This is a genomic window from Nocardia sp. IFM 10818, from assembly GCF_054655275.1.
Map to the genome: position 1 here is coordinate 4,764,142 of NZ_BAAHJH010000001.1, position 114,637 is coordinate 4,878,778.

The 114,637-nt window shown below is 68.5% G+C and carries 104 protein-coding genes, 1 tRNA gene and 1 pseudogene (2 of these 106 running past the window's edge); 52 read left to right on the forward strand and 54 right to left on the reverse strand.

Annotated elements, in window-relative coordinates; all coding sequences use genetic code 11:
* Both ACYQ5L_RS22075 and ACYQ5L_RS22080 read left to right on the forward strand, forming a co-directional pair.
* Positions 1-1,153: the 3' portion of a PucR family transcriptional regulator gene (locus tag ACYQ5L_RS22075; RefSeq protein ID WP_459959788.1), read on the forward strand. Its footprint begins 32 nt before the window's first position; the window shows 1,153 of its 1,185 coding nt (coding positions 33-1,185); the start codon falls outside the window, past its left edge; the stop codon is at positions 1,151-1,153.
* Positions 1,154-1,398: 245 nt separating this feature from the next.
* The gene (locus ACYQ5L_RS22080; protein WP_459959790.1) at positions 1,399-3,456 is read left to right on the forward strand and encodes a CocE/NonD family hydrolase; all 2,058 of its coding nucleotides are present in this window, start codon (positions 1,399-1,401) and stop codon (positions 3,454-3,456) included.
* Positions 3,457-3,516: 60 nt separating this feature from the next.
* On the opposite strand, the gene ACYQ5L_RS22085 is transcribed toward ACYQ5L_RS22080, so the two are convergent.
* Positions 3,517-4,998, reverse strand: a complete 1,482-nt coding sequence (locus ACYQ5L_RS22085; protein WP_459959791.1) for a glycosyltransferase family 39 protein — start codon at positions 4,996-4,998, stop codon at positions 3,517-3,519.
* A 292-nt stretch (positions 4,999-5,290) separates the two neighbouring features.
* Between ACYQ5L_RS22085 and ACYQ5L_RS22090 the strand changes: the two genes are divergently transcribed.
* Positions 5,291-5,794: a nitroreductase/quinone reductase family protein gene (locus ACYQ5L_RS22090; RefSeq protein WP_459959792.1), complete on the forward strand. Its 504-nt coding sequence runs from the start codon at positions 5,291-5,293 to the stop codon at positions 5,792-5,794.
* Between the two features lie 3 nt (positions 5,795-5,797).
* Here the strand turns inward: ACYQ5L_RS22090 and ACYQ5L_RS22095 are convergent, their stop codons facing one another.
* Positions 5,798-6,175, reverse strand: coding sequence for a nitroreductase family deazaflavin-dependent oxidoreductase (locus ACYQ5L_RS22095; protein ID WP_459959795.1), 378 nt, complete (start codon positions 6,173-6,175; stop codon positions 5,798-5,800).
* 167 nt (positions 6,176-6,342) lie between these two features.
* Here ACYQ5L_RS22095 and ACYQ5L_RS22100 point away from each other — a divergent pair, with 167 nt between their 5' ends.
* Positions 6,343-6,852, forward strand: a complete 510-nt coding sequence (locus tag ACYQ5L_RS22100; protein ID WP_459959796.1) for an NUDIX hydrolase — start codon at positions 6,343-6,345, stop codon at positions 6,850-6,852.
* 235 nt (positions 6,853-7,087) lie between these two features.
* On the opposite strand, the gene ACYQ5L_RS22105 is transcribed toward ACYQ5L_RS22100, so the two are convergent.
* Positions 7,088-7,162, reverse strand: a tRNA-Met gene (locus ACYQ5L_RS22105).
* A gap of 493 nt (positions 7,163-7,655) precedes the next feature.
* Positions 7,656-8,336 (reverse strand): TIGR00266 family protein, encoded by a 681-nt coding sequence (locus ACYQ5L_RS22110; RefSeq protein ID WP_459959798.1) that lies wholly within the window; start codon positions 8,334-8,336, stop codon positions 7,656-7,658.
* Positions 8,337-8,528: 192 nt separating this feature from the next.
* Here ACYQ5L_RS22110 and ACYQ5L_RS22115 point away from each other — a divergent pair, with 192 nt between their 5' ends.
* The gene (locus ACYQ5L_RS22115; RefSeq protein WP_459959800.1) at positions 8,529-9,266 is read left to right on the forward strand and encodes a peptidylprolyl isomerase; all 738 of its coding nucleotides are present in this window, start codon (positions 8,529-8,531) and stop codon (positions 9,264-9,266) included.
* Between the two features lie 6 nt (positions 9,267-9,272).
* Here the strand turns inward: ACYQ5L_RS22115 and ACYQ5L_RS22120 are convergent, their stop codons facing one another.
* The 9 genes from ACYQ5L_RS22120 to ACYQ5L_RS22160 form a co-directional block, all read right to left on the reverse strand.
* Entirely contained in the window at positions 9,273-10,787 is a 1,515-nt protein-coding gene (locus ACYQ5L_RS22120; RefSeq protein ID WP_459959802.1) for a glycosyltransferase family 39 protein, read from the reverse strand.
* Positions 10,784-11,413, reverse strand: a complete 630-nt coding sequence (locus tag ACYQ5L_RS22125; RefSeq protein WP_459959804.1) for a TetR/AcrR family transcriptional regulator — start codon at positions 11,411-11,413, stop codon at positions 10,784-10,786. Before ACYQ5L_RS22125 ends, ACYQ5L_RS22120 begins: the two co-directional genes overlap by 4 nt.
* A 111-nt stretch (positions 11,414-11,524) precedes the next feature.
* Complete coding sequence (locus ACYQ5L_RS22130) at positions 11,525-12,667, reverse strand: ABC transporter substrate-binding protein (RefSeq protein ID WP_459959806.1); 1,143 nt, start codon at positions 12,665-12,667, stop codon at positions 11,525-11,527.
* Positions 12,664-13,449: an ABC transporter permease gene (locus ACYQ5L_RS22135; RefSeq protein WP_459963501.1), complete on the reverse strand. Its 786-nt coding sequence runs from the start codon at positions 13,447-13,449 to the stop codon at positions 12,664-12,666. The genes ACYQ5L_RS22130 and ACYQ5L_RS22135 overlap by 4 nt, the downstream gene beginning before the upstream one ends.
* Positions 13,450-13,454: 5 nt before the next feature.
* Complete coding sequence (locus ACYQ5L_RS22140) at positions 13,455-14,306, reverse strand: ABC transporter ATP-binding protein (RefSeq protein ID WP_459959808.1); 852 nt, start codon at positions 14,304-14,306, stop codon at positions 13,455-13,457.
* A complete protein-coding gene (locus ACYQ5L_RS22145) occupies positions 14,303-15,271 on the reverse strand; it encodes an ABC transporter permease (protein WP_459959810.1) in 969 nt (322 codons plus the stop codon). The genes ACYQ5L_RS22140 and ACYQ5L_RS22145 overlap by 4 nt, the downstream gene beginning before the upstream one ends.
* A complete protein-coding gene (locus ACYQ5L_RS22150) occupies positions 15,268-16,305 on the reverse strand; it encodes a TIGR03842 family LLM class F420-dependent oxidoreductase (RefSeq protein ID WP_459959812.1) in 1,038 nt (345 codons plus the stop codon). Before ACYQ5L_RS22150 ends, ACYQ5L_RS22145 begins: the two co-directional genes overlap by 4 nt.
* Before the next feature lie 31 nt (positions 16,306-16,336).
* Entirely contained in the window at positions 16,337-17,758 is a 1,422-nt protein-coding gene (hydA, locus tag ACYQ5L_RS22155; protein ID WP_459959814.1) for a dihydropyrimidinase, read from the reverse strand.
* Positions 17,755-18,591 carry a nitrilase-related carbon-nitrogen hydrolase gene (locus ACYQ5L_RS22160; RefSeq protein ID WP_379203511.1) on the reverse strand — a complete coding sequence of 279 codons (837 nt, stop codon included), beginning with the start codon at positions 18,589-18,591 and terminating at the stop codon, positions 17,755-17,757. The genes hydA and ACYQ5L_RS22160 overlap by 4 nt, the downstream gene beginning before the upstream one ends.
* Before the next feature lie 123 nt (positions 18,592-18,714).
* Here ACYQ5L_RS22160 and ACYQ5L_RS22165 point away from each other — a divergent pair, with 123 nt between their 5' ends.
* Positions 18,715-20,181, forward strand: coding sequence for an aminotransferase class I/II-fold pyridoxal phosphate-dependent enzyme (locus tag ACYQ5L_RS22165; protein ID WP_459959816.1), 1,467 nt, complete (start codon positions 18,715-18,717; stop codon positions 20,179-20,181).
* A 118-nt stretch (positions 20,182-20,299) separates the two neighbouring features.
* Here the strand turns inward: ACYQ5L_RS22165 and ACYQ5L_RS22170 are convergent, their stop codons facing one another.
* Positions 20,300-22,060, reverse strand: coding sequence for an ABC transporter ATP-binding protein (locus tag ACYQ5L_RS22170; protein ID WP_459959818.1), 1,761 nt, complete (start codon positions 22,058-22,060; stop codon positions 20,300-20,302).
* A gap of 86 nt (positions 22,061-22,146) precedes the next feature.
* Here ACYQ5L_RS22170 and ACYQ5L_RS22175 point away from each other — a divergent pair, with 86 nt between their 5' ends.
* A complete protein-coding gene (locus ACYQ5L_RS22175; RefSeq protein ID WP_459959819.1) occupies positions 22,147-22,602 on the forward strand; it encodes a MarR family winged helix-turn-helix transcriptional regulator in 456 nt (151 codons plus the stop codon).
* Here ACYQ5L_RS22175 and ACYQ5L_RS22180 read toward each other — a convergent pair.
* From ACYQ5L_RS22180 to ACYQ5L_RS22215, 8 genes are all read right to left on the reverse strand, one after another.
* Positions 22,599-24,077: a serine/threonine-protein kinase gene (locus tag ACYQ5L_RS22180; protein ID WP_459959821.1), complete on the reverse strand. Its 1,479-nt coding sequence runs from the start codon at positions 24,075-24,077 to the stop codon at positions 22,599-22,601. The genes ACYQ5L_RS22175 and ACYQ5L_RS22180 overlap by 4 nt on opposite strands.
* A gap of 2 nt (positions 24,078-24,079) precedes the next feature.
* Positions 24,080-25,300 carry a DUF7373 family lipoprotein gene (locus ACYQ5L_RS22185; RefSeq protein WP_459959823.1) on the reverse strand — a complete coding sequence of 407 codons (1,221 nt, stop codon included), beginning with the start codon at positions 25,298-25,300 and terminating at the stop codon, positions 24,080-24,082.
* Between the two features lie 40 nt (positions 25,301-25,340).
* Complete coding sequence (locus ACYQ5L_RS22190; RefSeq protein ID WP_459959824.1) at positions 25,341-26,873, reverse strand: serine/threonine-protein kinase; 1,533 nt, start codon at positions 26,871-26,873, stop codon at positions 25,341-25,343.
* Positions 26,874-26,938: 65 nt separating this feature from the next.
* Entirely contained in the window at positions 26,939-28,423 is a 1,485-nt protein-coding gene (locus tag ACYQ5L_RS22195) for a serine/threonine-protein kinase (RefSeq protein ID WP_459959826.1), read from the reverse strand.
* 4 nt (positions 28,424-28,427) lie between these two features.
* A complete protein-coding gene (locus tag ACYQ5L_RS22200; protein ID WP_459959828.1) occupies positions 28,428-29,672 on the reverse strand; it encodes a DUF7373 family lipoprotein in 1,245 nt (414 codons plus the stop codon).
* A gap of 41 nt (positions 29,673-29,713) precedes the next feature.
* Positions 29,714-31,192: a serine/threonine-protein kinase gene (locus ACYQ5L_RS22205; protein ID WP_459959830.1), complete on the reverse strand. Its 1,479-nt coding sequence runs from the start codon at positions 31,190-31,192 to the stop codon at positions 29,714-29,716.
* Positions 31,193-31,400: 208 nt separating this feature from the next.
* Positions 31,401-31,892 (reverse strand): nuclear transport factor 2 family protein, encoded by a 492-nt coding sequence (locus ACYQ5L_RS22210; protein ID WP_459959832.1) that lies wholly within the window; start codon positions 31,890-31,892, stop codon positions 31,401-31,403.
* 11 nt (positions 31,893-31,903) lie between these two features.
* The gene (locus tag ACYQ5L_RS22215; protein ID WP_459959833.1) at positions 31,904-32,488 is read right to left on the reverse strand and encodes an NADPH-dependent FMN reductase; all 585 of its coding nucleotides are present in this window, start codon (positions 32,486-32,488) and stop codon (positions 31,904-31,906) included.
* A 155-nt stretch (positions 32,489-32,643) separates the two neighbouring features.
* On the opposite strand from ACYQ5L_RS22215, the gene sigJ reads away from it, so the two are divergent.
* Positions 32,644-33,534: an RNA polymerase sigma factor SigJ gene (gene sigJ / locus ACYQ5L_RS22220; protein WP_459959835.1), complete on the forward strand. Its 891-nt coding sequence runs from the start codon at positions 32,644-32,646 to the stop codon at positions 33,532-33,534.
* A 112-nt stretch (positions 33,535-33,646) separates the two neighbouring features.
* Here sigJ and ACYQ5L_RS22225 read toward each other — a convergent pair whose 3' ends face one another.
* Together ACYQ5L_RS22225 and arc are read right to left on the reverse strand one after the other, a co-directional pair.
* Complete coding sequence (locus tag ACYQ5L_RS22225; protein ID WP_459959836.1) at positions 33,647-35,611, reverse strand: NB-ARC domain-containing protein; 1,965 nt, start codon at positions 35,609-35,611, stop codon at positions 33,647-33,649.
* 352 nt (positions 35,612-35,963) lie between these two features.
* Positions 35,964-37,724, reverse strand: coding sequence for a proteasome ATPase (arc, locus tag ACYQ5L_RS22230; protein ID WP_459959838.1), 1,761 nt, complete (start codon positions 37,722-37,724; stop codon positions 35,964-35,966).
* A 243-nt stretch (positions 37,725-37,967) separates the two neighbouring features.
* On the opposite strand from arc, the gene ACYQ5L_RS22235 reads away from it, so the two are divergent.
* The 5 genes from ACYQ5L_RS22235 to ACYQ5L_RS22255 all read left to right on the forward strand — a co-directional run bounded on the left by ACYQ5L_RS22235 (position 37,968) and on the right by ACYQ5L_RS22255 (position 40,638).
* Complete coding sequence (locus tag ACYQ5L_RS22235; protein ID WP_459959840.1) at positions 37,968-38,429, forward strand: WKL family lipoprotein; 462 nt, start codon at positions 37,968-37,970, stop codon at positions 38,427-38,429.
* A gap of 51 nt (positions 38,430-38,480) precedes the next feature.
* On the forward strand, positions 38,481-38,903 hold the full coding sequence (locus ACYQ5L_RS22240) for an MTB12 C-terminal domain-containing protein (RefSeq protein ID WP_459959842.1): 423 nt from the start codon (positions 38,481-38,483) through the stop codon (positions 38,901-38,903).
* 178 nt (positions 38,904-39,081) lie between these two features.
* Positions 39,082-39,312 (forward strand): hypothetical protein, encoded by a 231-nt coding sequence (locus tag ACYQ5L_RS22245; RefSeq protein WP_379205041.1) that lies wholly within the window; start codon positions 39,082-39,084, stop codon positions 39,310-39,312.
* 1 nt (position 39,313) lies between these two features.
* Positions 39,314-39,808 carry a Clp protease N-terminal domain-containing protein gene (locus tag ACYQ5L_RS22250; RefSeq protein ID WP_459959844.1) on the forward strand — a complete coding sequence of 165 codons (495 nt, stop codon included), beginning with the start codon at positions 39,314-39,316 and terminating at the stop codon, positions 39,806-39,808.
* 281 nt (positions 39,809-40,089) lie between these two features.
* Complete coding sequence (locus ACYQ5L_RS22255) at positions 40,090-40,638, forward strand: hypothetical protein (protein WP_459959846.1); 549 nt, start codon at positions 40,090-40,092, stop codon at positions 40,636-40,638.
* A gap of 3 nt (positions 40,639-40,641) precedes the next feature.
* On the opposite strand, the gene ACYQ5L_RS22260 is transcribed toward ACYQ5L_RS22255, so the two are convergent.
* On the reverse strand, positions 40,642-41,475 hold the full coding sequence (locus tag ACYQ5L_RS22260) for a tRNA (adenine-N1)-methyltransferase (RefSeq protein ID WP_459959847.1): 834 nt from the start codon (positions 41,473-41,475) through the stop codon (positions 40,642-40,644).
* Between the two features lie 84 nt (positions 41,476-41,559).
* Between ACYQ5L_RS22260 and ACYQ5L_RS22265 the strand changes: the two genes are divergently transcribed.
* The 3 genes and pseudogenes from ACYQ5L_RS22265 to ACYQ5L_RS22275 all read left to right on the forward strand — a co-directional run bounded on the left by ACYQ5L_RS22265 (position 41,560) and on the right by ACYQ5L_RS22275 (position 43,945).
* Positions 41,560-42,438, forward strand: coding sequence for a RecB family exonuclease (locus ACYQ5L_RS22265; RefSeq protein ID WP_459959849.1), 879 nt, complete (start codon positions 41,560-41,562; stop codon positions 42,436-42,438).
* Between the two features lie 142 nt (positions 42,439-42,580).
* Positions 42,581-43,042 (forward strand): annotated as a pseudogene (locus ACYQ5L_RS22270) (aldolase); the annotation flags it as partial.
* An 18-nt stretch (positions 43,043-43,060) separates the two neighbouring features.
* Positions 43,061-43,945 carry a dihydrodipicolinate synthase family protein gene (locus ACYQ5L_RS22275; RefSeq protein ID WP_459959851.1) on the forward strand — a complete coding sequence of 295 codons (885 nt, stop codon included), beginning with the start codon at positions 43,061-43,063 and terminating at the stop codon, positions 43,943-43,945.
* A 193-nt stretch (positions 43,946-44,138) separates the two neighbouring features.
* Here ACYQ5L_RS22275 and hisG read toward each other — a convergent pair whose 3' ends face one another.
* From hisG to ACYQ5L_RS22305, 6 genes are all read right to left on the reverse strand, one after another.
* Entirely contained in the window at positions 44,139-44,990 is an 852-nt protein-coding gene (gene hisG, locus ACYQ5L_RS22280; RefSeq protein WP_459959852.1) for an ATP phosphoribosyltransferase, read from the reverse strand.
* Between the two features lie 108 nt (positions 44,991-45,098).
* Positions 45,099-45,362, reverse strand: coding sequence for a phosphoribosyl-ATP diphosphatase (locus ACYQ5L_RS22285; protein WP_029923562.1), 264 nt, complete (start codon positions 45,360-45,362; stop codon positions 45,099-45,101).
* 199 nt (positions 45,363-45,561) lie between these two features.
* The gene (locus ACYQ5L_RS22290; RefSeq protein WP_379194224.1) at positions 45,562-46,143 is read right to left on the reverse strand and encodes a TerD family protein; all 582 of its coding nucleotides are present in this window, start codon (positions 46,141-46,143) and stop codon (positions 45,562-45,564) included.
* A gap of 64 nt (positions 46,144-46,207) precedes the next feature.
* Positions 46,208-48,010 (reverse strand): choline/carnitine O-acyltransferase, encoded by a 1,803-nt coding sequence (locus ACYQ5L_RS22295; protein WP_459959854.1) that lies wholly within the window; start codon positions 48,008-48,010, stop codon positions 46,208-46,210.
* Positions 48,007-48,831: a class I SAM-dependent methyltransferase gene (locus tag ACYQ5L_RS22300; protein ID WP_459959856.1), complete on the reverse strand. Its 825-nt coding sequence runs from the start codon at positions 48,829-48,831 to the stop codon at positions 48,007-48,009. Before ACYQ5L_RS22300 ends, ACYQ5L_RS22295 begins: the two co-directional genes overlap by 4 nt.
* Before the next feature lie 12 nt (positions 48,832-48,843).
* Entirely contained in the window at positions 48,844-49,737 is an 894-nt protein-coding gene (locus ACYQ5L_RS22305; protein ID WP_459959858.1) for a HalD/BesD family halogenase, read from the reverse strand.
* Between the two features lie 202 nt (positions 49,738-49,939).
* On the opposite strand from ACYQ5L_RS22305, the gene ACYQ5L_RS22310 reads away from it, so the two are divergent.
* Both ACYQ5L_RS22310 and ACYQ5L_RS22315 read left to right on the forward strand, forming a co-directional pair.
* Positions 49,940-51,325: an NAD(P)/FAD-dependent oxidoreductase gene (locus ACYQ5L_RS22310; protein ID WP_459959860.1), complete on the forward strand. Its 1,386-nt coding sequence runs from the start codon at positions 49,940-49,942 to the stop codon at positions 51,323-51,325.
* Between the two features lie 121 nt (positions 51,326-51,446).
* Positions 51,447-52,373, forward strand: coding sequence for a toprim domain-containing protein (locus ACYQ5L_RS22315; protein WP_459959862.1), 927 nt, complete (start codon positions 51,447-51,449; stop codon positions 52,371-52,373).
* Between the two features lie 2 nt (positions 52,374-52,375).
* On the opposite strand, the gene ACYQ5L_RS22320 is transcribed toward ACYQ5L_RS22315, so the two are convergent.
* Entirely contained in the window at positions 52,376-52,738 is a 363-nt protein-coding gene (locus ACYQ5L_RS22320; RefSeq protein ID WP_459959863.1) for an MmcQ/YjbR family DNA-binding protein, read from the reverse strand.
* Between the two features lie 90 nt (positions 52,739-52,828).
* Here ACYQ5L_RS22320 and ACYQ5L_RS22325 point away from each other — a divergent pair, with 90 nt between their 5' ends.
* Positions 52,829-53,341, forward strand: coding sequence for a mycothiol transferase (locus ACYQ5L_RS22325; RefSeq protein WP_459963502.1), 513 nt, complete (start codon positions 52,829-52,831; stop codon positions 53,339-53,341).
* Between the two features lie 190 nt (positions 53,342-53,531).
* Here ACYQ5L_RS22325 and ACYQ5L_RS22330 read toward each other — a convergent pair whose 3' ends face one another.
* The 5 genes from ACYQ5L_RS22330 to metH all read right to left on the reverse strand — a co-directional run bounded on the left by ACYQ5L_RS22330 (position 53,532) and on the right by metH (position 61,105).
* Complete coding sequence (locus tag ACYQ5L_RS22330) at positions 53,532-53,714, reverse strand: hypothetical protein (RefSeq protein WP_459959864.1); 183 nt, start codon at positions 53,712-53,714, stop codon at positions 53,532-53,534.
* A gap of 85 nt (positions 53,715-53,799) precedes the next feature.
* The gene (locus tag ACYQ5L_RS22335) at positions 53,800-54,828 is read right to left on the reverse strand and encodes an alpha/beta hydrolase (protein ID WP_459959865.1); all 1,029 of its coding nucleotides are present in this window, start codon (positions 54,826-54,828) and stop codon (positions 53,800-53,802) included.
* Positions 54,829-54,984: 156 nt separating this feature from the next.
* Positions 54,985-55,659 carry an HAD family hydrolase gene (locus tag ACYQ5L_RS22340; protein WP_459959866.1) on the reverse strand — a complete coding sequence of 225 codons (675 nt, stop codon included), beginning with the start codon at positions 55,657-55,659 and terminating at the stop codon, positions 54,985-54,987.
* Positions 55,660-55,780: 121 nt separating this feature from the next.
* Positions 55,781-57,448 carry a serine/threonine-protein kinase gene (locus ACYQ5L_RS22345; RefSeq protein ID WP_459959868.1) on the reverse strand — a complete coding sequence of 556 codons (1,668 nt, stop codon included), beginning with the start codon at positions 57,446-57,448 and terminating at the stop codon, positions 55,781-55,783.
* Between the two features lie 78 nt (positions 57,449-57,526).
* On the reverse strand, positions 57,527-61,105 hold the full coding sequence (gene metH, locus ACYQ5L_RS22350) for a methionine synthase (protein ID WP_459959869.1): 3,579 nt from the start codon (positions 61,103-61,105) through the stop codon (positions 57,527-57,529).
* Positions 61,106-61,278: 173 nt separating this feature from the next.
* Between metH and ACYQ5L_RS22355 the strand changes: the two genes are divergently transcribed.
* Positions 61,279-62,172, forward strand: a complete 894-nt coding sequence (locus ACYQ5L_RS22355) for a PAC2 family protein (RefSeq protein ID WP_379194241.1) — start codon at positions 61,279-61,281, stop codon at positions 62,170-62,172.
* A gap of 124 nt (positions 62,173-62,296) precedes the next feature.
* Here the strand turns inward: ACYQ5L_RS22355 and ACYQ5L_RS22360 are convergent, their stop codons facing one another.
* Positions 62,297-62,602, reverse strand: a complete 306-nt coding sequence (locus ACYQ5L_RS22360) for a hypothetical protein (protein WP_459959871.1) — start codon at positions 62,600-62,602, stop codon at positions 62,297-62,299.
* Between the two features lie 245 nt (positions 62,603-62,847).
* Here ACYQ5L_RS22360 and ACYQ5L_RS22365 point away from each other — a divergent pair, with 245 nt between their 5' ends.
* The 3 genes from ACYQ5L_RS22365 to ACYQ5L_RS22375 are packed head-to-tail and all read left to right on the forward strand — an operon-like array spanning position 62,848 to position 67,091.
* Positions 62,848-63,987, forward strand: a complete 1,140-nt coding sequence (locus ACYQ5L_RS22365; protein ID WP_459963503.1) for an XRE family transcriptional regulator — start codon at positions 62,848-62,850, stop codon at positions 63,985-63,987.
* A 24-nt stretch (positions 63,988-64,011) separates the two neighbouring features.
* A complete protein-coding gene (locus tag ACYQ5L_RS22370; RefSeq protein WP_459959872.1) occupies positions 64,012-64,797 on the forward strand; it encodes a DUF2127 domain-containing protein in 786 nt (261 codons plus the stop codon).
* A 53-nt stretch (positions 64,798-64,850) separates the two neighbouring features.
* A complete protein-coding gene (locus ACYQ5L_RS22375) occupies positions 64,851-67,091 on the forward strand; it encodes a serine/threonine-protein kinase (protein ID WP_459959874.1) in 2,241 nt (746 codons plus the stop codon).
* Between the two features lie 6 nt (positions 67,092-67,097).
* Here the strand turns inward: ACYQ5L_RS22375 and ACYQ5L_RS22380 are convergent, their stop codons facing one another.
* Positions 67,098-68,333 carry an MFS transporter gene (locus ACYQ5L_RS22380; protein ID WP_459959876.1) on the reverse strand — a complete coding sequence of 412 codons (1,236 nt, stop codon included), beginning with the start codon at positions 68,331-68,333 and terminating at the stop codon, positions 67,098-67,100.
* 105 nt (positions 68,334-68,438) lie between these two features.
* Between ACYQ5L_RS22380 and ACYQ5L_RS22385 the strand changes: the two genes are divergently transcribed.
* From ACYQ5L_RS22385 to ACYQ5L_RS22405, 5 genes are all read left to right on the forward strand, one after another.
* The gene (locus ACYQ5L_RS22385; RefSeq protein ID WP_459959878.1) at positions 68,439-69,329 is read left to right on the forward strand and encodes a LysR family transcriptional regulator; all 891 of its coding nucleotides are present in this window, start codon (positions 68,439-68,441) and stop codon (positions 69,327-69,329) included.
* Between the two features lie 365 nt (positions 69,330-69,694).
* Positions 69,695-71,593, forward strand: a complete 1,899-nt coding sequence (locus ACYQ5L_RS22390) for a TIGR02677 family protein (protein WP_459959879.1) — start codon at positions 69,695-69,697, stop codon at positions 71,591-71,593.
* Positions 71,593-72,987 (forward strand): TIGR02678 family protein, encoded by a 1,395-nt coding sequence (locus ACYQ5L_RS22395; RefSeq protein WP_459959880.1) that lies wholly within the window; start codon positions 71,593-71,595, stop codon positions 72,985-72,987. Before ACYQ5L_RS22390 ends, ACYQ5L_RS22395 begins: the two co-directional genes overlap by 1 nt.
* Positions 72,987-77,225 (forward strand): TIGR02680 family protein, encoded by a 4,239-nt coding sequence (locus ACYQ5L_RS22400; protein WP_459959881.1) that lies wholly within the window; start codon positions 72,987-72,989, stop codon positions 77,223-77,225. The genes ACYQ5L_RS22395 and ACYQ5L_RS22400 overlap by 1 nt, the downstream gene beginning before the upstream one ends.
* Positions 77,226-77,337: 112 nt before the next feature.
* On the forward strand, positions 77,338-77,790 hold the full coding sequence (locus tag ACYQ5L_RS22405) for a GNAT family N-acetyltransferase (RefSeq protein ID WP_459959882.1): 453 nt from the start codon (positions 77,338-77,340) through the stop codon (positions 77,788-77,790).
* Positions 77,791-78,499: 709 nt separating this feature from the next.
* Here ACYQ5L_RS22405 and ACYQ5L_RS22410 read toward each other — a convergent pair.
* Entirely contained in the window at positions 78,500-78,946 is a 447-nt protein-coding gene (locus tag ACYQ5L_RS22410) for a MarR family winged helix-turn-helix transcriptional regulator (RefSeq protein ID WP_459959884.1), read from the reverse strand.
* A gap of 105 nt (positions 78,947-79,051) precedes the next feature.
* Here ACYQ5L_RS22410 and ACYQ5L_RS22415 point away from each other — a divergent pair, with 105 nt between their 5' ends.
* Positions 79,052-80,239, forward strand: coding sequence for an MFS transporter (locus tag ACYQ5L_RS22415; protein WP_459959886.1), 1,188 nt, complete (start codon positions 79,052-79,054; stop codon positions 80,237-80,239).
* A gap of 166 nt (positions 80,240-80,405) precedes the next feature.
* Here the strand turns inward: ACYQ5L_RS22415 and ACYQ5L_RS22420 are convergent, their stop codons facing one another.
* Entirely contained in the window at positions 80,406-81,854 is a 1,449-nt protein-coding gene (locus ACYQ5L_RS22420; RefSeq protein ID WP_459959888.1) for a lipase maturation factor family protein, read from the reverse strand.
* 210 nt (positions 81,855-82,064) lie between these two features.
* Between ACYQ5L_RS22420 and ACYQ5L_RS22425 the strand changes: the two genes are divergently transcribed.
* Complete coding sequence (locus ACYQ5L_RS22425; RefSeq protein ID WP_459959890.1) at positions 82,065-83,519, forward strand: MFS transporter; 1,455 nt, start codon at positions 82,065-82,067, stop codon at positions 83,517-83,519.
* On the opposite strand, the gene ACYQ5L_RS22430 is transcribed toward ACYQ5L_RS22425, so the two are convergent.
* The 4 genes from ACYQ5L_RS22430 to ACYQ5L_RS22445 form a co-directional block, all read right to left on the reverse strand.
* The gene (locus ACYQ5L_RS22430; protein WP_459959891.1) at positions 83,491-83,766 is read right to left on the reverse strand and encodes a FeoC-like transcriptional regulator; all 276 of its coding nucleotides are present in this window, start codon (positions 83,764-83,766) and stop codon (positions 83,491-83,493) included. The two genes, ACYQ5L_RS22425 and ACYQ5L_RS22430, sit on opposite strands and share 29 nt — an antisense overlap.
* The gene (gene feoB / locus ACYQ5L_RS22435) at positions 83,763-85,970 is read right to left on the reverse strand and encodes a ferrous iron transport protein B (protein ID WP_459959894.1); all 2,208 of its coding nucleotides are present in this window, start codon (positions 85,968-85,970) and stop codon (positions 83,763-83,765) included. The genes ACYQ5L_RS22430 and feoB overlap by 4 nt, the downstream gene beginning before the upstream one ends.
* Positions 85,967-86,311 (reverse strand): FeoA family protein, encoded by a 345-nt coding sequence (locus tag ACYQ5L_RS22440; RefSeq protein WP_459959896.1) that lies wholly within the window; start codon positions 86,309-86,311, stop codon positions 85,967-85,969. The genes feoB and ACYQ5L_RS22440 overlap by 4 nt, the downstream gene beginning before the upstream one ends.
* Positions 86,312-86,408: 97 nt before the next feature.
* Positions 86,409-86,825 carry a CBS domain-containing protein gene (locus ACYQ5L_RS22445; RefSeq protein WP_459959904.1) on the reverse strand — a complete coding sequence of 139 codons (417 nt, stop codon included), beginning with the start codon at positions 86,823-86,825 and terminating at the stop codon, positions 86,409-86,411.
* Positions 86,826-87,062: 237 nt separating this feature from the next.
* On the opposite strand from ACYQ5L_RS22445, the gene ACYQ5L_RS22450 reads away from it, so the two are divergent.
* Together ACYQ5L_RS22450 and ACYQ5L_RS22455 are read left to right on the forward strand one after the other, a co-directional pair.
* Entirely contained in the window at positions 87,063-87,263 is a 201-nt protein-coding gene (locus tag ACYQ5L_RS22450; protein WP_459959906.1) for a hypothetical protein, read from the forward strand.
* Between the two features lie 267 nt (positions 87,264-87,530).
* A complete protein-coding gene (locus ACYQ5L_RS22455) occupies positions 87,531-88,730 on the forward strand; it encodes a hypothetical protein (RefSeq protein WP_459959908.1) in 1,200 nt (399 codons plus the stop codon).
* A 1,160-nt stretch (positions 88,731-89,890) separates the two neighbouring features.
* On the opposite strand, the gene ACYQ5L_RS22460 is transcribed toward ACYQ5L_RS22455, so the two are convergent.
* From ACYQ5L_RS22460 to ACYQ5L_RS22475, 4 genes are all read right to left on the reverse strand, one after another.
* A complete protein-coding gene (locus tag ACYQ5L_RS22460) occupies positions 89,891-90,166 on the reverse strand; it encodes a hypothetical protein (RefSeq protein WP_459959910.1) in 276 nt (91 codons plus the stop codon).
* Between the two features lie 101 nt (positions 90,167-90,267).
* On the reverse strand, positions 90,268-90,774 hold the full coding sequence (locus ACYQ5L_RS22465; protein ID WP_459963504.1) for a M15 family metallopeptidase: 507 nt from the start codon (positions 90,772-90,774) through the stop codon (positions 90,268-90,270).
* A 645-nt stretch (positions 90,775-91,419) separates the two neighbouring features.
* Positions 91,420-91,827, reverse strand: a complete 408-nt coding sequence (locus ACYQ5L_RS22470; RefSeq protein WP_459963505.1) for a M15 family metallopeptidase — start codon at positions 91,825-91,827, stop codon at positions 91,420-91,422.
* Positions 91,828-92,231: 404 nt separating this feature from the next.
* Positions 92,232-93,908: a fumarate hydratase gene (locus ACYQ5L_RS22475; protein ID WP_459959913.1), complete on the reverse strand. Its 1,677-nt coding sequence runs from the start codon at positions 93,906-93,908 to the stop codon at positions 92,232-92,234.
* Positions 93,909-94,133: 225 nt separating this feature from the next.
* Between ACYQ5L_RS22475 and ACYQ5L_RS22480 the strand changes: the two genes are divergently transcribed.
* From ACYQ5L_RS22480 to ACYQ5L_RS22510, 7 genes are all read left to right on the forward strand, one after another.
* Entirely contained in the window at positions 94,134-94,610 is a 477-nt protein-coding gene (locus tag ACYQ5L_RS22480; protein WP_459959914.1) for a MarR family winged helix-turn-helix transcriptional regulator, read from the forward strand.
* A gap of 162 nt (positions 94,611-94,772) precedes the next feature.
* A complete protein-coding gene (locus ACYQ5L_RS22485; protein WP_379194267.1) occupies positions 94,773-95,669 on the forward strand; it encodes an STAS domain-containing protein in 897 nt (298 codons plus the stop codon).
* A 13-nt stretch (positions 95,670-95,682) separates the two neighbouring features.
* The gene (locus tag ACYQ5L_RS22490; RefSeq protein WP_379194268.1) at positions 95,683-96,075 is read left to right on the forward strand and encodes an STAS domain-containing protein; all 393 of its coding nucleotides are present in this window, start codon (positions 95,683-95,685) and stop codon (positions 96,073-96,075) included.
* On the forward strand, positions 96,065-96,478 hold the full coding sequence (locus tag ACYQ5L_RS22495) for an ATP-binding protein (protein ID WP_379194920.1): 414 nt from the start codon (positions 96,065-96,067) through the stop codon (positions 96,476-96,478). Before ACYQ5L_RS22490 ends, ACYQ5L_RS22495 begins: the two co-directional genes overlap by 11 nt.
* Positions 96,471-97,103 carry a SpoIIE family protein phosphatase gene (locus ACYQ5L_RS22500; protein WP_459959917.1) on the forward strand — a complete coding sequence of 211 codons (633 nt, stop codon included), beginning with the start codon at positions 96,471-96,473 and terminating at the stop codon, positions 97,101-97,103. The genes ACYQ5L_RS22495 and ACYQ5L_RS22500 overlap by 8 nt, the downstream gene beginning before the upstream one ends.
* Entirely contained in the window at positions 97,100-99,442 is a 2,343-nt protein-coding gene (locus ACYQ5L_RS22505) for a SpoIIE family protein phosphatase (protein ID WP_459959919.1), read from the forward strand. The genes ACYQ5L_RS22500 and ACYQ5L_RS22505 overlap by 4 nt, the downstream gene beginning before the upstream one ends.
* Before the next feature lie 194 nt (positions 99,443-99,636).
* Entirely contained in the window at positions 99,637-99,972 is a 336-nt protein-coding gene (locus tag ACYQ5L_RS22510) for an STAS domain-containing protein (protein ID WP_459959921.1), read from the forward strand.
* Positions 99,973-100,049: 77 nt separating this feature from the next.
* Here ACYQ5L_RS22510 and ACYQ5L_RS22515 read toward each other — a convergent pair whose 3' ends face one another.
* The gene (locus tag ACYQ5L_RS22515; protein WP_459959923.1) at positions 100,050-101,087 is read right to left on the reverse strand and encodes an LLM class F420-dependent oxidoreductase; all 1,038 of its coding nucleotides are present in this window, start codon (positions 101,085-101,087) and stop codon (positions 100,050-100,052) included.
* Positions 101,088-101,198: 111 nt separating this feature from the next.
* On the opposite strand from ACYQ5L_RS22515, the gene ACYQ5L_RS22520 reads away from it, so the two are divergent.
* The 3 genes from ACYQ5L_RS22520 to ACYQ5L_RS22530 all read left to right on the forward strand — a co-directional run bounded on the left by ACYQ5L_RS22520 (position 101,199) and on the right by ACYQ5L_RS22530 (position 103,281).
* A complete protein-coding gene (locus ACYQ5L_RS22520) occupies positions 101,199-101,849 on the forward strand; it encodes a cyclodeaminase/cyclohydrolase family protein (RefSeq protein ID WP_459959924.1) in 651 nt (216 codons plus the stop codon).
* Between the two features lie 147 nt (positions 101,850-101,996).
* Entirely contained in the window at positions 101,997-102,746 is a 750-nt protein-coding gene (locus ACYQ5L_RS22525) for a L,D-transpeptidase (RefSeq protein ID WP_459959925.1), read from the forward strand.
* A gap of 64 nt (positions 102,747-102,810) precedes the next feature.
* Positions 102,811-103,281, forward strand: coding sequence for a GNAT family N-acetyltransferase (locus ACYQ5L_RS22530; protein ID WP_459959926.1), 471 nt, complete (start codon positions 102,811-102,813; stop codon positions 103,279-103,281).
* A gap of 4 nt (positions 103,282-103,285) precedes the next feature.
* Here ACYQ5L_RS22530 and ACYQ5L_RS22535 read toward each other — a convergent pair whose 3' ends face one another.
* Positions 103,286-104,134 carry a bifunctional 5,10-methylenetetrahydrofolate dehydrogenase/5,10-methenyltetrahydrofolate cyclohydrolase gene (locus ACYQ5L_RS22535; RefSeq protein WP_459959928.1) on the reverse strand — a complete coding sequence of 283 codons (849 nt, stop codon included), beginning with the start codon at positions 104,132-104,134 and terminating at the stop codon, positions 103,286-103,288.
* Positions 104,135-104,400: 266 nt separating this feature from the next.
* On the opposite strand from ACYQ5L_RS22535, the gene ACYQ5L_RS22540 reads away from it, so the two are divergent.
* Entirely contained in the window at positions 104,401-105,261 is an 861-nt protein-coding gene (locus tag ACYQ5L_RS22540) for a YdcF family protein (RefSeq protein WP_459959930.1), read from the forward strand.
* A gap of 64 nt (positions 105,262-105,325) precedes the next feature.
* Positions 105,326-106,180, forward strand: coding sequence for a putative protein N(5)-glutamine methyltransferase (locus tag ACYQ5L_RS22545; RefSeq protein ID WP_459959932.1), 855 nt, complete (start codon positions 105,326-105,328; stop codon positions 106,178-106,180).
* 283 nt (positions 106,181-106,463) lie between these two features.
* On the opposite strand, the gene ACYQ5L_RS22550 is transcribed toward ACYQ5L_RS22545, so the two are convergent.
* Complete coding sequence (locus ACYQ5L_RS22550; RefSeq protein WP_459959933.1) at positions 106,464-107,057, reverse strand: TetR/AcrR family transcriptional regulator; 594 nt, start codon at positions 107,055-107,057, stop codon at positions 106,464-106,466.
* A 74-nt stretch (positions 107,058-107,131) separates the two neighbouring features.
* Here ACYQ5L_RS22550 and ACYQ5L_RS22555 point away from each other — a divergent pair, with 74 nt between their 5' ends.
* Positions 107,132-107,722, forward strand: a complete 591-nt coding sequence (locus ACYQ5L_RS22555; protein ID WP_459959934.1) for a hypothetical protein — start codon at positions 107,132-107,134, stop codon at positions 107,720-107,722.
* A 25-nt stretch (positions 107,723-107,747) separates the two neighbouring features.
* Complete coding sequence (locus tag ACYQ5L_RS22560) at positions 107,748-108,464, forward strand: HAD family hydrolase (RefSeq protein WP_459959935.1); 717 nt, start codon at positions 107,748-107,750, stop codon at positions 108,462-108,464.
* Here ACYQ5L_RS22560 and ACYQ5L_RS22565 read toward each other — a convergent pair.
* The gene (locus tag ACYQ5L_RS22565; RefSeq protein ID WP_459959937.1) at positions 108,431-109,255 is read right to left on the reverse strand and encodes an SDR family oxidoreductase; all 825 of its coding nucleotides are present in this window, start codon (positions 109,253-109,255) and stop codon (positions 108,431-108,433) included. The genes ACYQ5L_RS22560 and ACYQ5L_RS22565 overlap by 34 nt on opposite strands.
* Before the next feature lie 34 nt (positions 109,256-109,289).
* Positions 109,290-110,861, reverse strand: coding sequence for a succinic semialdehyde dehydrogenase (locus ACYQ5L_RS22570; RefSeq protein WP_459959938.1), 1,572 nt, complete (start codon positions 110,859-110,861; stop codon positions 109,290-109,292).
* Between the two features lie 91 nt (positions 110,862-110,952).
* Here ACYQ5L_RS22570 and ACYQ5L_RS22575 point away from each other — a divergent pair, with 91 nt between their 5' ends.
* The 6 genes from ACYQ5L_RS22575 to ACYQ5L_RS22600 form a co-directional block, all read left to right on the forward strand.
* Positions 110,953-111,642, forward strand: coding sequence for a TetR/AcrR family transcriptional regulator (locus ACYQ5L_RS22575; protein WP_459959940.1), 690 nt, complete (start codon positions 110,953-110,955; stop codon positions 111,640-111,642).
* A gap of 53 nt (positions 111,643-111,695) precedes the next feature.
* The gene (locus ACYQ5L_RS22580; protein ID WP_459963506.1) at positions 111,696-112,340 is read left to right on the forward strand and encodes a GNAT family N-acetyltransferase; all 645 of its coding nucleotides are present in this window, start codon (positions 111,696-111,698) and stop codon (positions 112,338-112,340) included.
* Complete coding sequence (locus tag ACYQ5L_RS22585) at positions 112,289-112,684, forward strand: antibiotic biosynthesis monooxygenase family protein (RefSeq protein ID WP_459963687.1); 396 nt, start codon at positions 112,289-112,291, stop codon at positions 112,682-112,684. Before ACYQ5L_RS22580 ends, ACYQ5L_RS22585 begins: the two co-directional genes overlap by 52 nt.
* Positions 112,677-113,462, forward strand: coding sequence for a class I SAM-dependent methyltransferase (locus ACYQ5L_RS22590; RefSeq protein ID WP_459959942.1), 786 nt, complete (start codon positions 112,677-112,679; stop codon positions 113,460-113,462). The genes ACYQ5L_RS22585 and ACYQ5L_RS22590 overlap by 8 nt, the downstream gene beginning before the upstream one ends.
* 323 nt (positions 113,463-113,785) lie before the next feature.
* A complete protein-coding gene (locus tag ACYQ5L_RS22595; protein WP_459959943.1) occupies positions 113,786-114,601 on the forward strand; it encodes an ATP-grasp domain-containing protein in 816 nt (271 codons plus the stop codon).
* Positions 114,602-114,628: 27 nt separating this feature from the next.
* Positions 114,629-114,637, forward strand: the 5' end (the start) of a protein-coding gene (locus ACYQ5L_RS22600; RefSeq protein WP_459959945.1) for an LmeA family phospholipid-binding protein. 687 nt of this gene lie beyond the right edge of the window; only the first 9 of its 696 coding nucleotides appear in the window; its start codon is at positions 114,629-114,631; its stop codon lies off the right edge, out of view.

A 114,637-nucleotide genomic window follows, 5' to 3' on the forward strand; every position in this document is an offset into this window, starting at 1 on the left:
GGAGCTGTATCGGCGCGCGGTCGCGGTCCGGGACGAGATCCCGGCCGCGGTGCCGCCGTACCGCAACCTGCCGCACACGCTGGTGGCGGGCGGTTTCGAACGCGGCGTGAAGCTCAATATCGACCTGTTCTTCGACTATCTGCGCAGCGGCGTCCTGCCCGCCGAGGAGGACACCCGCGAGGTCGTGGAGATCGCGCTCGGCCGGGTCCGCGACGGCGAACCCCTGGAAGAGGTGCTCGGCCGCTACAGCATCGGCGCGGAATTCATCTGGAACGAGATCCGCGCCGTCGCCACCGGCGACGAACGCGAACTGCTCAGCGATTCCGCGCTGCAGATGCTGCACTACATCACGATGATGCAGACCCGCATCGCCACCGCGGTGGTGCGGCGCGTGCACGATCCGCGCTGGGAGCTGCTGGAACGCCGCCGCGCCATTGCCGACGCGCTGCTCACCGGGCGCGACCCGATCGAATGGGCCGATGAACCGGCCATCGCGGTCCCCGACTCGTTCCTGGTCGCGGTCTTCCGTTTCGGCGCGGCCCGCGGTGCGGAGACCAGCGAGCTGCGCCACCGCATCGAGGCCATTCCCGGTGTCTTCCTGCGCCTGGACAGCGGCGGCTGGACGGCCCTGCTCCCGCTGCAGCCCGGCGACGACGGCACCGCCACCGCGGCCGCGCTCGCCACCCGCCTGCCCGCGCAACCCACTGGGCAGTCTGCACAACCCGCCCCGTTCTGGGTCGGCGTCACCGTGGCCCCGACCCGCACCGTGGTCCCGGCGGTCTTCACCGAGGCCCGCATCCTGGCCGAGCTGGGCCGCTGCCTGGACCGCCCGCACATGGTGTGCCGCCGCAGCGACCTCATGTTCGAGTACACCGTCGCCGCGGGCGGTTCCGCCCGCGCCGGTCTCGCCGCCGTCCTCGCGCCCCTGGACCCGCAGCCGCTGCTGGCCGAGACCCTGGAGGTCTTCGTGGACACCGGCTTCAACCAGCTGGCCACGGCCCGCCTGCTGAACATCCACCGCAATACGGTCACCTACCGGCTGGCCCGCGTCCACGAGCTCACCGGCCTGGACCCGCACCGCCCCACCGACGCCATGACGCTTTCGGCGGCCCGCATCGCCCGCCGCCTCGAATCGGCCTCCTTCGCCCCGTAATTCGCCCATTTTCATCGACCGGGAACTGGTGGCGGCATTTCGCGAGTAGCCACCGCCACCAGTTCCCGGTCGGCGGTGTTTCACATCCGGCGCAGCGTTGGTCCACTGCACAATCCGAAACCGCGCAGTCTTGGTTACTGCCGGTAGCGCGGCATACCGGCTGTGCGGTGTGCTGAATTCCGACGATGAGGTCGGCGGCGGTGTTCGTCCGCGCGGCCTCCCGAGCATTCGCAGAGGTAATTTCGTTGACTAGCAAGACCAGGCCGCGCCGCGCCCGGCTCGTCGCCCTGACCGTGGCGGGGCTGTCCGCGCTGGCGGTGACCGTTTCGAGCACCACGCCGGCCGCCGCCGTGCCCACCGCCGGACCGGTGCCGACGGCTCCCGCGAATTTCGGACTGCCCGACGGTTATCAGCCCACGCCCGAGCAGTACGGCGTGGGTTATGAACTGGGACATGTGGTTCCGCTGGCCGATGGCACCCAGTTGCAGGCCGAGGTGCGCTATCCGACCGATCCCGCGACCGGGCAGCGCGCGGCCGGGGAGTTCCCGGTGGTCGTCAACTTCACCACCTACGGCGCGGTCACCAGCGCGCTGACGGCGGCCATCACCAGCGTCATCGACACCTTCCGGATTCCGCTGCCCGATCAGCTGCGCGATGTGCGGCGCGTGATCAACCAGGCCACCAGTGCGCAGGACATGCTGGTGCGGCGCGGCTATATCGAGGTGATCGCGGATGTGCGCGGCACCGGCGGGTCCACCGGCGCGTGGAATCCGGCGTCGCGGCAGGACGGCCAGGACGGTGTGCAACTGGTGGATTGGGCGGCGAGGCTGCCCGGGTCCAATGGCAAGGTCGGCATGTACGGGTACTCGTTCCCGGCGTTGAGCGCCTTCCGCACCGCGCAGGCCGTCGGTCCGGATTCGCCATTGAAAGCCATTGTGCCCATGGCGATGCCGAACAATATCTTCAACGAGGTGCTCGGCCACGACGGGTTGATGAGCCCGATCCTGCTCACCGCCATCTCGGTGATGGTGCCGTATCTGAGCCTGATCGGGCCGTTCATGACCGCGGTGGTGTCACCGCAGACGTTCCTGACGGCGCTGATCGATCACCTGAAGGCGATTGTCTCCCAGGACAGTACGATCAAACTGCTACTGGAAGCCTATGCGGGCGGTCCCCTCGCCTATGACGGCGACTGGTGGCAGGAGCGGCGTTTCGAAACCGATCTGAGCAATCTGGTCGACAAGGGCATCGCCATGTACCAGGTCGGCGGGTTCTGGGATCTGTATCAGGAAGGGCCGCTGCGCAATTACGCGCAGTTGCAGAATCTGGCCGCCGGCCGCGACCAGTTCGCGCCGATGGCCGCCGATCAGCGGGCCGACGGCCGCTACCAATTGCTCATGGGCCCTTGGTATCACGTGGGCCTGGGTGTCGGACCGGGTTCGCGCCTGGATACCGATCAGATCATCGTGGCGTGGTTCGACCGCTGGCTCAAGGACATTCCCAACGGCATCGACGAGACCGACACCCCGTTGCATGTCATCGACGCCAACAATATCGCCGCCGATACCGCCCGCTACCCGTTCGAGCAGGCGAGCGTCACGCAACGCTGGTTCGACGGCGATCGCCTGGTCGCGGACAAGCCCGCGGTGGCCGATGCGTCGGATCGTCTCGACTACACCGGTATCGACAACCTGTGCAACCGGCAGAGTCTCGGCCAGTACACGGCGGGTCTGCTGGACTTCGTCTTCCGCGTGTTCAATGCCTACAACCCGTGCACGGAATGGGTGCAGGAGCCGACCGCCGGACTGCGGTACACCATGGATCCGGTGAGCGAGCCGACGGTGGTGGCGGGTCCGGCCAATGTCAGCCTGTACGCCTCCTCCACGGGCGCAGACGCCGCCTTCCAGGTGTGGCTCGACGACGTGGCGCCCGATGGCACGGCCGTGAACATTACGGGCGGTTCGCAATTGGCGAGTCAGCGCACGCTGAACGAGGACAAGACCTGGCGCGCGGGCGACGGGACCGTCTACGGGCCCGAGCACATCGTGATGCAGGAGAACGAGCGGCTGCTGACCCCGGGTGAGGTGGTGCAGATGGATATCAAGCTGCGCCCGACCTTCTACACCCTGCAGCCGGGGCACTCGCTGCGGCTGCGGATCACCAGCGGGACATTCCCGTCCACCATGCCGATTCCGACGGATCTGCCCCGTTTGCTGGGCACGTCGCAGCAGATTCAGCGAAACTCGGTGTGGCCGTCGAGCCTGGTGGTTCCACTGGCGCCCGCGGGCTCGTTCACCCACTGACCCGGGGGAACGGGAAGGGTGGCACGGCCGGTCGCCGCGGCCGTGCCACTCCCTGGAGGGCTACAGGTGCATCCACTGCGGCCACACCTGTGACCACGGCTGCTTCCGGCCCGTGCACTTCCAGATGGTGACGTCCTGGGTGTTGCCGGGGAAGCCGAGACGCGTGTCGACCTCGCCGACCCGATCGACATGCTCGAACCGGGTGGTCAGTTCGGGTTCGTCGCCCTCGCCCACGTAGAGCACGGTGGTGGCCTCGTCGGGCGGGGTCCCGAAGTAGCCGAAGCCGCGGCTGGGGCTGTAGATCGGGGGCAGTTCGTCACGGCCGAGCTGATCCAACGCGGCGGACTGCCAATAGGTGTCGGTGATGATCACCGTGTGCTCCTGTTGGTCCGGCGGCAGCGCGCGATACGCCTGCTCGACCGCGGCGGTGAGTTCGGGCCAGCCGAAGGAGCCGTAGGTGCCGATATTGATGGCGGCCTGGCCGAGATCCGCGGGGGGCTCGATGTCCTCGGGCGACTTCCACGGCATGGCGTACAGCACGAAGATGGTCGAGATCGCGCCCAGCAGAGCCGTCACCGAGATCAGCGCCGCCCGTCCGATGGTTGCGGTGCGTTCGGCGGTCGTGACGAGCGCGACCGCGCCGGCGGCGATCATGACCGCGTACATGCCGGTGGTGTAGTAGATGCGCCCGCCGGTGATGAGGAACGCCGCGTACAGCAGGATCAGGGTCACACCGAGAAATCGGAAGGGCCGCAGGGATTCCCACATGAGCAGCGCCCACAGTCCCCACAGCAGCAGGAGCGCGCCCAGCAGTCCGGCCAGGCTGATCGACATGGGCACGAACAGCAGTCGCCCGCCCAGCACCCCTTGCTGCTCGCCGATCACCCGGCCCATTTCCAGTTGCGGCCAGCCGTTGTTCGCCTGCCAGAGGAGCGCGGGCACCATGGTCACCGCCACGAGGGCGCCGCCCGCCCACAGCAGCGGGCGGCGCACCAGCTCGCGCGGGCCGAAGGCCGGGCTGCTCGCCGCGACCGCCAGCCAGAAGAACGGGATCAGCCATTTCACCTGCATGTCCACCGCGGTGACCAGGGCGGCGAGCAACAGCAGGCGGTCGTCGCGGGTGTGCACCCAGCGCACCACCAGCCAGGTGATGATCACCCACAGCGCGGTGTCCACCGAATTGGTGGTGAGCATGGTGCCCTGCAGCAGCAGGAACGGTGAGGTCGCATAGGCCAGCGCCGCCAGCGCCTGCGCCCAGCGGCCGCCGCCGAATTCGCGGACGAGCATGGCGCACAACATGATTGCGAGCACCGTCAGGATCACCGCGGGCAGCCTGACCGCGAAATGGGATCCGGGCGCCAGGGTGTCCATCAACCGCGCCAGCAGCGGCAGCACCGGTCCCTGATCGGCGTACCCGAAGGCGAGCCGCCGCCCGGCCGCCAGGAAATACAGTTCGTCGCCGAAGTACCCGTAGCGGGTGGCCGAGTACAGCAACACCGCGGCAGCCGGGATCGCGATGGCCGCCACGCTCCACCACGCCATGGGTGGACGCTCTTCCGCTGCTGCATGTCGCCCGGACGGGTTCGGCTGCGCCGGGCGATCCTCGACATCGGTCACCAGCATGCTCCTGAACGACGGGGCTTTGTGCGGTCACCAGCGAATCTACAGCGCCCACCAGAACCGACCGGTCCGCGAAACACTGCCGCACCCGCGCGACCGCACGCCTCCGGAGCCGTGGCCGGCCCTCCCGCGATCGCTGCCCGGCCCGCGTCACCAGCCTATACTCGGTCCGGTATGCCCCTGCCGTACAACGCTTTCCGTGAAGGAGACCGGCATGTCCGAGCAAACCCCCGATGCCAATCCGTACGGCACGCCGTCCACCAGCGGCCCGCAGCCGATCCCGTCGTATCAGCGCTATGTCAATGCCACCATGCGCACCCTGCTGCGCATGCCGGGCATCTCCAGCGTGGTCGGCAAGCGGCTGCTCGTCATCCATGTCACCGGCCGCAAGTCCGGCAAGGTCTACGACGTCCCGGTCGCCTACACCCGGCACGGCGACGAGATCCTGGTCGGCACCCGCTCGCTGCCGTGGGTGCGCAATATCCGCAAGGACAATCCGGTGCAGCTGTCCATGGGCGGCCCGCGCCGCACCGCCGACGGCGAGGTGGCCACCGACAATGAATCGGTCATGCGGCTCTACGAGATCATCGCGCGCGACAATGCGACCAATGCCAAGTTCAACGGCATCGGCTTCGCTCCCGACGGCAGCCCCAACAAGGCCGACATCTATCAGACCTGGCAGCAGGGCGGCGTGGTCATCCGCCTGAAGCCCCGCTGATTCCTACGCCGTGCGCGCCTGCACGTAGTACTCCGCCGAGATCGCCACCAGCGCCTGCCGCACCAGCGGCGGCGCCCAGGCCGCCGACGCGTCCCGCCGCACCACCGGGTCCACCAGTGTCAGCGTGCGCCCGCGCGTCTCGAACTCGAAGGCCCCCGCCGCCCGAATGTTCTTCAGCCAGTCCACATCCGGCCCGTAGGTCAGCGCGATCCGGTATCCGTCCTCGCGTGCGAACACCAGCACCGGCGACCGATACACCCGCCCCGATCTGCGCCCGCGATGGACCACGATGCCGAATCCCGGCGCGACCCGGGCCATCACTCCCAGCACGGGATTGGTGACGACCCGATTGAACCTGGCCAACGTCTGCGGCAGCGGCACGTCTTCGTCCTCTCCGACGGTTCTCCCGTCCCCGCCGGGGCGCGGATCCACGCGTCGGCCGAAAACGGTTGTGCATGAAGAGGCTACGCCCGTCGCCGACCGCATCGCCCGTGATCGATAAGGTGCTGGGGAACCACCCGCAGCCGCGCTACCGGAGGGAGCCCCACATGGCGGAGATGATCGCGGTCTACGACGCCGAAGGCCGCGAGATCGGCGCCGAAGACCGCGCCGTCGTCTACGCCGAGGGTCTCTGGCATGCCAGCGCCGGCGTCCTGGTCCGCTCCCGCGACGGCTCCCGCGTCTACGTCCACAAACGCACCGACACCAAGGCCGTCTTCGCCGGTATGCACGACTGCCTGGCCGGCGGCGTCCTCTCCCCCGGCGAAGATCCCGCCGCAGCCGCCCTCCGCGAACTCTCCGAGGAACTCGGCATCACCCCCGACGACCACCCCGTCCCCCTCGTCACCGCCTCCTGGGACGGCGCCTGGCAAGACCGCCCCATGCGCTGCCACCTCTTCGCCTACGAGGTCCGCTCCGACGGCCCCATCCGTCACCAACCCGAAGAGATCGCCGCCGGCTGGTGGTGGACCGACAAACAACTCCTCGCCCATCTCGAAGACCCCACCTGGCCCTTCGTCCCCGACACCCGCCTGCTCATCCCCCAACTCCTCCGCTGATCCCCCGAACCAGCAGGCTTCAGAACTCGCAATACATGACGTGCAACCCGACCCGCCCCAGCGTCGGATGCGGCCGGTCCGACCGACGAACTCCCCTATCTCCACGTCGCCTCATCGTCAACCCGGCGAGACTCGAACCCGCATCTTCCGCCGTGACAGAGCGGTACTTTCACCAATCGAGCTACGGATCGAAAGCCCGCCCGACCCCAGCGACCCAGAGCTGACCGACCATTCGTGGCGGTGGTCGGATTCGAACCGACGACCTGTGGGATATGAGCCCACCGCGCTCACCGAACTGCGCCACACCGCACCGGAGAGTCATCCCTCCCCCGGATTCCGAAGAACCCGCGATGAACCAACATTCGCAGACCCCCGAGTGCCCGGCAACCGATCTTCCGGACAGGTCCAGCGCTTCACACCCTCCGGCGCTGGAGAACGCAAGCGGCCCAACGAATCCCGCGCGATTCGTTGGGCCGGGTGCGAGCTACTTGGAGCTTCCGGAGAAGAGATTCTGGACCAGCTTGGTCAGTACCTCGGCAAGGAAATCGGATGCGGATCCGGACACGTTTGACTCCTCATCTGTGTAACTACATGTCGGACATGTGAAGCATGAACTATTCACATGTCCAGGTTCGGGATTTTCGCGAAGAAAGGTCCCGGGTGGATCAAGATTCCATAGGAGAACACGTTTCAACTGCGGTTATGTCCGCTCAGTGAGACTGTGTTGTGGATCACACATGCAGTGCGGTTGGGCTCGCCCGAAGTAGCGTGCGGGACTTCCGGCGCGTGTTCGACCCGCGGCTCTAGCTGGCCGAGGTGGCCCGGCCGACCCATGCGGAGAAAGCTCCGGGGTTGCGGGTCTGCAGCAGGACGCGGCCGGGGCCGACGAAGTCGAAGACGAAACCCTCGCCCGATTTGAGCGATTGCAGCGAACGACCGGATACCGCGCGCCGGATGGTGAAATTCATCGAGAGGTCGTAGGCGACCACGTGACCGGTATCGATGGTGACCGGTTCGCCGGGTTGCAGGTCGATGACGTCGATGGCGCCGAACACGCCCAGGACGACCTCGCCCTGGCCGTCGGCGCGCAGGCCGAAACCGCCCTCGCCGCCGAAGAGATTGGCGAAGCCGCCCCATTTGGCTTCGACGGTGACGCCGTGCGAGTTGGCGATCCAGCCGCCGCGGCTGATGAAGTACGGGCGGTCCGGGGTCACGGTGAGGGCGAGCATATCGCCGGGGAGGGCGGGGGCGACATCCACCCAGCCGCCTTGCTGGGGCGCGGTGAATGTGGACACGAAGAACGACTCCCCCGCCAGCACCGACCGTTTCAGTCCGGCGATGATGCCGCCTTCGGCCTTGGCCGCCAGTGAGACTCCCGCGGAGTGCGCGATCATGGCCCCGTGCTCCACCCGCATGGGCTCGCCCCCGGCCAGAAAGCAGCGGGCGACGGTCGACGACGGATTGTGCCGCAGTTCTACCTTCATATCCGCCGACGGTAGCAGTGAATTCCCAGGTGGTGGGAGTGATCCCGGCGTGCCGCGCAATCCGGACTCTTCGCCCGGAACCACCCATCCGGCCCCATGCGCGCGGCGGAGATGGAATGATTCCGCGCGCGGCATTGTCCGGCGTCCGGTCCGCACAGACCGGCACCCAATCCACTCGAAGGAGACCATCCGGTGAGCATCGAACCGCAGCAGCGGCATCCCGACAGCGACCAGGCCCGGCGGCCCCGCCGAATTCGGATCGGCCGCAGCACGCTACGACGCATCGGGGTCATCGCCGCCGCGGCCACTCTGGTGCTGGTGATCTCCGGTCGCGCCGATGCCGCGCCCGCGCCGCTGCCGGCCAATCATGTCCCCGGCTGCAGCGATGCGGCCGAGGCGCAGCCGACCGGCGGTACCTGGCTGTTCGAACCGGCCATGACCATCGATCAGGCGGCCGGGTACACCGCCGAACTGGCCACCAACTGCGGCACCATCACCATCCAGCTCGATGCGGCGAAGGCCCCGCACACCGTCAATTCCTTCGTATTCCTGTCCGAGCAGCGGTATTTCAACCAGACCCGCTGCCACCGGCTGACCACCGAGGGCATTCGCGTGCTGCAGTGCGGTGACCCGACCGGCACCGGAACCGGCGGCCCGGGCTACCGATTCAATGACGAGAACCTCGAGGGCGCAACCTATCCCGCGGGCACGGTGGCCATGGCCAATTCCGGACCGAACAGCAATGGCAGCCAGTTCTTCCTGGTGTACGGCGATTCGCAGCTGCCGCCGAACTACACCCCGTTCGGCAAGGTCACCCAGGGCATGAGCGTGCTGCAGAACATTGCGGCGGGCGGCACCGTCGACGGCTCCGGTGACGGTCAGCCCGCCGCGGGCGTGGTGCTCGATTCCGTTGTCGCCGTGCGGAGCTGAGCGAGCTCAGCCCAGGCGCAGCATGGACGGCCACTCGCGCGACCAGGGTTCGCGCGGGTGGTCGCAGCGCCAGATGGTGACATCGCGGGTCACACCGGGCAGGCCCAGCCGGGCGTCGGCGCGGCCCGCCTCGGTGACCCTCGCGCAGTGCGCGCGCGGTTCGCTGCCGTCGCCGCCCACCCAGAGCACCGTGGTGGCGGTATCGGGCGGGGTGCCGAAGTAGCCGAAGCCGCGGTTGGGGCTGTAGATCGCGGGCAGACCGTACTTCGTCCGCTCGACATCCAAAGCGGATGCCTGCCAATAGGAATCGGTGATGACGACGGCCCGGGACCGTTCCGGCTCCGGCAGCGCCCGATACGCGGCCGCGGTGGCGTCGCGCAGTTCCGGCCAGCCGAACTTCGCGTACACGCTGATGGCCGAATCCGATTCGCGCGCGGGCGGGATATCGCTTTCGGGCTGCCAGGGCAGCACATACGCCACCAGCAGCGCCGAGGACACCGCGAGCACTCCGGCCACCCGGCCGCGCCATCGCGCCGCCTGGCTGGTCCATTGCACGGCGCCGGCCGCCATCACCATCGGGAAGCATCCGATGAGGTAGTACGGGCGGCCGTTCTCGGCCAGGAACACCACGGTGAGCAGCAGCGGCACCAGTCCGAGGAAACGGTAGGGCCGCAGGCCCTCCGACCGCAGCAGCGCCCAGTTGCCGTACAGCAGCAGCACTCCGCCCAGAATTCCGGCCATCAGCAGCGCGAGCGGCAGGAAGGTGAGCCGCCCGCCCATGGTGTCCTGTTCCGCGGCCACCTGCGCGCCCATGCCCAGCTGCGGCCAGCCGTGCGCGGACTGCCACAGCAGCGTCGGCAGCGTGCACACGAAAACCACCGCGGCACCGGCCCACAGCAGCGGACGGCGCAGCAGCTCGCGCGGGCCGTAGATCAGTGCGGCAATGCCGACGGCGATCCAGAAGAACGGGATCAGCCACTTCACCTGCATATCGAGCGCGGTCACCACGGCCGCCCAGAACAGCAGACCGTCACGGCGGGTGCGCACCCACCGCACGAGCAGCCAGCTGATCACCACCCACAGCGCGGTGTCGATGGTGTTGGTGGACAACTGGGTTCCCTGGATCAGCAGGAATGTCGAGGTGGCGTAGGCGGCCGCGCCGAGGGTCTGCGCACCGCGGGAACCACCGAATTCACGGGCGATCTGCGCGCTCACGACAATGGCCGCGACGGTGACCACCAGCCCCGGAATCCGCAGCGCCACCAGCGATCCCGGTGCGATGACATCCATGAGCCGCGCGATGGCGGGTACCAGCGGACCCTGATCGGCGTACCCGAAGGACAACCGGCGTCCGGCCGAGAGGAAGTAGAGCTCATCGCCGTAGAAGCCGTAGCGCCCCAGCGACGCCGCGAGCGCCACCGTGGCGGCAGCGGCGATCGCCGCCACCGGCCCGAGCGCGAACGGCGGCAGGTCCGCGGGCGATTCCCGCCGCGCCGCAGCGGTTTTCATGGTGGTCGTCATGAGTTCTCCGCCTTCCGGGTGGCCAGATCGAACAGTCGCGAGATGTGTGCGGTGTAGCCGCGCAGGTCGAAGTCCTTCTCCTTGACCACCCGCGCGCCCGCGCCGTCGATGGCGTCGCGAATCGACTTGCCCATGAACATCGGATCGAATTCGCCGAACTCCCCCTCGCGCTGTCCTTCCCGCAGCAACTCCACGAGCGGCTCGAGGATCTCGCTCTCGTCCGACGAGGCGAAGTGCAGCCGTCCGTCGGCATCGCGCAGATTGCGCACCACCTCGGTGAGGGCGGCCACGTACCGCCGGTTCGCGTCGATGAACCCCAGGTTCGATTCGATATAGGCCAGCACGCGCTTGCGCGCCCCCACGGCGGCGATGACCTCCGGCGCCACCACCTCGGCCGCGGAGACGTACAGCTGGATCACCAGCTGCGTCATCAGATCGTCCTTGCCCTGGAAGTGGTAGGAGATGACCCCTTTGGAGATGCCCGCGTGCTCGGCGATCCGGGCCAGGGACGCATTGGCGTACCCGACCTCGGAGATCACCTCCACGGCCGATGCGATGATCTGCCGGCGACGAGCCTCCTCGATGAACGAGCGCTGCTTACCGCCCGGCTCATTTTCTGACCGCATGGCCAAATTCTAGAACATGCGGCCAATGCACTGCGAGACCCCGGAAACAGCGGCGCCCGCTGACGCGCATCGGCGTGCGGGTCAGCGGGCGCGAGCGACTATCGATCGGGCCTATTTGCCGCCCTCGGTAAGGGTGACCGGCTGCGCCGTATAGGAGGTGCCGGTGACGTCCACACCTTGGGACTTCAGCAGGTCGATGGCCTTGGTGACGTATTCGACGGTGTAGGCGGCCGCATCGGGATCCTTGGTGAGCACGGTCGCGCCCTCTTGATTCCTGGTGTTCTTCGCAATGGACACGGTCCGGTCCCACGCGGCCTCGTCCATCAGCCCGATCCCCTGGGTCGAGGGCCAGATCAGCTTGTTCACCTCGGTGATCTGCCACTGCTGGTGGCTGTTGCCGAGGGTGGATCCGGCGGCGACGGTGATATCGCGGCACTTCTCCACATTGTCGCGGCAGAACGCCCAGCCCTTGAGCGAGGCGGCGATGAACTTGACGGTCCGGTCGGCGTATCCGCTGTCGTTCAGCTTCTCGCTATTGGCCCAGATGGCGTCCTGCAGCATGGCGACGCCCTGGTCGTTCCAGTCGATGGTGGTGAAATCCTCGGGCGTGTACAGCTTTCCGGTGGCCGGGTTCTTGGTCTCCAGCAGCTGCGCGTACTCGTTGTAGGACATGGCCTGGGCGGCATCGATATCGCGGGCGAGGAAGGCGTTCATATCGAACTGCTGCTGCACCAGCGTGACGTCCTTGGCGGGATCGAGCCCGGCGCGGGTCATTCCGGCGAAGAGCTCGAATTCATTGCCGTAGCCCCAGTTTCCGACCTTCTTGCCGCGCAGGTCGGCCGGTCCGTTGATGCCCGCCGCCTTGAACGACACCTGTTTGGTGCCCGAGCGCTGGAAGATCTGGGCCACATTGGTGATCCCCGCGCCGGCTTCCCGGGAGGCGAGCGCCTTGGGCACCCAGGCGATGGCGTAGTCGGCCTGTCCCTGGGCGAGCACGGTCTGCGGCACGATATCGGTTCCGCCGTCGATGATTTCGACGTCGAGACCCTGCTCCTTGTAGAACCCCTGGTCGACGGCGGCCAGATACCCGGCGAACTGGCCCTGCTTGAACCACTGCAACTGCAGCTTCACCTTGGTGAGCCCGTCGGCGGTGGTGTTCGACTCGGTGGTGCTGCAGCCGGTGAGTGCGGCCAGGCCCAGTGCGGCGGCGAGCGCCCAGGCCTGGATGCGTTGTCTGCGGGTGGTACTTCTCATTTCGATCTCCAGAGGGTGGTGCGGGGTCTGCGGGTGAGCTGTTCGAGCGCCAGCACGGCGGCCAGGAAGACCAGGCCGAGCACCATGGCGGCGACGACATAGGCCCAGGCGCGGGGGTAGGCGGTATTGGCCGCGGCGGAGGTGATCCGGCTGCCCAGGCCGTGCTGGAGGCCGCCGAAGTATTCGGCGATGATGGCGGCGATGACCGCACCGGGCGCGGCGATGCGCAGGCCGGTGAACAGGTGCGGCAGCGCGGCGGGCAGCCGGACGGTGCGGGTGATCTGCCAGCCGCTGGCGGCGTAGGCGGTCATGAGGTCGGAGTGCACGCGCGGGACCTGCCGCAATCCCTTTGCGGTGCTGACGAATACGGGGAAGAACACCACGATCGCGGCGACCAGGCGGCGCGGCAGGTCGGTGGTGGTGGAGTACATGGAGTTGAGCAGCGGGGCGAGCGCGACGATGGGGACGGCGGCCGCACCCGCGGCCAGCGCCCCGAGCAGGCCGTCGACGACGGTGAAGCGCACGGCCAGCATGGCGGCGGCAATGCCGAGCACCGCTCCGGCCAGCAGGCCGATGAGAGCGTTGGCCCCGGTTGCGGTGGCGGCCTTCAGGATCGCGTCGACATTGGCGGTGAAGGCGTCGGCAATGGCGGTCGGCGCGGGCAGCAGGAAGGACGGCACTCCGGCGGCGACGGTGAGCACCTGCCACAACACCAGGATGGTCACCCCGAAAAGCACCGGCGGCCCGGCGGTTTTGAGCATGCTGAACCCGTTCGCGCGCATGGTCGTCACCGGATATCCCGTCCCGCTACCGCATCCGCCGCGGTGCCGTGCCCCTCGTGCAGGGCGGCGCGCACGGCGGCGACCGAGGAGAAGAACGCCTCGGTGGAGCGCACGTCCTCCGCGGCCGCGCGATCCCAGCCGCCGGTGTCCAGGACGGCGGTGATGCGGCCGGGCCGCGGGGACATGACCACCACGCGATCGGAGAGGAACACCGCCTCCGGAATGGAGTGCGTCACGAAAACCACTGCGGCGCCGGTCTCCTCGGCCACCCGCAGCAGTTCGCCCTGCATGCGTTCGCGGGTCATCTCGTCGAGCGCGCCGAACGGTTCGTCCATCAGCAGCAGCGGTGGCTTGCGGGCCAGCGCGCGGGCGATGGCCACGCGCTGCTGCATGCCGCCGGAGAGCTCGGCCGGATAGCGCCGGGCGAAGTCGGTGAGCCCGGTGATCTCGAGCAGTTCGGCACTGCGCGCGCGGCGCTCGCGTTTGCCGACGCCGTGCAATTGCAGTGGCAGTTCCACGTTCTCGCGCACCGTACGCCAATCCAGCAGCCCGGCCTGCTGGAAGGCGATGCCGTAGTCCTGGTCCAGCCGCGCCTGCCGCGCGGTCTTGCCGTGCACCACAACGGTTCCCGAGGTGGTCTGCTCCAGATCGGCGATGATCCGCAGCAGGGTGGATTTGCCGCAGCCGGACGGGCCGATGAGGGAGACGAACTCACCGGCCGCGACCGAGAGCGTCACACCCTCGAGCGCGGTGACCGCACCGGCGGCGTAGATCTTGCCGACCTCGCGCAGTTCGACGGCGGGCACCGAATCCCGACCCGCCGCCGTATCTTTCGCGAGGGATGTCTCGACGGTCAACGGGAACCTCCTGAGGTGTGACCGGGCCGGCTGAAGCGGCGCAATGCCAGTTCCGCCGCGCTCACCAGCGCGGTCAGCACGACCCCGAGCAGTGCGGCCGCCAGTACGGCCGCGTACAGCCGCGCGGCATTGCCGGTGGATTGTTGCGAGAACACGATGATCTGCCGGCCGATCCCGCCCGCGGTGCCGGTGGAGATCTCGGCGACCACCGCGCCGATGACCGCGGCCGCCGCCCCGAGCCGCAGCGCGGGCAGAATGTGCGGTACCGCGGCGGGCAGCCGCAGATACCGCAGCGTCGCCCACCAGCCGGCCGCGCAGCTGTGCAGCAGCTCGACCGAGGCCTTCGCCGGGGATTGCAGCCCCCGCAGCGTGCCGATGGCGACCGGGAAGAACACCAGGTAGGCGGCGATGACGACAATGCTCATCCACGGCCGCCACGGCTGCCCGGCGATCACGAACTTGCCGCCCCAGCCCGCCACCAGGGGCGCGAGCGCGATGAGCGGAACCGTCTGGGAGACGATCACATACGGCAGCAGGCCGCGCTCGACCCATGCGAAGCGCTGCATGACGATGGCGAGCAGAATGCCGACGACGGTGCCCACGGCGAGGGCGAGCAGGGACAGTCCGAGGGTGAATCCCCCGGTCCGCAGCAGAGTCGCCCCGACCGTGGTCTTGCCGTCGGCCTCCCCGAGCACCGTGAGCACCGCCCACGCGTGCGGCATGGCGCCATCGGAGGTGCGCGGCAGTACGCGCTGCTCGCCGATGCTCACGCCATTGGCCGGCACCAGCGCTTTGATCAGTTCCCACACGACCACCAGCAGCGCGAAGGCGGCCAGCGGGTACAGCAGTCCCCGTACCCTGGAACCGGAGGCCATGGCCGAGCGCCACACCGAAACCGGTTCGTATACAGGTGAATCCGAGCCCTGACTCACACCCGGAGCCGGGCTCACGAGCGGTGTCGTCACGTGCTGGTCTCCGTCGCGGTCACGGGGTGGGCCAGCCGGGGCAGCACCGATTCGCCGTAGGCCTCCAGGGTGGAGGTCTTGGCATCGTGCTGGAGGTAGACGGCGAACTGGTCGACGCCCAGCTCCTCGAGTTCACGCAGCCGGGTCAGGTGGTCGTCGGGGGTGCCGAGCACGCAGAAGCGGTCCACGATGGCATCGGGCACGAAGTCGGCGTGCGTATTGCCGGCACGGCCGTGCTGGTTGTAGTCGTAGCCTTGGCGACCCGCGATGTACTCGGTCAGCGCGGCCGGAACCTCGCTGTCGCCACCGTATTTGGCGACGATATCGGCGACGTGGTTGCCGACCATCCCGCCGAACCAGCGGCACTGCTCGCGGGCGTGCTTCAGGCCCGCCACGGTGCCGTCGGTGATGTAGGCGGGCGCGGCGACGCAGATGGTCACCGCCGACGGGTCGCGCCCGGCCCGTTCGGCGGCGGCCCGCACCCGCGCGATGGTCCAGGCGGTGATATCGGGATCGGCGAGCTGCAGAATGAACCCGTCGGCCACTTCACCGGTGAGATCCAATGCGCGCGGGCCGTATCCGGCCACCCACACCGGCAGCTGCGAACGCTGCGCCCACGGGAACCGGATGGTGGTGTCCCCGATGTGCGCGCTGCGACCGTTGCCGAGTTCCCGGATCACTTCGATGGATTCGCGCAGGGTGGCCAGATCGGCGGGCCGGCCGCCCAGCGTGCGGACCGCCGAATCACCGCGCCCGATACCGCAGATGGTCCGGTTGCCGAACATGTCGTTCAGCGTGGCGAAGGTCGACGCGGTCACCGTCCAGTCGCGGGTGGACGGGTTGGTGACCATGGGCCCGACCACGACTTTCCGGGTCGAGGCCAGGATTTGGCTGTAGATGACGTACGGCTCCTGCCACAGCAGATGCGAGTCGAACGTCCACACGTGCGAGAAGCCGTGCGTCTCGGCGATTCTCGCCAATTCCACCACCCGCGAGGCGGGCGGCGTGCATTGCAGCACCACACCGAGGTCCATGCGGCACGCTCCGATCGTTGGTCGGGTCGAATCAGATGAGGTTCTGTGCCAGTCCGCGTTTGACGAAACTGCCGTGACCGGTGCTGCCCAGATAGGCCCCGGCGTCGACGATCACGCGGCCGCGCGAGAGCACCGTGTCCACGTGTCCGTCGATCTCGAAGCCCTCGTAGGCGGAGTGGTCCATGTTCATGTGGTGGGTCTTGCCCAGCCCGATGCTGGTGTGCCCGTTGGGGTCGTAGATCACCACATCGGCGTCCGCGCCCGGGCTGATGACGCCCTTGCGCGGATACATGCCGAACATGCGCGCGGGCGTGGTGCAGCAGACCTCCACCCACTTCTCCAGCGAGATGCGGCCGTCCTTCACGCCCTGGAACATGAGGTCCATGCGATGCTCGACGCCGCCGATGCCATTGGGGATCTTGCTGAAATCTCCGATGCCCAGCTCCTTCTGATCCTTCATGCAGAACGGGCAGTGATCGGTGGCGACGCTGGTGACATCACCGGTGCGGATGTAGCGCCACAGCTCGTCCTGGTGCCCCTCCGACCGCGCGCGCAGCGGCGTCGAGCAGACCCACTTGGCGCCCTCGAATCCCGGTGCGCCCAGCTGTTCTTCGAGCGACAGGTACAGGTATTGCGGACAGGTCTCGCCGAAGACGTTCTGGCCGTTGCCGCGCGCCTGCGCGATCTGTTCGAGAGCCTGCTTGGCGGAGACGTGCACGACGTACAGCGGCGCCCCGGTGACCTGCGCCAGCATGATGGCGCGGTGAGTGGCCTCCTCCTCCAATTGCCAAGGGCGAGAGGTGCCGTGGAAATACGGCGCGGTGTCGCCGCGCTGCAGGGTCTGCTCGATGAGCACATCGATGGCGATGCCGTTCTCGGCGTGCATCATGAGCACCGCGCCCAGATCGCCGGCGGTCTGCATGGCGCGCAGGATCTGCCCGTCATCGGAGTAGAACACGCCCGGGTAGGCCATGAACAGCTTGAAGCTGGTCACGCCCTCGGACACCAACTCCGCCATGCCCTTGAGGGATTCGGCATTGACGTCGCCGACGATCTGATGGAATCCGTAGTCGATCGCGCACTTGCCCGCGGCCTTGGCATGCCAGGCCGCGAGGCTGTCCTGTACCCGCTCCCCCGGCTTCTGCACGGCGAAGTCCACGATGGTGGTGGTGCCGCCCCAAGCCGCCGCCCGGGTGCCGGTCTCGAAGGTGTCGGAGGCCTCGGTGCCGCCGAAGGGCAACTGCATGTGCGTATGCGCGTCCACGCCACCGGGAATCACGTATTTGCCGGTGGCGTCGATGACCACGTCGGCATTTGCCGCCAGGTCCGCCCCGAGCGCCGTGGAGCCCGGTTGCACGACGGCGGCGATGGTCGCACCGTCGATGAGCACATCGAGCAATTGCGAACCGGTGGCCGACACCACCGTTCCGCCGTGGATGAAAACGCGACTCACGGCTGCACCAGCTCTCCGTAAGCGTCCGGGCGGCGGTCACGGTAGAAGGCCCAGCGGTCCCGCACCACCTTGAGCAGATCCATATCCAGGTCCCGCACAACGAGTTCCGGATTCTGGTCGGAGGCGACCTCGCCCACGAACTTGCCCTCGGGATCGGCGAAGTAGCTGGTGCCGTAGAAGTCGTTGTCGCCCAGATCTTCCACGCCGACCCGGTTGATGGCGCCCACGAAGTACTCGTTGGCGACCGCGGACGCCGGTTGCTCCAGCTTCCACAGATAGCTCGACAGCCCGCGCGAGGTGGCCGAGGGATTGAACACGATCTCCGCCCCCGCCAGGCCCAGCGCCCGCCAGCCCTCCGGGAAATGCCGGTCGTAGCAGATGTACACCCCGACCTTGCCGACCGCGGTGTCGAACACCGGCCAGCCCAGATTCCCGGGCCGGAAGTAGAACTTCTCCCAGAACCCCTTCACCTGCGGGATGTGATGTTTGCGGTACTTGCCGAGGTAGCTGCCGTCGGCGTCGAGCACCGCGGCGGTGTTGTACAGCACCCCCGGCTGCTCCTGCTCGTACACCGGCAGCACCATCACCAGGCCGAGTTCGCGGGCCAGGGCCTGGAACCGCTCCACCGTCGGCCCGGGCACCGCTTCCGCGTACTCGTAGAACTTGGCGTCCTGCACTTGGCAGAAATACGGCCCGTAGAACAGCTCCTGGAAGCAGATCACCTGCGCGCCCGCCGCGGCCGCCTGGCGCGCGTATTCCTCGTGCGCCTTGATCATGGACTCTTTGTCGCCGGTCCAGTTCGTCTGGACCAGTGCAGCTCGAACGATTGCCATACTTTGTGATACTCCACCCTGAACCACTTCCGTTGTGTTACAACTTCGCGGAAACAGTTTCGTGACCGTAAATCCTCGGGGCGGCTTCGTTCACCCCGTCGCGTCCATCGCAGAATGGCGCTTGTGACAACGGAACTCGATCCGCCGGACGCCCCCGCCGCCGCATCGGCCGCGGCGGCGCCGCCGGTGCCCGCCGGGGACCTGAGCGACCACGTCCACGACCGCACCGCCGCCGGTATCGCCGCGGCCGTGAGCCGCCGCATTCGCTCCGGCGCGCTGCCGCCCGGCTCCCGGCTGCCCACCGTCCGCGACCTCGCACGCGAGCTGAAGGTCTCCCCCGCCACTGTCAACCAGGCTTGGCGCGCACTGGCCGCCGCGGGCGCCATCATCGCGCGCGGTCGCGCGGGCACCTTCGTCGGCACACCCCGGCAACCGGTCACGGTGACCCCGGCCGGGCGCTATCAGCGCCTGCACTCGCACTCCGACAACAACTTCCGCATCGATCTGTCCCGCGGCGTGCCCGATCCGGCCCTGCTGCCCGACCTCACCACCGCGTTGCGCGTGCTCAGCGCCGACGGCGCCATCGACGATCTGTCGGCCACCTACCTCGGCGATGCCATGCTCCCCGAACTGGAGGCGGCGGTCCGCGCCGACTGGCCCGCGCGTGCCACCCGGTTCACCGTGCTGGACGGAGCCCTGGACGCCGTGGACCGCCTGCTGGCCGTGCATGTCCGCCTGGGCGATGCGGTGATCGTCGAAAACCCTTGCTTCCCACCGTTCCTGGATCTGCTGTCCCGCCTGGGCACCCGCCCGGTCCCGGTCGGCCTGGACGAATCCGGGCTGCTGCCGGGCGAACTCGCCGCCGCGGTGGCCGCCCACGCTCCCACCGCTCTGCTGCTGCAACCCCGGGCGCAGAACCCCACGGGCGCCTCCCTCACCGCCCAGCGCGTCCGCGAGCTCACCGATGTGCTGGCCGACGCCGCCAGTGTGTCGGCGGTCCGGCCGCTCATCATCGAGGACGATCACTCGGCCGGTATCGCGCACTCCCCCGCCCGATCGCTGGGCGCGCGCCTGCCCGCCCGCACCGTGCACATTCGCTCGTACTCCAAATCCCATGGCGCGGACCTGCGCCTGGCGGTGGCGGGCGGCCCGCCCGATCTGCTGGACCCGGTCATCGAGCGCCGCATGCTCGGCCCCGGCTGGTCGAGCCGCCTGCTCCAGCGCGTGCTGCTGCACATGCTCACCGATGATGCGGCCCGCGCGACGGTCGCCCGGGCCCGCACCGTCTACCGCGCCCGCGCCGAGGCGCTGCGAAAGGCCCTGTCCCGGCACGACATCCGGATCGCCCGCGGCGACGGCATCAACCTCTGGCTGCCGGTCGCCGACGAGAACGCCGCCATGATCTCGCTGGCCGCCGCCGGTATCAAGGCCTCTCCCGGCGGCCCGTTCGAGGTCACCGACCATCCGCACAACGACCACGTGCGACTCACCGTGGCGGCCCTGCACGACGGCGAAATCCCGGAGCTCGCCGCGCACCTGGCCATCGCCGCCGCGGCCTCCCCGGCCTACCGCCGCATCCGCCGCGGTTGAGCAGCGGATGCGGCGACCCGCCCAGGGATGCTCGAAACCAATCTCCGGCTACATTCCCGGTATCGGCTGATCCGGTTTTCGCCAGGGCCGCAACCTTCCGGTTGCGGCCCTTGTCATCTCAGGCGACTGCCACCAGTTCGTCACGGGCGAGCAGATCGGCATAGGCGCCGTTACGGTCCAGCAACTCGGCATGGGTGCCGCGTTCGAGCACGCGGCCGCGGTCGAGGACCACGATCTGGTCGGCGTCGCGGATGGTCGAGAGGCGATGCGCGATGGTGATGGTGGTGCGCCCGGCCGACAGGGCGTCGATGGCGTCCTGGACCTCGCGTTCGGTGCGGGTGTCCAGGGCGCTGGTGGCCTCGTCGAGGACCAGGATCGGCGGGTTGCGCAGGATGGCGCGGGCCACGGCCAGGCGCTGTTTCTCACCGCCGGAGAAGCGGTAGCCGCGTTCGCCGACCAGGGTGTCGTAGCCGTTGGGCAGTCCGGTGATGTGGTCGTGGATCTGGGCGGCGCGGGCCGCGGCGCGCAGTTCCTCGTCTGTCGCATCGGGTTTGGCGAAGCGCAGATTGTCGGCCACCGAGGCGTGGAAGAGGTAGGTCTCCTGGGAGACCACCCCGACCGTCGCGGCAAGGTCGGCGAAACTCAGGTCGCGGACATCGATTCCGTCGATGGTGACGCGGCCGGAGGCGGCGTCGTAGAGGCGGGCCACCAGATAGCCGAGAGTGGTCTTGCCGGAACCGGTTTCGCCGACAATGGCCAGGCTCGACCCGGCGGGCACCTCGATATCGATATCGCGCAGGATATCCCGATCGGCGGGGTCGTAGGCGAAGCCGACCTGCTCGAACCGCACCGCGCCCGTGACACCGCCGGCGGGCAGTGCGACCGGCTTCGCCGGTTCGGCGATATCCGGTCGCAGATCCAGGTATTCGAAGATGCGGCCGAACAGGGCCAGCGAACTCTGCACCTCGACGCCGGTGGACAGCAGCATGACCGCCGGGCGCAGCAGTCCGGCCTGCAGGGTGGTGAACGCGACCAGCGTGCCGAGCGAGACGAGCGGTGTGCCGGCGGCGGAGGTGAGGCCGGCGGCCCAGTAGACGATGGCGGGCATGGCCGCCATGACGATGGAGATGGTGGATTGCCGCCAGCGCCCGGCCATATTGGAGCGGATCTCCAGGTCCACCAGATCGCGTGATTCGCGGGCGAAGTCCTCGACCAGCGCCGGGGAACGGCCCATGGTGCGGCCCAGGAGGATTCCGCTCACCGACAGCGATTCCTCGACGATCGCCGACATGGACGCGAGCTGTTTCTGCCGCTCGCCGGTGATCTGCCGCCGCTCGGAACCGACCCGGCGGCTGATCCACACGAATACCGGCAGCATGGTCAGCGATACCAGCGTCAACCGCCAATCCAGCGCGACCATCGCGATCAGCGCGGCCAGTACGGAGGTGAAGTTGGCGACCAGGGACGTCGCGACCGAGGTGACCGTGGACTGCATTCCGCCGATGTCATTGGCGATGCGCGATTGCACCTCGCCGGTGCGGGTGCCGGTGAAGAACGCGAGCGGCATGGATTGCAGCCGCTCATAGACCGCGGTGCGCAGATCGTGCATGACCCGCTGCCCCACCGATGTCGACAAATAGGTCTGCCACACACTGAACACCGAGGTCAGCGCCGCGACCGCGATCATGCCCAGCGCGAGCAGGCTCAGCAGTCCGGTGCGCCCGTGCGGCAGCGCGTCGTCCAGAATGCCCCGCAGCATGAACGGCGAGGCCAACCCCACGATCGAGGACAGCGCGACCAGCGCGCCCACCACGGCGAGCCGGCCTCGATAGGGATGAAACAGCCGGATGATCCGGCGAAGTTCGGATCGGGCAGCCATAGGCGCCTCCCTTCCTTCGGCAATACGCCCTATAACTGAGCCTGACTCATAATTGTTCCCAAGAACAATGACCTATGCTCAGAAACATGGACGAGGCCCCCGAGAGCGACCTACCCGAACTGTTCCTGCGCGCCGCCCGCCGCATTCGCCGCACCCAGTCCGCCGACCTCGCCCCCCTGGGCCTCACCCCCGGCCAGGCCCGGGCCCTCCGCGTCCTCGCCCGCGCCGCCCAACCGCTGCGCATGTCCGCCCTCGCCGACCGCCTCGGCATAGTCCCCCGCTCCGTCACCACCGTCGTCGACGCCTTGGAGTCCGCCGGCCTGGTCACCCGCACCGTGGACCCCGCCAACCGCCGCGCCACCCTGGTCGCTCCGACCGACTCCGGCCACGCCGTCCTCACCCGCATGTCGGCCGCCCGCCGCCGCGCCGCCCGGGACCTGTTCGCCACCCTGTCCCCGGAACGCCGGGAAACCCTGCGCGCCATCCTCGCCGAACTCGACGCCGCGAATACCGCCGCGCCCCAATCGGATAGCCCCTCCTAGATCGGTGCGACGGCGAACCAGCGATCCACCAGTTCGCGGGCCGGGGACGAGCCTTTCCCCACCACCTGGATCATGCAGAAATTGCGCTCGGCATCGTCGAATTGGACGCTCAAACCCGTCACCGCCGTGCCCTGGTAATCGGTACCGCTCCACCAGGTGATCCGCCCTTCCCCCGTCCCGCGTTTCCAGGACTCCGTCCCTTCGATGGACACCGACGGATCGGGCTCCGTGACGATCACGCTCCGATCCGAATTGCAGCGCACCAAGAACGTCTGCACGGGGTCCCCATCGCCGCGACAGCCCAAGGTGGCGACCGATCCCACCGCCGCCCACGGATCGAGGTCTCCCGAGCCGGTTTCGGACGGTACACACCTGGTCCCTTGAAAGCCGCTCGAAATGGGGCTCGACGGCAGCAGCGAGGGGAACGTTTCGACGACGAAGTCGTAGTTTCCCCACGTCACCGGGTTCACCGGAGTGGTCACGACCAGGGAGTCCGTCAGGTCCGCGTCGCCGACCGACCTCGTGTTCGCCATGACGAAACCCACCGCGACAGCCGCCACCGCGGCCACCGGGAGAGCGGCCGCCACCCACCGCCGCCGGCGATTCCGTCGCACGCGCGATGGTTCCCCGGTCGCGAACGCCGCCAACGCCGCCCGCGCGAGTGCCCCGCACGAGTCGAAACGGTCCGCCGGCTCCTTCGACATCGCCTGCGCGATCACATCGTCGATCGCCGCCGGCAACCGCGGGTCGGCCGCGGAAGCCCGGGGCGGCGGATCCTGCAGATGCGCCACCAGTACTTCCACATCGGTGCGACGCGGAAAGGGTTTCAACCCGGTCAGCAGCTCGTACAGCGCGCACCCCAGGGCGTACACATCCACCCGGTGATCCAGCGGCCGCGCTTCGATTTGTTCCGGTGCGGCATATGCCAGGGTCGCCACCACCGTTCCGGGCCGGGTCAGCGTGGTCTGGTGGGCCACGGTTCGCGCAATGCCGAAGTCCGAGACATACACCCGGTCGGGCCGCCCCGGCTGCGACTCGATCAGGAAGTTGGCGGGCTTGACATCCCGGTGCAGCATTCCGGCGCGATGCGCCTCATCCAGTCCGCCGGCCACCTGCACCACGATGTCCAGCGCCACATCGGGCGGCAAGCCGCCGGGTGTCCGGCGCAGTAGCGCGGCGGCATCGGGTCCGTCCACGAATTCCATTGCTATCCAGAGGCATCCGCCCTCGATTCCGCGATCCCATACCGCCACGACATTCGGGTGATCGAGCTGGGCCGCCAACTCGGCCTCTCGCCCGAATCGCGAACGATATTCCGGGTCCGCGCCCAGCGAATCCGGCAGCACCTTCAATGCGACGTAGCGCGGCAATCGCGGATGCCTGGCCAGATACACCGCCCCCATTCCACCGCGGCCCAGCAGGCGCTCGATGTGAAAGCCGGCGAACAGCGTCCCGGGGAGCAACTCATCGGGCACGGTCAGCCGCCGTTGACCAGCAGCCCGTACTGCGCTGCCACCCGCTGCTGTGCTGCCTTCAGATCACGCATCAGGAGTGTGGCCATATAGCGCCCATACAGGACTCTGCACATATATCGCAGAGTCTCCACGCCGGCGGTCTCGACACAGAAGGCATCGGGGACACCCGGCGGGCTCTCGGCGCTTCGCTCCGATTCATTCAGTTCACTGTTGCGCTTGGCCTCCAGCCAGGCCGCGCGGGCGGCGGCGGGATTCGAGTATCGCGTGAGGGAATCGCGGATGTGCACCGCCACGTACTCCACCTGCCGGTTCGTCAGGCTACGTCCCGACCACAGCGACGCACCGCGGGGCCCGAACACCACACCGGAGGCGCTCATCGCCGCGTTCCATCCGGCATTCTCGTCGAGGGTGTTGGCGACCACCGCGGGATACGACCACCGCCCCGGAGATTCCGGCACCAGACGGCTGATCATCCCCTCCCGATCCAGCGGCAGTGTGGCCAGTTGATCCAACGGGGTGGGCGCGAAGTCACGCAACCGCGCCAGTTGCCTGGTGAACGCACTACTCGCCATGGCCGTGAGCACGCCCGGATCGGTCGAGGTATGACCGGCCAGCACACTCACCACGTAGGTGTCGAGCGCGATGGTGGCCGCAAGCGTCGGCACCGCGGGGCGCCAATGTGCGTGCGCGTCAGCATGTCCCGGAATCTGCACCGGCACGTTCTCCGGACTCACAGCGGCGTCGGTGCCATCGATGTCCCGCGCCGCCCGAGCGGCGGCCTCGGCATTCGGAAACCGGAGCACGATAACCGTCAGCACCCGCGCTTTGCCGACCTCGAAATCGTTCGCGGCCTCGGTCTGGGTGATCGCGCAGCCGGCCACCAGACCCTCACGCTCCAATACCGGGCGTGTCGCTTCGGCGAGCAGCATTCGTGCCTTGATCGGTGTCGGCAACGGGTTCACCGCCCGGCCCGCGATCGGAAAGATCAGTTCGGGAATCACTTCCGCCGGATCGATGAGCGCGTCCGCCATTCGCACCGATTCGACCACGCGACCGTACTGCTCGTTTCCGTCGGGCGCGGCGAGCGGCTGCACACTGTAGCCGCCCACATCGAGCGTCGTGGGGTCCGGATGCGCCGGGACCGGATTGCCCTCGATCGTGCAACTGGTGACGGCGGCCAGCGCGACGGTCAGCAGCAGAACAGCGGCGCGAACACCGTGCATCGAACCGGTCATACTCGCCCATTTCCCCGGACGGCCACATTCACAGCGGCGCGTTCGGCCACCATTTCGTTTTGAGTTCGGCTCCGGAGGCGCCCGCGCCGACCACCCGCATCCAGCAGAAGTTTCGGTTCGCATCGTCGAAGTACACGTCGAGTATGCCGATGTTCAGACCCGAGAGCGCGCCCGAGTCCTCTTCTGGCAGACGCTCTTTGCCCCAGAACAGCCGGCCGCTGCCCGACGGTCGCCGCCAGGGCTCGTTTCCCTCTACCAGGGCCACCGGCACTCCGGGCGCGATGGCGGAGCGGTCGGTATTGCAGGTGATCGTCACCGACCACACCGGATCCGTATCGCCGAGGCAGACCAGCTGTGGCGATGCGATGGACCGGCCGAAGGAAACCACCTCCGAGTCCGGCCCATGAACTTGGCAGAAGCCCAGCTCTTGATACCCGACGGATAACGGGTTGGGCGGCAACAGATCCGGGAATGCTTCGGCGATGAACGCCACCTCTCCCCACTCCGCCGGTTCGGTGGTGCCGGTCCGCGGCGCATTCGATCGCACCGGATCCGGCGCCGGATCACGCGGATTCATGGCGAAGATCACCCCCGTAGCCGCCACCGCGACCAACAGCGCGACGACCGGTATTCGTCCTCGCTTCCATCGCCTCGGTGGTCCGGCGACCTCACCACCGGACAGTGCCACTCGCGCGGCCGCCGCGAGTTCCCCGCAGCCGGCGAACCGATGCGCCGGATTCTTGGCCATGGCCCGCGCGATGACAGCATCGAAGCCCTTCGGCAGCTGTGCATCTCGCGCAGACGGTCGTGGCGGCGGCTCGTTGAGGTGGGCGTACATGACCGCGCCCAGGGTGTCCCTGGGAAACGGCGGCGAACCGGTGAGCAGGTGGTAGAGCGTGCACCCGAGCGAATACACATCGGCCCGGTGATCGATGCGCCCGCCACGCAACAGCTCCGGAGCCGCGTACGCGAGCGTCCCCGTCACTCCGCTGGTTCGGGCGTCGACCGTCGAAGTCGCCACCGAGTGCGCGATTCCGAAATCGGTGATGAACACCCGATCCGGTCCGCCGACCTGCTCGGCGACCAGAATGTTGGCGGGTTTCACATCCCGGTGCAGAAGCCCGGCTCGATGGATCTCGTCCAGTCCCTGTGCCGCTTCGGTAATGAGGTGTACGACCCGCTCGATCCCCAGCGCCGCTCGTCCGCGCCGGATCAACGCGGCCAGGTCGACGCCGTCCACGTAACGCATGGCAATCCAGAGCAGATCGCCCTCCTCGCCCCGGTCGCGAACCGTCACCAGATTCGGATGGTCCAGCCGCGCAGCGGCTTCCGCCTCCCGCAGAAACCGCTCCCGGAACTCCGGATCCCGCCCGCGCCCGTCCGCGAGCACCTTCAGCGCATCCTTGCGCGGCAGTCGCGGATGCTGCGCCAAGTACACGGTGCCCATCCCACCGGCACCCAGCTTGCGCTCGATGCGATACCCCGCGAATGCCCTACCCTCGGCGAAGTCCACGTGCTCCTCCCCGGATTCGGCCGGATCCTCACCGTACGCCGCAGGCACGCGACCGAGGCTTTCATTCGCTCAGCGCCGAAAGGTGCATGCACACGGCATCTTCCGGGCATCCGCTAGAGCGGAGCGGTCGGCCACCAGCGGTCCCGCAGGTCCTGCCCGGAGGCGCCGCCCCAGACCAGGAGCCGGCAGAAATTGCGCGCCGGATCGTCGAATTGGATCTGCAGAAAACCCTCGGCCGGTGTCTGGGCGGTATCCGCCCAGATCAGGCGCCCGCGACCGGAGGGACGCTCCCACTGCTCGTCACCGGTCACGGTGATGTCCACGATGGTGCCGATGGTCGCCGGGCTCCGGTCGGTATTGCACACGACCGCGAGCTGGTCGAGCGGATTGCCATTGCCCCGGCAGGTCAGCCGCGTGGTGGCGCCCAGCGGTGTGGCGGGATCGACCTGGCGCAATTCGGAGTCCACCGCCCAGCAGCGAACGCCCTGGTATCCGCTCGCGGTGGGGCCGGCGGGCAGCAGTGCCGGGAACGCCTGTGCCACATAACCGTAATTTCCCCAGGTCACCGGACTAGCACTCGGCGTGGTCGGGGCGTTCGCCACGGTCGGGCCCGCCGGTGCGCCACCGGAATTCCGGTTCAGGACCAGCAGCAGGCTCGCCGCGGCCAGCGCTGCCACGGCGGCAATGGCCACGGCGGCCCGAGCGCGCCGCCGGGGCCGTGCGGCCGGGCGGGCAGGGGACTGTTCGGGCGCCGTCTGCCCACTGAGCGCGGCGGCGGCAGCGGCGGCGAGCTCACCGCAGGACGCGTAGCGGTGCCCGGGATCCTTGGCCAGCGCCCGCGCCACCACCGCGTCGAAGGCGGGGGCGAGTCCGGGATTGCGGTCGCTGACTCGTGGCGGCGGATCGGCCAGATGCGCGTGCATGACCGCGGCCAAGGTGGGGCGCGGGAACGGTTTGCCGCCGGTCAGCAGCTCATAGAGGGTACAACCCAGCGCATACACATCGGCGCGCTGATCGATGGCCGCGCCGGTGAGCTGTTCGGGCGCCGCATAGGCCACGGTCGCCAGTACCGCGCCCGCCTCGGTCAGCACGGTGGCGCCCGCGGCGGCCTTGGCGATGCCGAAATCGGTGAGGTAGACCCGATCCGGTCCCGCCGCAACCGGTTCCAGCATCAGATTGGCCGGTTTGACATCGCGGTGCAGGATTCCGGCGCGATGCGCGGTATCGAGTCCGCACGCCGCCTCGGTCACGATGTGCACCGCCGCCGGCGCCGGGATCCCGCCGGGGTTGCGGCGAATCAGCGCGGCGGCATCGCCGCCATGGACGAATTGCATGGCGAGCCAGGGCTGTTCACCCTCGATGCCGCGGTCGCGCACCGCGACGATATTCGGATGATCCAGCCCGGCAACCAGTTCCGACTCACGGAAGAACCGCGCCCGGTACTCCGCGTCGGACCGCGCCGACAGCACCTTCAGGGCATCGTGGCGGGGCAGGCGGGGATGGGCGGCAAGATAGACCGTGCCCATACCGCCGCTGCCGAGGACGCGGTCGATGCGGTATCCGGCGAATACCGTCCCCGGTCTCAGTGGCGCCTCCACCGGCTTATTCGCTGTTCACCAGCAGCCCGTACTGGGCGGCGGTCTTGTGATGCAGGTTGGTCAGGTCGCGGGCGAGAACCGTTGCCACATAACGCCCGTAGATCACCCGGCAACTGTATTTCGTCAGGCTCCAGAAGTCCGGTGAGGGTGATTCCCAGCACCAGACGTCCGGCACGCCCGCGGGGGCCGCCACCGCGCGCACCGACATGTCCGCCATCCGCGCGGGCGTGCCGGCGAACCAGCGGCGCGCGATGGCGGCGCTCGGAAACCGGTGCAGGGCGTTGAACCCGTTGTAGACGAGCAGATCCGGCGGCGTATCGGTGTTCCGGCGCCCACCCCAGAGCCAGGCGCCGCGCGGGCCGTAGGCCACTCCCGAAGCGCTGATCAAGGAATCCCATCCGGCGTTCAGCTGCTGAGAGTGGACAACCACCGCCGGATACGGCCAACGGCCGGGAGCCTCCGGCACCGTGCGCCGGATCATGCCGTGCGGGTCCAGCGGCAGCGTCGCGAGTTGCTCGCGCGGGGTCGGCGCGAAATCTCGCAGCCGGGTGATCTGGGCCGCGAAAGCGGCGCGAGCGAGTCCGGTCAGGACCGTGAGGTCGGTGGCGGTGTGACCGGCGATCACGCTGATGGCGTAGACATCGTGGGCGACGGTGGCCGCGAGCGTCGGCACGCTCGGGCGCCAATGCGCCCGAGCGGCAGGGTGATCCGGAATCGTGACGCCGATATTGTCCGGGCTCACCGCGGCGTCGACCGCATCGATGTCGGCGGCCGCGCGTTGCGCCGCATCGGAATCCGGGAAGCGCAGCACGATCACGGTCAGCACGCGGGCCCGACCGGGCTCCGGGGCCTGCTCCCCGGCCCGGTCGGAGGCGCCCACGGCGACTCCGGCCAGCATGCCGTGGCGTTCCAGGACCGCCCGGACCGGCTGAGCCAGCAGAATAGCGGCCTTCTGCGGTGTCGGCAGCGGCATGATGTCGGACAGACCCGCCGGCTCGGTGAGCGTGCGGTCGGCCTCGGCCGGATCCATCATCGCCTCGGCCATCCGCACCGATTCCAGGATCCGGCCGTATGCCTCGCTGCCGCTGGGTGTTTCGAAGGGTATGGCGCTGTAGTCACCGGTCTCCAGGGTGGACGGATCCGGATAGTGCGGGGTCGGATCTCCGGTCACCGTGCACGCGGCGAGCAGGGCCGCGGCCAGTGCGGCCAGGCCCAGGCGGCGGGCCTTGTCGGGGAATTGCGGCGTCACTTCGGTTCTCCGGGAGCTGATCTGGTCCAGGGCGGCAGCGGTCACAGTGGGGCGTCGGTCCACCAGAGGTCCCGCAGCGCGGCGCCGGTCGTGGTTTCGCCATGGACCCGCATCCAGCAGAAGTTGCGATCCGGCTCGTTGAAGATCACGTCGAGCACGCCCAGGCTGCGATGGTTCAAGCGTGGGTGACCGGCGTCTTCCAGTGTGTCGACGCCCCAGTAGAGCCGGCCCGAACCCGATGGGCGCGACCAGCTCTCGTCACCTTCGGGGCGGGCGAGGGAACGCGCCGGGATAATGGGCGTACGGTCGGCATTGCAGATGACCTCCAATGTCTGCACCGGGTCGAGATTCCCGAGGCAGAACAATCTGGCCACCGCGACAGGGCGGTCGGGGTCGATCTCGCGTTTCCGCTCGTCCTGTGGCACGCAGAAGGCCAGTTCCCGATATCCGGCGCTCATCGGCGTCGGCGGCAGCAGGTCCGGAAATGTCTGTGCGACATAGGCATACGCACCCCACTGGGCGGCGTCGACGGTGCCGGAGATCGGGCGCTGCACGGCCGCCGCCGGTGCGGGTTCCGCATCGCGCAGTCCGGTGAGCGCCGCGGCCACCAGCACCGCCGCCAGCGCCGCCGCCGCGGCGGCGAGCACGCGGGGCCGGCGCCACCGGCCCGGCGGGCGCCGACCGATCAGCGCCGCCTGGGCGGCCGCGGCCAGCGCCCCGCAGCCGGAGTACCGGTCCGCGGGGCGCTTGGCCATGGCTGTGGCGATCACGGTGTCGAACCCCGCCGGTAGCCGCGGATTCCGCTGGGACGGCGGCGGAACCCGGTCGTGCAGGTGCGCGTACATGATCGCGCCCGGATTCTCGCGCGGGAACGGCACCGAACCGGTGAGCATCTGATACAGCGTGCAGCCCAGCGCGTACACATCGGCGCGCCGGTCGACCGCGCCCCCGCTGATCTGCTCGGGCGCGGCGTAGGCGAGGGTGGCGGTGACCGATCCGGCGTCGGCCAGCGTGGTGGAATCATCCTCCGGGCGGGCGATGCCGAAATCGGTTACCAGCACCCGTTCCGGGCCGCCGGCCTGCGGAGCGACGAGCAGGTTGGCCGGTTTCACATCGCGGTGCAGCAATCCCGCCCGGTGGATCTCGTCGAGACCGCGCGCGGCCTCGGTGAGAATGTGCACCGCCCGCGCGGGATCCAGCCCGGCCGGGGACGCGTCGAGGATCCGGGACAGGTCGGGGCCGTCGACGTATTGCATGGCGATCCACAAATGACCGTCCTGCTCGCCCCGATCCAGGACCGACACCAGATTCGGATGCTGCAACCGCGCCGCCAGCTCGGCTTCCCGCAGGAATCGCGCCCGGAAATCCGCGCTCCCGCCGCGCCCGTCCGGCAACAGCTTCAGCGCGTCCTCGCGCGGAAGCCGTGGATGCCGGGCCAGGAATACCGTGCCCATCCCGCCCACGCCCAGCGTGCGCACGATGCGATAGCCCGCAAAGGTCGTGCCCTCGGGAATCTGCATCGCCCCTCCCCAAGTTCAACCGAACAGCAACTGCCAAGCAAACGAAAGCCCTTGTGGTGCAGTGCTTACGGCGCGACTGTAACAGCGCGTTTGAAAACAGACCAGCGGAAATGAAAGGCGGGGCGGATTGCAGCCGTCCTGCGCGGCAGGGCGCGCTTTCCGGATGCGGGCGTGCCCCTGCGGTTTCCGGTCTACAGGCTGTGCGCGATCACCCGTGTTGTTGCACGGCGTCGATGTCCACGCCCGCGCCGTCCGCTCCCGGCGGGGAGCCCGGCAGCGGCGAGTTGTCGAGGTAGCGGATCTCGTAGACGCGTTCGGTGAACTTCCAGCCGTCGGCGGTGCGGCGGTAGCGGTCGTGGTAGATGGCGTAGTTCAGATGCGAGCTGCCGTTGCGCAATCGGCCGAACTCGCAGATGTGGGCGCGGCCGGCGGCGGTGTCGCCGTCGATGGTGGTCGTACCGGGGTGGGTGTGCTGGACGAAGTAGTCCCAGGCGTCCTGCATGCGGCGCATGCCGGGCTCGAATTGCGCGCGGCCGGCCACTTCGATGCCGGCGTCGGGAATGCGCAGGACGGCGTCGTCGGTGAACAGCGTGGCCAGGCGGTGGAAGTCGTGCATCATCACCGCGTCGGTGAATTGCGCGCAGAGGGCTTCGATTTCGAGGCGGTCGGTGAGAGCGCGGAGGTCGGGGGAAGCGGACATGATCGGGTCCTTCAGGAATTGACGAGGGTGGTTTCGGCGGGCTGCCGCAGTGGCGCGAGGGCGCCGCTCCAGGACACGACCCCGTCCAGCATGGTGTTCAGGGCCTTGGCGTGGTGTTCGCCCGGCTGGAAGTCGGTGTGGTTCACGAAATCGGTGAGCAGCGAGATGACGACCGGGTAGCCGACCACGGCCATCCCCAGGCCGCAGCAGACCGGGCGCAAATGCTCCACCGCGCGGACGCCGCCGTTCACGCCGTAGGAAACGAATCCGACCGCCTTATTTCTCCACTCGGCGAAGGCGTGGTCGAGGGCGTTCTTCAGCACGCCCGGAGCGCCGAAGTTGTATTCGGGGGTCACGACGACGAAGCCGTCCAACGGCGCCAGCCGCTCGGCCCAGGCGCGCGTGTGCTCGTGGACGGACGGGCCGAACATCGGCGGCACCGCCTCGTCCAGATGCGGGAGCGGGTGCTCGCGCAGGTCGATCAGCTCGAACTCGGCGTCGCCGCGCTGCGCTGCCGCTTCCAGAGCCCATTGCGCGACCTGCGGCCCCTTGCGATTGGGCCGGGTGCTGCCGAGGATGATGCCGATTCTGGTCATGGTCGAAACTCCTACGCTTCCGAATGTGTGACACCTTTCCGACGACACAGCCGATCGGAATGTCAGGCCGCCTCGCACGTGCCGGGACGCCTCACACTTCGGCTCCCTGTTTCGTCGATAGGGATGAGGCCGCATCGACCGAAGGAGCCGACACCATGACCGACCCGCAGCTGAGCGCGGTGATCAGCGAACGCCGGCAACTGCTCAACCTCGCCTACCGGCTGCTCGGCTCCCTGGCCGAGGCCGAGGACGTGGTGCAGGAGACCTACAGCCGCTGGTACGCGCTCTCCGACCGGCAGCGCGAGGACGTGACCGCACCGGGCGCCTGGCTCACCACGGTGGCCAGCCGCATCTGCCTCGACCTGCTCGGCTCCGCCCGCGCCCGGCGCGAACGCTATGTCGGCGAATGGATTCCGGAACCGGTGCCCGACCGCTCCGAATGGCTCAGCGGTCCCGTCCCCGCCGATCCGGCCGACCGCGTGACCCTCGACGAGTCGATCAGCATGGCCTTCCTCGTCGTCCTGGACTCCATGACCCCCGCCGAACGCGTCGCCTTCGTGCTGCACGACGTCTTCCGCTACTCCTTCGCCGAAGTCGCCGATATCGTCGGCCGCACCCCCGCCGCCTGCCGCCAGCTCGCCTCCAGCGCCCGCCGCCGCATCCGCACCGCCGACGCCCCCTCCGCCACGCATCGCGCCGATATCGTCCGCGGTTTCAAAGAAGCTTGGGACACAAGGGATATCGCGGCCCTCATCGGCCTGCTCGACCCCCAGGCGATCGCCACCGCCGACAGCGGCGGCCTGGTCCCCGCCTTCCGCGACCCCATCACCGGCGCCGAGAACATCGCCGGCGCCTGGATGGAAATCGCCGCCCAGCGCTCCGGAGTCGCCCTCCTCGAACGCACCGTGAACGGCCAGCCCGGCCTGGTAGCCGAGCTGGCCGGGGAGGTGGTCGCGGTCTACGCGTTCGATTTCGCCGACGACCGCATCACCCGCATCTGGGTGATCCGCAACCCGGAGAAACTCCGTCCCTGGACGGCGCACTGAGTACCGCGCGAGCTTCGACGATTCCGCGCGCGACACCTGCACCGCACCCGCGCCGAGTTCGCTCACGACCCGTGGCCATGAGCATTCGAACTGCGTTGCGCACAAGAAGGATTCACGGGAGGTAGTCGATCGTGTGGGCGCCGGCTCCACCGGTGACGCACAGCCTCGTCATATCGGGATGCCACGCGATGCCGACCACGGGGCCGGGAAAGCGCAGGGCGCAACGGCAGGAACCGTCCGCCACTCCCCAGATGCGCACCGTTCCGTCGGTGCTCGCGGTGGCGCGCAGCGTTCCGTCCGGGGAGAACGCACAGCTGGTCACCTCGCCGAGGTGCCCGGCCGAGCCCGAGGCATCACCGAGTGCGGCGGCGGGTGGCCGGGTGGCCGCCGGTGCTGCCAGCTCCAGCCGTGGTCGCGGCAGGGACGCACGGTAGCGGTCGACGATCTCGTCGAGTCCGGTGACGCCGCGCAGCCAACTGGCCAGGGTTGCGCCGAGCGCGGCCGGCGGGTCGATCGGGCCGAGCAGGTGCCCGATCCGGTGCAGCGCTTCCCGCAATGCGTTCGTGGTGGGCGTATCCACAAGTGCCAGATCGGCTTCCACGCTCACCGCCGAACCGAATCTGCGAGCCTTCGCTTCGGTCCACCGCAGATCGCGCAGTAGCGCCACGAGCAGATCGTCTCGCCGCGCGTGATGCAGGTGGTAGGGCAGGTACCGCCACAGATAGTCGATATTCGCGGGCAGCAGCCACCACGGTTGGGGCGCTCCGGGCCCGTGCGCGGGGAGTTGGGTGGAGACTGCGTCGACCAACTGGGCATGGGCGGCAGCCTGTTCGGTGGTGGTGCGGCGCGTGCGCAGGTGCGCGCGCACGACATCGTGCACGACCAGTCGCGGGCCCGGCGGGTCGAGGCGGTAGTCGCTGACCAAGCCCAGGCTCGCCAGTTCTTCGCAGGTCGACTCGACTTCCCCGCCGGTCCACAACAGGCGGAGCACGGTCAGTGGGATGTCGACGTCCTCGGGGAAGATCGCCAGGTCGAGGCAGCGTTCGCGGTCGGCGGGCGTCAGCAGGGCCAGGCTGGCTTGCACCGTTGCGGCGACCGCGCGGCCGCGGTCGTCGGCGCGGGCGGGATCGAAGGCCGCCGGGCCCTCGACCGACAGGCGGTAGGTGATGTCCTCGGCCGCGAGTTCGGCAGGCTGCCCGCGCGCTATCCGCCGGCGTAGTGCGGCGTTGACCAGGTTCAGCAGCACCGGCCAGCGGCCGGCCAGATTCGCAAGCCGCGCAATCTGTTCCGAGGAGAGGCCGGTTACGCCGTCGGCGATCAGCTGCTGCGCCTGCACCTGCGACATCACATCGACGCAGATGCGGCCACTGGTGGGCGGAAGCAGATCGGGGATGCGGGTGGTGACCAGCCGGGTGCAGTCGCGCCCGCCGAAGCGGAAGGGGCGCAGCTGGCAGTCTTCCCACACATCATCGACCACCAGCAGCACCGGGTGGCCCGTGTCGAGTTGCCGGCCCAGTTCGGCACCGGCCGCGTCCGGATCCGACAGCATCGGTCGTTCCCCGCCGGCCAGGGTCGCGGTCAGGTCGTTGATTCGTGCGGCCAGGTCCGCGCCCCGCGCCTCCTGCCCGACGGTGACCCACAACAGTCCGCCCGGGTACCGGCGCTCGACCTCCGGCCGGTGGCACACCCAGGTCGCCAAGCGGGTTTTGCCGAGGCCGCCCGCACCGTGCAGCCCGGTGCTCAGACCCACCTCGGACACTCCCGGTGTGGTCAATGCCGCCAGCAGCCGCTCCCCCAGCTCGGGGCGCTCGATCATCCGGTCCAGCGGCGGCGCCATCCATGGCCGCCGCCGCTCGGGCTGTGCTGTTTGCGCCGAACGGGTCTCGACCACCAGCAGCACCAGACCGAGCGCCGAGACCGGCAGGGCGAGGATATTCGCCCATCCCGCAACCTTGTTCACGTCGCCGGTCGCTACCGCCCAGACCGGCAAGGCCACCAGGAGAATTGCCATGGCCGTGCCGAGCAGGATCCACCCCAGCCGAATGCGCCACGACTCGCCGGTGCGCCGCCTACGCATGCCTCTATGGTCACACCAACTGCGACAGCCACCAACAGGTTTCGGCTGCTCGCGGGCACCGCCCCCGGACGCGGCGAGCACCGCTGGCCGGGCGACGGCGCTCGGCGGCGGCCCGCGGGGCTCGGCAGACTGCTGACGCGCGGCGAATGCTCAGGAAGACCGTGGTGGGTGGCGGCGTCGAACAGGTAGGTCTCCACCGGGCCCTGACCGCTGTATTCGGGTGTGGCAGTGGACAACAACGGCCCCTTGCGCCGAGACCCACTGCGGCGCACGGCATCCGCGGGAAACGCACGGCGGGTCCGCAGACGAAAGGGCGCGCCTCCGATGGAGGCGCGCCCTTCCCTGGTTCCGATTACAGGTACTGGCCGGTATTCGACTCGGTGTCGATGGCCCGGCTGGCGGAGGCGTTCTTCCCGGTCACGAGGGTCCGGATGTAGACGATGCGCTCGCCCTTCTTGCCCGAGATGCGAGCCCAGTCATCGGGATTCGTGGTGTTGGGCAGGTCCTCGTTCTCGGAGAACTCGTCCACGATCGAATCGTAGAGATGCTGGATGCGCAGGCCCGGGTTGCCGGTTTCGAGAACGGCCTTGATGGCGTACTTCTTGGCCCGGTCCACGATGTTCTGGATCATGGCGCCGGAGTTGAAGTCCTTGAAGTACAGGACCTCCTTGTCACCGTTGGCGTAGGTGACCTCCAGGAAGCGGTTGTCCTCGCTCTCGGCGTACATGCGGTCCACCACGCGTTCGATGGTGGCCTGCACGCACTTGCCGCGATCATTGTCGAACTCCTGCAGGTCCTCGGCGTGCAGGGGCAGCGTCTCCGTGAGGTACTTGGAGAAGATGTCCTGCGCCGCTTCGGCATCGGGGCGCTCGATCTTGATCTTCACGTCCAGGCGTCCGGGACGGAGGATGGCCGGGTCGATCATGTCCTCGCGGTTGGAGGCGCCGATGACGATGACGTTCTCCAGACCCTCGACACCGTCGATCTCCGACAGCAGCTGCGGCACCACGGTGGTCTCCACATCGGAGGACACGCCCGAACCGCGGGTGCGGAAGATCGAGTCCATCTCATCGAAGAACACGATCACCGGAGTGCCCTCGCTGGCCTTCTCACGAGCCCGCTGGAAGATGATCCGAATATGGCGCTCGGTCTCGCCCACGAACTTGTTGAGCAGCTCGGGACCCTTGATATTGAGGAAGTAGGACTTGGCCTCCTTGGCGTCCTCACCGCGCGCCTCGGCGATCTTCTTCGCCAGGGAGTTGGCAACGGCCTTGGCGATCAAGGTCTTACCGCAACCGGGCGGACCGTAGAGCAGCACGCCCTTGGGCGGGCGCAACGCATACTCGCGGAACAGATCCTTGTGCAGGAACGGCAGTTCCACCGCGTCGCGGATCTGCTCGATCTGCCGCGACAGGCCGCCGATGTCGTGGTAGTCCACATCCGGCACTTCCTCCAGCACCAGGTCCTCGACCTCGGCCTTGGGAATCCGCTCGAAGGCGAAGCCGGCCTTGGTGTCGACCAGCAGCGAATCACCCGGCCGCAGTTTGCGAATGGGCCGATCCGGATCCTCCAGATCATCGGCGTCGACGAGCTCGGCGAGCGGGCCGGCGAGCCAGACCACCCTCTCCTCGTCCGCATGCCCGACGACCAGCGCGCGGCGCCCGTCGTCGAGAATCTCGCGCAGCGTGCCGATTTCACCGATTTGATCGAAAAGTCCGGCCTCCACCACGGTGAGCGCTTCGTTCAGCCGAACGGTCTGCCCATAGGTGAGGGTGGTCGTGTCGATATTCGGTGAGCACGTCAGTCGCATCTTGCGCCCGGAAGTGAACACATCGACCGTCTGATCGTCGTACACACCGATCAGGACGCCGTAACCGCTCGGTGGCTGGCCGAGCCGGTCGACTTCCTCGCGCAGGGCGACCAGTTGCTGCCGCGCCTCTTTGAGGGTGTCCATCAACTTGGTGTTGCGAATCGTCAGCGAATCGATGCGCGCTTCCAATTCCCGTGTGCGATCCGGCGAGTCGGCGAGTTGCCTCCGGAGTGCAGCCGCCTCGGCACGTACTGCCTCGAGTTCCCTCCAGGCTGCCGAATCCGAATGTTCGATGGGGCTCATGATGCTGCTCCTCCCAGTCCCGGTCTATCAACGCTACCGGGCGATAACCGTTCTCGCTTTCCGACATGGTTTCGTCGTGATCACATCTAGGCTGCGGCTCGCGGGCCGAACCAGCATGTTAGCCTGCCCTAACCTGTTTCCGGCGAGTTAACCGCCGGCCGAGCCGAAAGGGTGCCGTTGATGCTCCTTCCCACCAGTCGGACTCCTGGTATGCGCAACGTCACGCGGACGCTTCGTGTTTCCGTGGCTATCGCCGCCGCAGCGGTTGCCGCTACCGCAACCTTGACCGGCTGCGGTTCCGACGACAAGAACAATTCCACCGAGTCGGCCACTTCCGCCAGCACTTCGGCACAGCAAGCCGCCGCGCCCGCGCCCACCGCGGCCGAATTGCAGGGTGTGCTGACCGCCTTCGCCGACCCTGCCAAACCGGCCGCCGACAAGGCGAAACTCGTCGTGGACGGGGACAAGCGGGTGGCTCTGATCGAGACCATGAACAAGGGCCTGGCGAACTATCAGGTCACGTTCGCCGTGGGCGAAGTCGAGGCCGACGGCGCCAAGGCCGACGCCAAGGTGTCGGTCACCTCGCCACACGGCACCATGCCCGACGTCCCGATGAGCTTCGCGTACTCCGACGGCGCGTGGAAGCTCTCCGACGCGGGCGCCTGCACCATCCTGGGCATGGCACGCGCGGCCTGCCAGCCGTGATTCCATAGCCCTCCCGTATTACCCAGTTCGACACGAAAGGCACGTTTGTTGATGCTTGCTCGATCTGTCCGGATTTCTCTGGCCGCCGCGGGCGCGGTCGCCGCTCTCGTCTCGGGTATGGGATCGGCCACCGCCGCGCCCGCGCCGTCTCCCGAGCAGTTGCAGTCGACGCTCGATCGGTTCACCGATCCGGGCGTGCCGACCGCCGACAAGACGCAGTTGATGGTCGGCGGCGACCAGCGAGCGAGCAATATCGACACCATGACCGCCAAGCTGGACGGCTACGGCCATATCGGCTGGGGCGTGTCGGGCGTGCAGGTCGACGGTGACAACGCGAATGCCTCCGTGGCCATCTCCTCGCCGCACGGGACCATGCCGGGCGTGCCGATGAGCTGGCAGTACGTGGACGGCAGCTGGCGGCTATCGGAGAGCACCGGGTGCATGATCCTCGGCCTGGGCAAGGCGCCCTGCTGACGGGCGTACCGCCGGCGAACGAACGAGAGCCCCCGCCACAGTCGTGGCGGGGGCTCTCGGCATTTCGGGGCCGCGATGGCGCCGCCGCCCGTGGTCGACGCGACCGCGGCGTTTCAGCCGGTCCAGGTTAAGCAACTTTGGTTGACTAAAAACCATTTAGTCAACTACGGTTGCTTATATGGCTGCCATGGAGATCCCGGATTCGACCGATCCCGCGGGCCGGCTCGCGGCCGTAGTCGCCTTGCGGCGCTTGGCCGATCGGCTCGAGGACGTCGCGGTGGAAGAGGCCATGCGGTCCGGCTGGAGCTGGCCGCAGGTCGCCGAGGCGCTGGGGATCACTCGTCAGGCGGTGCACAAGAAGCACGCCAAGCGGCTCATTGCCGCGGGCGTCACGCTCAGGAGGCGCTGATATGTCGTTGTTCGACAAGCACGACCCGTTCCAGGTCTATCTCGGCTCGGTCATCGAGCAGGCCGGACGGGAGGCGCAGCGGGACGGTTCGGCGACCATCGAGGCGCAGCACATGCTGCTGGCCATCACCCGCCAGGACGGCACCGAACCGCAGGCCGTCCTGGCCGCGGCCGGGCTCGACCACGACGGCATCAGCGCCGCACTGGACCGGGAATTCGAGCAGAGCCTCGCGGTGGCGGGCGTCGCGGCACGAGCCGCAGACCTCCCCGAACCCGTTGCGCGACAGAGTGCCGCGGACACCCTGGGGGCCAGCGGCAAGCTCGTGTTCGAACGCATGATGACCTCGTACGCGAAACGTGAACTGCGCCCGGCGCATCTGCTGCTGGCCATTCTGCGCGCCGAGGTCGGCACGGTGCCGCGCGCCCTGGCCGCCGCCGGAGTGGATCGCACCGAACTCGTCAACCAGGTCCGGGCCGCGCTCGGCGAATCGGAGTAGGAGACATCATGGGATTCAGCAGTGCCGCGCGCCCGCATGTGATGGCCGTGTCCACGGTCACGGACAACGATGGGTACTGGAATGCGCTGAAGCAGGCGCATGGGCGGCTTCCCAAGGGCACCAAGTGTGCTCTCCCTGGCGCACGTGTTCCTCGACGGCGGCCGAGCGCCGGACGGCGCGCGCATCGTGTCGGAGGCGGCCGTGCGGGAGATGCTGAATTCCCGTGTCCCCCTCCCTGATCCGTACATGTTCGGGCCGGAATGGGCGCTGGGGCTCATGGTGTGCGACTGGGGCGGGCAGACCTCTACGCGTCCGACGGCAGCACCATCGGGCAGAACGCACGGCTGCGGATCCTGCCCGCGCAGAATCTGGCCCTCACCCTGCTGACGAACGGTTCGCCGCGAGAATCCTTCTACAAGAAGGTGTTCGATCTCATCCTGCCCGGTCTGGGCGCGCCGACCGTGCCGGAGTTGCCGCGGCCCGATCCGGCCTTGCGGCTCGACCCGTCCAGGTACACGGGCGTGTATGCGCGGCCGGGCACGCGTTTCGAGGTGACGGCGGAGGATGACGAACTCCGTCTCACGCTCTTCCTGAATCCGATGCACGCCCAGTTCATGGGCAAGCCGGAACGCCTCGTCTACCGGCTGCTTCCGGTGAGCGAGACGCATTTCCTGATGCCGTCGGACGATCCGCTGGAGGACACGCAGACGGTGGCGATCTACGACGTCCACGATGCGCGGGCGGGTGAGGCGGTGGGGGCGAAGCCCCCACACCTCCGTGGACAGGCGCGGTATCTGCACACGAACTCCCGTGTGCATCCCCGCGCCTGAAAATCAGCCCTTGGACGGCCGCCGCTGCGGGCGCGGGGCGGTGACGCCGTCGGCGAGGCGGCGGGCGCTCACCAGGAAGGCGGTGTGGCCCTGCATGCGGTGTTCGGGGCGGACGGCCAGGCCGACCACGTGCCAGCCGCGCACCATGGATTCCCAGGCACGGGGCTCGGTCCAGCAGCCCTGGCGGCGCAGGTGCTCGACCACCTCGGACATCTGGGTGGTGGTGGCGACGTAGACCATGAGCACGCCGCCGGGGATGAGCGCCTTGGAGACCGCGTCGAGGGTGTCCCACGGCTTGAGCATGTCGAGGATGACGCGGTCGACCTGCTCACCGGAGTACTCCGCGACATCGCCGAGGGTGAGTTCCCAGTTGTCGGGGCGTTCGCCGAAGAAGCGCTCGACATTCTTGACGGCGTGCTCGGCGTGGTCCTCGCGGATCTCCCAGGAGATGACCTTGCCCTCCGGGCCGACCGCGCGCAGCAGCGAGCAGGTCAGCGCGCCGGAGCCCGCACCGGCCTCGAGCACCTTGGCGCCGGGGAAGATATCGCCCTCGTGCACGATCTGGGCGGCGTCCTTGGGGTAGATGACCGCGGCGCCACGCGGCATGGACAGCACGTAGTCGGTGAGCAGCGGTCGCAGCGCCAGATACGGGGTGCCCTTGGCGGAGTTCACCACGCAACCCTCGTCCGCGCCGATGAGGTCGTCGTGAGCGATGGGGCCGGCGTGCGTGTGGAAGAACGCGCCCGCCTCCAGATGCACCGTGAACTTGCGTCCCTTGGCGTCGGTCAGCTGTACCCGGTCACCGATCTGGAAGGGGCCGGTCGGTCTGGCCGTCATGAATCTCCGTTCCGTGCGTCGCTGCGAAATTGCTGCTTCGATTCGTTTCACACCTTGTCGGTGCCGGCGTCTAGCCTGCCAGGTATGTCGGTTCCCGCGATCACTACCCCGGACGACGCGGGCGACGTCGGCCCCGCAGCACCCGAGAAGGCGCGCCGGCTCGCGCTGTCTCCTTCGCGGGCAATCGATTTCAAACAGTGCCCGCTGAAGTATCGGCTGCGCGCCATCGATCGCATCCCGGAGCCGCCCTCGCGCATGGCGGTGCGCGGCACCCTGGTGCACGCGGTATTGGAGGCGCTGTTCGGCCTGCCGGCGGGTGAGCGGGATCTCGAGCACGCCGCGGAACTGATCGAACCGTCGTGGGCGCGACTGCTCGAACAGCGCCCGGAGGCCGGTGAACTGGTGACCGGCGAGGACCTCGCGGCCTTCCTCGGCGAGGTGCGTGAGCTCGTCGGCGTGTATTTCGGCCTCGAGGACCCCCGCGCAGTCGAACCGGAATCGCTCGAGGCGCTCATCGAAACCGAATCCCCCGACGGCGTCCCCCTGCGCGGCTTCGTCGACCGCATCGACCGCTCCGCGACCGGCGAGGTCCGCATAGTCGACTACAAAACCGGCCGCGCCCCCACCCCCGCCTACGAGACCCGCGCCCTGTTCCAGCTGAAGTTCTACGCCCTGGTCCTCTTGCGCACCCTCGGCAAGGCCCCCGACCAGCTGCGCCTGATGTACCTGGCCGACGCCCAGGTCCTCACCTACGAACCGGACGCCGACGAACTCCTGCGTTTCGAGCGCATCGTCACCGCCCTCTGGGAAGCCATCAGAACAGCCGTCACCACCAAGGACTTCCCACCCAGCCGCAGCTGGCTCTGCGACTACTGCGAATTCAAGCCCCTCTGCCCCGAATTCGGCGGCACCCCACCGCCTTTCCCGGAACAGCTCCCCGAATTCGACCCAGAGCTGCCGTAGGCGACGCCCGGGAATCAGCGCGGGGCGTCGCGGGGCGGGTGCTCGGCGTCATCGCGTTCGCCGACCACGACCATGAGGCGGGCCCGCTCCGGCGAGATCGACCGGATGCGGTGCGGGGTGGTGGCGGCGAAGTAGAGGCTGTCGCCCTGGGCCGGAGGTGAACTGCATCGTGCACACCCATCCCAAGCACTGCGCGGCCTTGTCCATGCTCGAAGTGCCGCTGCAGGTTTCGCAGATGGATATCGCCCCGCTCTATGACGACTGCGCCTTCCTGCCGGATTGGCCGGGCGTGCCGGTCGGCAACGAGGAGGGCGAGATCATCTCCGCCGCGCTGGGCGACAAGCGGGCGATTCTGCTGGCCCACCATGGTCAGCTGGCGGTCGGGGCGACCATCGAGGAGGCGTGCTCGCTGGCGCATCTCATCGAGCGCGCCGCCGAATTGCAGCTGCTGGCCATGGCGGCCGGGGAGATCAAGCCGCTGCCGCCGCGACTGGCCCGGGAGGCGCACGACTGGACGCTGACGCCGCGGCGCAGTCAGGCCAATTTCGCCTACTACGCGCGGCGGGCGCTGCGCAATCACCCTGATACCTTCGAAAATGACTGAGCAGGACAAGGATTCACGATGACCGACAATATCCGCGGCATTGTCGCCTACCCGGTGACGCCCTTCTCCCCTACCGGCGGCGTCGATACCGCCGTGCTGCAGACCTTGCTGGACCGCATGATCGACGCCGGGGTCGATGCCATCGCCCCCTTGGGCAGCACGGGTGAGAGCGCCTATCTCGACGATGCCGAATGGGAAACCGTCGCGGCCGCCACCGTGGAACACGTGGCCGGGCGGGCGCCGGTGATCGTCGGCGCGTCCGAGCTCACGACCGCGGGCGCCATTGCCCGGGCGCGGTTCGCGCAGCGCTGCGGGGCCGACGCCATCATGGTGCTGCCGATCGCGTACTGGAAGCTCTCGGAAGACGAACTGCGCGAACATTTCACGGCCGTGGCCGACTCGGTGTCGCTGCCGGTGATGGTCTACAACAACCCGGGCACCACCGGAATCGACATGTCACCGGAGTTCCTGGTCGACCTGGTCCAGAACGTCACCAATATCCGCATGATCAAGGAATCCAGCGGCGACATCGCCCGCATGCATCGCATCGCCGAACTGGGCGGCGGCCGGATTCCGTTCTTCAATGGCAGCAATCCGCTCGCGCTGCGCGCCCATGCGGCGGGCGCGGCCGGATGGTGCACGGCCGCACCGTGTCTGGTGCCCGAGCAGGTGGTGGAGCTCTGGCGGCTGCTCGACACCGCCGACACCGAGAAGGCGGCCGCACAGTTCGACCGCCTGCGACCGCTGCTGACCCTGCTGGTCAGCCGCGGCCTGCCGAAGACGGTCAAAGCGGGCCTGCGCGGCCTGGGCATCGACGCGGGCGAACCCCGCCGCCCGCTGCTGCCGCTCGATGCGGAGACGACCGAGCAGCTGACCACGCTGATAGCGGCTGCCACGCGCTGAGCGCCCGGGTAGAAGTTCCCACCACTAGACCCACTGGCCATCCCGGCGTGCCTTTGGCCGGGATCTCGCTCCTCCGGGTGGATTCCGGCCAAAGGCACGCCGGAATGACGAGGAGAACGTCGACCAGGCGCTCGATGCGATCGCGCCCGCTGCGGATTCCTCCGCAGCGGGCGCGATCGCGTATGGACTCGATTCAGAAGGCGCGGCAGGACCGGATGTCGGTGGCCAGGATGGCCTTCGCGCCCAGTTCCGCGAGCTGATCCATGAGCTCGTTGCCGTTCTTGCGCGGCACCAGCGCGCGCACGGCGACCCAGTCCGGATCGGTGAGCGGGGAGACCGTCGGCGACTCCAGGCCCGGGGTGATGCGGACCGCGGCGTCGAGCAGCTCCTTCGGGCAGTCGTAGTCGAGCATCAGGTACTGCTGGGCGAAGACCACGCCCTGGATGCGCGCCACGAGCTGGTTGCGGACCTTGTCGCGCTGATCGGCGCCCTTGGCCTCGATGAGTACGCCCTCGGAATCGCAGAGGGTGTCGCCGAACGCGACCAGGTTGTGCTGGCGCAGCGTACGGCCGGAGCCGACCACATCGGCGATGGCGTCGGCCACGCCGAGCTGGATGGAGATCTCCACCGCGCCGTCGAGGCGGATGACCTCGGCCTCGATGCCGCGCTTCTGCAGATCGGCCAGCACCAGATTCGGATAGGAGGTGGCGATGCGCTTGTCGTAGAGGTCCTCGACCTTCCAATCGCGGCCCGCGGGGGCGGCGTAGCGGAAGGTGGAGCGGCCGAAGCCGAGCGCCAGGCGTTCCTGGACGGGCGCCCCGGAATCCAGGGCGAGATCGCGGCCGGTAATGCCGAGATCCAGTTCGCCGGAGCCGACGTAGATGGCAATGTCCTTGGGGCGCAAGAAGTAGAACTCGACCTGGTTGGCCGGGTCGAGCACGCTCAGCTCGCGCGAATCGGTGCGCTTGCGGTAGCCCGCCTCGGAGAGGATGGCGACGGCGGATTCGGAGAGGGCGCCCTTATTGGGGACGGCGACGCGAAGCATAGGGGGTCCTTTCGGGACGGGTCGGAGGACGATCGGTCGGTGGTCGCGAGGGATTCGGTCGCACCACGCTGGCGGCCGTGCCGGCGCGGTGGCCGAAGAATCGGCGCGTCACAGATGTCGGTAAACGTCCTCGAGCCGCAGTCCGCGGCCCACCATCAGAACCTGCACCCAATACAAGAGCTGGGAGATCTCCTCGGCGAGGGATTCATCGCTCTCGTGCTCGGCGGCGAGCCACACCTCGCCGGCTTCCTCCAGTACCTTCTTGCCCTGCGCATGCACGCCGGCGTCCAGGGCGGCGACGGTGCCGGAACCTTCCGGACGATTGACGGCACGATCCTGCAGCTCGGCGAACAGGGCTTCGAAAGATTTCACGGGAAGACATTCTCGCAGATGACCGCGAACACCCTGCAATTCGCCCGGTCTGCGCGAACCGCTCGACCACATTGCCCCGGTCTGCCCTCCCCCTCGACCACATCGCCCCGGCCCCGGTGGCCTGCCCCCCTCCCCGCACAGCCAACCGCCCGGCCACAGTTCATGCGGCCGGGCGGTCTGTCTCTGCTGCGGGAAGCGTCTACGCCATGGCGAAGCGCAGCAGGGCCTGCATATCGCCCTGTTTGATCTTGCCCTTGCGGTCGAGGACCTCGAGCTGCCAGTTGGGTCCGGTGCGGAAGGCGCGGGCGATGGCATTGGCATTGTCGGCGCCGAGCAGGGACGGCCAGATGTCGGCGACCTGCTGGGTGCTGCCGCCGGTGGCGTCGTAGATCTTGAAGGAGATGTTGTTGGCCTTCTCGAAGCTGGAGCCCTTCTTGAAGGCGGCCGCGACGAAGATGATGGCGTCGATGGCCTGCGGCACATTGCCGAAGGTGACGTGCACGGTCTCGTCGTCGCCGGAGGCGGCGCCGGTCTGCTCGTCGCCGGTGTGCACCACCGAACCATTGCCGAGCGGATCGAGCGAGTCCAGCCCGGCGAAGCGCACCGGCTCGGTGCCCTGCATGAGAATGGCGATCAGATCCAGGTCGACGCCCTTCTTGCGGCGGGCCAGACCCAGCACCCCACCGCTCGCGCCGGAGGACGGGTCCCAGCTGACGCCCACACTCATCTTGGTGATCCCACCGAGATCCGCTGCGCCGTCTTCTTTCCGAAGCGTAATCACGCTTGCCACACTACCGGCGTTTGCGGATCGCGGTGGGGTGCACCGTTTTAACGGATGGTTTCGATCACACCGCCAGCAGCTCCGCCAGTTCGGCCACCGCGCCGCGCAGCTGCTCGGCGAAGCCGTGCATTTGCTCCGCAACCGATTTCGGCGTGGCGAGGTAGAGATTCCACCGGTCGGGCAGCAACACGTAGGCGACGCCGATGCATCGCTGGCTGGTCGATCCGAAACCGAAGTACTCGATATTCACCGACGGCGCGGAACTGGTGCTCAGATAGTCGTCGCGCGCGATCCGCCAGCCGGGGCTGTCGTAGAACGCCATCGGAGCATCCGCGTGCAGCTGCGCGCCACGCCGCCGCTGAATGAGTTGCAGCTCCCACAAATGCTGTTCGGGCGCTTCGCCGCGCTGACATTCCTGGGCGCGCTGCACGTGCGCCGCGGCGGCCGCCTGCACGGCGGCGCGTTTGCGGTCGGCATCGGCCCCGGGATCGGCCATGGTGGCCACGAAGTCCAGGATCTCCGGCGTCACCACGCGCATGGCCTCGGTGCGGCCGTTGCGGTACTGCCGGGTGGCGATGGATTCGTAGGTGGCGCCGGTCAGGCCCTTGCTGCGCTTGTGGGCGAGCTGATAGCTCAGCTGCGCGAAGGCGTCGGGCGAGATCCCGAGCTTCTTGATGCGGCCGGTGCCGAAGTCGAAAGAGACCACGCTGGTGGCGTTCTCGGCCGCGTACTGGGCGAAGGACGCGGCGGCGGAGGCGACGGTCGACTTCTGCTCGGCGTCGAGGGTGAACTCGATCGGCTCGGTGGCGGGCAGGCCCTGCGGTTGCGCGCCGGATTGCGCGGCGTGCTCGGCGACCGGGGATTCCAGCAGCACGTCGACGAAGGACAGGATGGTGGTGCCGTCGAGTCCGCAGTGTTCGACATTGATGCCCGCGCGGCCGTCGGCGAAGACGATGAAGGAGACGGCCTTGTCGAACCAGCGGTTGCCGCTGTCGCCGTGCAGCAGTTGATCGCAGGCGTGCAGGGTGTCGCGGGGTGCGAAGTCCTCCAGGCAGATACAGAACAGGGCGGTCTCGATGGTGTCGAGGGCGGCGGCGTTCGTGGCGCGCAGATCGGCGTACACCGGCGCCCAGTCGACGCGGGCCAGCGTGGTGAGATGCCCGGGCGAGGAGCTGGTCGCCGCCCGCCGCGCGCCCGCCTTCATGACCGAGCGCAGACCGTCGGTCAGATCCTCGTGCGTGTGCGGGACGCCGTTCGGGCCGATGGCGTCCATGCGGAACATGTTGCCGCGGTAGAAGACGACGATGTGCCGCGCCTGGGACGGTCCGGGCCATTCCGCGCTGTAGGGCACGCGCACGGTGTCCTGCGGATCACCCGGAATCCGGGTCTCGGAGAACAGGAACTTGTTCTGCGCCATGTTCAGCCGCTGCCCGCGCTGGGTGACCGGCGGAATCTCCTCCTTGTCCAGGCGCAGCTTGTAGTTGACGGCGGCGGTCACGATGGCCGCGGCCCGCTCGGCCTGATCGGCGGTGGTGGAGGCGGCCAGCACGGTGTCATCGCGGAACAGGAAGAAGAAGTTGGCGTTCAATGCGATTCGATCGCGCCGCCCCAGATACCGCGACGGCCAGAACTCGTCCAGCCAGCTGCCCACGCCGGGTTCGGCGTCGAAGCGCTGCAGATCGGCGTGCAGGGTGCGCGCCGGGCTGTCGGGGCGCAGCAGATCCGCGATGGTCGCCGCGGTGTCGGCGTACTCGGCGCTGGTCAGCAGTGGCGCGCACCAGTGCAGGAAACGCGTGCAGCTCTCCTCCAGGGTGGGCAGCGGCACCCGCGGCAGCTGCTCGTCGTGGGCGAAGGTCCGTTCGCTCAAGGGTGGTCCTCGTGGTCGGTGGATAGATTCGGCCGGGACAGATAGAGCTGGGCGTAGAGCCAGCCGTCGGATTCGAGGCCGGCGGGGTCGAGGCCGCCCGCCTCCAGGGTTTGCAGGACCTGGGCCTGTTCATCGGGAGAGGCGAAGCGGCGCTGCCGGAATGCACCGGGGGCGCGCTCGGTACGGTAGCCGAGGGCTCCCAGGCGCGCGGCAATGGGTTCGAAGGAGAACATGCGCAGTACGAAATGCGCCATCCACGGCAGTTTTCCACCGTGCGCCCCGGCCACGCGCAGCAGGGTGCGGTCGGTGATGTAGCCGACGCATCCGGTGGAGATGACCAGGTCGGCGGTGGCGAGGACGCGGCGCTGGGTCTCGGTGGGGTCGGCGGTCTCCAGATCGGCGTGCACGGTGGCGTGCAGGAAACCCGCGGTGCGGGCGTAGTCCAGGGCCGGGGCGGAGGCGTCCATGCCGATGAAGCGGACGCCGGGCAGGCGGTCGCGGGCGGCGAGCAGTTTCCGGTCGTGTTCCACGAGATCGCCTGTGCCGCAGTCGCGGTAGTGCGCGGCGAGTTCGGCCATGGTCATGTCCAGGCGCAGCAGGGCCGCGTTCACGCCGTAGGAGCAGCCGATGTCGAGGACGGTGGGCGCGGCGATGCCGGTGCCGGCGCGGTGGCCGGCGATGAATTGCTCGAAGTGCGGTTTGGCCAGCTCCGGAATCCGGTAGTCGAGTTCGGACATGCGCGCGTAGTACTCGCGCGGGTCGGGCCGATCGTAGATATCGTCGAATGACGCTTTTCCGGTGCTGTGCAAGGAAACCGGCACGCTGGTCCTCTCTCAGTCGAGCAATCGGTCGCCGCGCACACCGCTCGCGGCGAGATGGTCCGGCAGTACGCGGCCGAACAGTTGGCGGGTGCGCTCGGCGGTGCCGACCACGCCGGGGGTGTCGCTGTAGGCGAAGATGGCCGAATGGCGTTGCGTCGAACCGCGCACGGGGGCGACGCGGTGCAGGGAGAAGCGGCCCTGGAACAGTTGCAGATCGCCGGGGCGTAGCTCGAGGCGGCGGATGAGCCGCTCGCCGTGGCCGGTGAGGACCGCGCGCACATCGTCGAGATGCTCGGCGGTGCGGGAGCGAATATTGGGGCAATACTCGAAGACGCCGCCGGATTCGGGTTCCTGGGTGAGCATGCTGACGGTGAACTCGTTGGTGTCGAAATGCCAGGGGTGGGACATGCCGGGGGCCACGACATTGAGGCACAGGCCGGCCAGGGGATCGGTGTACTCGTGCAGTCGGTCGAGGCCGAAGCAGTCGGCGACGAAGCGCTGGAAGCGGGGATCGGCGTACAGGCGGTGGATGAGCGCCGCGCGCGGGATCAGATCCCTTGCGACGAAGGCGTTTCCGCGGTGCAGCACGATGCGGCCGGGATGGTCGGCGGGCAGGTCGGTGTCGAGCGGAATGTTGTAGGCGTTGACCTGCTCCACCGTGTAGTACGCGTGCGGGGCGAGGTCGACGCCCTCGGTGCGCAGGGTGGTGACGTCCGCGGGCCGGATGAAACCGCGCAGCACACAGCAACCGTCGGCGGCCAGCTCCGCGCGCGCCGCCCGCACCGCCGCTGCCCACTGTTCACTGCCGGGGGCATCGAGCGGATAGCGCGCGGTATCCACACCGGGCACCGGGTTGCCCGTTCCCCTGGCATCGCACGCGTCTGCCCAACCCCCTGTCGTAACCATGCCGACCATTCTGGCCATAAATTCCGGCGACACGCCCGGGATGATGCGCGATTGTGGATACTCACTTTTCCTGTGTGCCAAGAGATTACATGTGACACAATTGGCGAGCGCAGTCTTGCGCAGTGAGCTTCCACCCGCTTGGCTCGAATCGGGCATTCACCCCGAGATGCCGTCTGCTCCGCGATAGCTCAGGATGCTGTTCATGTCATTCGTCAATGGTTCGGTGTCGTATTGGTTCCGCGAGACGGGCCCGGTCGAACCGGGCGCGCCGCTGAGCGGGCACGCCCAGGCCGATGTGTGCATTGTCGGGGCCGGGTACACCGGGCTGTGGACGGCCTACTACTTGAAGCAGGCGCAACCGGATCTGCGGATCGTCATCCTGGAGCAGGAGTTCGCCGGGTACGGGGCGTCCGGTCGCAATGGCGGCTGGGTTGTCGGGGAAATAGCCGGCTCGGCCGAGGCGTACGCCCGCAAGCGCGGGCGGGACGCGGCGGTGCGGTTGCAGCGGGCCATGTTCGACACCGTCGACGAGATCGTGCGTGTCGCGGCCACCGAGGGCATCGATGCGGATCTGGTGAAGAGCGGACAGATCACGGTGGCGCGCAATGCCGCCCAGCAGGGACGGCTCGCCGATTCTCTCGCCCACGCGCGGCAATGGGGGTGGAGCGAGGAGGATCTGCGCGAGCTCGTACCCGGGGAGCGGATCCGCGTCGCCGGGGCGACCGGCGCGCTGTTCACACCGCACTGCGCCCGGGTGCAGCCCGCGAAACTCGCACGCGGACTGGCGGATACGATCCGCGCGCTGGGCGTGCCCATCTACGAGAACACCACCGTGGACGCCATCCGCCCGCGCACCGCCTTCCGCTCCGCGGCCGCCATCACCGGCCGCGGCACCGTGACCGCCGACTACATCCTGCGCGCCACCGAAGGTTTCACCGCGGCCCTCCCGGCGCACCACCGCGACTGGCTGCCCATGAACAGCTCCATGATCGTCACCGATCCCCTGCCCGATCACGTCTGGCGCGAAATCGATTGGGCGGGAGCCGAACTCCTCGGCGATTTCGCCCACTACTACATGTACGCCCAGCGCACCGCCGACGGCCGCATCGCCTTCGGCGGGCGCGGCAAACCGTACCGCTACGGCAGCCGCATCGATGCCGCCGGCCGCACCCAGCAGTGGACCATCGACGTCCTGCGCGCCATGCTGGCCGACCTCTTCCCCGCCACCGCCGAGATCCCGCTCACCCACGCCTGGTCCGGCGTGCTGGCCGTCCCCCGCGACTGGTGCTCGACCGTGGTCCTCGACCACACCACCGGCCTCGGCTACGCGGGCGGCTATACCGGGCACGGCGTGGCCGCCGCCAACCTCGCCGGCCGCACTCTGCGCGACCTGCTGCTGCGCCACGACACCGAGCTCACCACCCTGCCCTGGGTCGACTGGCACGTCCGACGCTGGGAACCCGAACCGCTGCGCTGGCTCGGCGTCCAGCTCATGTACTCCCTCTACCGCGCCGCCGACCACCGCGAATCCGACCTGCCCCGCACCTCCCGGATCGCGCGCCTGGCCAACCTCCTCTCCGGCCGCTGACCTCGAATAATCAGCTGCAAGCACACCCGGAAACCGTGTCGTTTTCGTTGTCCGCCAGGGCGGTTCGCGCCGTTTCCAATCCTCGCCGATCCGGGTACACCGGAATGGAGAGGACAGCACCATGGATTCGAACCGCTCCTTCGACACCATTACCAGCGCCCTCACCCGCGTCTCCGGCCCCGGCCGCCGCGGCAGCGCCTGGACCACCTACCTCTGCCCCGTCCACGAAGCCGACGGCCGCCCCCATCACCCCTCCCTCGGCGTCGTCTACAACCACACCCGCCACCGCACGGTCGTGAGATGCTTCGCCGGCTGCCCCGACGAATCCGTCCTGGACCGCCTGGGTCTGCACATCCGCGACCTCTTCGACCACCCCCGCACCCCTGTCCTCCCCCACCGCCCCTCCCCCCGCCCCGACCTCTCCCTGGCCGACCGAGCGATCCTCACCGCCGGTCTCTCCCTCGACGCCCACAAACCAGACCTCGGCCACCGCACCGGCCGCCCCCGCCGCCGCGCCGTCTACATCTACCGCTGGCCCGACGGCAGCCCCGCCGGCCGCATCATCCGCGTCCACACCCCCCACCGCCACGGCCACAAGAAATCCTTCTGGCAAGAACACCCCACCCGATCCGGCTGGCGCCCAGGCGGTTTCCCCCGCCTGCCCTTCCACCTCCCCGAAGTCCTCACCGCCATCCACCACTCCCACGACATCTACATCTGCGAAGGCGAAGCCGACGTCCTGACCGCCACCCACGCCGGCCTGACCGCCACCTGCAACGCCGGCGGCGCCCGAGCCTGGCACCCCGACCACGCCACCTGGCTCAAATCCGCCCCCCGAGTCCTCATCATCGCCGACCGAGACGCCCCCGGCTACCGCCACGCCACCCGCGTAGCCCACACCCTCCACCCCTTCGTCCCCCACCTCCGCATCCTCCAAGCCCGAGACGGCAAAGACCTCACCGACCACCTCAACGCCGGCCACGACATCTCCGACCTCGACCCCGTCCCCCTCCTCGACGCCCACTTCAACTCCCGTCCCGCGTCATAGGGTCACGGGCGGGAATCCAGTTGGGCAATCAATGCTTTGGGAGCGACCATGCGATAGGCGTCCTCGATGATCTCGGCGATTTCCGTCCAGTCGACGGGGACATCCAGGTAGACGCCGACCCACCCGCGGTGGCCCACATACGGTGGGCGGAAATAGTGGTCGGGGTCCGCGGTGACCAGTTCTTCCTGGACGCCCGGTGGGGCGGCGCACCAGAGGGCCAGGCGGGTGTCGTGGTGGTGGTCGGCGTACATGACGAAGGTTTTTCTGGTGCGGATGAACCAGGTGGGTTCGCCGTGGCTGAGGCGTTCGGTGACTTCGGGGAGGGCGGTGCACAGGGTGCGGACGTGGTCCAGGGGGGTGGGCATGGTCGCAGGTTAGATCGGTGGGGCGGGGAATGCTTGGAGGAATGGGAATGGGGCGGAATATGGGGCGGCGGGAGGTGATTGCATGGGGTTATGACTAGCGCTGAGTTGTTGATCGATGCGTTCGGGCGGGTTCGGGAGAATGTTCATGGGGCGGTTGAGGGGCTCAGTACCGAGGAGCTGGGGGTTCGGGTGGAGCCGGGGGCCAATTCGATTGCTTGGTTGATCTGGCATTTGACTCGGGTGCAGGATGACCATGTTTCGGAGGTGGCGGGGGTCGAGCAGGTGTGGACGGCGCGGGGGTGGGCGAAGCGGTTCGAGTTGCCGTTCGATGAGGCGGCGACGGGGTACGGGCAAGCCGCCGGGGAGGTGGAGGCGTTGGCGGGGGTGCCGGCGGAGCTGTTGTTGGGGTATTTCGACGCCGTGCACGAGCAGACGGTGGGATATGTCGCGGGGCTGACCGATTCGGATCTGCCGCGGATCGTGGACACGAGATGGGATCCGCCTGTGACGCTCGGGGTTCGGCTGATCAGTGTGGTGGATGACGATATTCAGCATTCCGGGCAGGCGGCGTTCGTTCGCGGGGTGCTGTTGCGCCGGAGGTAGGCAGGCGGAGGGTCACGGGCGTGGAAGGGCCCGCGCGGGTCCCTCAGCGCCCATACCGTGGTGGTCGCCCAGGGCTTGATTCAATTGAGCCGCCTCGATACCCCGCGGGAGCGGCTGGCGGAGATCGCCGAGGTCTCCTGCGACGCGCTGCCGGCGGCCTGGGCCGATCACCGCGGGGGATCGCCCGCGGTCAGTCCACGCCGGCGGCGTCGAGACCCGCGGCCGCGTCGAGACCGAGCATGCGCAGCAGGTAATCGCAGTCCTCGGCATCGAGGGAATGGCCCGCCACGGTCCGGGCGGCCAGGGCATTCTGCCTGGCACAGGCCGCTTTCTCGGCCGCGCGGGCCTCTTCGAATTCACTGTGTTCGTGCATCAGGCCGGTCATTGGGAGCCCTTCCCGGGACTGCGCCGGGTTGCCGGGTCCGAATGGCGTCCGGCCAACTCCGCCTACCCTGACCTTACGGTGCGAGATGGGCGATCAGGTCATCGGTCAGAGATTTCGTGTGATCGCGCCAATACGGCCAGGAGTGAATGCCCGGATCCCAGTAGTCGTAGACGACATTGCCGTAGTTCATCGCGCCGAGCTTCTCCTCGAACGCCTTGGTATTCGAGTAGGCGGCCGATTCGAGGAACGCGCCGAAAGCCGTGTCACCGTCGGGCGATTGCTCCGACGGCCCCAGATTTCCTGTGCCGGAGGCGATGTAGAGGCGGGTATTCGCGACGACGTAGGCGGCAGCCATCTCGTACGGGTCGTTGCGCCGCCACAGCGCATGCCAGGGCGGTCCCCACATGCAGTCGATATTGAGCGAGCCCTTCGCCGCCACCGCGAGGCGCATGGCCTCGGGCATGCCCAGGGTGGAGATGTGCGGGAATCCGGAAAGCGATGCGGCGTAGTCGAATTGGCCGGGGTGGTGGGCGGCGAGGTTCAAGGCGGCCAGACCGCCCATCGAGACACCGATGACGGCATTGCCGACCGGACTCAGTCCGAAGCGCTGCCGCAAGGCGTTGGGCAGATCGCGGGTGAGGACCGTCTCCCATTTGTAGGCCCGCTCCTGCACCGCGGAATTCGTTTCGGCGGACAGTGATTGCGCGCCGTCCGCCGAACCGGCATCGGGCAGGATCTGGGAGAAGCAGCCCAGCCCCGGCGTGCTCGGCGCCTTCCAATCGGTGAAGAAACTGGTCCGCCCGTTCTGCGGCACAACGACATTGATATTCGCGTCGGTGAGAATCCGCACCAGATCGGTGTCGGTGTCCCAGCCCTTGCCATTGTCGATCGATTCCATCCCGTGCAGCGCGTAGACCACCCGCCCGGTGCTGCCGTCGGCGGCGCGGAAGACCCGGCTGGTGACCGGTCCCATCTCGGAGTCGATGACGAAATCGATCCGATGTGGTTGTGCCCGAGCGGGACCGGCGGCCCCGGTCACAACGGCCGACCCGGCCAGCAGCAGGATGGCGGCCAGCACGGCCCCGCGCCGACGGACCAGCACGGCCCCGCGCCAACGGATACGACACCGGCCTGCGGCGAGCATCAGCTGAATTCCCTTCTCGACCTGCGACAGCGGCAACCGACCGGCTGCCGAGCGTAACACCGGCAACAGGTGATACCCAGTGAGAAACTCCGGCCGATGCCCGGATCATCCCGATCAGGACGCGCGGCGCTCCAAGAGCAGGCCGTGCAGTTCGGGAACGGTCAACCCGGCCAGGGTTTCCCGGAAGACGCGGCCGGGCGCGGCGGGCACCGAGATCTCGCAGGGGATCACCAGCAGCGCGCAGCCGGCGGCCTCGGCGGCCAGCGCGCCCGTGGGCGAATCCTCGATGGCCACAGCGTTTTCCGCGCGGACGCCGAGCAGTTCGGCCGCACGCAAATATACCGCCGGATCGGGCTTGCCGTGCGCGACCTCGTCCCCGCAGACCGAGGCGTCGAAGAATTCGCGGCCCAGGGTGTCGAGGCCGTATTCGGTGAGGGAACGCTTGGTATTGGTGACCAGCGCCATCGGGATCCCGGCCGCGCGCACGGCCGCCAGCGCGTCCTTCGCACCCGGCCGCCACGGAATCGGCCCGTGGAACAGCTCGGTCACCCGGCGCTCGAGCCAGTGCCCCGCCTCGGTCAGCGCCGCCGGGGTGGGATCCAGGCCGAGGCCGTTGAACATGATCCGCAGCGCGTTCGGCCCCGAGGCGCCGATGAGCGCGTGCCGGATCGCATCGCTCATCGGGCGGCCCAGCTCGACCGCCAGTTCGCGAACCGCTATGTCCCAGATCTTCTCCGAGTCGAGCAGTGTCCCGTCCATATCCCACAACACCGCTTCCAAGCGAGTCACCGGGGCACAGCTCCTTCCACGTCCGCATCAAGACCGATTCCCAGGGTATCGGGCCGAGCGGGCGGACGATCATGCGCGAAGGGCGCCCGGATGCCTCCGAGCGCCCCGCGATGTCGTCCGGCTACAGCCCGGAGGCCGTGATGAGCAGCCGGCCGGTGGACGAATCCACCTGGATCCAGCGGCTTTCGCTGGAGACCTGGCCGTTCTTCAGGGTGTAGGTCAGGTTCACCACCGCCCGGTTGTCGCCGGTCTGTGTGACGCTGCCGACGCTGACCGAGGCGATGCTGCTCCAGAACTGCGAGTAGGAGTTGAAACCGCCGGTGGACGCCTGATACGACGGCGACAGCATGCTCCAGGCGCCGTTCACATTGCCGGGCAGCATGCCGTAGTAGCTCTGGATGAACGAGGCCACCGAGGCGGGCTGCGGCGTGGTGGTCGGCGGCGCCGTGGTGGTCGTGGTGGTGGTCGTCGTCGTGGTCGGCGGCGCGCTCGTGGTCGTGGTCGGGGCCTGGGTGGACGGCACGGTCTTGGTGGGCCGGCCGCTGTCCACGGGCGGGATCGCCTGCGGTGACGTCCCGTCGGTGCCGGGCTCCACCGGCGGCGCGACGGCGCTGGTCCCGGTGGCGATCGGCGGCGTCTCCCCGCCCCCGCCGCCCCGGTTGAGGGCCGTCGCAATGACCACGGCCAGCAGCACCACACCCGCGACGCCCACCGCGATGAGCGCCAGCCGCCGCCGATTCTGGTCCGCCCCACCATTGTTCGCGCCGAACGGCACCATCGGCGCGGGCCGGTCCGGCGCGGTGGCCCGCGCGTCCACCCGGGTGTTCCGGTCGAGGTGCACCGTCGGCTCGGCGGCATTGCTGGGCGCGCCGCCACGGCCACCGGGCAGCACCGTCGTGGTCGATGAACTGTCCACTGCCGCTTCGGTATTCACGGGCATCACCCGGGTCGGCTGGTGCGGCGCGACGGCCCGCCCGTCCGCCACGGCCTCCAGGCGTTCGGCGGCCTGCACCATGGTGGGCCGGTCCCCCGCCTCCGCGGCCAGCAACTCCTTCAGCACCGGTCCGAGCGCCCCCGCATTGCGCGGCTCGGGCACCTGCGCCCGCGCCACGGAATGCAGGACGGCCAAAGGATTGTCGCCCTCACCGAAGGGCGGCTGCCCCTCCACCGCCGCATACAGCGTGGACCCGAGTGCGAACACATCCGACGGCGATTCCGGGTTCTCCCCGCGCGCCACCTCCGGCGACAGATACGCCGGCGTGCCCGCCAGGAATCCGGTCGAGGTGACCGTCACATCGCCCACCGCGCGCGAGATGCCGAAGTCGGTGATCTTCACCGTCCCGTCATCGGCCACAAGGATATTCGCGGGCTTCACATCCCGGTGCACGATCCCGGCCTTGTGCGCCGCGGCCAGCGCCGCCGCCACCTTGGCCCCGATGCGGGCCACCTGCGCGGGATCGAGCTGCCCCTTCTCCCGCATGAGCGCCGCCAGGCTCACGGCGTCGACGAATTCCATGACCAGCCAAGGCTGGCCGTCCTCCTCCGCCACATCGAACACGGTGACGGCATTGGGGTGATGCAGCCGCGCCGCGATGCGCCCCTCCCGCATCGCGCGCAGTTTGGCCTCGATGGCCGCCGACCGGGACAGCCCCGGTGCGAGCAGCAGCTGTTTCACCGCGACCGTGCGCCGCAATCGAACGTCGGTCGCGCGCCACACGACCCCCATCGCCCCCGTGCCGATCGGATCCGTTAGTCGGTACCGCCCCGCAATCAGCCGGTCTGAAGTCATGTGGTCGTGCCCCTCCTGCTGGCTTTCGCCGAGCCACCCTGCAACTCTGCGCGAAAGCCCGGAAACCTCGTGAAAATCTTAAGCGTTGAAGTACTTTGCTTCCGGATGCAAGAGTACGAACGCATCCGTGGACTGCTCCGGATGCAGCTGCAGCTCCTCCGACAGAACGACTCCGATCCGACCCGCCTCGAGCAGGTCAACAAGTTTCGCGCGATCCTCGAGGTCCGGGCAGGCGCCGTAACCGAAGGAGTACCGTGCGCCACGGTATCCGAGTTTGAAGTAATCCAGTACATCGGCCGGATCGTCGTCGGCGACGGAATGGCCTTCCAGCACAAGCTCTTCGCGGATCCGGCGATGCCAGAACTCGGCCAGCGCCTCGGTGAGCTGGACGCCGATGCCGTGCACCTCGAGGTAGTCGCGGTAATTGTTCTCCGCGAACAGCACATTGGCGAAATCGGCAATGGGCTGGCCCATGGTGACCAGCTGGAACGGCAGCACATCCACCTGACCGGTTTCGACTGCGCGTTCGCGGGAGCGGATGAAATCGGCGATGCACAGGAACCGGTCCCGCTGCTGGCGCGGGAAAGTGAACCGATAGCGCTCTGGCGCATCGGGTTTCGGCTCGGTGAGAACAATCACATCGTCGCCCTCGGAGACCGCCGGGAAGTAGCCGTACACCACCGCGGCATGCTGGAGCACACCCTCGGCGATGAGCCGGTCCAACCAGTATCGCAGGCGCGGGCGGCCTTCGGTCTCGACAAGTTCCTCATAGCTGGGCCCGTCGCCCCCGCGCTGGCCGCGCAGGCCCCACTGGCCCAGGAACAGGGCGCGCTCGTCGAGCAGCCCGGAGTACTCGCCGACCGAGAGGCCCTTCACGATGCGGGTCCCCCAGAACGGCGGCACCGGCACCGGCAGGTCCGCGGCCACGTCCGAGCGCGCGGGCACCTCGACCGGTACCTCCTTGGCGCGCCGCTCCTCGGCAATGCGCTTGGAGCGCTCATGCCTGGCCTTACGTTCGGCGGCCTTCTCGCGTTCGGCGATGGCCTCGGGCGAGTCGGGATCGATGCCGCCGCCGCGCTTGACGGTCATGAGCTCGTCCATGAGCCGCAGGCCCTCGAACGCGTCGCGGGCGTACCGGACATCGCCTTCGTAGACCTCGGTGAGGTCCTGCTCCACATACGCGCGGGTCAGGGCCGCGCCGCCGAGCAGAACGGGGAATTGCTCCGCGACGCCGCGGGAGTTCATCTCCTCGAGGTTCTCCTTCATGACCACGGTGGACTTCACCAGCAGCCCGGACATGCCGATGACATCGGCCTTCTTGTCCACCGCCGCATCCAGAATGGCCGAAATCGGTTGTTTGATACCGAGATTCACGACCTCGTAGCCATTGTTGGACAGAATGATGTCGACCAGGTTCTTGCCGATGTCGTGCACGTCGCCCTTGACGGTGGCGAGCACGATGCGGCCCTTGCCGGAGTCGTCGACCGATTCCATGTGCGGTTCCAGATGCGCCACAGCGGTCTTCATGACCTCCGCGGACTGCAGCACGAAGGGCAGCTGCATCTGACCCGAGCCGAACAGCTCACCGACGGTCTTCATACCGGACAGCAGAGTTTCATTGATGATCCGAAGGGGCGGAACCTCTTTCATGGCCTCGTCGAGGTCCTCGCCCAGCCCGTTGCGGTCACCGTCGACAATGCGGCGCTCCAGGCGCTCGAACAGCGGCAGCGCGGCCAGCTCTTCGGCGCGCGAGGCCTTGGACGAGGCCGCCGAGACGCCCTCGAACAGCGACATGAGCTTCTGCAGCGGGTCGTAGTCCTCGGTGCGCCGGTCATAGACCAGATCCAGGGCGGTATCGCGCTGCTCCTCCGGAATCCGGCTCATGGGCAGGATCTTGGAGGCGTGCACGATGGCCGAATCCAGGCCCGCTTCCACGCACTCGTGCATGAACACCGAGTTCAGCACCTGCCGCGCGGCGGCGTTCAGACCGAAGGAGATATTCGAAAGACCCAGCGTGGTCTGCACATTCGGATGCCGGCGCTTGAGTTCCCGGATGGCCTCGATGGTTTCGATGCCGTCGCGGCGGGACTCCTCCTGGCCGGTGCCCAGGGTGAAGGTCAGCGTGTCGATAATGATGTCGGACTCGTCGAGCCCGTAATTGCCGGTGATATCGGCAATCAGGCGCTCGGCGATCTCGACCTTCTTCTCCGCGGTGCGCGCCTGGCCCTCTTCGTCGATGGTCAGAGCCACCACGGCCGCACCGTGTTCGGCGACCAGGCGCATGGTCTGCTGGTACCGCGAATCCGGCCCGTCGCCGTCCTCGAAGTTCACCGAGTTGATGGCGCAGCGCCCGCCGAGGTGCTCCAGACCGGCCTGCAGGACCGGGGTTTCGGTGGAGTCCAGCATGATCGGCAGCGTGGACGCCGTGGCCAGCCGCGAGGCCAGCTCCCGCATATCGCGCACGCCGTCCCGGCCGACGTAGTCGACGCACAGGTCGAGCATGTGCGCGCCATCGCGGATCTGGTCCTTGGCGATGTCCAGGCATTTCTGCCAGTCCTCGGCCAGCATGGCCTCGCGGAAAGCCTTGGAGCCATTGGCGTTCGTGCGCTCGCCGATCATCAGGATGGAGGCGTCCTGCTCGAACGGGACCGCGGAGTAGATCGAGGACACACTCGGCTCGTGCACCGGATTGCGTTGCGCGGGAGTGACTTCGCGCACCGCCTCGGCGACCTGGCGGATGTGCTCGGGCGTGGTGCCGCAGCAGCCGCCGACCAGGGCCAGCCCGAACTCGGAGACGAACTGCCGCATGGCGACCGCCAGCTCCTCGGGCGTCAGCGGGTACTCCGCACCCTTCGCCCCCAGGATCGGCAGACCGGCGTTCGGCATCACCGATACCGGCAGCTGCGCATGCTTGGACAGATGCCGCAGATGCTCGCTCATCTCGTCCGGGCCGGTCGCGCAGTTCAGGCCGATCATGTCGATGCCGAGCTTCTCCAGCGCGGTGAGCGCCGCGCCGATCTCGGAGCCCACCAGCATGGTGCCGGTGGTCTCCATGGTCACGTGGGTGATGATCGGAATCCGGCGCCCGGCGATCTCCATGGCCCGGTGGCTGCCGGTGACCGCGGCCTTCACCTGCAGCAGGTCCTGGCAGGTCTCGATCAGGATGGCGTCCGCGCCGCCGTCGAGCATGCCCAGCGCCGCCTCGGAGTAGGCGTCGCGCAGCGAGGCATAGGGCGCGTGGCCGAGGGTCGGCAGCTTGGTGCCCGGCCCCATGGACCCCAGCACATACCGGGGAGTCCCGTCCGTGGACGGTCCCATCTCATCGGCGACCTCGCGCGCGAGCCGGGTGCCGCGCTCGGACAGATCCCGGATCCGGTCCGCGATGTCGTAATCGGCGAGGTTGGGCAGATTGCACCCGAAGGTATTGGTCTCGACCGCGTCCGCCCCCGCCTCGAAGTACGCGCGGTGAATGCTGCGCAGCACGTCGGGACGGGTTTCATTGAGGATCTCATTACAGCCCTCGAGCCCGCGGAAATCGTCGAGCGTCAGATCCGCGGCCTGCAGCATGGTGCCCATCGCACCGTCGCCGATGACGACACGCCGACTGAGCGTGTCGAGAAGGGTGGTGTCGAACTCGGCGCGGGGGGACACAGACATGTACTCAAGAGTAAAGGGAAGCGCGGACAATCCCGGCCTCGGTACTGGCAGAGTCACGCGCACTCGCCCCGGGGCAAGACAATCTGCACAGAATCCGCGGAGGGTGACCCGGGGCCCGACAAAGACAGTGCGTCGATGGCACATAGGTGAACACCACACCGTAGGCTGACCGGGTGAACGCCAGTGAACCCCCGGTGCCACCCGAATCGGACCTTCCCACATTGCGGGATCCGATACTCGTTGCCGCCTTCGAAGGCTGGAACGACGCCGCCGATGCCGCCAGTGGAGCGGTCGAGCATCTGGAACTGATCTGGGACGCGCAGCCGCTGGCGGAACTCGATTCCGAGGACTACTACGACTATCAGGTGAACCGGCCCACCGTCCGTCAGGTGGACGGGGTGACGCGGGAAATCCACTGGCCGTCGACCATGCTCTCGGTGTGCTCGCCGCCCGGCAGCGACCGGGATGTGGTGCTGCTGCGCGGCGTGGAGCCGAATATGCGGTGGCGCAGCTTCTGCAATGACCTGCTGGAATTCGTGGAGCAGCTGGATGTGACGACGGTGGTCATCCTCGGCGCTCTACTGGCCGACACCCCGCATACCCGCCCGGTTCCCGTCACCGGCACCGCGTACAGCAAGGAAGCCGCCGAGCGCTTCAATCTGGAGCAGACCCGCTACGAGGGACCGACCGGTATTACCGGCGTGCTGCAGGATGCCTGCGTGCGCGCGGGTGTGCCGGCCATCTCCTTCTGGGCCGCGGTTCCGCACTATGTGTCGCAGCCGCCGAACCCGAAGGCGGTCATCGCGCTGCTGCACCGCGTCGAGGACGTCCTCGATGTCGAGGTGCCGCTCGGCGGCCTGCCCGAGCAGGCCGAGGAGTGGGAGTCGGCGGTCAATGAGATGACCACCGGCGATGAGGAGATCGCCGAGTACGTGCGCTCACTCGAGGAGCGCGGCGATGCCGAGGTGGACCTCAACGAGGCCATGTCCAAGATCGACGGTGATGCCATTGCCGCGGAATTCGAGAAGTATCTGCGCCGGCGCGGCCGGGGTGGTTTCGGGCTGTAGCCGATGCCGGGGCGCGAGCCGGGATGTGCGCGGCTCGCGGCCCCCATGGCAGTGTTGGTGAAACAGCTTCTCCCCGAACGATTTCGGCGGCAGCGCCCGGCTCAGCGCGGCACGGCCCAGAACGTCAGTGCTCCACCGCCCAAACCTGCGCCTCCGCTTCCTGGGCCAGCTTCGCGATCAGAATATCGCGCGGAATCGTCTGGCCGGCAAGATGATCGAGCGACGGAACCACCACATGGTGGGCATCGGCACGCTTGAGCTCGGCGGTCAGCTCGGCAAACGCCGTGCCATCGCCGGGGGTCGATTCATGGAACGTGGCGGCGAAGCAGAATCCGGCCGATTGGGCCAGGCTGGTCATCGCGTCCTCCAGCTCATCGCTGCGGCCGTCGGCCAGATCGTCACGCACGTACCCATAGATCAACGCTTCCACCCGAACCTCCGTTGGATTGGGGATCGCTGTTCTTGTTCTGTGCCCACATCGAGCATGGCGTTCTCGAAGATGCAATTGCAGATGTCAACCCACTGACATTCGCGTGCCCTATCCGGGTCCATCCGGCGTTAACTGGTGAGATACTACAGAGCGTGTCCGCTGGTGACGATCGACCTGTCTGGGCTGTCCGAATGCGCGCCGAACGCGATGCTCGGGGGTGGTCACAAGCCGACGCCGTGCGTGCCATGCGGGGCAAGTCCACCCACAATCTCCCCACCGACTCGACATTGCTACGCAATTGGCGGCGTTGGGAATCGGGCGAATCACGCCCCGACGACTTCTACGCGCCCATTATCGCGGCCGCCTTCGACACGGTGACGGCGGCGTTCTTCCCCAAGGCCCGGCCCAATCGCGACGACGAGCTGCTGTCGGCGACCGGAATGGACACCCTGGAGTTCATCGGGCGGCTCCGGATGTCCGATGTGTCCTCCGCGACGCTGGACGCCATCCGGATCACCGCGGACCGGCTGTGCTCCGAATATCCCTGTGCGGACCCGCATGAGCTGCATGCCGAGGGTACGGCCTGGCTGCGCCGCATCACCTCCCTGCTGGACGGCCGACTGACTCTGGCGCAGCACCGTGAAGTGCTGGTTCTCGCCGGATGGGTTGCCCTACTGGTCGGTTGCGTTGATTACGACCTGGGCTGGCGGACCGCCGCCGAGGCCACCCGCCGGGCCGCGCTGTCACTGGGCCAGGAAGCCGAGCACGCCGAAATCATTGGCTGGGGAGCCGAAATGGCCGCTTGGTTTGCCCTTACCCAGGCGAACTATCGCGGGGCCATCGAGACCGCCGAGGCGGCGCACGACGCCACGGTGAATCTGGGCGTCGGCGTCCAGCTGGCGGCGCAGCGCGCCAAGGCATGGGCGCGGCTGGGCGATCGGCGCGAGGTGGAAACCGCTCTCGCACAGGGCCGTTCGATCTTGGACAAAATGGACCATCCGGCCAATCTGGACAATCATTTCGTGGTGGATCCGCAGAAGTTCGACTTCTATGCCATGGACTGCTGCCGGGTAGCCGGAGACGACCGGCTCGCCGAAGCCTATGCCCGGCAAGTCATTCTGAACTCAACCCGACCGGACGGTAGCATCCGCAAACCCATGCGGGTTTCCGAGGCGCGGCTGACCCTCGCGGTGGTCGCGGTACGCGATCGCAATCTGGAGCTCGCACTCGACGAGGGCATGCGCGCCTTCACCGGCAAGCGCCGCTCCCTGCCCTCGCTCATGTGGATCGCGGGCGAAACGGCGCGGGAAATGATCGAGCGCTTTCCGGGCGATCCACGCACGCGGACCTATCTCGATCAGCTGCGCGCCTTGGCCGCCGGGTGATTCGTCCCGGTTACTCTCCAGCACATGGACTTCAGTCTGTGGACCTGCGCCGTCCAGGGGCATATGACCTACGCGCCCGAGGAGGCCGACCTGGCCGCGCGGTTGCATGTCCCGACTCCGGCCGGGACGGCGTGGCGCTGTCTGCGCTGCGGTGACTTCACCGTCGGCGAGCCCCGCCACCGCGGTCCCGCCGACGATGCCCCCGAGGTCCCGCGCGGCCGGCTGCTGCGCGACCGCTACCTCATGCGGGCGCTGGCGGTGGAACGCGCGCTGCGGGCGCTGGTCTTCATCGCCCTCGCGGGCGGTGTGCTGAAACTGCGCGGCTCGCGCCGGTCCTGGAAGGCCACCTGGGACACCGAGCTCCCGCTGCTGCGCCAGCTGGAGGATCAGATCGGCTGGAATCCGGACCATTCCAAGATCATCCGCTGGATCGACAAGGCCTTCACGCTCTCCCCCACCACGCTGACCTGGATCGCGGTCGGCCTGTTCGCCTACGCCGCAGTCGAACTCGTCGAGGCGGTCGGCCTGTGGCTGGTGAAACGCTGGGGCGAGTACTTCGCGGTCATCGCCACCAGCGCGTTCCTGCCGCTCGAGATCTACGAGCTCACCGAGAAGGTCACCGTTTTCCGGGTGGCCGCGCTGCTGATCAATGCGGCCGCCGTCGTCTGGTTGCTGTGGAGCAAGCGGCTGTTCGGAATCAACGGCGGGTCCGCGGCCTATTACGCGGAGCATCACTCCGAGAGCCTGCTCACCGTCGAACGCGCGGCCGTGGCCGCGGATCCCGCGCCCGGTTCGGCCGCGCAGACGTAGACCGCGTTTCACAACCCGCAGCAACCGCGCGGCGGCGGGGATACGATGCGAAAATGGCCCACCCCGGCACCGCGGGACACGGGGCGACGGTCGCATCCGCCCCGGCGCCGGGCGCTGCCCGCGGCGGCGTGGCCGAGGTGGTGGAGCGCTTCGCCGAGGCCTGGCGCGATGCCCGCACGCCCCCGCCGCTGCCCGATTTCCTGCCCGACTCCCCCGCCATCCGCCGGGTCTCGCTCATCGAGCTGATCAAGGTGGATCTGGCCAATCGGTGGTCGCGCGGCGCCGAACCCAAACGCCTCGCCGACTATGTCGCCGACTTGCCCGAGCTGAGCACCTGGCCGCTGCCGCCGGATCTCATCTACGAGGAGTTCCATGTGCGCCGCCGGGCGGGCACCGAGGTCGATGTGGGCGAATACACCGCCGCGTATCCCGAACAGGCCGAGCAGCTTTCGGAGATGCTGGCCACCGACGACTACCACAGCACGCTTATGGGACCGGCCGATCCGGTGCGCCTGGACGATCTGGACGTCGGCCAGAAGATCGACGACTTCGATCTGATGGCCGGTCTCGGGCGCGGCGCCTTCGCCCGGGTGTTCCTGGCCCGGCAGCGCTCCATGCAGCGGCTGGTCGCGGTGAAGATCTCCCAGGACAAGGGCACCGAGCCGCAGACCCTCGCGCAGCTCGATCACGACTACATCGTGCGGGTCTTCGATCAGCGGGTGCTGCCGGACCGGCGGCTGCGGCTGTTGTATATGCAGTACGTGCCCGGCGGCACCCTGTTCACCGTGCTGCAACGGGTGCGCGAGACGCCGCCGGAGCAGCGGAACGGACGGCTGCTGCTCGAGGTGATCGACGGGGTTCTGGCCGACAAGGGCGAGATCCGGCCCGCCGAGTCGGCCATCCGGGCCGAACTGGCCGGGCTGTCCTGGCCGGAGACCCTTGCCTGGCTGGGCAGCAGGCTCGCCACCGCGCTCGACTACGCCGGGCGCAGCGGGGTGCTGCACCGGGACGTCAAACCGGCCAATGTGCTGCTGACCGCCGAGGGCGTGCCGAAGCTGGCCGACTTCAATATCAGTTTCAGCGGCAATGTCTCCGGCGACAGCCCGGTCGCCTACTTCGGCGGTTCGCTGGCGTACATGTCGCCGGAACAGCTGGCCGTGGTGCATCCGGAGAAGGCGACGACCGCCGCGGACCTCGATGTGCGCTGCGATCTGTTCGCGCTGGCCGTCGTGCTGTGGGAATTGCTCACCGGCCGTAAGCCCTTCGGCGAGGAGACCGTCGACGGCGGGGATCGCACCGCGCTGGACGGCATGCTGGAGCGCCGGTCGGGCAGCCCGGAAGCGCTGCCGTACCAGGATCTTCCGCCGGACTGCCCGGCCGCCCTGCGCCGCGCGCTGGTCCGGGCCCTGGATCCGGAACCGGCGAATCGGTGGGCCAGCGGGGCGGATATGGCGCAGCAGCTGGAAGTCTGCATGGATGAGCGGGCGCGCGATCTGGTCGATCCGCCGCCGGGCAGCGGGCGGCTGCGGGCGCGCATGCTCATGCATCCGATCATGGCGGCGGCCATCGCCATACCGAACGCGCTGGCGATCCTGTACAGCTACAACCACAATCGCACGCTCATCATCGACAAGATGGACGCCTACGTCCAGCAGCGCTTCGATCAGATCGCGATCACCACCTACGGCATCTGTTTCCTCATCGGGTTCGTGGTCACCAATGTGCTGCTGGCCAAGTTGTGGCCGATCGCGCGCGGACTGCGCAAGGGCAGGACCTACGACGCGGCGACGCTGGCCCGCGCCCGCACCGACACCCTGCTGCTCGGGAAGCGAAATGTGTTGACCTGCTTCGCGCTGTGGGTGCTGGCCGGGATCGTGGTACCGGTGTCGGTGTCGGTGACCGGCAATCACCTGCCCCCTGAATCCTATGTGCACTTTTTCATCACCCAGATCATCTGTGGCGCAATAGCCATGGCCTATCCGTATTTCCTGGTGAGCTTCTACGCGGTGCGCTCGCTGTATCCGATGTTCCTGCCGCACGGCGGTCTCGGCGCCGAGGACGGGCGGCAGCTGCGCGAATTGGACCGCAGCAGTACGTATTTCCTCGCCATCGCCGCCGCGGTGCCGTTGCTCGGCGTCGCGGGGGCGACCTTCATTCCGGCCGTGGACATTCCGTCGGTCATCGTGCCGCTGCGAGTGCTCTCCGTGGGCAGCGCACTCGCGTTCATCGGCATCTACTGGCTGTTCCGGATGCTGGAGAAGGATCTGGCCGCCTTGCAGCGCATTGTCAGCTGATCGGGATCAGGACCGAGCGCCGGTCCCGCGGGGCGGCGCGCCGAGGACGGTGGTCAGCACGGCCGCGACGGCCAGCAGTCCGCCGAGCCACATCGGAGAGGTGATGCCGACATGGTCGGCCGCCACACCGCCGGCGAGCGCGCCCATCGCGATGGCCGCATTGAATACCGCCACGAACAGTGCGGAGACGCTCTCGCGGGCGTCGGGCGCGGCGAGCAGCATCCACGTTTGCGTGCTGACCGAGACGCCGCCGTAGGCCAGACCCCAGGCGACCATGAGCGCAGCGGCCGTGGCGGCGGTGCCGCCCAGCAGGGGCAGGATCACGACGGCGAGCGCGAGGAGCGCGCCGATCGTGATCAGCGTGCTTCGGGGTGACCGGGCCGCGCGCGAACCGGCGAGGAAATTGCCGAGTACACCGGCGATCCCATAGGCCAGTAGCAGAGCGCCGATCGCACCCGAACCCACGCCGCTGACCTGTTCCAGCACCGGACGAATATAGGTGTAGGCGGCGAAATGCCCGGTGACCAGGAAGGCGACCAGGAGCAGGCCGGTGCGCACCCGGGGATCGGCGGCCCGGCGCAGCGCACCGCGCAGCGGCAGCGACTGTTCGGCGGGCAGTGCGGGCAGGACCGCGGCCACGGCGATCAGCACCAGCAGTGCCAGTCCGGCCGCCGTCGCGAACGCGGCCCGCCAGCCCGCGAGCGCGCCGAGGAAGGTGCCCGCCGGAATGCCGAGCACCGAGGCCACCGCCACGCCGCTGAACACGATCGAGGTCGCGGTACCGGCGGAACGCGCCGGAACCAGGCGCACCGCCAGCCCGGCGGCGAGCGCCCACACGCCGCCCATGCCGAGGCCGACGAGCACGCGCGCCGCGATCATGACGCCGAAATCGGGCGCGAGCGCGGCGGCGAGATTGCCGAGCAGCAGCACGGCGAGCAGCGCGCACAGCACCGCGCGGCGGTCGAACCTGCCGAACCAGGCGGTCAGCAGCGGCGCGGAGACCGCGGCGGTCAGCCCGGTGACGGTCATGGTCAGCCCGGCCGCGCCCTCGGTGATGCGCAGGTCCGCGCTCACCGGGGTGAGCAGGCCGACCGGCAGCATCTCGGAGGTGACCACCGTGAAGGTGCCCAGGCCCACGGTCGCCACGCCCAGCCAGCCGCGCCGGGTCGCGCGCTCGGCTTGTAGATCGTCCCGATTCCCCTGCGCCGGTGGCGTATTCGCGAGGTCTTCGACTCTGGTCATGTCTCCGAGTCAATTGATCATGCCGGCCGGAAACAACGGCGAAGGTCTCATCGTTCTATGAGCCGGACTCATCGATCGAGGTCCGCCCGGCTGGAGAGGAAACCGATGACCCTGGAAGCGCGTGAGCTGGAAGCCTTTCTGGCGGTCGCCGACGAACTGCACTTCGGCCGGGCCGCCGAGCGGCTGTACATCTCCCAGAGCCGCGTCAGCCAGCTGCTGCGCGCCCTGGAACAGCGCATCGGCGCCCCACTCGTCGAACGCACCAGCCGCCGCGTCCGGCTGACACCCCTCGGCGCGGATTTCCACGCCCGGTTGCGACCCGCCTACGCCACCCTGCTGTCCACCATCGATGACGCCCGCGCCGCGGCCCGCGGCGTCACCGGCTTGCTGCGCATCGGCTTTCAGGGCGCGCCCAACGACCACCTGATGCTGGCCCTCGAACTGTTCGGCGAGCGCCATCCCGACTGCGCCATCGAACTCACCGAAATCCCCCTCGCCGACCCCTTCGGCCCGATCCACCGCAAGGAGGTCGACGCGGGCGTGGTGCTGCTGCCCATGGAGGAGCCCGATCTCGTCCTCGGCCAGGTCTTCTCCCGCCATCCCCTGACCCTGGCCGTACCCGGCGGACACCCGTTCGCGCACCGCCCCGCGGTCTCGGCCGAAGATCTGGCCGACCTCGCACTGATCGGAGTCCGCGAGCCCGCCCCGCAGTACTGGCGCCGCGCCCACGCCCTGGACGTAACCCCCGGCGGCCTACCGGTGCCCTCCGGCCCGGCGGTCGCCACCCTGGAGGAGGGACTGGCCCTGGTGGCAGCCGGTCGCGGCGCCATGCTGCTGTGCCACCCCACCGGCGAATCCCACAACAGACGCTCCGTCCGCTTCGTCCCGATCCTGGGCCTGCCCGACTCCCGCCTCGGCGTGGTCTGGCACCGCAGCGCGGAAACCGCTCGCGTGCGCGCGTTCTCGCAGGCCGTGGCCGCCGCCGGCCGCGGTTGAGCGGACGCGGCGGCCAAGTTCGATCCGCCCTTCCGCGTCCGCGGCCGGCCCAGCGCGCGAGCCGGGGCATGCGCGAGAGCGGTCTTGCCGGAACCGGGCGCGCCGCTGACGACTACGAGCGTGGGCGAACGGATTACCCGGCAGTGATATCCGGTCATGCGGTCGCAGAGCCGGACTCGCGCACCACGGCGCGCTCCACGGGCATCCCGGCTCGACCCGCGCGCCCGCCCTGCGGAGGAGCGCATGTCCGGCCGCCGTCCCGGCGTCGACTGATACGCCAGGGGCGGCCGGTGTGATCGTGCTCTATTCCTCGCCGGATCGGTGCTGCCGGATTCGCCGGAATGGGCGCGCCGACAGTCGCGGCGATGCCCGGGCGGTCGGCGGGGCGTACTACCCTTCTCCCGGTGAACGAGTCCGCTGACGGATTGCTGCCCGACCCGACGGGGGTCGGCGCCGAGGGGTTTCCGCATGCCGGGCGGCTGCGGCTGTTCTCGTTCGCGACCGCTGAGAAGCGGGGGGATTACCTGTGGGTTCTGCGGGCGTTCGATACCGCGCGGGCGGCGTATGTGGTGTTGTTGCACGCCTCGGATGTCGTGGAGACGCTCAATCGTTGCCCGGGGGCGCCGACATTGACCGCGACCGAGGTGGGGCCGCTGCTGGAGCAGTTGCACCAGTGGGGGGTGCTGGAGCGCAGCTATGACGGGACGCGGGCGGCGACGCTGGCCGAGTACCGGAACCGGCATTACGTGTACCAGTTCTCACAGGCCGGGTATCAGGCATTTCGGGCGGTGTCGGATGTGCTGGCGGCGCGGCTGGACGAGGCGGCGCTGTCGCGGATGGTGTTGCCGGAGCTGCTGGCGGATCTGAATACCCTTGCCGAGGCGAACAAGAGCGGGGATGCGCCGCGGGTGTACCGGGTGCTCAATCGCCTGGACCGGGCGCTGTCGGATCTGGCCGAGCGGGCCGCGCACTTCTATCTGACCCTCGGGGATCTGGTGCGGACCACCGAGGCGACGCCGGAGGCGTTCCTCGCCCACAAGGATGCGCTGCTGGCGCATATGCGCGAGTTCTCGATGGACCTGGCGCGGTTCGCGCCGCGCCTGGCGACCGCGATTCGCGAGGTCGAGGAGACCGGCGTCGAGGAACTCATCGAGCGGGCTGCCCGCTGCGACGAGCGCGTGCTGCTGAATACCGCCGAGCGGCAAGCGGATTGGCGCGCGCGCTGGCAGGGCCTGCGGGCCTGGTTCCTCGCCGACGGGGAAGCCGCCCTCACCGAATGCGAGCGCCTGCGCGAAGCGACCATGAGCGCGATCGCGGCGGTGCTGTCGCTGCTGCGGCGCGTCACCGAGACCCGCAAGGGCGGCGTCAGCCGCGAGTCCGCGCTGCGGCACCTGGCGGGCTGGTTCACCGCCGCACCCACCGCCGATGCCGCGCACGCCCTCTACGACGCCGTCTTCGGACTGGGCCGGCCGCGCCATCTCGCCATGCACCACCCCGATGCCGACGTCATCCCGGCCATCCGATCCTGGTGGGACGCACCGCCTTTGGAGATCGCCCGGACCCTCGCCGAAACCGGCCGCCCGCCCACCCCCGGCGCACCCGCCCGGCTGCAACGCAATGACGCCGGCATCCGCCGCCTGCGCGAAGCCCAGCTCGACGCCCAGCGCGCCCGCGCCGAGGCCGCCCGCTCCCTGGCCTCCGCCGACGTCCACGAACGCGAACTCGACGAGAGCGAAACCGAGGTACTCCTCCGCCTCATCGACGCCGCCTCCACCGCCTGGGTGCCGGTCTCCGGACGCGTCTCCGGCACAACGGGATCCGACAGCGGCGTGACTCTCACCGTCTCCGAATGCGAGGGCTCCACGGTGGTCCGCACCGCCCGCGGCCTGCTCCACCTCAACGGCCGCCGCCTCGACGTCCGCGAAACCGCCACCTCCCGCAAGAACTCCGCCGCCCTCAACCGCGCCGCCGCGCGCGGCGGCAAGCCACGCGGCGAGGCGCGCACCACCCCGACGCCATCCGCGCCGGCCGATGCCGCGACCAGCACTGCCACGGACAGCGCTGCGCCACACGGCATCTCCGGCAGCACCAGCACGGACGACACCGGCGCACCGGCGCCGAGCGGAGCCATACCGACGCCCGTAGTGGACGATATTGCGCCACAAGGTATTTCGGATAGCACCGAGGCGGATCGCGGTGCGGACGACACCGGTGTGGCGGCGCCGAGCGGTTCCGGTGCCAGTGATCGGAAGGAGCGGGGCTGATGCACGCACGATCCATCGATTCGCTGGCGCTGGACAGTTATCAGCGGGCGGCGCGCGTGATTCTGGCGAATCATCTTGTGACGCGGACCTATCCGGATCGGATCGCGTTGCCGCTGTTGCGGCGGTGGGCGACCGAGTTGCGGGAGGATCTGGCGGAGCTGTTCGGGTATCGGCTCGAGGTCACCGAGACGACGGCGCGGCTGTTTCCCGTGCTCGATGCGCTGGATTCGGGGCGGCCCGCGCGGACCACCGGCGACCGGGTGTTCGATCGGCGACGGTACGCGTACCTGGCGCTGGCATTGGCGGCGCTGGGGCGGGCCGGGGATCAGATCACCTTGTCGGAGTTGGCGGATCAGGTGGCGGCGTATACCGAGCGGGTGGAGGGGCTGGAGCTCGCACCGGATCGTGCGGCGGATCGCGACGCGTTCGTCGATGCCATCGGATGGCTGGCGGCGCGTGGGGCCGTCACTCTCGCCGACGGTGACGCGGGCGGGTGGGCGTCGGATCCCGAAGCCGGGGAGGCGCTCTACGATATCGACCGCGCCATCGTGTTCGCGCTGTTCCGGCCGCCGCGGGCGCTGCAGCATCTGCACAGCGTGGCCGGGCTGCTGGGCGAGGAGGCCGGAGGCGCGGATACGCGTTCGCCCGCACAGGCTCTCGCCGCGCGCAGGATTCGCCGGGCGCTGGTGGAGCAGCCGGTGGTCTACGCCGATGAGTGGGAGGAACCGCATCGGTCGCTGCTGGCGCAGGAGAAACTGGTGGGCGAGGTCGAGCTCGTCACCGGCTTGAAGGCGGAGCGGCGGGCCGAGGGGGTCGCGCTCATCGACAGTTCGGGGCGATTGTCGGATGTGCGGTTCCCGGGTACGGGCACGCTCGCCCAGGTGGCATTGCTGCTCGCCGGTGAGATCGCGGATCTGGTACTGGATATCGACAATCCCGTCGAGCGGCGAGTGCGGCCGGAACGGCCGCTCACCGATCTGGTCGAGCAGCTCGACAGCGCGATTCCGGCGACCACCGTGTTCACGCCGCTGGCCGATCCCGTGGACATCTTCGCGCCGGAAGAGGATTCGGAGGACGAGGAGCAGGAGCCGGAGATTCCGGAGTACCCGTTCGTCGAATCGTCCTGGATCCGCGACACCGTGCAGATGCTCACCGACCGCTACGGCGCGACCTTCGCCGCCCAATGGCAGGCCGACGTGCCCGGTCTCACCGCCGAGGTGGTGGGGCTGCTGGAGCGGCTGCGGCTGGTCGAACCGGTGGACGGCGGCCTGCTCATCCTGCCCGCGCTGGCCCGCTACCGCGGCGCCATCGTCACCATCCGCACCCGCGCGGAGACCGAATTGTTCATCTCGCCAACCGAAGTCGGCGGGGATATCGCAGAGAAGGGGAATTGATGACCGACCTCATTCACGGCGGAGTCCGGTTCGTTCCCACCCGCGCGGGCATCGTCAACCTGTGGGACTACCGGGATCAGGAGTTCTGCTTCGCCGACGGTCGCCTGGTGCTGCGCGGGCCCAATGGGTCGGGCAAGACCAAGGCCCTCGAGGTGCTGTTCCCCTTCGTGCTGGACGGGCGCATCGAACCGCGGCGGCTCAATCCGTTCGCGGGTGAAGAGCGCACCATGAAGTCGAACCTGTTGTACCGCAAGCAGGAATCGGCCTACTCCTATGTGTGGATGGAATTCGCGCGCGGCAACTGGGCCGACCCGGAGACGGTGACCATCGGCATCGGCATGCGCGCCACCCGCTCCACCGACAAGGTGACCCGCTGGTATTTCGTCGCGGACGGCCGCGTGGGCGTGGACTTCTCGCTGCTCGGCCCGGACGACCGCCCGCTCACCCGCAAGCAGCTGGCCGAGCAGATCGGCGGCGACGCCATCGTGGACCGGCCCGTGGAATACCGCGCCGCCATCGACGCCCGCATGTTCGGCCTCGGCCAGCAGCGCTACGACCAGCTCATCAACCTCATTCTGACGCTGCGCCGCCCGCAGCTGGCCAAGAACCTCGACCCGCGCGGCCTGTCGCAGGCGCTCACCGACGGCCTGCGTCCCCTCGACGAACAGCTCATCCTCGACGCCGCCCGCTCCTTCAGCGATATGGAAGAGGTCGGCCGCACCCTCGAGGGCCTCGTCCAAGCCGACACCGCCACCCGCGCCTTCGTCGGCGTCTACCGCAAATACCTTGCCGTGCAGGCGAAAACGGATGTCGACCAGGTCCGCACCCGCCTGGACGCGGTGACCCACGCCGGCACCGCCCTGCACGCCGCCGCGGCCCTGCGCCAGCGCCGCGATACCGAACGCGCCGCCGCCGAAACCCGCGCCGAGGACGCCGACCGCGCCTACGAACAGGCCCTCTCCGACCGCGAAACCCTGCAGCGCTCCAGCGCGTACGAGGGCAAACAGCAACTCGACGACCTCGCCGACGCCGTCAAGCGTCTCGAGACCTCCGCCGCCGTCCACCACGACAAATCCCTCAAGGCCCGCCAAACCGTCGACCAGCGCGCCGAGGAATCCGAACGCGCCCAGGCCGCCGTCCAGAACGCCGCCTCCGCGCTGGCCCGCGGCGAAGACGAACTCCGTTCCGCCGCAGAGGAAGCCGGCATCCCCTGGACCTCCCTGCCCGAACAGGCCCGTGCCGACCACCTCACCACCACCGTCCGCTCGCACGCCGAGGAACGCGACGCCGACGTCCGCGCCGTCCGCCGCGCCCTCACCCTCGTCGACGCCGCCGTCACCGAACGCACCCGCGCCGAACGAGCCACCCAGCGCGCCACCGAACTCCGCGAATCCGCCGCCGCCGACCTCGCCCGAGCCGAAGCCGCCGTCACCCTCGCCCGCGCCAACACCGCAGCCTCGCTCCGCGATTGGTGGGAAGCCCACCGCGAGGTCTACACCCCCATCCGCGAGGGTCTCTTCGAAGCCCTCGATGACGCCCTCGCCCGAGCGGGAACCGAGGACGGTGAAACCCCGGCCACCCCGGCCGAGGTGCTCGCCGAGCGCAGCGAACCTTTGACCGACGAGATCCGCGGTCGCCGTCAGGAGGCGCGGGCGCGCGCCGCACAGGCCACGGCGCGCGCCGCCGAGTTGCGCGCCGAGCGGGAGCAGGTGGCCGCCGAACGTGACGACGCCCCACCGGCTTTCGCCGCCCGCACCGATGTCCGCGGGGAGCGAGCCGGTGCACCGCTGTGGCGGCTGGTGCGCTTCGCCGATCACGTCACGCCCGAGGCAGCAGCGGGAATCGAGGCAGCGCTACAGGCTTCGAACCTGCTCGATGGCTGGGTATGCGCGGATTCGGCACTGCCCGACCACAAGTCGGATCAGTTCCTGCTGGCATTGCCCGCGAAGGAGCGGCCGGCCGGCCGCACACTCGCGGATGTGCTCGAGGTCGAGGACGACACCGACAGTCTCACCGTGCCACGCCAGGCTGTCGCCGATGTGCTCGCTTCGATCGCACTGCACGAGATCGGCGCAACCAAGGCCAAGGGAGCGTCGGCCGCTATCGATGGCACCCTCGCCATCGCGACCGACGGGCGCTTCCGGCAAGGTGTACAGATCGGTCGGCACCACAAGGCCGACGCGGAATTCATCGGCACGACCGCCCGGGCACGCCGCCGGGAAATCCGGCTCGCCGAACTCGCCGCGGCGATCGAAGCGGCCGAGGGTGAGGCGCGGGACGCCCAGACCACGGAGCAGGCGGCGACCGATGAGCTGGCGCGGATTTCGGCGGCGGCCAAGGCGCTGCCGCGCACGACGGCGGTGACGGCGGCGCTGCGGGCGGTGTCGGAGGCGGCGGGCGTGCTGCGGTCGCGGTCGGAGGCCGCGGGGCAGGCCGAGCGAGACCTGGATCAGGCGGTGGCCGAGTACACGGCGGCGGACAAGAAGGTGCGGGCGATTGCGGCCGAACACAAGGCGCCGCGGGATCCGGCCGAGCTGGATGCGCTGGCGGCCGCCGTGCGGCATTTCGAGAATGCGGGGACGGCGCTGCTGCGACTGCGCGGGGATCATCAGCGCGAGCACGAACGCGCGCGTGAGACCAGCGACCGGCTGGACGAATCCAAGGATCTCGCCGAGGCTTTCGCGGAAGAAGCGGAGGCCGCGCGCAGCGGGTACGAGGAGCAGTTGCGGAAGCTCGAGACCCTGCGGGAAGCGCTCGGCGCCGGGGCTGCCGATATCGATCGTGAGCTGGAGCTGGCGCGGGAGAAGATCGATGCCGCCCGCGCCGAGCAGAAGGCTGCTCGTAGAGCCGCGCACGATGCCATCGAGGCGGTCGGTACCGCCGAGGGTGCGCATCGGGCCGCGCGGGAGACGCTGGGCACCGCGCTCACCGAATTGCTCGCCGATGTGCGGCATCTGGCGCCGTACGCACGGCCGGATCTGCTGAGCTTGCTCGGGGCTCCGGCCGAATCGCGGTGGCCCAGCAGCGATGCCGCGTGGTCGACGGCCGAGCAGCTGCTGTACCGGATCGAGAACGGGGATCCGGAGTCCGAACCGCGGGTGCTGCCCGAGGAGGTGGCGGAGCTGTTCGAGAACCTGTCCGCCGCAACGGCTTCGGTGCGTGCGGGTGAAGCCGCCCGGAAGAACACCCGTAGCGCGGTGACCACCGCCCTGCAGGAGTTCGACGCCGCCCTGGCCGCCGCGCGCCAGGATTACCGCCTGCACTGGGATGCCGCCGATGGGCTGACCGTGGTGCAGGTCCACGATGATCACGGCTTGTCCGCGCTCGCCGATTTCGCCGAGCGCATCGGCGCGGCGCGGCGCGATCAGGAGCTGCTGCTCACCGATTCCGAGCGCCGCATTCTCGAGGATGCCCTGCTCACCGGACTGGCCCAGCAGATTCACGAGCGCACCTCCGACGCTCGCGATCTCATCTCCCGCATGGGCATGGAGATGAAGCAGCGCCGCATGTCCTCGGGCAACACCATCGGCGTGCACTGGGTGCTGGCCGACAATCTGTCCGAGCCCGCGCGCGCGGTGTGCAAACTCCTCGATCGCGACTCCTCCGAACTCACCCCGGACGATCTGAGCACCATCCGCGCGCACTTCGCCGCCGAGATCCGCGCCGCCCGCGCCTCGCACCCGGAGCGCTCCTTCCCCGAAATCCTCGCGGCCACACTGGATTACCGCACCTGGCGGGTGTTCTCCTTCACCATCGTCACCGCCGACGGCACCGAGGACCGCCTGACCGTCGCCCGCCACAGCGCCCTGTCCGGCGGCGAGCAGTCGGTCTCCCTGCACCTGCCCCTCTTCGCCGCGGCCCACGTCATGCTGGACTCCGCCGACCCGCAGGCCCCCCGCCTGCTGGCCCTCGACGAGGCCTTCGCCGGCGTCGACGACAACGGCCGCAGCGAACTCTTGGGCCTGTCCGTCCAATTCGACCTCGACCTGTTCATGACCGGCTACGACCTGTGGATCACCTACCCCCACGTCCCCGCCTGCGCCCACTACGACCTCGCCCACAGCGCCGCCGAGAACACCGTCAGCGCCACCCTGCTGGTCTGGGACAGCGACGACCTGCTCGCCGAACACGACGGCTCCGACCTCACCGCCGCCCTCGGCTCCCCCAACCGCCGCCGCACCCCCCACACCATCCAAGGCGGCATCACCTTCGACGAAGCCGCCCTAGCCGACGCCTGACCCACCTGGATACACGACAACCGGGAACTGGTGGCGGCATCGCCCGAGAGCACCCCGCCACCAGTTCCCGGTCGGTGCTATTTCACATGTGCGCCACGTAATGTCGGCCGGTGTGACCGACCTCGAGATCCGCCCCGCCACCGCCACCGACGTCCCCGCCATCGTCGCCATGCTGGCCGACGACTTCCTCGGCGCCACCCGCGAGAACCCCGACGATCTCGCCCCCTATCTGGATGCCTTCGCCCGCGCCGACGCCGACCCGAATCAGCACATCGTCGTCGCCGAACGCGACGGCCGCGTCGTCGGTACCCTGCAGCTCACCGTAATTCAGGGCCTCTCCCTCAAAGCCGCCAAACGAGCCCAAGTCGAGAGCGTCCGCATCCACCGCGGGGAACGCGGATCAGGCCTCGGCACCATCCTCATGGAGTGGTCCGCGACGCGAGCCCGCGAACTCGGCTGCACCGTCGTACAACTCACCTCAAACGCCCAGCGCACTGACGCCCACCGCTTCTACGAACGCCTGGGCTACGAGCCGACCCACATCGGATTCAAACTCCCCCTGTGACCACCCACCCGCCAGCCGCACCGGCCTGACCCGGGGAAAGCCCTGCCGCCCTCCGCGTTCGGGAGCATTCGCAACTCGAGGTGCTTACCGGATGTCGCAGGATTCCTTGTCGCGCACGAGGATCCAGCACGGCGGCGCGGCCGTAGCCGAAGTCGATGTCGACCGCCCGCTCGACTGAGAGCTGAGACGTCGCCTCGGAGAAGTCCGCCCGGTCGTGGTCGGCTCGATTTCCGGCCTGACCTCGGGAAACCCTGTCGCCCGCCGTATTCGGGAGCCCACGTGCCGAACTGCTCGCGTGCAAAGGATCCGCCCTGCGAGCGAAAGTCGCAGTATTCGAGTGAGTCGAATGGCCATCACCTCACCAGCGACGAACGGTCTTGTCACCCAGCGTGTTCGGCAGCCTGCGCGACCGAGAGCTATGGCATTGACTCGGGCGCCGGGGGGAGCACCCGCGGAGCCTGGGGGCGGTGGCCGGGCTGCCGTCCTCGGCCGTGCGGCGGCGGGCTTTGTCGCCCGCTGTAGGTCGGGAGCAGCTGCGTCACAGCGTGCCCGGCCGCATGCTGCTTGGCGTCGGCGGAATCGAACTCGTTGGACCGAGCGCACGAGGTGCGGCTGGTTTGGGCCGCCGACCGCGTGGGTGCGGCTGCGGACCGACGGGCAAGGCCCGCTGTGGTGGGCGCCCCTCGGACTGTTCGCCTGCCGAGGAGGGTCAGGTGCGGGCCGGGGTGCGGTGGAGGAAGTCGACCAGGGGTGCGAGTTCGGGGATGGATTCCGCGTCGGTGAGGGCCTGTTCGAGGGCGCGGTCGTGGGTGGGGTGGGCGCGGTCGTAGGCTTCGCGGCCCTTGGGGGTGAGTTCGGTGTAGATGCCGCGGCGGTCGTCGGCGCAGAGGACGCGGACCAGGAGGCCGCGGTCTTCCAGGCGGTTGACCAGGCGGGTGGTGGCGCTGGCGGAGAGGGCGGCGGCGCGGGCCAGCTGGGACATGCGCATGTGCCAGCCGTCCTGGCGGGAGAGAGCGTCGAGCACGGTGTACTCGACGACGGAGAGGTCGTGTTCGCGTAGTTCGCGCTCGAGGGCGGTTTCGATGTGGCCGTGCAGGGCGGCCAGGGTGCGCCAGCCGGTGGCCCGCACTTCGATGGCGTCGTCGGCAATTCCCATGAGAACAGCATAGCTCCGACTTGCAATAGTGCGCGTGTGCAATTATCGTCGTGTGCAGTTTGTTGCACACGCGGTATATCGGCGTAAGCCAGGGAAGGAATCGACATGCCACTCGGCCTCATCGCCCTCGCGCTCGGGGGTTTCGGAATCGGGCTCACCGAGTTCGTGATCGCGGGTCTGCTGTCCTCGGTGGCGGATGACATGGGCGTTTCGGTGCCCACGGCCGGGTATCTGATCTCCGGATACGCCCTCGCCGTGGTGGTGGGCGCGCTGGCGCTGACCCCGGTCGTCAATCGCTGGGAGCCCAAGCGGGCGCTGCAGGCGCTGATGGTGCTGTTCACCATGGGCAATGCGCTCTCCGCCCTCGCGCCGGGTTACGCCGCGCTACTGGGCGGGCGCATTCTCGCGGCGCTGGCGCACGGTGCGTTCTTCGGGATCGGCGCGGTGCTGGCGGCCTCGCTGGTCGCGGCGGAGAAGAAGGCGGGCGCCATCTCGATCATGTTCGGCGGCTTGACGATCGCGAACGTGCTGGGTGTGCCGATGGGCACCGTCATCGGGCAGCAGTGGGGCTGGCGCGCCACCTTCGCGGTCATCGCGGTGGTCGGCGTGATCGCCCTGGCCGGTATCACCGCGCTGGTCCCGGCCCAGCCTGCCGATCGCGCCGACCGCCCGAACCTGCGCTCCGAGCTGGCAGTGTTCCGCAATGCGCAGGTCTGGTACTCGCTGTCGCTGACCGTGCTCATCTTCGGCGGCATGTTCGGCGCGTTCATGTACATCGAGCCGCTGCTGACCCGGGTCACCGGTTTCTCCGAGGGCGCCATCCCGTGGCTGCTGGTGCTGTTCGGCCTGGGCCTGTTCGCGGGCAATCTGGTCGGCGGCCGCTGGGCCGACCGCAATCTGTCGCGCACCCTGTTCGGCATGACCCTGGCGCTGGCCGTGGCGCTCGCGGCATTCGGCGCGCTCGACGACCACAAGATCGCGGCCATCGTGCTGCTGCCGGCCATGGGCTTCTTCGGTTTCGGCGCCACCCCCGGCCTGCAGATGCGGATCATGAACCACGCGGCGGCCGCGCCGACCATGGCCTCCTCGGCCAATATCGCCGCCTTCAATGTGGGCAACTTCCTCGGCGTATGGCTGTCGGGTCTGGCCATTGCCGCCGGGCTCGGCTGGGGTTCGTCGCTGTGGGTGGGCGCCGGGTTCGCGGTCGCCGGTTTGGCCGTGCTGGCACTGGCCGAACGTAGCGAGCACACCCACACCACCGACGCCCCGGAGCGGGAATTGGCCGCGGTCTGACCACTTCCGACATCGACCGGGCAGCGTGCGACTCGCACCCTGCCCGGTCGAACGCTCTCCGCTGCGGTGTGATGACGGTGCCGGCGATCTGGCGGATCAGCGAAACCCGCGGCGTGGATCTCACCGAGAACCCCCTGCCGCAGCCGTTCCCGCCGACTTGACCGCGCTACCTGTTGATCTCTTCGGCGGGCCCGAAGACGGCGCTGTCCAGCGACAGCGGCGGCACGTATTCGCCGACCAGACTGCGATGCCACCAGGCGTGCTGGTGGCGCAGTTCGTGCGCGGTGGTGAAGCGGTAGCGATAGAGCAGGGCGCGCACATGACGCGGCGGTGTGTCACGGAAGGGGTTGGTGCGCAACAGCCGCAGCGTGTCGGGATCGTTCCCGAGCAGCCGGTGCAGGAACGCTCCCAGCCAGGGTTGGGCGTAGCTCGGCGAGATGGCGGCGAACCACATCAGCCAGTCCAGGCGCAGATGGTATGGCGCCCATTGCCGTGGCATGCGCTGCGGCGCACCGGGTTTGCCCTTGAACCCGTATTCCTCCCACACCGTGTCGTCGGTGATCTCGGCATCGCGGGTGCCCTCGATCACGACCTCGTGGCGGACGCGCCCGACCGTGCCGAACGCACCGTAGGTGTTGACCAGTCGATAGGCGTTGAACGACATGTTCATTCGCTGTCCGCTCGACAGCATATTGCGCACCGGCCAATAGCTCAGCACCACGACCAGACACGTGAACGCCACCACCAGCCCGGCGTACCACAGCGGCGGCTCCGGCAGCGCGGGCGGCGTGGGGCCGGGCAGGGCGGATTGGCTGATCACACCGCAGGCCAGCACGATGGTGATCCAGTTCAGCCAGGCGAAATTGCCCGACAGCACCAGCCACAACTGGGTCACCACGAGTATCCCCGCCGCCGCGCTGGCCACCGGCTGCGGCGCGAACAGCCCGAACGGAACCACCAGCTGCGCAAGATGATTCGCCCCCGCCTCCACCCGATGCAACGGCTTGGGCAGATGGTGGAAGAACCAGCTCAGCGGCCCCGGCACGGGCTGGGTCTCGTGGTGGTAGAACAGGCAGGTCAGCTTGCGCCAGCAGGCGTCCCCGCGCATCTTGATCAGCCCGGCCCCGAATTCCACCCGGAACACCAGCCAGGCCACCAGCCACACCAACAGCACCGGCGGCGCGGTCCGGTCATTGCCGAGGAAGATCGCCAGGAATCCGGCCTCGAGCAGCAGCGTCTCCCATCCGAACGCGTACCACGCCTGGCCCACATTGACGATCGACAGATACAGCACCCACAACATCAGCCACGCCAGCATGGCGGCCCACAGCGGCACCAGATCGGCCGCGCCGAGCACGATCGCGGCCGCCAGCGCCGCGCCGCACCAGCAGACGACGGCGAAGAATCGATCCGAGTAGTGGAACCGGAAGATGCTCGGCGCCTCCGAGAACGACCGCCGCGCCAGATACCGCGGCACCGGCAGCATGCCGTGTTCCCCGATGAGCGCCCGGAACTGCCGGGCGGCCGCCACGAACGCGATCACGTAGATGGCCGCGATACCGCGTTCCAGGACCTGCCTGGCCAGCCAGTATTCGGATGCCGTGAACCATTCCATGTCCGTATCTCCTCGGACGACGGATCCCCTGTCCCATCTCCGCATACCCGGACAATTCGCACTATACGACTGTGCAGAGGTTCGTGCCGGGCCCTCCGGCCGCGCGGATGCCCGGCCACGGCGGGTCGCCCACGTAGGATGACCTCTGCTGTTCGAGCACCACCACCGCACCACGAGAGTTCGAGACGATCGGGGACGCGAGGAATGGACATGGCCGAACCGGGCGCGACCGCGGTGGTCTCCGGCGGCCTCGAACCGTCCCCGGCCCGCAAGCGGCTCATCCTCGCCACCTGCTGCACGGCGGTTCTCATGGCGCAACTGGACAGCACCGCCCTCAATGTCGCGCTGCCGTCCATCGGCCGCGACCTGAACACCTCGATCTCGGGCGCCCAGTGGACCGTCGACGCCTACACGGTGGTGCTGGCCAGTCTCATGCTGTTCATGGGCGCGCTCGGCGATCGGATCGGCAAACGCCGGGTCTTCCTCCTCGGCCTGGTCATCTTCGCCTGCGGATCCCTGCTGTGCAGCCTCGCACCGTCTTTCGGCTGGCTGGTCGGATTCCGGATCTTCCAGGCGATCGGCGGCTCCATGCTGAATCCCTCGGCCATCGCCATTATCTCCGGGGTGTTCACCGGTCCCGGGCAGCGCGCTCGCGCTCTCGGATTCTGGAGCGGCACAACGGGAATCAGTACCGCCGCCGGACCGGTGGTGGGCGGCTTCCTGGTCGATTCGATCGGCTGGCAGGGCATCTTCTGGATCAATGTGCCGATCGCGCTACTCGCTTTCCTGGCGACACTGCGATTCATACCCTCCGCGCGGAGCCGGGTCCCGCGCCGCCTGGATCCGGTCGGCCAGGTGCTGGCCACCGGATTCCTCGGCCTGCTCATCTTCGCGATTATCGAAGGGCCGCACCGGGGTTGGCTCTCGGCGGTGTCCATCGGCTGTGTCCTCGGCTGTCTCGGCTGCCTGGCCGGGCTGCTGTGCTACGAGCCGCGCCACGACCAACCGCTCATCGATGTACGCGATTTCCGCTCACCGCCGTTCACCGGCGCGGTGCTGGTGGCGATCAGCGCATACGTGGCGGTCGGCGGGTTCCTGTTCCTGAATACCTATTACCTGCAGGACATTCGCAAGCTCGACCCGCTGCACGCCGGACTGGAGCTGCTGCCCATGGCGGCGGCCATCGCGGTGGCCGGACCGCTGTCGGGGCGGCTGACGGCGCTGCGCGGGGCGCGGTTCGCCCTCACCCTGGGCGCGGTTGTCACCACAGTGGCCGCGCTGGCGCTCACCTTCACCTTCGAAACCGATAACCCGGTGGTGCGGCTCGCGGCCTACGGCTGCCTCGGCGCGGGCGTGGGCATGATGAACACCCCGATCACCGATACCGCCATCTCGGGCCTGCCCCGGTCCCGCGCGGGTGTGGCATCGAGCGTGGCCACCACCTCCCGGCAGTTCGGTCAGGCGCTGGGCGTGGCGGTGATCGGCTCCATCATCGCCGGCGCCCCGGGCGCGCTCGAATCGGAGGATGCCTTCCGCGGCCCGGCCACCTCCAGTTGGATCGTGATGACCGGTTTCGCCGTACTGGCGTTGATCGTGGTCCGCACCATGATCGGCAGACCGCACGCCCGCTCGGAGGTCAGTTCCCGTGCGGCGGACGCGAAGTGATGGCCACCAGCACCGGTCCGGGTTTCACCGTGGTGGAGCAGGCCCCGTCGGAGGGACAGCCGCCGCAGCCGTCGGTCGGGCATCCCGAGGTGACCGGTTCGGCCGACAGTCTGCCCTTGCGGACCCAGTAGTCGACCATGGCGTCGACTTCATTGCGGGACACCCCGATTCGCTGGGCGATGTCGTCCAGGCCGACGCCGCCCCTTGCCGCGGTGATCTCCGCGAGGACCTTCCGCAGCGCGCTCACCAGAACACCCGCCCGAGCTGGAAGACGGCGACGGCCAGCGCCCAGGCCACACTCAATTGCAAGGCCACGCTGAACAGGGTCCAGCGCGTGCCGATTTCCTGGCGCATGACCGCCAGCGTCGTCATGCACGGCGTGTAGGCCAGCAGGAACATCAGGAACGCCAGCACCGCCGGAATCGGATGACCGCCGGAGGCGTGGTCGAAGGTGGCGCGCAGCGAATCCGCCAGGGGCTGTGGCGCGGCTCCGTCGCCGGGATCGTCCATGCTGTAGGACTGCGCGACGGTGGAGACCACCGCTTCCTTCGCCACGAACCCGCTGACCAGCGCCGCCGAGGCATGCCAATCGTCGAAACCCGCGGGCGCGAAGACCGGCGCCACCGCCGAGGACACCGCGCCGAACATGGAATCCGACGCGGGCACCTCACCGAAGGATCCGCTGCCCGCCGGAATCGAGGACAGCAGCCACACCGCGGTCACGGTGGCGACGATGATGCCGCTGGCCGTCTTCAGGAAGCCGCGCATCTTCTGCCAGGTGTGCATGCCCATCACCCGCAGGCTCGGGCGCCGGTACGGCGGCAGGTCCAGCACCAGCGGCTCCCCCGCCATATCGCGGAACAGGGTGCCGCGCAGCAGCAATCCGACGAGGACCACCAGCACGATCGAGGTGACGTACATGGCGAACACCACCGTGCCCGCATTGCTGCCGAAGAACGCACCCGCCACCAGGACGTAAACCACAAGCCGCGCATTGCAACTGGTGAACGGGATGAGCAGGGCCGTCAGCAGGCGATGGCGCGAGTTGCCCAGCACCCGGGTGCCGGAGATGGCGGGCACATTGCAGCCGAATCCGACAATGAGCGGCAGGAAGGCGCGGCCGGGCAGGCCCATGGTGCGCATGAGCCGGTCGGCCACGAAGGCCGCGCGGGCCATGTACCCCGAGTCCTCCAGCAGCGCCAGCAGCACGAACATAATGAGCATGAGCGGTACGAAGCTGAGCAATTGGCCGACGCCGTTGATCAATCCGTCCCGGATGAACCCGATGATCGGATCCGGGGCCCCCAGCGCCGCCAGGGCATTCCCGACCTTCCCCGCAACCGTCACGGTGATGAAATCGCCGAGCCGATCCTGTACCGGTTTGGCGACCGTGGTGGTGAGCTGGAAAACGGCCCACATGATGGCGAGGAATACCGGAACGCCCAGCCACCGGGAGGTCAGCACCCGATCCACGCGATCGGTCAGGGTGACCGCGCCGCGAGTGCGCGTGACCGCGGCCGTCAATACCTCGTGCGCCCACGCGTAGCGCCGTTCCGCGATGACAATCTCCGGATCATCGTCCGGATCAGCCGATTCGAGCCGGGCTATCGCCGCATCGACAGCCTTGCCGAGTGCCGCACCCGCGGTCTTCTCCGCTGCCGTCCCGACGGCCTTCTCCGCTGCCGTCCCGATAGTCTCCCCCGCTGCCGCTCCGACGGTCTTGTCAACTGCCGTACCGGCCGACTTGCCCGCTGCCGCTCGAGAGGCGACAACTCCCGCCGGGGCTTCGCCGGCCAGCACCGCCAGCGCCAGCCACCGCGCGGGGTAGCCCTCCGGCAGCAGCGGGGCCAATTCCGCGACGGCGGAATCGATATCGTCGCCGAGGTGCGGCGCGGCCGGAGCGGCGCGCGAGATCATCGCGACGGCAACGGCTTCGGCGAGCGCATCCATGCCTCGGCCGCCGCGCGGCACGACCGGCACGACCGGAACTCCGAGCGCGGCAGCGAGCCGGGCCGGATCGATATCGGTGCCGCGCCCGGCGGCCACATCGGTCATGGTGAGCGCGAGCACGACCGGCAGCTCGGTTTCGAGCAGCTGCGACAGCAGATACAGACTGCGCGCCAGATTGGCCGCGTCGGCGACCGCGACCACCACATCGGGGCGGGCGTCGCCGCTCAGGAGGGCGTCGCGGGTGACGGCCTCGTCCGGGGAGGCCGGCAGCAAGCTGTAGGTGCCGGGCAGGTCGACGAGCTTCACCTCGTTCTCCCCCAGCTTCCAGCCGCCCTCGGCGACGCCCACCGTCGTGCCCGGCCAGTTGCCGACCCGCACCCGCGCGCCGGTGGCCGCATTGAACAGCGTCGATTTGCCCACATTCGGATTGCCGACCAGTGCGACGGTCCCGGTCGCACCATGGACGGCGGTGCCGGATCCGGTCTCGCAGCAATCACTCATGCCGCGCTCACTTCAATCTGTCGCGCGGTCCCGGCGTCCACGGCCACCCGCGCGTCATCGATCCGCAGGATTCGTCCCCCGAAGGCCCCCACACCCACCACCTCGACGGCGGTACCGGGCAACAAGCCCATCTCCAGCAAACGCCGCCGATGTCGTCTGTCTCCGATTATCCGATCGATCCGGAATCGTTGTCCCCGAACACCATCCATGAGCGTCACTGCCGGGACCCCCGGTTGCGTCCCGGCAGGTTTGCCTCTCCAAAGCTGTCCACCACTGTTCGGAGCATACTCCGGGCAAATCGTCCAAAATGTCCGCTTAGGGACCGTGGGCCAGCACTCCATGCCAGGTCAGGAGCGGTTCGGCCCGAATGGGCGAGCTGCCTGTGAGTTCGCTGTGAGTGATGGGTGACCGAGAGGCGCAGTCCTCTCGCCCCGGGAATCAGCCTTCGGAAATCTCCCCCACCACCCGTCCGGTCTGCTCGGCCGAGGCGGCCCGCGCCACATCGGCCTGCGAGATGATCCCGACCAGTTCATCACCGTCCATCACCGGCACCCGCCGGATCCGATGCTGGGCCATGGTGGTCAGCACCTTCTGCACATCATCGTCGGCGCGCACCAGCACCGGCACGCCCTGGGCCAGATCGCCCACATGGATCCCGATCGGATCCTTGCGCTGGGCAACGACTTTCACGACGATATCGCGATCGGTCAGTATGCCCTTGAGCTTGCCGTCCTCACCGCAGATAGGCAGTGCGCCGACATCGATATCGACCATCTTGCGGGCGGCGTCGAGCGCGGTGTCGCTGGAACGGACGCATTCCACGCCGGGCGTCATGATCTCGCGTGCGGTAGTCACGATTGTCCTCCTGATAGCTGTAGACCGTGAGCCTTTCGTTGTGCGCATACCCGCCCAGCCGCCGCCTACACCGGTCGCCGGCGCTCCGGCCGCAGGTCGGACGCCGGCGTACCGGCGGCGAAATTCCTTGGCGTGTCGCGAAGTTGGGGGCGTAGCTCGCGCATTACCGGGTAGTGCGTCGTCGTGGCGCATTCGATGCCACAGCGGAGTTACACACAACGCAGTAGGAGGACCGAAATGCCTGACCCGAAGAATCCCGGCCAGTTTGGCAACCGGGAAGACACCGAAGAGCAGGCTCGCCGCGGCGGCAAGGCCAGCAGCGGCAGTTTCGGCGAACCCAATGCCGCAGATCCGAGCGCGGCAGGGCGCAAGGGTGCCGAAGCGCAGCCGACCGAAGCAAAGGCCAAGGGCGGCCAGCACAGCCACGGCGGCCGGTAGCTCAGCCTGGCGCACGGGCCGGACGCGAACCGTGTCCGGCCCGTCGCGTTTGCTGCTTTCGGCGGGGTCCTCGGGCGAGCAAACTTCCGCCCCGTAAAGGCCCCAATAGGACAGGGTTTGCGCGTGTCGTGGCGCGGCACGCCGTAAGGATTGGACCTTCGGCAAATCAACAGTTTCGCCGATGGCGCTGCATCGACTAGAAATATGTTCCGTGCCGTTCCCCGAGATCACCTGTCAGCCATCGAAACTCCCTGGACGGGGGTCCAGATGACGATCGAACATCCGCATGAGGACGATGTCTCCCAGCTGGCGCGGCGGGTCGAGAAGGCCCGCGGGCGGCTGGCCTACCAATTCGATCCCGCGCTCACCGAAGCGTTGTCGGAAAACGAGCTCCACGCCGAGCGCGACCTAGCCGAACGCATTCGCGAGCAGGATCGCGCGCAGCGCTGGAAGCAAGCCGAGGCAGCGGCCGCCACGGCCGATCGCGCCCGGCAGACAACCGAAGAGATTGAGAAGGCCGACATTCGCGATCTGCTGCTCGCCCGCAAGGCGATCGCCGCGCAGCGGCGAGAATCCAGCCCGCACGCCAAGCTGGCGTCGCTGTACAAGCACCGCGCGTGGTCGCAGCGCGCGCTCGCCGGTGTGGTCGCGGCCGGAATGCTCTGGTCCGCAGTCAATGTCCAGCACAATATCGCCCCCGGCGGGGCGACCGATCCGCTGTTCTGGTTCAGTTACCTGCTCGAAGGCATGATCAGCGTCTGCCTGGTCATCATCATGATCGGCACCAACAAGGTGGCCGAATGGGGTGTGATCGACAGCCGCAAGCAGGTCGTCGCCGCCGAGGTGGCGCTGCTGTCGCTCACCGTCGTCCTGAACACCTACCCGTATCTGCAGTCCGGCAACTGGTACGAGGTCGCCGTGCACGCCATCGCGCCGGTCATGATCGGCGTCGCCCTGCTCATCCACAATGCCGCCAGCGCCCGCTACGGCCTCGCCATCGTGCGTGCGACGGACCAGATCCGGGATATGCCCGATCCGGCCGAACAACTACGCCGCACCCTCCCCACCGTCGTAACCTGGCCCTCCCGTGGGCAATCCGCCTCGGTCCCGGTGCCGACCCCGGCCCTGCCCGCCGCGCACATCGAGCCGGAGCAGGCCGCCGAGCCGGAGAAGAAGGCGACCGTCGTCGAACCCGATCCGGAACCCAAGCGCGAAACCGCCGCGCCCACGGTCAAATCCGCCGATAAGGACCAGCGCACCTCCGCCACCAAGAAGGGCAAATCCCCCGAAGACGAAAAGTCGCCCCTCGCAGACCTCACCGATCCGGTGAACGTCTACGACACCGGCCAGTTCCGCATTGCCGAAACCCTGGAACAGGAACTCGCCGAACTCCAGGCCGCCCGCCGCCGCGCCCGCGCGGCCGCCAAGGCCCGCAACGGCAACTCGGCCACCAAACTGGACGACTGACACACCGCACTCCGGCCAGGCCCACCGCATCCGCCAGATGCCCTGCCGCCCGGCCGAAGTAAGCGAGCCGAACGAGACGCCCGACTGGGTACAGCCGGCAGCCGCACACCGCTATCTGCCGCTCCGTACCCAGCCGTCGTCCCCGCCCACCCTCAGCCCTCAGCCCTCGGCTCCGCCCGTGCCCAGCGGTCAGCTCTGCGGCGGACGGCCCCGCCCAGGCTCGACGGTCGTTGCCTGCCGGAAACCGCCCGCCTTCCCGGACGCACAGTGGCAGAGGCGCACTCAGTTGCCTCGCGCCAGGTCAGCGGTACGGACGTGCCGCCTGGTCTGCCCTCGGCCATTCGAGCCGGTGGGAATCACATCGTCGGCACTCGGCTCACCGGGCGGTAAGGGCGGCGAATTCCGCTGCGGCCGTATCAGCTGCGGCCGCACCTAGGCGGCAGTAGATCACCAGGCGGCCTGGAGGGCCGGGCCGACCGGTTCGAGGTCGCGAGGTGTGAATGCGGCATCGCGCGGTGGCTTTGAGAGCGCGGGCCTCCTCCAGGCGATTGCCGATCATCCGGGCGAGATCCATATGAGAGTCTCGATGCGCGCTGGCAGCTTCCGCCTATCCCGCCAATCACTCAACCGCTGCACCGTCAACGCCCCGCGCTGCCCGGGCGCCCGCGTACCGCGCCTCCGCCTCTCAGCGCCCGAAACCACCCGCTCCAGTGTGGGATTGCCCGCAGCGCGAACAGGGCCGTCAATCGGGCGGGAAGAACCGGCCTCGGCGAGTCCCTCGGCGCTGCCTCCGAAACATCCGACACCCCACATGATCTCGTGCGCCCCTCACCCCCCGGCCCCCGCCCGAACCTTCCGGACCGGATAACCGCCCCCGCACCCGAATCCCCCGGTCGACTAGCCTTTTTCAGCCGTCCTAACCGGGCACGATAGACGATCCCAAACCGCCACAGGCATTCTCGATCCCCTCGCGTCGCACGGAGGGGACGGCGCGAGCCTCCGGCCCTTTCCCGCCACGCCGCTGCGACATTCGCGAACGGCGCGTGCGGGCCTCCTGCGGTTCTTTGTGTGAGCGTCACCCACCGCTCTCTGTGCGATCCCGATGCCCGCGGCCGCGGCTGTGTCGAGATCGCCGGGCCCCGAACGAGATTCCGCTCCGGTCAGCGGCCTCCGGGGTGTTCGACGGGTACCACCACCGCCGGGCGGGGCTGGGCGGGGGTGCCCGAGGCCTGGGCGTAGCCGAGCCAGCCGGTGCCCACGAACACGGCGAGCAGCACGGCGGTCGGGAAGTCGAGGATCAGCCACCCGGGAGTGAAGGTCGTCTCCCGTGGCGGCCGGGCGGGCGAGCGCTTGCGATGCGAGGTGCGCACCGGGGGCCGCTGCCGTCCCACGGTGCCGTGCTTGATGCGCTGCTGTTCCCTGCCCTGCCTACCCACGCATGCCTCCATAGCTGGAAATGTGCCGAACCCAAGGATGCCGAACCAATGCCCCGCGCACAGCGGCGATCAAGCGGACAACCGAGTGTCCGGACCGATCTTCAGCGTGCGCTGGCGTCGGGTAGTCGAGCCGGGCACGCCACTCCCGGCACCGTGGCGAGCTCGAAATGCCACCACTCGTTGTCATAGGTCCGGCAAAGCCCCCACCGATACCCGTTGTCCTCCAGCCACTGCGCCCCCTCGCGCGGCCCCACATCGATCGCCTCCCCCGACACATGCGTGGACTCCTCCGGCGGCAGCACCCACTGCTGCGCCGCCTCCGGACTCCCGTACCGCGCGATCCCGTCCTCCCACAGCCACAGCTGCTCCCCGTAGGTGCGATGCCCGGACGTGATCCACACCGTCACGCCCTCGACCACAGCCGCCTTCTCCGCCTCGGTGAACGCACTCGCCAGCCGCGGATCCAGCCCCTCGGTACCCGCGGCGATCGCGGTCGCCGCAGGCAGCGTCGCCTCCACCACCGGCACGGCCGGCTGCCCCCACAACACGAGCGAAAGATCCTGGCGCGCCGTCTTCGCGCCGATGGACGCGATCACCACCCCCGGCATCAGGCGGGTCGTAGCGGCAAGCGCTCCCGCCTCCCCGCTCCCCGCGATGGAAGCGTAGGCCCGCGAAACATCCTGTCCCGCGGCCTGTGCCGGAGGCAGCCCCAGCAGCACGGCAGCCGCCTGCGCATTCCCGGCCTCGGCGTTCGTCGCCGCGGCCTGGCGCAGCACCACCGGCGGCATCTCGGCAGCGGGCGCGGGCTCTCCGGGCGCGCCCTGCGCCACCGGCGCCACACCGCCCGCCAGCCCGGCCAGCAACGCGACGGCGGCGCTGCGCCGCATCCCGCGTCGCCCGCGACCCGCAGGCGTCCCCACACCCACGGGTGTGCGGCCCCGGCCGTTCAGCAGCATCGACTCCCTTTCACATCCGGCCTCCCCACGCACCTCCCCCGCGCCGCGCTCAGGGTAGCCGAGACGACGGTTGAACCTGCAATCGAGCCGCAACGATAGCCCGAATCCAGCTGTCAGAAGCCCGAATCGCCCGACAAGTCCCCCGGCTCCCGCCGCCGAACTCCGCAAATCGCTTGGGCAGCACCAGATTCGACTCGCATCCGATCCACATCGACCAGGACGGCTCGCCCGCGCCACGCCCATCGCGGCGCAGGGCTGTCGCCGGAGGCGGTTCGGTTCGGGGGCTGGGGTTTCGGGTCAGCGGCCGCTGGCGTCGGGGACGCGGGGCGGGCAGGGGAGGCCGGGGATGGTGGCTATTTCGAAGTGCCACCATTCGTTGTCGTAGGTGCGGCACAGGCCCCAGCGATTGCCGTTGTCTTCGAGCCATTGGGCGCCGGCCCGGGGGCCCACGTCGATGGCTTCGCCGGTGACGTGGGTGGATTCGCCGGGTGGGAGGACCCAGCGGCGGGCCTCGTCGGGGCTGCCGTAGGTGGCTATGCCGTCCTCCCACATGGCCTGTTGCTCGGCGGGAGTGCGGTAGCCGGAGACGATCCACATCGGGACGCCCGCCGCATGCGCTTCCTGAGCGGCGAGCGAATAGGCCAGGGACAGCCAGGGATTGAGGCCGTCGGTCTCGGCGATGGGGGTGGCGGAACCGGCGACCACCCGAGTCGGCGCCCCGTCCGGTTCGCCGGAAACATCTGGCACCGCAGCCGGTTCACCGGACAGACCGCTCGCCGGGGCGGACGGGGCGACCTGCGGGGTGGCGTGCGCTGTCGGCAGCAGGCCGGGAGTGACCGTGCCGCCCAGCAACCCCGCGCTTGCCAGCAGAGCGGCCGCGGCCGCTCGCCGCACGGGACGCGACTCGATGCCACGCGCGGTTGTTGCGGCACCGGGATGCGATACGAGGCGCGACTCCATGGCGCGCGCAGCCGTTCCGGCGCCGCCAGACCAGGTGGCCGTGGCGGGCGACCGAACGGCGCGCGAGTCCGGCACACGCGCGGCTGTTCGCGCCGTGGGCACCGGCGGTTCGTCGCGACTGATCGCCCGCTTCACATGGCCTCCCTGGATCAGACTCGTTCCTTGGACCGCTCGCGCACGCGCAGGGCGATCGGCTTCGAGGTTTCGGCGAAGAAGTCGTTGCCCTTGTCGTCGACGACGATGAAGGCCGGGAAGTCTTCGACCTCGATCTTCCAGACCGCTTCCATGCCGAGTTCAGGGTATTCGAGGACCTCGACGGATTTGATGCAGTCCAGGGCGAGTCGCGCGGCGGGGCCGCCGATGGAGCCGAGGTAGAAGCCGCCGTGTTCCTTGCAGGCCTTGGTGACCTGGGCGGAGCGGTTGCCCTTGGCGAGCATGACGAACGAGCCGCCGGCGGCCTGGAACTGGTCGACGTAGGAGTCCATGCGGCCGGCGGTGGTGGGGCCGAACGAGCCGGAGGCGTAACCGTCGGGGGTCTTGGCGGGACCGGCGTAGTAGACGGCCATATCGCGCAGGTACTGCGGCATGGGCTCGCCCGCGTCGAGGCGTTCCTTGATCTTGGCGTGCGCGATGTCGCGCGCCACCACGAGCGGTCCGGTCAGCGAAAGCCGGGTCTTCACCGGGTATTTCGACAGCTCGTCGCGGATCTCCGACATGGGCCGGTTCAGGTCGATCTTGACGACGTCGCCGCCGAGGATCTCGTCGGTCTGCTCCGGAAGGTACTGCGCCGGTTCGCGTTCCAGCTGCTCCAGGAACACGCCCTCGGGCGTGATCTTGGCCAGGGCCTGCCGGTCCGCCGAGCAGGACACCGCAATGGCGACCGGGCAGGACGCGCCGTGCCGCGGCAGCCGGATGACGCGCACGTCGTGGCAGAAGTACTTGCCGCCGAACTGCGCGCCGATCCCGAAGGACTGGGTCAGCTTGAAGACCTGCTCCTCGAGCTCCAGATCGCGGAACCCGTGCGCCGCCATCGAACCCTCGGTCGGCATGTTGTCCAGGTAGTGCGCGGAGGCGTATTTCGCCGTCTTCAACGCGAATTCGGCACTGGTACCGCCGATCACGACCGCCAGGTGATACGGCGGGCAGGCCGCGGTGCCCAGGGACCGGATCTTCTCGTCCAGGAACTCCAGCATCCGATCCGGATTCAGGATCGCCTTGGTCTCCTGGTACAGGAACGACTTGTTGGCCGACCCGCCGCCCTTGGCCATGAACAGGAACTTGTACGCCGGATGCGCGGGATCGCCCGCATTGGAGTACAACTCGATCTGCGCCGGCAGATTCGTCCCGGTGTTCTTCTCGTCCCACATGTTGATGGGCGCCAGCTGCGAGTACCGCAGGTTGAGCTTCGTGTACGCGTCGTACACACCGCGCGAAATCCATTCCGCGTCATCGACTCCGGTGAGCACGCCCTCGGACTTCTTGCCCATCACGATGGCGGTGCCGGTGTCCTGGCACATGGGCAGGATCCCGCCCGCCGAGATATTGACGTTCTTCAGCAGATCCAGCGCCACGAACCGGTCATTGCCGCTCGACTCCGGATCGTCGATGATCTTCCGCAGCTGCGCCAGATGCGCCGGCCGCAGGTAATGGCTGATGTCGTGCATGGCCTCCGCGGTCAGCATGCTCAGCACCTCGGGCTCCACCTGCAGGAAGGTCCGCCCGCCCGCCTCGAACGTGCTGACACCCTCGGTGGTGAGCAACCGGTACGGCGTGTCATCGGCACCGATCGGCAGCAGATCCGAGTACAGGAAATCAGGCGCGGTCACGAATCGCACTCCTCGAGCAGGGCTGGGGGCTGTTCAGCCAACGGTTCAAGCACGCAGACTCTACCGAGCGCCCGATCGCCCCCTTTCGCCCAGGCAAGCCTTGCCGGGCGAAGTTGTGCGAATCGGCACAGGTTGCACCTTCAAGTCGGGGGGTGTTACCTGTCAGGATGCGCTTGTCTGCGGCGGGGAGGATTTAGCATGACATCAGAACCCGGGAGTGGAATCGTGACCGAAACCCGTTGGCTCGATGATGTCGAGATGCGCGCGTGGCTGGGATACGTGTTCACCCGCGACCTCATCGCCGCGGCCGTCGGACGCGATTCGCTGCGGGAATCCAATCTGACCTATGTGGAGTACACGGTGCTGGCGCGGCTGTCGGACGCGCCGAATCATCGGCGCAGTTTCGCGGAGCTGGCCGCGGTGCTGGAGTGGTCGCAGAGCCGGTTGTCGCATCAGATCACGCGCATGGAGAAGCGCGGGCTGGTGGCGCGGGAGTCCATCCCCGATGACGCCCGCCGCACGGCCGCCGTGCTCACCGACAAGGGCGCGCAGGTGCTCGACGGCGCCGCCCCGGCCCATGTCGACAGTGTCCGCCGCCACATGGTCGACGTCCTCGACCGCACCCAGCTGGCGGCCTTGGCCGATATCTACGACACGTTGCTGGCCCATCATCGAAGACCGGCGACCCGCAATCCGTCCTGAAATATCGCTGGCTACCGGCGTTTGGTTTGGCAGACATCGGGTACTGGGTAAGACTAGGCTCGGCACCGGCTTCCGACGGCGGTCGGCACCGAGCGCACGGTCGGCAAATCGACCGAGTAGTTTGCAACCGACCTGGCCTTAGCGAAAGGGGCAGGAATTTCCATGTCCGACGTGTCCATCGGCCTTTCGGCCGATTCGCTGCCTGCGGGTTCCGTCGACAACCTGCTGCCGCAGCTCGTCGAGCACCTGCGGCAGAACCGCACCGAGCTGCGCGAGGAGTGGGCCCGTCGTATCACCGATGCCCAGCTGCTCACCGCCATGACCCCGGAGGAGATCTTCTCCGAGGCGACCTCCGTCTACGACAACTACGTCGAGGTGCTCGAGACCGGTAGCGTCGAAGCCCTGCAGGCCTACGCCCGCGACCTGTCCGAACGAATCATCCCCAGAGGCGTCGAGACCGACGAAGTGCTGGGCATCGTGCTGTTGCTGCGAGATGTGCTGGCGCGCTCGCTGTTCGAGAAGTATCAGTCGAACTTCAATGTGCTCAACAAGGTGCTCGACGCCTACGAGCCCGCCGCCAACCGCATCGCCAATACCGTGGGCGTGTCGTTCGTGCAGGAGCGCGAGCGCGTTATCCGCCAGCAGCAGGAGGCGATTCGCGAGCTGTCCACCCCGGTGCTCCAGGTGCGTGAACAGCTGCTGATCCTCCCCATCATCGGCGTGCTGGACTCGCAACGCGCCCGCCAGCTGACCGAGCAGCTGCTACGGGCGATCCGCGCCAATCGCGCGAAGGTGGTCGTCATCGACATCACCGGTGTGCCCTCGATCGACTCCACGGTGGCCAACCACCTGGTGCAGACGGTCGACGCCTCCGGCCTGATGGGCGCCAGCGTCATCATTACCGGCCTGTCGTCGGAGATCGCGCTCACCCTGGTGACCATCGGCCTGGACCTGTCGAAGATGAACGCGGTCGGCGACCTCCAGGGCGGCATCGAGGAAGCGGAGCGACTGCTCGGCTACGAGGTGTCACGCGTCACCGATCGCGACGGCGGACGGTAACCGGGGCCCACCCATGCCGGTACCCATTCTGAAACAGGGCACCTATCTCATCGCGTCGGTGCAGTCGGCCCTCACCGACGCGGATACCGAACGCTTGCAAGACGATCTGATGAAGTACGTCAGCAAGTATCGCGCCCAGGGGATCATCGTCGATGTCACGGCAATCGACGTAATGGACTCCTTCGCGGCCAGATCGCTGCGTACCATCGCGCACATGACCAAGCTGCGCGGCGCGGAGACGGTCATCGTCGGCCTGCAACCCGAGGTCGCGTTCGCCATGGTGCAACTCGGCCTCACCTTCGAGGACATGCACACGGCGCTGGACCTGGAGGAGGGTCTGGCCTGGCTCAACCGCAAGATCACAGCCCGTGGCGGCCAACGAGACGGTCGTGATCGTGGCCGCTGAGAACGTGGTGATCGCGGTGAAGGTGTCCAATGACATTGTGACCGCACGGCAAGCGGGGCTGGAGTTGGCAAGCACTCTCGGCTTCTCGCTCTCCGATCGCACCATGATCGCCACCGCCATCTCGGAGGTGGCGCGCAATATCACCAGCTATGCCGGCACCGGGGAGATCCGGTTGCACGTGCAGGATCGGGAGGGTCGCCGCGCCATGGTGGTGCAGGCGCAGGACCAAGGGCCCGGCATCGTCGATATCGACCGGGCCATGGAGGACGGCTACTCCACCGGACGCGGTCTGGGACTTGGTCTTCCGGGTGCGCGCCGGCTCATGGACGGGATGGTCATCACCTCCAATCCGGGGCACGGCACGCTCGTGGAAATGTGGAAGTGGGTGCCCATCGGTGCGTGAGGACGGTTTCATCGGCACGGTCGAATGGGCCGTCGCCGGGCGCGCACTACCCGGGCAGCGAGTGTCCGGGGACCGCTCCGTGGTGCTCGACGCGGGCGGCGGCTCGGTGCTTTTCGCGGTCCTGGACGGACTGGGACACGGCGCGGCCGCGGCGGACGCCTCCGATCGCGCGGCGCAGGTGCTGGCCGAGAACCGCGCGGAGCCACTGGATGTGCTGCTGCTGCTGTGCCATCGCGCCATGTCCGACACCCGCGGCGCGGCGGTGTCGCTGGCGCTCTTCGACGCCGGTGACCGGCTGCACTGGCTCGGTGTCGGCAATGTCGACTCCCGGATCGTCGCCGCGGCCCCCGGCAAACCGGCGGTGCGCGCCGCCATGCTGGTGAGCGCGGGCATCGTCGGCTACCGGCTCCCGGCGCATTTGCAGACGCAGACGATTCCGGTGCGCCCCGGCGATCTGCTGCTCATGTCCACCGACGGCATCACCAGCGATTTCGCCGATGGCGTGGATCTGTCGAAACCGACCTCCGAGATCACCGCCGACCTGCTCGCCCGGCACGCCAAGGACACCGATGACGCCCTGGTGCTGGCGGCCCGCCATCGCGGACACACCAAGAGCCCCACATGAGTTCCGTGCTGGCCGCCTTCCGCGACGCGTACACCAACGCGCTCCGGCTGCACCTGCGCGCACCGAATCAGACCACCCTGGCCGAGGGGTACGAGCTGGGCCGGCGGGCGCTGGTCGAGGGCGTGAGCATCCTCGATCTGACCGAGCATCACTTCCGCATCCTCGAACAGGAAGGGCTGCTGCCCGCACCGCACGGCGGCGATCGCGGCGAGGACGCGCTGGAATTCCTGTTGCAGACCATGGCCGCCCTCGATGTGGCCACCCGCGGTTTTCTCGACGGCACCCGCCGCTACGAGCAACAGCGTTCCCGCGCCGACACTCTCGCCGGGCGCGACGCCTTCCGCACCGCCCTGGTGGAGTCCCTGCAGGACGGCTTCTTCGTCGTCGACTCGGCGGGCACCCTCATCGAGGTCAATACCGCCTTCGGCGCGCTGACCGGGTACGGCGCCGACGGCCTGCCCTACCCGCTCCCCCACCCCTGGACCGTGGAGGAGGCGCCGCGCTATCCGGACCTCGGCACCGACGCCGCCCGTTTCGTCATGCCCATCCGGCACCGCGACGGCCGCCGCCTGTGGCTGGCGGTGAGCACCAACTCGCTGGTGAAACCCGAGAACGGCGAACGCATTTTCGTCGGCACCATCCGCGATGTCACCGCCGAACACGACGCCCAGGCTCGCGATCAGGCCGCCTCCCGCCTGGCCACCGCGGTCGGCGCGGCCACCAGCGTGGTGGAGGTGCTCACCGTCGGCCTGGAGGAACTGCGCCGCGCCGTGGGCGCGGAAGCGGCGGTGGTGTCGGTCTGGCCCAATCGCCACACCGGGCCGGAACTGTATGTCTCCGAAGACACTCCGCCCGATCTCGCGGAGGCGCGCGGAGCCCCGCCCGCGGAGGCCCGGGGCGCGCGCTCCGGCAATGGCACCGCACACCGCGGCGCCGCCGATCGCCTGGCGATTCCGCAGAGCGGCGGGGAAACCCGGCAGGTGCTCGACGCCCGGGCGCGGGCATTACTGGATCGCGTCCGAATGCGGCCCGGCCGAACCATGTTCGCGATTCCGGAGGGCTCCACCAGCTCCGAGGGCATTGTCGCGCCCCTCGGCGAGACCGGGGATTCGGCGCTGTGGCTGCGGTTCGCCGCGCCGCGCGTCATCACCCCCGGCGACTGGGCGCTGTTCTCACTGCTGGTCGGGCATCTGAGCCTGGCCGTGCAGCGGGCGCGCAACTTCGACCAGGCCCGCTCCACCTCGCTCACCCTGCAGCGCGCCATGCTCGGCCCGATCGAGCTGCCGCCGCTGTTCTCGGTGCACTACGAACCCGCCCTGCCGCCGTTGGAAATCGGCGGCGACTGGTACGACGTAGTGCGCCTGGAGGACGGCACCATGGGCGTCGTGGTCGGCGACTGCGTCGGCCGCGGCCTGTCCGCGGCGGTGGTCATGGGCCAATTGCGCACGGCCGCACGGGCATTGCTGCTGCGCGGCGCGGGCCCGGCGCAGCTGCTGGCCGAACTCGACACGGTGGCCTCGCGTATTCCGGGCGCCATGTGCACCACGGTCTGCGCCGCCATCCTGGATCCCGTGCGCGGCGTGGTGCGCTACTCCAGCGCCGGGCACATGCCGCCCATTCTGGCCGAACCCGGTACGCACGGAAGGCTTCTCGAAGGCGGCCGGTCGGTCCCCCTGGCCACCTTCGATCCCCCGCGCCGCCCGGAATCGACCACGGCCATCGCACCCGGCTCCACCCTGGTGCTGTTCACCGACGGCCTGGTCGAGCAGCGCGGCGTCGACATCGACGAGCGTTTCGTCGAACTCGCCGACGAATTGACCGGCGCCGCCGGGCAATTGCCGCGCGAGGTGGCCGATTCGGTGCTCTCCCGGCTGCGTCCCACCGGCGGCTACGACGATGACGTGGCCATGGTCGTCTACCGGCAGCCGCCCGAACCGCTGCACCTGGACCTGCCCGCCGACGCCGCCGAGCTGTCGGGCATCCGCCGCACGCTGCGCTTCTGGCTGGCCTCGGCCGCGGTGCCGCACGACACCGCCGTGGATCTCGTCGCGGCGGCCAACGAGGCGTGCAGCAACAGCATCGAGCACGCCTATCTGGACAGCAAACCGGGCCGGGTGGTGATCACCGCGGACTGCGGGCTGGACAATCTCACCATCGAGGTCATCGACGGCGGGTCCTGGCGGCCGCTGCCCGAGGATCCCGGGCACCGCGGTCGCGGCATCGCCATGATGCGGGCGCTGACCGACAAGCTCGAGATCGATCATTCCGGGCCCGGCACCCGGGTGCGGATGTCGGTGCGACTTCCGGCCGTCTCCTTCTCGGCGGGCGGACGAATGTGAAGCACCCGCTGCCGACACGCGCTCGGCAGTAGTTTCGGCGCGACGCCGAATCGGTGCGGTACCTGCGGTTTTCACAATAACGCGGACTACCGGACCGGTACCGAATTGGCAGACGATGCGGCATGAACGGACGGACCATGGCAGATTGTTCTAGTGTGACCAACACTTCCGGAGACGGCTATTCAGGCGACGCGATGACCACCAAGGTCACTGTGCACGACGATGTCACCGTGCTCACCGTGGCGGGCGAGGTCGATCTGGCGACGGCCCCGGCCCTCGACAGCGCCATCGACACCACGCTCGGCGGTAAACCCGCGGCCCTCGTCATCGATCTGTCCGAGGTCAGCTTCCTCGCCTCGGCGGGCATGGCTGCCCTGGTCGCCGCCCATCAGCGGGCCGGCGGCACGCGGATCGCGGTGGTGGCCGACGGGCCCGCCACCAGCCGCCAGCTCAAGATGACCAGCCTGGACCAGGTGTTCGCCCTGCATCCGACGCTCACCGAGGCGCTCGACGCACTGCGCGGCAACTGAGGTCCGGCCCGAAATCACACCGGAGAGCGCATCGGCCCGCCGCAGCGGAGTGCGGCGGGCCGATTCTGCGCGATCGATCAGACCAGCTCGCGCAGCTGCTCGATGAGCTTCACCCGCTCGGCCGCGGTGCCCGCCAGCGGGACCACGTTCAGCACGGTCGCGCCGGCCTCGCGGAAGGCCGCCACGCGCTCCTTGACGAAACCGGCGGAACCGATCAGCGAGATGTCCCGGACCAGATCGTCCGGAACCACCTTGACGGCCTCGTCCTTCTTGCCCGCCAGATACAGCTCCTGGATGCGGTCGGCCTCGGCGCCGTAGCCGTACTTGGTGGCCAGGGTGTGGTAGAAGTTCTTGCCCTTGGCGCCCATACCGCCGATGTAGAGCGCCAGATGCGGCTTGACGAATTCCCGCAGCGGCTCGACATTGTCGCCGATGGCCAGCGCCGGACCGGCGAACACCTCGAGCTCGCCGAGGGACGGATCACGCTTGGCCAGACCGGCTTTCACCGACTGACCCCATACCGCGTCGGCCTTCTCCGGCAGGAAGAAGATGGGCTGCCAGCCCTCCGCCATCTCCGCGGCCAGCTCCACGTTCTTCGGGCCCAGCGCCGCCAGCAGCACCGGAATGTTCTCGCGCACAGGGTGATTGATGAGCTTGAGCGACTTGCCGAGGCCGGTGCCCCGTTCGGCGGGCAGCGGGATGTCGTAGTACTTGCCGCGGTATTCCAGCCGCTCGCGCTTCCACACCTTGCGGCAGATCTCGAGCACCTCGCGGGTGCGGCCGATCGGAGCGTCGTAGGGCACGCCGTGGAAACCCTCGATCACCTGCGGGCCGGACGCGCCCAGGCCCAGGATGTAGCGGCCGTCGGAGACGTAGTCCAGGCCGGCGGCGGTCATGGCGGTCAGCGTGGGCGTGCGGGTGTAGAGCTGCAGAATGCCCGAGGCCAGCTGCACCCGTTCGGTCTTGGCGGCCAGGTAGCCCAGCGCGCTCACGGCGTCGAACGAATACGCCTCCGGCACGAATACGATGTCGAGACCGGCCCGTTCGAGGTCAGCGACCTCAGCGGCCACCTCTTTGAAGCCGTCGGTGTAATTGATCGACAGTCCGATACGCATGACCGGGACCTTACCGACCATGCCGTGCCCCCTTCGCGGCGGCCATCACCGGTAAGCCGGTACGGTGTTGCGCGAACGAGTTTCATCGCGAATCACGGGAGGCCCACCCTCATGACTCAGGACGCCGCGCAGGCCATCACCACCTTCGGTGACTCGACACTGCAGGGGTACCTGGATCAACTGTCGGCCAAGGTGCCCGCGCCGGGCGGCGGCGCGGTGGCCGCGCTGCACGCCGCGCAGGGCGCCGCGCTGGTCGCCATGGTGGCGCGCTACACCACCCGCGCCAAGGACGCCGACAACCGCCCGGTCGTCGACCGCATCATCGTCGCCGCCGATGTGGCCCGCGATCGCGCCCTGGCCCTGGCCGATGCCGATGCCGCCGCCTTCACCGCGGTCGGCAATGCCTACAAGCTGCCCAAGGACACCGCCGAGCAGCAGGCCGCCCGGGCCGCGGCCATTACCGAGGCCCTGCTCGGCGCGGCCCGCGTCCCGGCCGCCGTGGTCGCCGAGGCCGACGAGGTGCTGTCGCTGGCCCGCGAACTGCTGCCGATCGGCAATCCCAATGTGGTCACCGATATCGGCGCGGCCGCCGATGCCGCCCGCGCCGCGGCGGCCAGCTCGCAGCTGAACATCGCCATCAACGTGGCCTCGCTGGATGCGGGCGCGGGCGCGGAGTTCGCCCCGGTCCTCACCCGGATCGAGGAGATCCTCGCGCGCGCGGACGCGCTGCACGACGACGTGGTCGCCGCGATCACGCGCTGACCACGGGATCTCATAGCCGACACGATCGCGTCCGCATAGTTTCCACGCCGGTGGGTAGGTCACGAAGCGAGAACATTTCCGGATGGGACTGATCATCAGGTCATAGTCTGAGGATCCAGGACCACACCCTTTCGAAGGGATGGAACCATGCGGAACGCGATAAAGATCTTCATCATCGCTACCGTTGCCGCGGCGGCGGCCGCGTTCGGGTCCGGGGGCGCGGGGGCTGCGTTCGTGACATCCGATTTCCCGGCGGTGCAGGCGATTTCGCCGGGGCCGGGCCAGGTGGTGGGGATCGCCGCACCGGTGGAGGTGCGGTTCGCCGAGCCGGTTACCGAGAGAGCCCGGGTGGAGCGGGCAGTCAGCATTCGGGCCGGGACCACGCTCGCCGGGCAATTCAACTGGGTAGACGATCGGCATCTGACATGGACGTCGGCCGGATACCTTCCCACCTCGGCATCCATCTCGGTGTCGGTGGGTCGCCTGCACACAGAATTCCAGACGAATGCCGGTGTCACGGCCGACGGGGACATGTCCGCCCATACGTTCACGGTGTACATCGGCGGGGCGCCGGTGAACACCATGCCCGCCTCCTACGGCAAGCCCGGGTGGGAGACGCCGTCCGGCACCTTCCCGGTGCTGTCGCGGGAACGCTCGGTCACCTTCGATTCGCGCACCATCGGGATTCCGCTGAACTCCTCCGAGGGCTATCTCATCCAGGGTGAATGGGCCGAGCGCCTGACCTGGGGCGGCGTCTATGTGCACTCGGCGCCGTGGTCGGTGGACTCGCAGGGCTACGCCAATGTCAGCCACGGCTGTATCAATCTGTCGCCCGGTGACGCCGAGTGGTTCTACAACACCGTCAGCATCGGGGATCCGGTGACGCTGCACTGGTGACGGCGGACCGCTCGGGCGCGAAATACATTTGAACCGATCACGCCTCGTCGGATACGAAGATCCGATGAGCGAATCGACCGATGCCGGGTCGCCGGTGCAGTTGCGCCGAATCACCGCGGACACCGTGTACCAGGTGTGCATACTCAGTGAGACGCTGTCGGCGGAGCAGCGGAAGATGGTGGCCGACAATGGCATCTCCATTGCCGAGGCGCATTTCTCGGACTCCGCGTGGTTCCGCGGGATCTATGTGGGTGATGAGCCGATCGGGTTCATCATGCTCGAGCTCGGCATGGAACCCGACGAACCCGGCGTATCGCTGTGGCGGTTCATGATTGCCGGACCGCATCAGGGCAAGGGCTACGGCCGGCAGGTCATCGACCAGTTGGCCGCCTTGCTGAAAGAGCGCGGCACCACCGCGCTCTACACCAGCTACGGCCTCGGGCCGGGCAGTCCGGAAGGCTTCTACCGGGCGCTGGGGTTCCAGCCCACCGGCGCCATTGTCGACGGCGAGACCGAGGCCGTGCTGCGCTGGTGAGCGGTCAGCGGGCCGCTTCGGCGGCCTGCACCACGTGGCGCATGAGCAGGGCGGTGGTGACGGGGCCGACGCCGCCGGGGACCGGGCTCAGCGCGGCGGCCTTGCCGGTCACCGCGGCCGCGTTCACATCGCCGGTGATATTGCCGTTCTCGTCCTCATTGGTGCCGACGTCGATGACGACCGCGCCCTCGCGGACGTGGTCGGCGGTGATCAGGCCGGCGCGGCCGACGGCGGCGACCACGACATCGGCGGCGGAGGTGACCGCCGGCAGGTCGGTGGTGCGGGAATGGCAGATGGTGACGGTGGCGTTCTCGGCCAGCAGCAGCTGAGCCAGGGGCTTGCCGACCACATTCGAGCGGCCGACGACAGCAACGTGGCGACCGGCGAGCGGAACCTCGTGGAACTTGGCCAGTTCCACGACGGCCTCGGCGGTGGCGGGCGGGAAGCCGGGCAGGCCCGAGGAGAGCAGGCCCAGGGACAGCGGGCTGACTCCGTCGACGTCCTTGGCGGCGGCGATGGCGGGGCTGACATCGTCGAGGCCGATGCCCTTGGGCAGCGGGGTCTGCAGCATGATGGCGTCGACGGAGGCGTCGGCGGAGAGTTCGGCGAGCTTGGCACGAATCTCCTCGGCGGTGGCGTCCACGCCGAGATCGAGGTTGTCGCAGTCGATTCCATTGCGCTCGGCGGCGCGGTTGAGAGACTTCACGTACCAGGCGCTGGCCGGATCGTCATTGGCGATCACCAGCACCAGCCGGGGGGCGGCGCCGTTCTCGGTGAGCGCGGCGGCGCGCTGCTTGGTATCGGCATTGATGGCGGCGGCGAGGTCCTTGCCGGTCAGCGAAGTCGTGTCCACGGGAGACAACCTTAACGCGCGCCGTCGCGGGGCCCGCGCGCGACGCTGCCCGGCGGGACGCCGTCGCGGCTGTTCGGGACCACGAATCGCGCGCGTTCCCCGCCCTGCGATCGGTCAAACCTGGGAAATCACTTCGGCAAATACCCGACAACGGCCGTGTCCAGTCGTATCGTGTCTCCATTCGGTTTCGAGCCAATAGCCAGCAAAGTTCGGAGATAGCCAGCAAAGCGTGTGTGTGACCCTCTCTACGGAAAGGTCGGACAGCAGTGCAGATCGCCAGGCGTTTACCAGCTCTTCTCGCGGCCGCCGCCGCAACCATCACCTTCTTCGGGCCGGGCGCCGCGTTCGCGGATCCCGGTCCGCTCTACAACTCGGCGCAGGAGAATTTCCGCGACGGCGATGACGGCGCCGGGCTCGCGGACCTGCGCCAATTGCTCGCCGAATCACCCGATGATGCGGAGGCGCTGTCGCTGCAGGCCATCTGGTCGGATTACTCCGGCGACCTGATCACCCGGGAAGCCGCCCTGAGCCGCCTCACCGTGGTGGACCCGGAGCTGGCCGACGGCACGCGAAATGTGTTCCGCGCCATCGGGGCCGCCATCGGCACCCTGCCCAATCCGATTCCGGCGCTGGCCGGACCGGCCACCGGCATCGTGGTGCTCGGCTACGGCCTGCTGCCCGATGGCAGTATGCGACCCGAGCTCATCAACCGGCTGCAGGCGGCCTGGTTGCAGGCCGTCGCCTCGCCGCTGTCGCCGATCGTGGTCACCGGCGGCAACCCCCAGAACGGCATTACCGAGGCGGCCGCCATGCAGAGCTGGCTCATCGGGCGCGGCATTCCCGCCGACCGGGTCATGGCCGAGCATCGCGCCGGCTCCACCGTCGGCAATGCGCTCAACAGCACCGCCATGCTCCGCGACGCCGGCGCCACCAGCGCCATTATCGTGACCTCCCCCAACCACATTCGCCGCGCGGTCGCCGATTTCATCGTCGCGGGCATGCCGGTCGTCGGGGCCACGACCTCCCTGGAACAGCTGGTCTCCCAGCTGCCCCCGCCCGCCCGCAGCGGTCAGCGCGGCATCTACCTCGACGCCACCCGCACCCTGCTGCTCCCCACCCAGCGCTAGCGAAATCCACCCCCGGAGGGACCCGCGCTCACCCGGCGCGGGTCCCTCCGGGCACAATTGCCCGGTGAGTACTCCCGATACCGGCACCCTCGTCACCCGACTGCGAGCCGCAGGGTGCGTCTTCGCGGAGGACGAAGCCGCACTGTTGCTGAGCGCCGCCGCCGACGCCGAGCACCTGGAATCGCTTGTCGTACAGCGCATTGCCGGATACCCCCTGGAGCACCTGCTGGGCTGGGCCGAGTTCCGCGGCCTGAAGGTCGCCGTCGCCGCCGACGTCTTCGTCCCGCGCCAGCGCACCAGCTTCCTTGTCGAGCAGGCAATCAACCTGGGCCGCAGCGTGATTCAACTGTCGACCACCGCCACGCCACTCCCGCACACCTCGATCTCCGTCTCCGAAAGGGCGCTGGTGGCACTCGATATGTGCTGCGGCTGCGGCGCATTGGGCATGGCCTTCGCAACCGAGCTGGCCGCCGAGGGAATCCGCGTCGACCTCACCGCATCCGATATCGAGCCCGCCGCCATCGCCTGCGCCCGCCGCAACCTGGCCCCGCTCGGCGCGCAGGTCTTCCAGGGCGACCTGTTCGACCCGATTCCCGCCGATCTCGCCGGGCGCGTGGACATCCTGCTCGCGAACACCCCGTACGTCCCCTCATCGGAAATCTCCTGGATGCCCCCCGAGGCCCGCGACCACGAACCTCGCGCCGCACTCGACGGCGGCTCCGACGGCCTCGATATCCTGCGCCGCATCGCCGCCGTGGCCACCACCTGGCTCGCCCCCGGCGGCCACCTCCTCGTCGAGGAGAGCGACGAGCAGGCCCCCATCGCCGCCGAAGTGATGCGCCGCCATGGCCTCGAAGCCCACATCGCCGAGGACGACGAACTCGGCGCAACCGTGGTGATCGGCACGCGTCCGAGCTGATTCCCGCACGCCACCTCTCAGTCGATCGTCGACGCGGGTCGGCCGAGTTCAGGTGGCGGTGACGAGTACGGCGCGTCCAGCGGCGGCAGCCCGGGCATGAAGCGCCCGAACGTCTTCGACGTTGTCCCCGGACGTGCTCGAAGTCCGCGGTGTCGAGCGCCCGCAGGAGTCGGGGGCGTCGAGCGCGTCGCACCTCCTGCGCAGCCGCGTGCCGCCGGCCGGACAGTGATGCGGGGCGGCCCGCACCTTCGAAATGCGCTCCACCATGACCGAGGCCGTAGATTCAGCCGAGCGGGGCGGCCAGATCCTTCAGGTAGCTGCGGAGCCGCTGTTCCACCTCGGCGGGGTCGGCCGGGATCACCAGGAGGCCGAAGGCGGTGCCGTCGATCCAGGCGTGCAGTCGAATCGCTTCGGTCGCTACGTCGCGGGATGGGTGCAGGTCGCCGATTCGGGCGAGTAGGGCGCAGAGCTGGCGGCAGAGGTCGTCGACGGCACGTTGCGCTTTTTCGGCCAGCTCGGCGAGGCGGGGGTGGGCGGGGGCTTCGGCGATGAGGGCGAGGTTGACTCGCATTTCGGCATTGCGGCGCTCGTCGAGGGGCAGGAGTTCCAGCAGGATCGCCATGACCACGGCGCGGGGGTCGCGCATGCTCGCGTGCGCGGCGACGCGCTGTTCGACATTGGCGTGGACGAGTTGCATGGAGTGGGCCAGCAGATCGGCCTTGGTGGGGAACATGTGCCGGAGCGAGCCGAGCACGATACCGGCTTCGGCGGCCACGGTGCGGAGCGAGACGGCGCTGACGCCGCTGTCGACGATGAGCCGCCAGACGGCCGCCGCGATCTCGGCTTTGCGCTGGTCGTGGTCGATCACTTTGGGCACGGGCCGATATTAGCGCAACTGTGCTAGATTGGCGGGAAGGAATTAGCACAATTGAGCTAACAAGGGGATGGAAGATGTTCGATCTGGTGGGGGAACACCCCATTGCCGCGGTCATCGTGATCGCCGAGGTCGGGTTCTGGGTCCTGCTGGGGATCGGCCTGCTGCTGCGGTATGTCTTGCGGCTGCGGACATTGAGTAATGTTGTGCTGCTGGGGATTCCGCTGCTGGCGGTGGTGCTCGTGGTGGCCACCGGCATCGATCTGCACAATGGCGCGACCGCCGACGCCACGCACGGGCTGGCCGGGCTCTACCTCGGGTTCACGCTCGCATTCGGCCACTCGCTGATGCGGTGGGCCGATGTGCGGGTCGCGCATCGGTTCGCGGGCGGGCCGGCGCCGGTGAAGATTCCGAAATCGGGTCCGGAGCGGCGCAAGCATGTGTGGCAGGAGTGGTTGCGCGTGGTGAATGCCGCGGTGATCAGTTCGGTGTCGCTGGGAGCGCTGGTGCTGTTCGTCGGCACGCCCGAGCAGGATGCCACGCTGACGTGGTGGATCGGGCGGGTGTGGGTGATCTGCGGGATCTGGTTCCTGTTCGGGCCGCTGTGGGAATCCGGTCGCGGCGGTAAGCAGGAGACCAGTAAGGACCGGGTGGATATCGGCCGCTGAGGCGGGCCGCCGGTAGCGTGGTCGAGTGACTGTGCGCGGGATTCTGTTCGACGTCGACGACACGCTGTTCGATTACTCCGCCTCCGCCAGGGTCGGGGTGATCGAGCATCTGCGGGCCGAGGGGCTGCTGGAGAAATTCGAGTCCGAGGAGGCGGCGGCGCGGCTGTGGCGCGGCATCGAGGACGAGGAGTACGCACGGTTCCGGACCGGGGAGATCACGTTCACGGGTCAGCGGATCGCCCGCACGGAGCGGTTTCTGGCGAGCATCGGCGTGACGGTGGACGATCCGGATGCCTGGTTCTCGGCGTATCTGGTGCAGCGCGATCTCGTCATGGCGGCGTTCCCGGACGCGCTGCCCACACTCCGGTCCCTGCACGGGCGGGTCGGCCTCGGCGTGGTGTCGAATTCGGTGCGCGCCATGCAGGAACACAAACTGCGGTCCACCGGGCTGCTGCCGTATCTGGGCGAGGCCATCCTGTGCTGCGTGGAATTCGGTGTGGCCAAACCGGATCCGAGCATCTTCCTGGCCGGGTGCGACATGATCGGGCTGCCGCCGGAGCAGGTCGCCTATGTGGGCAATGACTACGAGATCGACGCCGTCGCCGCCAGAGATGCCGGATTGCAGTCGTTCTGGCTGGATCGCCGGGGCGGTGCGGCGGTGGATGACGGCATCACCGTCATCCACTCGCTCACCGAGCTGACGAATTCTTACTTCCGGCCGGTGAATTCGTCCATGGAGTGATAGACGCCGACGGTATTGAGGTAGAAGTCGCGGACCTTCAGCGGCAGCAGGCCGGAGATGGCGCGGTTGAAGCGCGAGGTCCACGGCAGGATCACCAGGGCGGAACCCTTCTTCATCTCGGTCCAGGAGGTTTCGACGACCTCCTCCTGTTCCAGGATGGGGGTGAACAGGAATCCCTTGGCGCCGTCGAACATTCCGGTATTGATGTAGGTCGGGCACACCGTGGTGAACTTGACGTGCTCATTGCCGGACTGCTCCAGCTCCAGGCGCACCGAATCCGACCAGCCCAGCGCGGCCCACTTCGACGCCGCGTAGACGCTCATGCGCGGATTGGACACCAGGCCCGCCGAGGAGGCGATGGTCATGACCCGGGCCTCGCCCTTCCCCGCCACCATGGCGGGCAGGAATTCGAGGGTGATGTACATGGGCGCAAGGGAATTGATGGCCATGGTCTTGTCGATGTCGCCGCGGTTCTCGGTCTCCCAGAAGTAGCCGTTGCCGCGCACGATGCCCGCGTTGTTGACCAGCACGTCGATGCCGCCCACCTCGGCGCGGACGGCCGCGCCGGCCTCGGCGATGGCCTCGCGATCGGAGACGTCGACGACATAGTGCTGGATGCGGCCCGAGCCCGCCGCGGCGAGTTCGGCCGCGGTCTCCTTCAGCGCCGTCTCATTGATATCCCACAGCACCACATCGGCGGCGCGTTCGCGCACGGCGCGCTGGGCGAATGACTTGCCCAGTCCCATCGCGGCGCCGGTGATCAGGACCTTCTTGCCCTCGACGGTCTTCATGCCTGCGTGTTCCCCTGTCTCGTCTCTAGCCTGATCACTTCTGCCGCAACGTTTTCATGACGCCCAGGTAGAGCGTCATGGTCTTGGCCCACAGCCCCTCGGACATGCCCGGCAGCGGGGCGATGGGCAGTACGCGCTGCACCGCGATGGTCTGGGTGTCGACGTACTTCAGCAGCCCCTCGGGGCCGTGGCGGCGGCCGGTGCCGGAAATGCCGAGGCCGCCGGACGGTGCGGCCACCGAACCCCAGGCGGCGATGAAGCCCTCGTTGACATTCACCGAGCCGGCGTGAATGCGGGCGGCGACCGCGCGGGCGCGCTCCGTATCCTTGCTCCACACACTGGCATTGAGGCCGTAGGCGGTGTCGTTGGCCCGGGCGATGGCCTCCTCGTCGCTCTTGACGCGGTAGACCGAGACGACCGGGCCGAAGGTCTCCTCGCGGAAGACGGTCATGCCCTCGCGCACGCCTTCGAGGATGGTGGGCTCGTAGAAGTACGGGCCCAGCTCGGGGCGGGCCTTGCCGCCGGCGAGGACCTTCGCGCCCTTGGCGACGGCATCGTCGACATGCTTGCCGACGGTGTCGATCTGGCGCGGGAAGGTCAGGGAGCCGATCTCGTAGTCGAAGTCGAGGGTCTTGCCGAGGGTGAGTTTCTCGGTATTGGCGACGAATTCGGTGACGAACCGCTCGTACACGGTGTCGTGCACGTAGATTCGCTCGATCGATTCGCAGAGCTGGCCCGCGGAGGCGAAGCAGGCGCGGACCGCGATCTTGGCCGCGGCGGACACGTCGGCGTCTGCGAGCACGAGAAGCGGGTTCTTGCCGCCCAATTCGAGCGAGTAGCCGATGAGCCGCTCCCCCGCCTGCTGGGCAATGGTGCGGCCGGTCGCGCTGGATCCGGTGTAGTCGACGTAGTCGGCGCGCGCGATGACCTCGGTGCCGACCACGGCGCCGCGGCCGAGCACCGCCTGCCACAGGCCCTTGGGCAGGCCGGCGCGCTCGGCGATATCGATGGCCCACAACAGGGTCAGCGCGGTCTGGTTGTCCGGGCGGCCGATGACCGCGTTGCCCGCGAGCAGTGCGGGCAGCGCATCGGAGGCGCCCAAGGCCAGGGGGTAGTTCCACGGCGAGATGACCGCGACCACGCCCTTGGGCCGGTTGCGCACCTCCACCTGGGTGAGCACCGGCATGACTCCGCGCGGCTTGCGGTGCGCCAGAATCCTTTTGCCCTCGGCGGCATAGAAGCGGGTGTTCACCGCGACATCGGAGACCTCGTCGAAGGCATGCACCCGCGACTTGCCGGTCTCGGTCTGCACGATGTCGAGAATGGTGTCCTGCTCGGCCAGCACCAGATCATGGATGCGCCGCAGCAGCGCCGCGCGCTCCCCCACCGGCACCTTCGCCCAGCGCTGCTGCGCCGTGCGCGCGGTGACGAACGCCCGCTCGACGTCGGCCACCGACGACTGCGGCAGATCGGCGATCTTGCGTCCGGTGGCGGGTGCGAACACCTCCACCGAGGGCGCACCGCCCGCGACGGCGTGCCCGAGCAATCGCTGGACCAGGTCGAAGGGAAGCGCATCGGCGGCAGCCAACTGCGGGGCAGTCGTCATTGGTCGCCCTCTCGAGAGAAAGTATCCGGGCCGCGGCCCGCTATTCACTGAACACCGGTGTTACATGAACACCAGTGTTAGATTAATACCCGTGACGCCCGTGTCAAGCGCTCCACCGGCCGCTTCCCCCGCCCGCCGCGGCCGCCCTCCGCAGACGGAGAAGCAGGCCGACCAGGTCCGCGCCCGCATAGTCCTCGCCACCGCCGAGGTCTTCGCCCAGCACGGCTCCCGCGGCCTCAGCGTCGCCCGCATCATCGAATCCGCCGGCCTGGCCCGCCCCACCTTCTACCGCTATTTCGCCAACGCCACCGAACCCCTCCACGCCCTCCTGACGCTCTCCAACGAGGACCTGGTCGGCGGCATCCGCTCCGCCCTCGACCGCACCGAAGCCCCCGTCCAACTCGGCATCAACATGATCGAGGCCTACCTGCACTGGGCAGACGGCCACGGCCCCATGCTCTCCCCCCTCTTCGCCGAACTCCACGACCCCGGCTCTCCCGTCTCCGCCTACCGCGAAGCCGCCCTCGACGACATCCGCACCCTCATCCGAGCCAAGTTCACCGAACTCGGCCGCCCCGCCCCCGCCCCCCTCGACCTCGACACCGCCCTCCAAACCTGCGAATACGTGGTCTTCCGAATCTCCGCCACCGGCGAACCCACCCCCCAAACCATCGCCGCCGCCCGCCTCACCATGATCCGCACCGTCCTGGTAACCCTCGGCCGCCGAGAAGACCTCGAATACGCCCTCACCCTCCCCGGCCTCTTCACCGACGCCGACTGACCCCAGCCTCCCTGCCGACCGCTCCGTTTCGACCTACCGTCTCAGCCATGCCGATGCTCGAGCTTCCACCCGACGGCCTAACCGACGATCTAGTGGCACTACGCACTTGGCGCCCAGCGGACTTCACTCAACGATTCGCAGGCTTCTCCGACCCCGAATGCCTCACCTTCTCCTGGCCCTTGGTCGAAAGGTTCACAGAAAATCACTTGCGAGCTCGGTTCAGCGAGGAGGAGGCCGAACGTATGCGCGGCGAGGCCATCAGCCTCGCGATCTCCGACGCAGCCAACCCGCACCAAATCTGGGGCGGCGCCTCGCTCTACGACCTCGATCGGACCAACCACCGAGCAGCGATCGGATACTGGCTCGCCGCCCACGCCCGAGGCCGAGGGGCCGCGACCCGATCGGTGCGTCTCCTGGCCCGCTGGGCCTTCACCCACCTGAAGGTCATGCGCCTCGAACTAACCTGCGCACCAGACAATCTGGCCTCCCAACGCGTAGCCGCCCGATGCGGCTTCACTCGCGAGGGCCTACTCCGATCTCATATCTCCTTCCAGGGCCGCCGCCGCGACACAGTCCTATTCAGCCTGCTACCAACCGAGCCTCGAGTCGACATACGAGAGTCGGCGCTTCGCTACGATCCGTCTCCGTGCTTTCCTCCTCCTCGCCCGAGCGCCCCCAACCGCCCTATTACGCCGTAATCATCTCCACACAGCTCCGAGGCGAGGAAACGCCCGATTACAAGGAAATGGCCACCCGCATGACCGAACTCGGCACCGGCCAACCCGGCTACGTCGGCCGCCAAGGCATGACCGACGGCGAGGGTCGAGACCTGTCGATCATCTACTACCGCGACGAGGAATCCATCCGAGCCTGGAAGGCCGACGTCGAACACCTCGAGGCCCAACGTCTCGGCAAAGAGCGCTGGTACGAGAACTACACAGTCGAAGTAGCACGAGTCGAGCGGGAATACTCCTTCTCGCGCGAAACACCCGGCGGCGCACAGTCACCCGCTTCGAAGTGGATAGGCTCGCCGAATGCCTGATGCGATCTTTGCTCACCATCGCCTCGCGCCTGTCTACGACGCCTTCGAAGGCTCTCGCGATGACCTGACGGCTTACCTCGATATCGCCGACGAGCTGAGCGCGGACTCCGTCCTCGACATTGGTTGCGGGACAGGGTGCCTTGCGATTCTGCTCGCTGAAAGCGGCCGTACTGTCGTTGGTGTCGACCCGGCAGAGGCATCTCTCGAGGTTGCGAGGTCGAAGGATGGCGCCGACCGAATCACCTGGCTACACGGTGATGCGAGCACCCTGCCGGCGGTCGGTGCCGACCTTGCCGTAATGACCGGGAATGTCGCGCAGGTCTTTCTGACCGACGAGGACTGGTCGCAAACACTACGAGGCATCCACGCCGCCCTTCGCCCAGGCGGCCATCTCGTATTCGAAACCAGACGTCCCGAACGCCGAGCCTGGGAACAATGGGCAGCTACTACACCTGTCACCCTCAACGTTCCAGGAATCGGACCGGTGGAACAGAGCCTGCACGTCACCACCGTCCAACTCCCCCTCGTTTCCTTCCGTCACACCTACAGATTCCTCACCGAGAACACCGCCCTCGCTTCAGACTCGACACTCCGCTTCCGCAGCCGCGACGAACTCGAATCGAGCCTGACCGCCTACGGCTATCGCGTGCAAGATGTGCGAGAAGCGCCAGACCGCCCAGACCACGAATGGGTATTCATCTGCCAGAGTGCCGACCAGGAGGACAGAAACGATTCATGTCGAAATCGGAGCCGATCCGTCCGTCGGCGTCCATCGTGACGGGAACGAGGCGGCCGGTGGAGGTCACCAACCACGCCAGCACGGGCTCGATCGGCGAGTCGGGATCATCTGGCATGTGGGCTAGCTCGCAGGCGTGCCAGCCACCGCCGGGCAGGGCGGTGACCACTTGGTTTGCTTTTTCGAGGTGTGAGAAGTCGGGGTAGTCCGTGACCGGTCGCCGTGCACCCACTTCAGGGTCGACGACCAGCGCGGTTCCGGTTGCTGGATCCCATCCATCAACCTCCCACGTGCGGCCGATCAGCGTCTCGGTGCCGCTGAAGATGGCGACCCAGCCGGTGTGGGTGAAGTCGTGAGAAGACCGCATGCGCAACATCATTCCTTGCGGTGCTTGGTGTCTGATTTCGGGCATCATTGAGTGCATCATGATCACTACTGCGTTTCTTCAGTACTCCGGCAAAGGGCCTGTGCGGCATGAAGAGACGTTGTTGGAGGAAGGACTGCGGGGGCGCGGGATTCCTGTGCAGTACTACACGATCAAGCGGATTCATCGGCGGCAGTTGCCGTTGGGGGTGGGGACGTTCATTGCGGGCGATATGGATGCGATGCACGGGGCTATGCGGCAGTTGGGGATTGCGGCGCCTGAGCCCGATGACTATCCGGCCGGTTTGAGGGAGTTTCTTCGGCGACGGGTGTGGCGTTCGACGCTGGGCGAGGTGGAGCGTGGGCTCGAGAGTGGGGCTGTTTCGGCTACGTTCGTGAAGCCCGCGGAGCGGCGGAAGAACTTTACCGGGGCAGTCTGCTACTCGGAGCGGGACATTGCTGCTTTGGGGAATATCAGTCGGCGGCAGCGGGTTTGGTGCTCGGAGGTGGTTCGGTGGGTTGCTGAGTACCGCGTCTATGTGATCGATCAGGAAGTTGTTTGGATCGATAGGTATGACGGGGATGCGGCGGTTCGGCTCGATAGGGATGTAGTGGAGGCGGCGGTGGGCGCGTACCGGCGATCGGGGACGGCGCCGTGTGCGTATGGGATCGATTTCGGGGTATTGGCCGATGGTGAGACTGCGCTCGTGGAGGTCAATGATGGGTATGCGCTCGGGGCGTATGGCATCTCTGCTGACCTGTACACGGAATTGGTCATGCGGCGGTGGAGTGAGCTTCTCGGGCTGGCGGCTGCATGATGGTGGGATGAGTGAGCGGGTGAGTGTATGCGGGTA

Excerpts from the sequence above, each read along its gene's own strand:
- ACYQ5L_RS22365 (WP_459963503.1), top strand. The coding sequence starts at position 62,848 with ATGCGGGGCAAGTCCACCCACAATCTCCCCACCGACTCGACATTGCTA.
- ACYQ5L_RS22400 (WP_459959881.1), top strand. The coding sequence starts at position 72,987 with ATGACCGACCTCATTCACGGCGGAGTCCGGTTCGTTCCCACCCGCGCG.
- ACYQ5L_RS22510 (WP_459959921.1), top strand. The coding sequence starts at position 99,637 with ATGACCACCAAGGTCACTGTGCACGACGATGTCACCGTGCTCACCGTG.
- ACYQ5L_RS22205 (WP_459959830.1), bottom strand. The coding sequence starts at position 31,192 with ATGCAGATTCCCGAGGGCACGACCTTTGCGGGCTATCGCATCGTGCGC.
- feoB (WP_459959894.1), bottom strand. The coding sequence starts at position 85,970 with ATGAGTGATTGCTGCGAGACCGGATCCGGCACCGCCGTCCATGGTGCG.
- ACYQ5L_RS22505 (WP_459959919.1), top strand. The coding sequence starts at position 97,100 with ATGAGTTCCGTGCTGGCCGCCTTCCGCGACGCGTACACCAACGCGCTC.
- ACYQ5L_RS22415 (WP_459959886.1), top strand. The coding sequence starts at position 79,052 with ATGCCACTCGGCCTCATCGCCCTCGCGCTCGGGGGTTTCGGAATCGGG.
- ACYQ5L_RS22160 (WP_379203511.1), bottom strand. The coding sequence starts at position 18,591 with ATGGCAATCGTTCGAGCTGCACTGGTCCAGACGAACTGGACCGGCGAC.
- ACYQ5L_RS22175 (WP_459959819.1), top strand. The coding sequence starts at position 22,147 with ATGGACGAGGCCCCCGAGAGCGACCTACCCGAACTGTTCCTGCGCGCC.
- ACYQ5L_RS22085 (WP_459959791.1), bottom strand. The coding sequence starts at position 4,998 with ATGGCGTGGTGGAGCGTGGCGGCCATCGCGATCCCGGCTGCCGCGGTG.
- ACYQ5L_RS22245 (WP_379205041.1), top strand. The coding sequence starts at position 39,082 with ATGGCTGCCATGGAGATCCCGGATTCGACCGATCCCGCGGGCCGGCTC.
- ACYQ5L_RS22260 (WP_459959847.1), bottom strand. The coding sequence starts at position 41,475 with ATGACGGCCAGACCGACCGGCCCCTTCCAGATCGGTGACCGGGTACAG.
- ACYQ5L_RS22520 (WP_459959924.1), top strand. The coding sequence starts at position 101,199 with ATGACTCAGGACGCCGCGCAGGCCATCACCACCTTCGGTGACTCGACA.
- ACYQ5L_RS22130 (WP_459959806.1), bottom strand. The coding sequence starts at position 12,667 with ATGAGAAGTACCACCCGCAGACAACGCATCCAGGCCTGGGCGCTCGCC.
- ACYQ5L_RS22265 (WP_459959849.1), top strand. The coding sequence starts at position 41,560 with ATGTCGGTTCCCGCGATCACTACCCCGGACGACGCGGGCGACGTCGGC.
- ACYQ5L_RS22125 (WP_459959804.1), bottom strand. The coding sequence starts at position 11,413 with ATGCGGTCAGAAAATGAGCCGGGCGGTAAGCAGCGCTCGTTCATCGAG.
- arc (WP_459959838.1), bottom strand. The coding sequence starts at position 37,724 with ATGAGCCCCATCGAACATTCGGATTCGGCAGCCTGGAGGGAACTCGAG.
- ACYQ5L_RS22275 (WP_459959851.1), top strand. The coding sequence starts at position 43,061 with ATGACCGACAATATCCGCGGCATTGTCGCCTACCCGGTGACGCCCTTC.
- ACYQ5L_RS22450 (WP_459959906.1), top strand. The coding sequence starts at position 87,063 with ATGCCTGACCCGAAGAATCCCGGCCAGTTTGGCAACCGGGAAGACACC.
- ACYQ5L_RS22590 (WP_459959942.1), top strand. The coding sequence starts at position 112,677 with ATGCCTGATGCGATCTTTGCTCACCATCGCCTCGCGCCTGTCTACGAC.
- ACYQ5L_RS22325 (WP_459963502.1), top strand. The coding sequence starts at position 52,829 with ATGACTAGCGCTGAGTTGTTGATCGATGCGTTCGGGCGGGTTCGGGAG.
- ACYQ5L_RS22370 (WP_459959872.1), top strand. The coding sequence starts at position 64,012 with ATGGACTTCAGTCTGTGGACCTGCGCCGTCCAGGGGCATATGACCTAC.
- ACYQ5L_RS22425 (WP_459959890.1), top strand. The coding sequence starts at position 82,065 with ATGGCCGAACCGGGCGCGACCGCGGTGGTCTCCGGCGGCCTCGAACCG.
- hisG (WP_459959852.1), bottom strand. The coding sequence starts at position 44,990 with ATGCTTCGCGTCGCCGTCCCCAATAAGGGCGCCCTCTCCGAATCCGCC.
- ACYQ5L_RS22580 (WP_459963506.1), top strand. The coding sequence starts at position 111,696 with ATGCTCGAGCTTCCACCCGACGGCCTAACCGACGATCTAGTGGCACTA.
- ACYQ5L_RS22310 (WP_459959860.1), top strand. The coding sequence starts at position 49,940 with ATGTCATTCGTCAATGGTTCGGTGTCGTATTGGTTCCGCGAGACGGGC.
- ACYQ5L_RS22515 (WP_459959923.1), bottom strand. The coding sequence starts at position 101,087 with ATGCGTATCGGACTGTCGATCAATTACACCGACGGCTTCAAAGAGGTG.
- ACYQ5L_RS22385 (WP_459959878.1), top strand. The coding sequence starts at position 68,439 with ATGACCCTGGAAGCGCGTGAGCTGGAAGCCTTTCTGGCGGTCGCCGAC.
- ACYQ5L_RS22455 (WP_459959908.1), top strand. The coding sequence starts at position 87,531 with ATGACGATCGAACATCCGCATGAGGACGATGTCTCCCAGCTGGCGCGG.
- ACYQ5L_RS22330 (WP_459959864.1), bottom strand. The coding sequence starts at position 53,714 with ATGCACGAACACAGTGAATTCGAAGAGGCCCGCGCGGCCGAGAAAGCG.
- ACYQ5L_RS22320 (WP_459959863.1), bottom strand. The coding sequence starts at position 52,738 with ATGCCCACCCCCCTGGACCACGTCCGCACCCTGTGCACCGCCCTCCCC.
- ACYQ5L_RS22210 (WP_459959832.1), bottom strand. The coding sequence starts at position 31,892 with ATGTCCGCTTCCCCCGACCTCCGCGCTCTCACCGACCGCCTCGAAATC.
- ACYQ5L_RS22150 (WP_459959812.1), bottom strand. The coding sequence starts at position 16,305 with ATGGACCTCGGTGTGGTGCTGCAATGCACGCCGCCCGCCTCGCGGGTG.
- ACYQ5L_RS22530 (WP_459959926.1), top strand. The coding sequence starts at position 102,811 with ATGAGCGAATCGACCGATGCCGGGTCGCCGGTGCAGTTGCGCCGAATC.
- ACYQ5L_RS22215 (WP_459959833.1), bottom strand. The coding sequence starts at position 32,488 with ATGACCAGAATCGGCATCATCCTCGGCAGCACCCGGCCCAATCGCAAG.
- ACYQ5L_RS22595 (WP_459959943.1), top strand. The coding sequence starts at position 113,786 with ATGCGCAACATCATTCCTTGCGGTGCTTGGTGTCTGATTTCGGGCATC.
- ACYQ5L_RS22375 (WP_459959874.1), top strand. The coding sequence starts at position 64,851 with ATGGCCCACCCCGGCACCGCGGGACACGGGGCGACGGTCGCATCCGCC.
- ACYQ5L_RS22110 (WP_459959798.1), bottom strand. The coding sequence starts at position 8,336 with ATGAAGGTAGAACTGCGGCACAATCCGTCGTCGACCGTCGCCCGCTGC.
- ACYQ5L_RS22225 (WP_459959836.1), bottom strand. The coding sequence starts at position 35,611 with ATGCGTAGGCGGCGCACCGGCGAGTCGTGGCGCATTCGGCTGGGGTGG.
- ACYQ5L_RS22485 (WP_379194267.1), top strand. The coding sequence starts at position 94,773 with ATGTCCGACGTGTCCATCGGCCTTTCGGCCGATTCGCTGCCTGCGGGT.
- ACYQ5L_RS22250 (WP_459959844.1), top strand. The coding sequence starts at position 39,314 with ATGTCGTTGTTCGACAAGCACGACCCGTTCCAGGTCTATCTCGGCTCG.
- ACYQ5L_RS22390 (WP_459959879.1), top strand. The coding sequence starts at position 69,695 with ATGCCCGGGCGGTCGGCGGGGCGTACTACCCTTCTCCCGGTGAACGAG.
- ACYQ5L_RS22185 (WP_459959823.1), bottom strand. The coding sequence starts at position 25,300 with ATGCACGGTGTTCGCGCCGCTGTTCTGCTGCTGACCGTCGCGCTGGCC.
- ACYQ5L_RS22090 (WP_459959792.1), top strand. The coding sequence starts at position 5,291 with ATGTCCGAGCAAACCCCCGATGCCAATCCGTACGGCACGCCGTCCACC.
- ACYQ5L_RS22345 (WP_459959868.1), bottom strand. The coding sequence starts at position 57,448 with ATGACTTCAGACCGGCTGATTGCGGGGCGGTACCGACTAACGGATCCG.
- ACYQ5L_RS22135 (WP_459963501.1), bottom strand. The coding sequence starts at position 13,449 with ATGCGCGCGAACGGGTTCAGCATGCTCAAAACCGCCGGGCCGCCGGTG.
- sigJ (WP_459959835.1), top strand. The coding sequence starts at position 32,644 with ATGACCGACCCGCAGCTGAGCGCGGTGATCAGCGAACGCCGGCAACTG.
- ACYQ5L_RS22305 (WP_459959858.1), bottom strand. The coding sequence starts at position 49,737 with ATGGTTACGACAGGGGGTTGGGCAGACGCGTGCGATGCCAGGGGAACG.
- ACYQ5L_RS22420 (WP_459959888.1), bottom strand. The coding sequence starts at position 81,854 with ATGGAATGGTTCACGGCATCCGAATACTGGCTGGCCAGGCAGGTCCTG.
- ACYQ5L_RS22570 (WP_459959938.1), bottom strand. The coding sequence starts at position 110,861 with ATGACGACTGCCCCGCAGTTGGCTGCCGCCGATGCGCTTCCCTTCGAC.
- ACYQ5L_RS22395 (WP_459959880.1), top strand. The coding sequence starts at position 71,593 with ATGCACGCACGATCCATCGATTCGCTGGCGCTGGACAGTTATCAGCGG.
- ACYQ5L_RS22440 (WP_459959896.1), bottom strand. The coding sequence starts at position 86,311 with ATGGAGTGCTGGCCCACGGTCCCTAAGCGGACATTTTGGACGATTTGC.
- ACYQ5L_RS22525 (WP_459959925.1), top strand. The coding sequence starts at position 101,997 with ATGCGGAACGCGATAAAGATCTTCATCATCGCTACCGTTGCCGCGGCG.
- ACYQ5L_RS22100 (WP_459959796.1), top strand. The coding sequence starts at position 6,343 with ATGGCGGAGATGATCGCGGTCTACGACGCCGAAGGCCGCGAGATCGGC.
- metH (WP_459959869.1), bottom strand. The coding sequence starts at position 61,105 with ATGTCTGTGTCCCCCCGCGCCGAGTTCGACACCACCCTTCTCGACACG.
- ACYQ5L_RS22380 (WP_459959876.1), bottom strand. The coding sequence starts at position 68,333 with ATGACCAGAGTCGAAGACCTCGCGAATACGCCACCGGCGCAGGGGAAT.
- ACYQ5L_RS22465 (WP_459963504.1), bottom strand. The coding sequence starts at position 90,774 with ATGCCGGGGGTGGTGATCGCGTCCATCGGCGCGAAGACGGCGCGCCAG.
- ACYQ5L_RS22315 (WP_459959862.1), top strand. The coding sequence starts at position 51,447 with ATGGATTCGAACCGCTCCTTCGACACCATTACCAGCGCCCTCACCCGC.
- ACYQ5L_RS22120 (WP_459959802.1), bottom strand. The coding sequence starts at position 10,787 with ATGACGACCACCATGAAAACCGCTGCGGCGCGGCGGGAATCGCCCGCG.
- ACYQ5L_RS22170 (WP_459959818.1), bottom strand. The coding sequence starts at position 22,060 with ATGGCTGCCCGATCCGAACTTCGCCGGATCATCCGGCTGTTTCATCCC.
- ACYQ5L_RS22410 (WP_459959884.1), bottom strand. The coding sequence starts at position 78,946 with ATGGGAATTGCCGACGACGCCATCGAAGTGCGGGCCACCGGCTGGCGC.
- ACYQ5L_RS22555 (WP_459959934.1), top strand. The coding sequence starts at position 107,132 with ATGTTCGATCTGGTGGGGGAACACCCCATTGCCGCGGTCATCGTGATC.
- ACYQ5L_RS22240 (WP_459959842.1), top strand. The coding sequence starts at position 38,481 with ATGCTTGCTCGATCTGTCCGGATTTCTCTGGCCGCCGCGGGCGCGGTC.
- ACYQ5L_RS22490 (WP_379194268.1), top strand. The coding sequence starts at position 95,683 with ATGCCGGTACCCATTCTGAAACAGGGCACCTATCTCATCGCGTCGGTG.
- ACYQ5L_RS22565 (WP_459959937.1), bottom strand. The coding sequence starts at position 109,255 with ATGAAGACCGTCGAGGGCAAGAAGGTCCTGATCACCGGCGCCGCGATG.